The sequence below is a fragment of the Sulfitobacter sp. KMM 9851 genome (assembly GCF_057178245.1).
Genome location: NZ_CM169991.1, coordinates 3,205,001 through 3,317,476 on the forward strand (window position 1 = coordinate 3,205,001; position 112,476 = coordinate 3,317,476).

The 112,476-nt window shown below is 60.4% G+C and carries 111 protein-coding genes and 1 other RNA gene (1 of these 112 running past the window's edge); 41 read left to right on the top strand and 71 right to left on the bottom strand.

Going from position 1 to position 112,476, the window contains the following annotated elements; genetic code table 11:
• Positions 1–121 precede the first annotated feature (121 nt).
• Entirely contained in the window at positions 122–487 is a 366-nt protein-coding gene (locus tag AC1965_RS15860; RefSeq protein WP_483884809.1) for a hypothetical protein, read from the top strand.
• A gap of 71 nt (positions 488–558) precedes the next feature.
• Positions 559–1,053, top strand: a complete 495-nt coding sequence (locus AC1965_RS15865) for a copper chaperone PCu(A)C (RefSeq protein ID WP_483884810.1) — start codon at positions 559–561, stop codon at positions 1,051–1,053.
• Positions 1,054–1,128: 75 nt separating this feature from the next.
• On the opposite strand, the gene AC1965_RS15870 is transcribed toward AC1965_RS15865, so the two are convergent.
• Genes AC1965_RS15870 through phnD form a run of 5 tightly spaced genes read right to left on the bottom strand, consistent with a single transcriptional unit; the run spans position 1,129 to position 5,427 of the window.
• The gene (locus tag AC1965_RS15870; RefSeq protein ID WP_483884811.1) at positions 1,129–2,040 is read right to left on the bottom strand and encodes an HAD-IIA family hydrolase; all 912 of its coding nucleotides are present in this window, start codon (positions 2,038–2,040) and stop codon (positions 1,129–1,131) included.
• Complete coding sequence (gene phnE, locus AC1965_RS15875; protein ID WP_483884812.1) at positions 2,037–2,840, bottom strand: phosphonate ABC transporter, permease protein PhnE; 804 nt, start codon at positions 2,838–2,840, stop codon at positions 2,037–2,039. Before phnE (AC1965_RS15875) ends, AC1965_RS15870 begins: the two co-directional genes overlap by 4 nt.
• On the bottom strand, positions 2,837–3,628 hold the full coding sequence (gene phnE / locus AC1965_RS15880) for a phosphonate ABC transporter, permease protein PhnE (RefSeq protein WP_483884813.1): 792 nt from the start codon (positions 3,626–3,628) through the stop codon (positions 2,837–2,839). The genes phnE (AC1965_RS15875) and phnE (AC1965_RS15880) overlap by 4 nt, the downstream gene beginning before the upstream one ends.
• Positions 3,625–4,386 carry a phosphonate ABC transporter ATP-binding protein gene (gene phnC, locus AC1965_RS15885; protein ID WP_483884814.1) on the bottom strand — a complete coding sequence of 254 codons (762 nt, stop codon included), beginning with the start codon at positions 4,384–4,386 and terminating at the stop codon, positions 3,625–3,627. The genes phnE (AC1965_RS15880) and phnC overlap by 4 nt, the downstream gene beginning before the upstream one ends.
• A gap of 60 nt (positions 4,387–4,446) precedes the next feature.
• Entirely contained in the window at positions 4,447–5,427 is a 981-nt protein-coding gene (phnD, locus tag AC1965_RS15890) for a phosphate/phosphite/phosphonate ABC transporter substrate-binding protein (protein ID WP_483884815.1), read from the bottom strand.
• A gap of 167 nt (positions 5,428–5,594) precedes the next feature.
• Between phnD and AC1965_RS15895 the strand changes: the two genes are divergently transcribed.
• Positions 5,595–6,392 carry a DeoR/GlpR family DNA-binding transcription regulator gene (locus AC1965_RS15895; RefSeq protein ID WP_483884816.1) on the top strand — a complete coding sequence of 266 codons (798 nt, stop codon included), beginning with the start codon at positions 5,595–5,597 and terminating at the stop codon, positions 6,390–6,392.
• A gap of 65 nt (positions 6,393–6,457) precedes the next feature.
• Here the strand turns inward: AC1965_RS15895 and AC1965_RS15900 are convergent, their stop codons facing one another.
• The 5 genes from AC1965_RS15900 to AC1965_RS15920 form a co-directional block, all read right to left on the bottom strand.
• The gene (locus tag AC1965_RS15900; RefSeq protein WP_483884817.1) at positions 6,458–7,372 is read right to left on the bottom strand and encodes a D-amino acid aminotransferase; all 915 of its coding nucleotides are present in this window, start codon (positions 7,370–7,372) and stop codon (positions 6,458–6,460) included.
• 212 nt (positions 7,373–7,584) lie between these two features.
• Positions 7,585–8,415 carry an ABC transporter permease gene (locus AC1965_RS15905; RefSeq protein ID WP_483884818.1) on the bottom strand — a complete coding sequence of 277 codons (831 nt, stop codon included), beginning with the start codon at positions 8,413–8,415 and terminating at the stop codon, positions 7,585–7,587.
• Positions 8,408–9,175, bottom strand: a complete 768-nt coding sequence (locus tag AC1965_RS15910; protein WP_483884819.1) for an ABC transporter ATP-binding protein — start codon at positions 9,173–9,175, stop codon at positions 8,408–8,410. The genes AC1965_RS15905 and AC1965_RS15910 overlap by 8 nt, the downstream gene beginning before the upstream one ends.
• A gap of 41 nt (positions 9,176–9,216) precedes the next feature.
• Entirely contained in the window at positions 9,217–9,969 is a 753-nt protein-coding gene (locus tag AC1965_RS15915) for a Stf0 family sulfotransferase (protein ID WP_483884820.1), read from the bottom strand.
• 7 nt (positions 9,970–9,976) lie between these two features.
• Positions 9,977–10,996, bottom strand: a complete 1,020-nt coding sequence (locus AC1965_RS15920) for an ABC transporter substrate-binding protein (protein ID WP_483884821.1) — start codon at positions 10,994–10,996, stop codon at positions 9,977–9,979.
• A gap of 118 nt (positions 10,997–11,114) precedes the next feature.
• Between AC1965_RS15920 and AC1965_RS15925 the strand changes: the two genes are divergently transcribed.
• Both AC1965_RS15925 and rpe read left to right on the top strand, forming a co-directional pair.
• Positions 11,115–14,336 (top strand): 2Fe-2S iron-sulfur cluster-binding protein, encoded by a 3,222-nt coding sequence (locus tag AC1965_RS15925; RefSeq protein ID WP_483884822.1) that lies wholly within the window; start codon positions 11,115–11,117, stop codon positions 14,334–14,336.
• Between the two features lie 189 nt (positions 14,337–14,525).
• Positions 14,526–15,215, top strand: coding sequence for a ribulose-phosphate 3-epimerase (gene rpe / locus AC1965_RS15930; protein WP_483884823.1), 690 nt, complete (start codon positions 14,526–14,528; stop codon positions 15,213–15,215).
• 89 nt (positions 15,216–15,304) lie between these two features.
• Here the strand turns inward: rpe and AC1965_RS15935 are convergent, their stop codons facing one another.
• From AC1965_RS15935 to AC1965_RS15995, 13 genes are all read right to left on the bottom strand, one after another.
• A complete protein-coding gene (locus tag AC1965_RS15935) occupies positions 15,305–16,801 on the bottom strand; it encodes a class I adenylate-forming enzyme family protein (RefSeq protein WP_483884824.1) in 1,497 nt (498 codons plus the stop codon).
• Positions 16,798–17,805, bottom strand: coding sequence for an NAD(P)H-dependent flavin oxidoreductase (locus AC1965_RS15940; RefSeq protein ID WP_483884825.1), 1,008 nt, complete (start codon positions 17,803–17,805; stop codon positions 16,798–16,800). Before AC1965_RS15940 ends, AC1965_RS15935 begins: the two co-directional genes overlap by 4 nt.
• Positions 17,805–18,572, bottom strand: a complete 768-nt coding sequence (locus AC1965_RS15945) for an oxepin-CoA hydrolase, alternative type (RefSeq protein ID WP_483884826.1) — start codon at positions 18,570–18,572, stop codon at positions 17,805–17,807. The genes AC1965_RS15940 and AC1965_RS15945 overlap by 1 nt, the downstream gene beginning before the upstream one ends.
• Positions 18,569–18,976 (bottom strand): PaaI family thioesterase, encoded by a 408-nt coding sequence (locus tag AC1965_RS15950; RefSeq protein ID WP_483884827.1) that lies wholly within the window; start codon positions 18,974–18,976, stop codon positions 18,569–18,571. Before AC1965_RS15950 ends, AC1965_RS15945 begins: the two co-directional genes overlap by 4 nt.
• Complete coding sequence (locus AC1965_RS15955; RefSeq protein ID WP_483884828.1) at positions 18,957–20,090, bottom strand: acyl-CoA dehydrogenase family protein; 1,134 nt, start codon at positions 20,088–20,090, stop codon at positions 18,957–18,959. Before AC1965_RS15955 ends, AC1965_RS15950 begins: the two co-directional genes overlap by 20 nt.
• Entirely contained in the window at positions 20,087–21,286 is a 1,200-nt protein-coding gene (locus AC1965_RS15960) for an acyl-CoA dehydrogenase family protein (protein ID WP_483884829.1), read from the bottom strand. Before AC1965_RS15960 ends, AC1965_RS15955 begins: the two co-directional genes overlap by 4 nt.
• Positions 21,287–21,298: 12 nt before the next feature.
• Positions 21,299–22,474, bottom strand: a complete 1,176-nt coding sequence (locus AC1965_RS15965) for an acetyl-CoA C-acyltransferase (protein ID WP_483884830.1) — start codon at positions 22,472–22,474, stop codon at positions 21,299–21,301.
• Positions 22,471–24,567 (bottom strand): FAD-dependent oxidoreductase, encoded by a 2,097-nt coding sequence (locus tag AC1965_RS15970; RefSeq protein ID WP_483884831.1) that lies wholly within the window; start codon positions 24,565–24,567, stop codon positions 22,471–22,473. Before AC1965_RS15970 ends, AC1965_RS15965 begins: the two co-directional genes overlap by 4 nt.
• An 18-nt stretch (positions 24,568–24,585) precedes the next feature.
• Positions 24,586–25,374 (bottom strand): IclR family transcriptional regulator, encoded by a 789-nt coding sequence (locus AC1965_RS15975; protein WP_483884832.1) that lies wholly within the window; start codon positions 25,372–25,374, stop codon positions 24,586–24,588.
• Entirely contained in the window at positions 25,371–26,711 is a 1,341-nt protein-coding gene (locus tag AC1965_RS15980; RefSeq protein ID WP_483884833.1) for a TRAP transporter large permease, read from the bottom strand. The genes AC1965_RS15975 and AC1965_RS15980 overlap by 4 nt, the downstream gene beginning before the upstream one ends.
• On the bottom strand, positions 26,711–27,244 hold the full coding sequence (locus AC1965_RS15985; RefSeq protein WP_483884834.1) for a TRAP transporter small permease: 534 nt from the start codon (positions 27,242–27,244) through the stop codon (positions 26,711–26,713). Before AC1965_RS15985 ends, AC1965_RS15980 begins: the two co-directional genes overlap by 1 nt.
• 26 nt (positions 27,245–27,270) lie before the next feature.
• On the bottom strand, positions 27,271–28,326 hold the full coding sequence (locus AC1965_RS15990; RefSeq protein ID WP_483884835.1) for a C4-dicarboxylate TRAP transporter substrate-binding protein: 1,056 nt from the start codon (positions 28,324–28,326) through the stop codon (positions 27,271–27,273).
• Between the two features lie 182 nt (positions 28,327–28,508).
• On the bottom strand, positions 28,509–28,994 hold the full coding sequence (locus AC1965_RS15995; RefSeq protein ID WP_483884836.1) for a class I SAM-dependent methyltransferase: 486 nt from the start codon (positions 28,992–28,994) through the stop codon (positions 28,509–28,511).
• A 159-nt stretch (positions 28,995–29,153) separates the two neighbouring features.
• Here AC1965_RS15995 and AC1965_RS16000 point away from each other — a divergent pair, with 159 nt between their 5' ends.
• Genes AC1965_RS16000 through AC1965_RS16020 form a run of 5 tightly spaced genes read left to right on the top strand, consistent with a single transcriptional unit; the run spans position 29,154 to position 35,650 of the window.
• Positions 29,154–30,923 (top strand): ABC transporter ATP-binding protein, encoded by a 1,770-nt coding sequence (locus tag AC1965_RS16000; protein ID WP_483887066.1) that lies wholly within the window; start codon positions 29,154–29,156, stop codon positions 30,921–30,923.
• The gene (locus tag AC1965_RS16005; protein ID WP_483884837.1) at positions 30,916–32,826 is read left to right on the top strand and encodes an ABC transporter substrate-binding protein; all 1,911 of its coding nucleotides are present in this window, start codon (positions 30,916–30,918) and stop codon (positions 32,824–32,826) included. Before AC1965_RS16000 ends, AC1965_RS16005 begins: the two co-directional genes overlap by 8 nt.
• Positions 32,823–33,851, top strand: coding sequence for an ABC transporter permease (locus AC1965_RS16010; RefSeq protein WP_483884838.1), 1,029 nt, complete (start codon positions 32,823–32,825; stop codon positions 33,849–33,851). Before AC1965_RS16005 ends, AC1965_RS16010 begins: the two co-directional genes overlap by 4 nt.
• Positions 33,848–35,002: an ABC transporter permease gene (locus tag AC1965_RS16015; RefSeq protein WP_483884839.1), complete on the top strand. Its 1,155-nt coding sequence runs from the start codon at positions 33,848–33,850 to the stop codon at positions 35,000–35,002. The genes AC1965_RS16010 and AC1965_RS16015 overlap by 4 nt, the downstream gene beginning before the upstream one ends.
• Before the next feature lie 3 nt (positions 35,003–35,005).
• On the top strand, positions 35,006–35,650 hold the full coding sequence (locus tag AC1965_RS16020) for a 5-formyltetrahydrofolate cyclo-ligase (RefSeq protein WP_483884840.1): 645 nt from the start codon (positions 35,006–35,008) through the stop codon (positions 35,648–35,650).
• A 62-nt stretch (positions 35,651–35,712) separates the two neighbouring features.
• On the opposite strand, the gene AC1965_RS16025 is transcribed toward AC1965_RS16020, so the two are convergent.
• Together AC1965_RS16025 and AC1965_RS16030 are read right to left on the bottom strand one after the other, a co-directional pair.
• Positions 35,713–36,489, bottom strand: coding sequence for an MBL fold metallo-hydrolase (locus AC1965_RS16025; protein WP_483884841.1), 777 nt, complete (start codon positions 36,487–36,489; stop codon positions 35,713–35,715).
• Between the two features lie 97 nt (positions 36,490–36,586).
• The gene (locus tag AC1965_RS16030) at positions 36,587–39,007 is read right to left on the bottom strand and encodes a mechanosensitive ion channel domain-containing protein (RefSeq protein WP_483884842.1); all 2,421 of its coding nucleotides are present in this window, start codon (positions 39,005–39,007) and stop codon (positions 36,587–36,589) included.
• Between the two features lie 233 nt (positions 39,008–39,240).
• Here AC1965_RS16030 and AC1965_RS16035 point away from each other — a divergent pair, with 233 nt between their 5' ends.
• From AC1965_RS16035 to AC1965_RS16065, 7 genes are read left to right on the top strand one after another with little or no spacing between them, the layout of a single operon-like run.
• Positions 39,241–39,585, top strand: a complete 345-nt coding sequence (locus tag AC1965_RS16035) for a hypothetical protein (protein WP_483884843.1) — start codon at positions 39,241–39,243, stop codon at positions 39,583–39,585.
• Between the two features lie 45 nt (positions 39,586–39,630).
• Entirely contained in the window at positions 39,631–40,842 is a 1,212-nt protein-coding gene (locus AC1965_RS16040; RefSeq protein WP_483884844.1) for a glycosyltransferase family protein, read from the top strand.
• On the top strand, positions 40,839–42,086 hold the full coding sequence (locus AC1965_RS16045; RefSeq protein ID WP_483884845.1) for a glycosyltransferase family 4 protein: 1,248 nt from the start codon (positions 40,839–40,841) through the stop codon (positions 42,084–42,086). Before AC1965_RS16040 ends, AC1965_RS16045 begins: the two co-directional genes overlap by 4 nt.
• Positions 42,087–42,109: 23 nt before the next feature.
• Entirely contained in the window at positions 42,110–43,162 is a 1,053-nt protein-coding gene (locus AC1965_RS16050) for a glycosyltransferase (protein ID WP_483884846.1), read from the top strand.
• Complete coding sequence (locus AC1965_RS16055) at positions 43,159–43,743, top strand: histidine phosphatase family protein (RefSeq protein ID WP_483884847.1); 585 nt, start codon at positions 43,159–43,161, stop codon at positions 43,741–43,743. Before AC1965_RS16050 ends, AC1965_RS16055 begins: the two co-directional genes overlap by 4 nt.
• On the top strand, positions 43,740–44,876 hold the full coding sequence (locus tag AC1965_RS16060; protein ID WP_483884848.1) for a glycosyltransferase family protein: 1,137 nt from the start codon (positions 43,740–43,742) through the stop codon (positions 44,874–44,876). Before AC1965_RS16055 ends, AC1965_RS16060 begins: the two co-directional genes overlap by 4 nt.
• A complete protein-coding gene (locus AC1965_RS16065) occupies positions 44,873–45,622 on the top strand; it encodes a polysaccharide deacetylase family protein (RefSeq protein WP_483884849.1) in 750 nt (249 codons plus the stop codon). The genes AC1965_RS16060 and AC1965_RS16065 overlap by 4 nt, the downstream gene beginning before the upstream one ends.
• Here AC1965_RS16065 and AC1965_RS16070 read toward each other — a convergent pair.
• Positions 45,614–46,444: a 3-oxoadipate:acetyl-CoA acetyltransferase gene (locus AC1965_RS16070; protein WP_483884850.1), complete on the bottom strand. Its 831-nt coding sequence runs from the start codon at positions 46,442–46,444 to the stop codon at positions 45,614–45,616. The genes AC1965_RS16065 and AC1965_RS16070 overlap by 9 nt on opposite strands.
• A 139-nt stretch (positions 46,445–46,583) precedes the next feature.
• Complete coding sequence (locus AC1965_RS16075; RefSeq protein WP_483884851.1) at positions 46,584–47,111, bottom strand: alkylphosphonate utilization protein; 528 nt, start codon at positions 47,109–47,111, stop codon at positions 46,584–46,586.
• A 523-nt stretch (positions 47,112–47,634) separates the two neighbouring features.
• Here AC1965_RS16075 and AC1965_RS16080 point away from each other — a divergent pair.
• Positions 47,635–48,492, top strand: coding sequence for a hypothetical protein (locus AC1965_RS16080; RefSeq protein WP_483884852.1), 858 nt, complete (start codon positions 47,635–47,637; stop codon positions 48,490–48,492).
• Positions 48,493–48,571: 79 nt separating this feature from the next.
• Here AC1965_RS16080 and lepA read toward each other — a convergent pair whose 3' ends face one another.
• The gene (lepA, locus tag AC1965_RS16085; RefSeq protein WP_483884853.1) at positions 48,572–50,371 is read right to left on the bottom strand and encodes a translation elongation factor 4; all 1,800 of its coding nucleotides are present in this window, start codon (positions 50,369–50,371) and stop codon (positions 48,572–48,574) included.
• A gap of 331 nt (positions 50,372–50,702) precedes the next feature.
• Between lepA and AC1965_RS16090 the strand changes: the two genes are divergently transcribed.
• Positions 50,703–51,077 (top strand): hypothetical protein, encoded by a 375-nt coding sequence (locus tag AC1965_RS16090; RefSeq protein ID WP_483884854.1) that lies wholly within the window; start codon positions 50,703–50,705, stop codon positions 51,075–51,077.
• A gap of 24 nt (positions 51,078–51,101) precedes the next feature.
• On the opposite strand, the gene AC1965_RS16095 is transcribed toward AC1965_RS16090, so the two are convergent.
• Together AC1965_RS16095 and AC1965_RS16100 are read right to left on the bottom strand one after the other, a co-directional pair.
• Positions 51,102–51,563, bottom strand: coding sequence for an arsenate-mycothiol transferase ArsC (locus AC1965_RS16095; protein ID WP_483884855.1), 462 nt, complete (start codon positions 51,561–51,563; stop codon positions 51,102–51,104).
• A complete protein-coding gene (locus AC1965_RS16100; protein ID WP_483884856.1) occupies positions 51,564–52,043 on the bottom strand; it encodes a UPF0262 family protein in 480 nt (159 codons plus the stop codon).
• 61 nt (positions 52,044–52,104) lie between these two features.
• On the opposite strand from AC1965_RS16100, the gene AC1965_RS16105 reads away from it, so the two are divergent.
• Positions 52,105–53,385: an MFS transporter gene (locus AC1965_RS16105; protein WP_483884857.1), complete on the top strand. Its 1,281-nt coding sequence runs from the start codon at positions 52,105–52,107 to the stop codon at positions 53,383–53,385.
• Between the two features lie 54 nt (positions 53,386–53,439).
• Here the strand turns inward: AC1965_RS16105 and AC1965_RS16110 are convergent, their stop codons facing one another.
• Genes AC1965_RS16110 through clpS form a run of 3 tightly spaced genes read right to left on the bottom strand, consistent with a single transcriptional unit; the run spans position 53,440 to position 55,612 of the window.
• Entirely contained in the window at positions 53,440–54,240 is an 801-nt protein-coding gene (locus AC1965_RS16110) for an SDR family NAD(P)-dependent oxidoreductase (protein WP_483884858.1), read from the bottom strand.
• 28 nt (positions 54,241–54,268) lie between these two features.
• Entirely contained in the window at positions 54,269–55,267 is a 999-nt protein-coding gene (locus tag AC1965_RS16115; protein WP_483884859.1) for a class I SAM-dependent methyltransferase, read from the bottom strand.
• Between the two features lie 3 nt (positions 55,268–55,270).
• Positions 55,271–55,612 carry an ATP-dependent Clp protease adapter ClpS gene (gene clpS / locus AC1965_RS16120; RefSeq protein ID WP_483887067.1) on the bottom strand — a complete coding sequence of 114 codons (342 nt, stop codon included), beginning with the start codon at positions 55,610–55,612 and terminating at the stop codon, positions 55,271–55,273.
• A 108-nt stretch (positions 55,613–55,720) separates the two neighbouring features.
• On the opposite strand from clpS, the gene AC1965_RS16125 reads away from it, so the two are divergent.
• Together AC1965_RS16125 and AC1965_RS16130 are read left to right on the top strand one after the other, a co-directional pair.
• Entirely contained in the window at positions 55,721–56,428 is a 708-nt protein-coding gene (locus AC1965_RS16125) for an HAD family hydrolase (protein WP_483884860.1), read from the top strand.
• A gap of 244 nt (positions 56,429–56,672) precedes the next feature.
• Positions 56,673–58,157 (top strand): serine hydrolase, encoded by a 1,485-nt coding sequence (locus AC1965_RS16130; protein ID WP_483887068.1) that lies wholly within the window; start codon positions 56,673–56,675, stop codon positions 58,155–58,157.
• Here AC1965_RS16130 and AC1965_RS16135 read toward each other — a convergent pair.
• Positions 58,138–59,040 (bottom strand): LysR family transcriptional regulator, encoded by a 903-nt coding sequence (locus AC1965_RS16135; protein WP_483884861.1) that lies wholly within the window; start codon positions 59,038–59,040, stop codon positions 58,138–58,140. The two genes, AC1965_RS16130 and AC1965_RS16135, sit on opposite strands and share 20 nt — an antisense overlap.
• A gap of 96 nt (positions 59,041–59,136) precedes the next feature.
• Between AC1965_RS16135 and AC1965_RS16140 the strand changes: the two genes are divergently transcribed.
• Entirely contained in the window at positions 59,137–59,277 is a 141-nt protein-coding gene (locus AC1965_RS16140; protein WP_483884862.1) for a hypothetical protein, read from the top strand.
• Positions 59,278–59,339: 62 nt separating this feature from the next.
• The gene (locus AC1965_RS16145) at positions 59,340–59,612 is read left to right on the top strand and encodes a DUF6552 family protein (RefSeq protein WP_483884863.1); all 273 of its coding nucleotides are present in this window, start codon (positions 59,340–59,342) and stop codon (positions 59,610–59,612) included.
• Here AC1965_RS16145 and AC1965_RS16150 read toward each other — a convergent pair.
• The 5 genes from AC1965_RS16150 to AC1965_RS16170 all read right to left on the bottom strand — a co-directional run bounded on the left by AC1965_RS16150 (position 59,609) and on the right by AC1965_RS16170 (position 65,993).
• Entirely contained in the window at positions 59,609–61,189 is a 1,581-nt protein-coding gene (locus AC1965_RS16150; RefSeq protein WP_483884864.1) for an ABC transporter ATP-binding protein, read from the bottom strand. The genes AC1965_RS16145 and AC1965_RS16150 overlap by 4 nt on opposite strands.
• Positions 61,186–62,292 (bottom strand): ABC transporter permease, encoded by a 1,107-nt coding sequence (locus AC1965_RS16155; RefSeq protein ID WP_483884865.1) that lies wholly within the window; start codon positions 62,290–62,292, stop codon positions 61,186–61,188. The genes AC1965_RS16150 and AC1965_RS16155 overlap by 4 nt, the downstream gene beginning before the upstream one ends.
• Positions 62,292–63,383, bottom strand: coding sequence for a microcin C ABC transporter permease YejB (locus AC1965_RS16160; protein ID WP_483884866.1), 1,092 nt, complete (start codon positions 63,381–63,383; stop codon positions 62,292–62,294). Before AC1965_RS16160 ends, AC1965_RS16155 begins: the two co-directional genes overlap by 1 nt.
• Before the next feature lie 6 nt (positions 63,384–63,389).
• Positions 63,390–65,321: an extracellular solute-binding protein gene (locus tag AC1965_RS16165; protein WP_483884867.1), complete on the bottom strand. Its 1,932-nt coding sequence runs from the start codon at positions 65,319–65,321 to the stop codon at positions 63,390–63,392.
• 168 nt (positions 65,322–65,489) lie between these two features.
• Positions 65,490–65,993 carry a c-type cytochrome gene (locus AC1965_RS16170; protein ID WP_483884868.1) on the bottom strand — a complete coding sequence of 168 codons (504 nt, stop codon included), beginning with the start codon at positions 65,991–65,993 and terminating at the stop codon, positions 65,490–65,492.
• Between the two features lie 156 nt (positions 65,994–66,149).
• Between AC1965_RS16170 and AC1965_RS16175 the strand changes: the two genes are divergently transcribed.
• Complete coding sequence (locus AC1965_RS16175) at positions 66,150–67,007, top strand: prephenate dehydratase (RefSeq protein ID WP_483884869.1); 858 nt, start codon at positions 66,150–66,152, stop codon at positions 67,005–67,007.
• Positions 67,008–67,070: 63 nt separating this feature from the next.
• Here AC1965_RS16175 and AC1965_RS16180 read toward each other — a convergent pair whose 3' ends face one another.
• A complete protein-coding gene (locus AC1965_RS16180) occupies positions 67,071–67,538 on the bottom strand; it encodes an SRPBCC family protein (protein ID WP_483884870.1) in 468 nt (155 codons plus the stop codon).
• 65 nt (positions 67,539–67,603) lie between these two features.
• On the bottom strand, positions 67,604–68,572 hold the full coding sequence (nudC, locus tag AC1965_RS16185) for an NAD(+) diphosphatase (protein ID WP_483884871.1): 969 nt from the start codon (positions 68,570–68,572) through the stop codon (positions 67,604–67,606).
• A 155-nt stretch (positions 68,573–68,727) separates the two neighbouring features.
• Between nudC and AC1965_RS16190 the strand changes: the two genes are divergently transcribed.
• Together AC1965_RS16190 and ffs are read left to right on the top strand one after the other, a co-directional pair.
• Positions 68,728–70,620 carry a 5'-nucleotidase C-terminal domain-containing protein gene (locus AC1965_RS16190; RefSeq protein WP_483884872.1) on the top strand — a complete coding sequence of 631 codons (1,893 nt, stop codon included), beginning with the start codon at positions 68,728–68,730 and terminating at the stop codon, positions 70,618–70,620.
• A 37-nt stretch (positions 70,621–70,657) separates the two neighbouring features.
• An RNA gene (gene ffs, locus AC1965_RS16195) (signal recognition particle sRNA small type) lies at positions 70,658–70,755 on the top strand.
• Between the two features lie 130 nt (positions 70,756–70,885).
• Here the strand turns inward: ffs and AC1965_RS16200 are convergent.
• Positions 70,886–71,746 carry an alpha/beta hydrolase family protein gene (locus tag AC1965_RS16200; RefSeq protein WP_483884873.1) on the bottom strand — a complete coding sequence of 287 codons (861 nt, stop codon included), beginning with the start codon at positions 71,744–71,746 and terminating at the stop codon, positions 70,886–70,888.
• Positions 71,747–71,879: 133 nt separating this feature from the next.
• Here AC1965_RS16200 and AC1965_RS16205 point away from each other — a divergent pair, with 133 nt between their 5' ends.
• From AC1965_RS16205 to AC1965_RS16220, 4 genes are all read left to right on the top strand, one after another.
• A complete protein-coding gene (locus AC1965_RS16205) occupies positions 71,880–72,464 on the top strand; it encodes a TetR/AcrR family transcriptional regulator (protein ID WP_483884874.1) in 585 nt (194 codons plus the stop codon).
• A gap of 145 nt (positions 72,465–72,609) precedes the next feature.
• On the top strand, positions 72,610–73,152 hold the full coding sequence (locus tag AC1965_RS16210) for a CHAP domain-containing protein (protein WP_483884875.1): 543 nt from the start codon (positions 72,610–72,612) through the stop codon (positions 73,150–73,152).
• Positions 73,153–73,268: 116 nt separating this feature from the next.
• Positions 73,269–74,810, top strand: coding sequence for a murein biosynthesis integral membrane protein MurJ (gene murJ / locus AC1965_RS16215; protein WP_483884876.1), 1,542 nt, complete (start codon positions 73,269–73,271; stop codon positions 74,808–74,810).
• 188 nt (positions 74,811–74,998) lie between these two features.
• On the top strand, positions 74,999–75,739 hold the full coding sequence (locus AC1965_RS16220) for a hypothetical protein (protein WP_483884877.1): 741 nt from the start codon (positions 74,999–75,001) through the stop codon (positions 75,737–75,739).
• Positions 75,740–75,851: 112 nt separating this feature from the next.
• On the opposite strand, the gene AC1965_RS16225 is transcribed toward AC1965_RS16220, so the two are convergent.
• Positions 75,852–76,538: a rhomboid family intramembrane serine protease gene (locus AC1965_RS16225; protein ID WP_483884878.1), complete on the bottom strand. Its 687-nt coding sequence runs from the start codon at positions 76,536–76,538 to the stop codon at positions 75,852–75,854.
• Between the two features lie 75 nt (positions 76,539–76,613).
• Here AC1965_RS16225 and trpS point away from each other — a divergent pair, with 75 nt between their 5' ends.
• From trpS to AC1965_RS16245, 4 genes are all read left to right on the top strand, one after another.
• A complete protein-coding gene (trpS, locus tag AC1965_RS16230) occupies positions 76,614–77,630 on the top strand; it encodes a tryptophan--tRNA ligase (RefSeq protein WP_483884879.1) in 1,017 nt (338 codons plus the stop codon).
• A gap of 197 nt (positions 77,631–77,827) precedes the next feature.
• On the top strand, positions 77,828–78,307 hold the full coding sequence (locus tag AC1965_RS16235; RefSeq protein ID WP_483884880.1) for a VOC family protein: 480 nt from the start codon (positions 77,828–77,830) through the stop codon (positions 78,305–78,307).
• Positions 78,308–78,526: 219 nt separating this feature from the next.
• On the top strand, positions 78,527–79,099 hold the full coding sequence (locus AC1965_RS16240) for a nitroreductase family protein (RefSeq protein WP_483884881.1): 573 nt from the start codon (positions 78,527–78,529) through the stop codon (positions 79,097–79,099).
• Entirely contained in the window at positions 79,090–79,824 is a 735-nt protein-coding gene (locus tag AC1965_RS16245) for an EI24 domain-containing protein (protein WP_483884882.1), read from the top strand. Before AC1965_RS16240 ends, AC1965_RS16245 begins: the two co-directional genes overlap by 10 nt.
• Here AC1965_RS16245 and AC1965_RS16250 read toward each other — a convergent pair.
• Both AC1965_RS16250 and mce read right to left on the bottom strand, forming a co-directional pair.
• Positions 79,757–80,050 (bottom strand): DUF1467 family protein, encoded by a 294-nt coding sequence (locus AC1965_RS16250; protein ID WP_483884883.1) that lies wholly within the window; start codon positions 80,048–80,050, stop codon positions 79,757–79,759. The genes AC1965_RS16245 and AC1965_RS16250 overlap by 68 nt on opposite strands.
• A gap of 2 nt (positions 80,051–80,052) precedes the next feature.
• A complete protein-coding gene (gene mce / locus AC1965_RS16255; RefSeq protein WP_483884884.1) occupies positions 80,053–80,457 on the bottom strand; it encodes a methylmalonyl-CoA epimerase in 405 nt (134 codons plus the stop codon).
• Between the two features lie 128 nt (positions 80,458–80,585).
• Between mce and AC1965_RS16260 the strand changes: the two genes are divergently transcribed.
• A complete protein-coding gene (locus AC1965_RS16260; protein ID WP_483887069.1) occupies positions 80,586–81,305 on the top strand; it encodes a response regulator in 720 nt (239 codons plus the stop codon).
• A gap of 148 nt (positions 81,306–81,453) precedes the next feature.
• Here the strand turns inward: AC1965_RS16260 and AC1965_RS16265 are convergent, their stop codons facing one another.
• Complete coding sequence (locus AC1965_RS16265) at positions 81,454–82,179, bottom strand: GNAT family N-acetyltransferase (protein WP_483884885.1); 726 nt, start codon at positions 82,177–82,179, stop codon at positions 81,454–81,456.
• A gap of 165 nt (positions 82,180–82,344) precedes the next feature.
• On the opposite strand from AC1965_RS16265, the gene AC1965_RS16270 reads away from it, so the two are divergent.
• Positions 82,345–82,518 carry a hypothetical protein gene (locus tag AC1965_RS16270; RefSeq protein ID WP_483884886.1) on the top strand — a complete coding sequence of 58 codons (174 nt, stop codon included), beginning with the start codon at positions 82,345–82,347 and terminating at the stop codon, positions 82,516–82,518.
• A 57-nt stretch (positions 82,519–82,575) separates the two neighbouring features.
• Complete coding sequence (locus tag AC1965_RS16275; RefSeq protein ID WP_483884887.1) at positions 82,576–83,052, top strand: hemerythrin domain-containing protein; 477 nt, start codon at positions 82,576–82,578, stop codon at positions 83,050–83,052.
• Between the two features lie 51 nt (positions 83,053–83,103).
• On the opposite strand, the gene aspS is transcribed toward AC1965_RS16275, so the two are convergent.
• The 9 genes from aspS to AC1965_RS16320 all read right to left on the bottom strand — a co-directional run bounded on the left by aspS (position 83,104) and on the right by AC1965_RS16320 (position 92,029).
• On the bottom strand, positions 83,104–84,882 hold the full coding sequence (gene aspS, locus AC1965_RS16280; protein WP_483884888.1) for an aspartate--tRNA ligase: 1,779 nt from the start codon (positions 84,880–84,882) through the stop codon (positions 83,104–83,106).
• 54 nt (positions 84,883–84,936) lie between these two features.
• Entirely contained in the window at positions 84,937–85,221 is a 285-nt protein-coding gene (locus AC1965_RS16285) for a hypothetical protein (RefSeq protein WP_483884889.1), read from the bottom strand.
• The gene (locus AC1965_RS16290) at positions 85,211–86,254 is read right to left on the bottom strand and encodes a hypothetical protein (RefSeq protein WP_483884890.1); all 1,044 of its coding nucleotides are present in this window, start codon (positions 86,252–86,254) and stop codon (positions 85,211–85,213) included. The genes AC1965_RS16285 and AC1965_RS16290 overlap by 11 nt, the downstream gene beginning before the upstream one ends.
• A gap of 8 nt (positions 86,255–86,262) precedes the next feature.
• Positions 86,263–86,667 carry a hypothetical protein gene (locus AC1965_RS16295; protein ID WP_483884891.1) on the bottom strand — a complete coding sequence of 135 codons (405 nt, stop codon included), beginning with the start codon at positions 86,665–86,667 and terminating at the stop codon, positions 86,263–86,265.
• Positions 86,664–88,151, bottom strand: coding sequence for an FAD-binding oxidoreductase (locus AC1965_RS16300; RefSeq protein ID WP_483884892.1), 1,488 nt, complete (start codon positions 88,149–88,151; stop codon positions 86,664–86,666). The genes AC1965_RS16295 and AC1965_RS16300 overlap by 4 nt, the downstream gene beginning before the upstream one ends.
• A gap of 111 nt (positions 88,152–88,262) precedes the next feature.
• The gene (locus AC1965_RS16305; protein ID WP_483887070.1) at positions 88,263–89,042 is read right to left on the bottom strand and encodes a heme ABC transporter ATP-binding protein; all 780 of its coding nucleotides are present in this window, start codon (positions 89,040–89,042) and stop codon (positions 88,263–88,265) included.
• On the bottom strand, positions 89,042–90,115 hold the full coding sequence (locus tag AC1965_RS16310) for a FecCD family ABC transporter permease (RefSeq protein WP_483884893.1): 1,074 nt from the start codon (positions 90,113–90,115) through the stop codon (positions 89,042–89,044). The genes AC1965_RS16305 and AC1965_RS16310 overlap by 1 nt, the downstream gene beginning before the upstream one ends.
• A 4-nt stretch (positions 90,116–90,119) precedes the next feature.
• Entirely contained in the window at positions 90,120–90,986 is an 867-nt protein-coding gene (locus AC1965_RS16315; RefSeq protein WP_483884894.1) for a heme/hemin ABC transporter substrate-binding protein, read from the bottom strand.
• On the bottom strand, positions 90,983–92,029 hold the full coding sequence (locus tag AC1965_RS16320) for a hemin-degrading factor (RefSeq protein WP_483884895.1): 1,047 nt from the start codon (positions 92,027–92,029) through the stop codon (positions 90,983–90,985). Before AC1965_RS16320 ends, AC1965_RS16315 begins: the two co-directional genes overlap by 4 nt.
• A 229-nt stretch (positions 92,030–92,258) precedes the next feature.
• Between AC1965_RS16320 and AC1965_RS16325 the strand changes: the two genes are divergently transcribed.
• Both AC1965_RS16325 and AC1965_RS16330 read left to right on the top strand, forming a co-directional pair.
• On the top strand, positions 92,259–94,292 hold the full coding sequence (locus AC1965_RS16325; protein WP_483884896.1) for a TonB-dependent receptor domain-containing protein: 2,034 nt from the start codon (positions 92,259–92,261) through the stop codon (positions 94,290–94,292).
• Positions 94,293–94,406: 114 nt separating this feature from the next.
• Complete coding sequence (locus tag AC1965_RS16330; RefSeq protein ID WP_483884897.1) at positions 94,407–95,657, top strand: Hsp70 family protein; 1,251 nt, start codon at positions 94,407–94,409, stop codon at positions 95,655–95,657.
• 72 nt (positions 95,658–95,729) lie between these two features.
• Here AC1965_RS16330 and AC1965_RS16335 read toward each other — a convergent pair whose 3' ends face one another.
• The 15 genes from AC1965_RS16335 to AC1965_RS16405 form a co-directional block, all read right to left on the bottom strand.
• Entirely contained in the window at positions 95,730–96,455 is a 726-nt protein-coding gene (locus AC1965_RS16335; protein WP_483883966.1) for a copper-binding protein, read from the bottom strand.
• Between the two features lie 44 nt (positions 96,456–96,499).
• Entirely contained in the window at positions 96,500–97,858 is a 1,359-nt protein-coding gene (locus tag AC1965_RS16340) for a multicopper oxidase family protein (RefSeq protein WP_483883967.1), read from the bottom strand.
• 11 nt (positions 97,859–97,869) lie between these two features.
• Positions 97,870–99,333 (bottom strand): TolC family protein, encoded by a 1,464-nt coding sequence (locus tag AC1965_RS16345; protein WP_483883968.1) that lies wholly within the window; start codon positions 99,331–99,333, stop codon positions 97,870–97,872.
• 301 nt (positions 99,334–99,634) lie between these two features.
• Positions 99,635–100,033 carry a hypothetical protein gene (locus tag AC1965_RS16350; RefSeq protein ID WP_483884898.1) on the bottom strand — a complete coding sequence of 133 codons (399 nt, stop codon included), beginning with the start codon at positions 100,031–100,033 and terminating at the stop codon, positions 99,635–99,637.
• 129 nt (positions 100,034–100,162) lie between these two features.
• Positions 100,163–100,921: a MauE/DoxX family redox-associated membrane protein gene (locus AC1965_RS16355; RefSeq protein WP_483884899.1), complete on the bottom strand. Its 759-nt coding sequence runs from the start codon at positions 100,919–100,921 to the stop codon at positions 100,163–100,165.
• Positions 100,922–100,932: 11 nt separating this feature from the next.
• Entirely contained in the window at positions 100,933–101,409 is a 477-nt protein-coding gene (locus AC1965_RS16360; RefSeq protein WP_483884900.1) for a DUF305 domain-containing protein, read from the bottom strand.
• A 180-nt stretch (positions 101,410–101,589) separates the two neighbouring features.
• On the bottom strand, positions 101,590–103,026 hold the full coding sequence (locus tag AC1965_RS16365) for an aldehyde dehydrogenase family protein (protein WP_483884901.1): 1,437 nt from the start codon (positions 103,024–103,026) through the stop codon (positions 101,590–101,592).
• A gap of 1 nt (position 103,027) precedes the next feature.
• The gene (locus AC1965_RS16370) at positions 103,028–103,957 is read right to left on the bottom strand and encodes a dihydrodipicolinate synthase family protein (RefSeq protein ID WP_483884902.1); all 930 of its coding nucleotides are present in this window, start codon (positions 103,955–103,957) and stop codon (positions 103,028–103,030) included.
• 38 nt (positions 103,958–103,995) lie between these two features.
• On the bottom strand, positions 103,996–104,316 hold the full coding sequence (locus AC1965_RS16375) for an indolepyruvate ferredoxin oxidoreductase subunit alpha (RefSeq protein ID WP_483884903.1): 321 nt from the start codon (positions 104,314–104,316) through the stop codon (positions 103,996–103,998).
• Between the two features lie 48 nt (positions 104,317–104,364).
• Complete coding sequence (locus AC1965_RS16380) at positions 104,365–105,141, bottom strand: enoyl-CoA hydratase-related protein (protein ID WP_483884904.1); 777 nt, start codon at positions 105,139–105,141, stop codon at positions 104,365–104,367.
• Positions 105,138–106,307, bottom strand: coding sequence for a CaiB/BaiF CoA transferase family protein (locus AC1965_RS16385; protein ID WP_483884905.1), 1,170 nt, complete (start codon positions 106,305–106,307; stop codon positions 105,138–105,140). Before AC1965_RS16385 ends, AC1965_RS16380 begins: the two co-directional genes overlap by 4 nt.
• Before the next feature lie 9 nt (positions 106,308–106,316).
• A complete protein-coding gene (locus tag AC1965_RS16390) occupies positions 106,317–107,681 on the bottom strand; it encodes an FAD-dependent oxidoreductase (RefSeq protein ID WP_483884906.1) in 1,365 nt (454 codons plus the stop codon).
• A gap of 77 nt (positions 107,682–107,758) precedes the next feature.
• The gene (locus tag AC1965_RS16395; RefSeq protein WP_483884907.1) at positions 107,759–108,568 is read right to left on the bottom strand and encodes an ABC transporter permease; all 810 of its coding nucleotides are present in this window, start codon (positions 108,566–108,568) and stop codon (positions 107,759–107,761) included.
• Positions 108,568–109,377: an ABC transporter ATP-binding protein gene (locus AC1965_RS16400; RefSeq protein WP_483884908.1), complete on the bottom strand. Its 810-nt coding sequence runs from the start codon at positions 109,375–109,377 to the stop codon at positions 108,568–108,570. The genes AC1965_RS16395 and AC1965_RS16400 overlap by 1 nt, the downstream gene beginning before the upstream one ends.
• Positions 109,378–109,380: 3 nt before the next feature.
• The gene (locus AC1965_RS16405; protein WP_483884909.1) at positions 109,381–110,427 is read right to left on the bottom strand and encodes an ABC transporter substrate-binding protein; all 1,047 of its coding nucleotides are present in this window, start codon (positions 110,425–110,427) and stop codon (positions 109,381–109,383) included.
• Between the two features lie 178 nt (positions 110,428–110,605).
• Between AC1965_RS16405 and AC1965_RS16410 the strand changes: the two genes are divergently transcribed.
• Positions 110,606–111,511 (top strand): LysR family transcriptional regulator, encoded by a 906-nt coding sequence (locus AC1965_RS16410; RefSeq protein WP_483884910.1) that lies wholly within the window; start codon positions 110,606–110,608, stop codon positions 111,509–111,511.
• A gap of 27 nt (positions 111,512–111,538) precedes the next feature.
• On the opposite strand, the gene AC1965_RS16415 is transcribed toward AC1965_RS16410, so the two are convergent.
• On the bottom strand, positions 111,539–112,476 hold the 3' portion of the coding sequence (locus tag AC1965_RS16415; protein WP_483884911.1) for a TRAP transporter large permease. Its footprint extends 385 nt past the window's final position; only the last 938 of its 1,323 coding nucleotides appear in the window; its start codon lies beyond the right edge, outside the window — the gene reads right to left on this strand; the stop codon is at positions 111,539–111,541.

The window sequence follows — 112,476 nt, forward strand, 5'->3', positions numbered from 1 at the left end:
TTCATCCTCGCGGCGATGGCAGCTTGTATCCGTACCCCCCAACCGTCCACGCCCGCCGCTGTGGCGCGATGTCACGCAGGCCATTGTGGCGGCGGATGTGTTGCTGCGCTATGAACAGACTATGATCGGAACCGCGCAGATACATCTAGCCAGACTGGCAGTGACTTTGCTGATGTCGCTGGCCTTGGCCAGCCTGCCCTTTGCCCACCGCGCAAACAGCGCGGCGGACGAGGCGGCGCTTGCCGGCTTTGTGCTGGCAGGTGGGACGTTGGCGGATATCTGCGGTGGTTCTGCAGATCATGTAGGGACTGTCACGTCCTGCGAAGCCTGCCGGGTTACTGCGGCCATGTTGCTGCCGCCGCTGGAGGGCAAGCTCGATGTCACCGCATCGCCCCGACCTGCGGCCCTCGTCGCGGTCGAGCCGTGGCGCATTCATATACACAGCGTCGGGTTTCGCCCGCCTGTACGAGGCCCGCCGATCGGCTGACCTGCCGACCGACAGCTTACATATGATCCTGGCATGGCCGCGGCCTGCCTAAATACAATGGAACCAAACTGATGAAAATTCTCCGCCCGGTGGTATTTGCCGCCCTGACCATTTTGCCATTTGCCGCCTTTGCCCATGACTATGTCCTGGGCGCCGTGTCTGTGGCCCACCCCTTCGCTTTTGAAACCGCCAAGACGGCAAGCTCCGGTGGTGGCTACATGAGTATAACCAATGCTGGCAACACGCCCGACCGGCTCCTCGCCGTTACCTCGCCCGAGGTGTCGGACATCGGCCTGCATGTCACCGAAACCGATGCCAATGGTGTGGCGCGCATGACCCATCTAGAGGCCATCGAGATCCCGGCAGGCGAAACAATGACGCTGGCCCCCGGCGGGCTGCATGTGATGTTCATGAACCTGAACGGCGACCCCTTCGAAATCGGCGAGAAAATCCCCGCCACGCTAATGTTTGAAAAGGCGGGTCCGCTGGAGATTACCTTTAACGTCGAATCCCGGCGCGGCGCGTCAGAAGAGGGCGATCACAGCATGCACAAGAAGAGAAACTGACCTCAGCCCCTTGCCAGCGCGTCTCGCAGCGCGCTGGCACCAGCTCAGCAGGTGCCGCCCCCAAGGGGCTGCTGCCTAAATCCGGTTGATTACGAAATCTGGCACGATGTCGGCCACAGATATCGCTGCCGCCACATCCGCCCCCGCCAACGAGCCAAAGTCGCTGACCAAGGCCGTCGCAAAGCCCATCGCCGCCCCGCCTAAAATATCAGTGTGCAGCGTATCACCCACCATCAGCACGCGTTCCGGTGGCGGCGGGTTTGCGACACGCGACAGCGCCAGATCAAATACATCGCGAAACGGCTTACCGTAGAACTCGGGCGTGATCCCGATCAGGTCCGCCAATTGATGCGCAAAATGACCCGGTTCAAGGCTCATCGTTGTTTCGCGCGGCGCCACAAGATCGGGGTTGCCGACCAGAACCGGGCGCGGGTTGTTCAGCAGCGACGCCTCCAGCAGCCCTTGCCGTGGCGCTGACCAGCCATCAGAGCCGATCAGCAAAAACCCCTCTGCCGCGTCATAGTCGGCGCGATCATCACCCAGAAACCGGGTATCGAGATGCGCCAGTTCGCCCCAGTCATGGGCCGGGTTAAGCATCATCCCCCACCGGCGTCGCGGCGCAGTTTCCAGATGCACCAGCAGTGCGGCGCGGCTGGTCGTCACCTCATCGGCGGTAAAATCGAAACCCAACCGCGCGTAGCGTTGCATCATATGCGTTTTGCCGTAGGCGGCTGAGTTGGACACCACCATCACCTGCTTGCCCGCCGCGCGCAGCGCCGCAATGGCCTCGACCGCGCCCTCAATAGGGGCCTCGCCAAGGTTCAGCACGCCGTAAGCATCCAACAAAATCAGATCATATGGCCCGGCCACCTCTGCCAAACGCGCCGCATAGCGCGGCGCGTCAGGGTAACTGGCACGGGGCAGCCGATCCCGCACTGCGACGTAACGCGCAAATGCGCGCGCGGCGTCCGGCGATTGCGTGGTCACAGGATACGGCGGCGCAGGAACGCCGAAAGCACCTCACCGGCAATCACCAGCGCCAGAATGGCCAACAGCACGGTCGCCGCCTCGGGCCAGTTGAACGTGTCAATTGCCCCTTGCAGGATAATCCCAATACCGCCCGCGCCGACCAATCCCAACACCGTGGATTCACGCAGGTTGATATCCCAGCGCAGGATCGTGATGGCCCAAAAGGCCGGCATCACCTGCGGCACGATCGCATAAAGCAGCACCTTGAAATGCGACGCACCCGTGGCCTGCAAGGCCTCAACCGGTTTGGGGTCAATTTCCTCAATCGCCTCGCCCAGCAATTTGCCGACAAACCCGATGGACCGGAACATGATCGCAATGATCCCCGCCACAACACCCGGGCCAAAGATCGCGACAAACAGCAGCGCCCAAATGATCGTATTCACCGACCGCGACGCCACCAGAATGAACCGCCCGATCCACAAGGTCACCGCATTGGGCGTTGTGTTCTGTGCCGAGATATAGGCCACCGGCAGCGACACGATCACCGCAATCGCCGTGGCGATGGTGGCGATGTTCACCGTCTCCAACAGCACGCTCAGGATATCCCCCAGATTACGGGTATCGGGCGGCACCATACGCGCAAACAGATCGCCCATCTGCTCAGGCGCATCCCAGACCCAGGCCCAGATCACCTCAATCGAGGTAATGGCCCAGGCAACAATCAACAGGCTTGCCAACAACACGCCATAGCGCTGCATGCGTTGCTTCAGCGTGTAACGGGACCAGCTGTCCCGGTTCAGTTCACTCAGTGTCATATGCGTTTCCTGATCTGGCCGCTGACCCCTTCGGAAATCAGAATGGCCCCAATAATGACCAGCGTAATCGCCAGCGCGAAATCATAATCATAGCGCCCAAAGGCATTGGCCAAGGTCGATCCGATCCCCCCCGCGCCCACAATGCCCACAACGGCAGAGGCGCGCAGATTGCTGTCTAACTGGTAAATCGTCAGACCCACCTGACGCGGCATAATCTGTGGGAAGATCGCATAAAACAGCACTGACAGATAAGGAGCACCGGCCGCGCGCATGGCTTCGACCTGTCCGAAATCAATCTCTTCGATCCGCTCTGCCAGCATCTTGGCGACAAAGCCGATCGAATAAACCGTCAGCGTCAGCACCCCGGCAAAGGGGCCAAAGCCCACGGCCTTGACGCAGATGATCGCCACGATCACCGGATGAAAACTGCGCGCCACAATGATGATCGCGCGCCCCAAGTAGAACACCGGCAAAGGTGCGATGTTGCGCGCCGCCATGAACGCGATGGGGATCGACAGCGTCACGCCAGCCACCGTCGCCAGAATGGCAATCTTCAGGCTTTCGAGGAACCCATCAATCAACAACCCACTGCGACTGAAATCCGGCGGAAACGCACCGCCGAAAATCCGCGCGGCCCGCGTCAATCCTTCGCTCACCCGCTGCCAGTTCACCGGCAGGCTGCCCACGGTCCAAACCACGTACACGATGATGGCGATGTACAGCCCCCAGCGCAAAACCGGGTTGGCGATGAACGGCGGCTTGCGCCATGTGTCGCGCACTTCGCTCATGACGCGGCCCGGTCGGCGGCGGGGCTGCCGGAATAGATCGCATCCATCGCCGCCTGATCCAGCTTGCCCGGCACATCGTCAAAAATGATCCGGCCATAGCGCATGCCGACAATCCGGTCGGTATATTCCTTGGCCTCGTTCACATTGTGAATGTTGATCAGCACAGGCAGCTTCAATTCTCGCGCCAGATCACGCAACAGGCCCATGATCTGCTCTGATGTCTTGGGGTCCAGCGATGCGGTCGGTTCATCCGCCAGCAAAATCTCGGGCTGCTGCATCAACGCACGCACCACGCCCACCCGCTGCCGCTCCCCGCCAGACAGTTCATCAGCACGTTTGTTCGCATAATGGGCGATGCCGACCCGCTCCATCAATTCATAGGCGCGGCGGATGTCGTTCTTGGGATAGCGTCGGCTAATCGCGGCCCAGGTCGAGATATAGCCCAACCGCCCCGATTGGACATTCTCCATCACCGTCAGACGGTCAACCAGATTGAAGCCCTGAAACACCATGCCAATCCGGCGGCGGGCCATGCGCAGTTCGCGCCCCCGCAGCTTGGTCAGTTCGGCGTCGTTCAACACGATACTGCCACTGGTCGGCTCGACCAATCGGTTGATACAGCGCAGCAGCGTGGATTTGCCCGCGCCGGATGACCCGATGATAGACACAACGCTTTCGCCCTCGATCATCAGATCAAGGTCTTTCAGCACGGGTTCACCCCCGCCATAGCGTTTGACGAGGTTGGTAATCTTCAACATGAGGGAATGCTCCGTTAGCGGCCCGGCAGCGGTGCTGCCGCCGGGCCTTGGGCGGCGGTGTTACTCCGCGGCCAGACCTTCGGCGGTGTACTGGACGCCGTTTGCTTTTTGAATCTGCCGGATGACAGCCCATTGATCTTTGTAGGTGATCGGAATGAACTTCTGCACACCCTTGAATTCCTCACCCAAGGCCGTGCCCGCAAAATCGAACGAAAAGAACGCCTCTTTGATCTTTTCCTGCAAGGCAGGGTCCAGATCATGCGCCAGCGTATAAGATGTTGTCGGGAACGGATCGCTTTCCCAAATCTTGCGCACATCTTCCGGGTCATAAAGGCCCCGTTCGGCCATCCGGTCGACCACTTCCGACGCTACCGGCGCCGCATCATAGTCGCCCGCGACAACACCCAGCATGGATTGGTCATGGCTGCCCGAATATGTCACCTCGTAATCGGTGTCCGGCACAACGCCCAGATCAGGGAACAGTGCGCGCGGCGCAAGGTTGCCCGAGTTTGATGTGGGCGAGGTATGGGCGACGCGCTTGCCCTTCAGGTCAGACACTTCTTTGATGTCGCTGTCAGCCTGCGTGTAAACCTGCAACTTGTAGCCAAACTGCCCGTCTTCCGACCCCATGATGGCAAAGGGGACAGCGCCCGCAAGGTTCACCGCATAGGGCGTCGGCCCGGTAGAGAAGCCACCAATGTGCAGACGGCCAGAGCGCATCGCCTCAACCTCGGCGGAGTTCGACTGCACCGCAAAGAACTGCACGTCTTTACCTGTAACGGTCTCAAGGTGCGCGATGAACGGCTCCCAGATGTCTGCATAGATCGCGGGGTCCTCAACGGGCGTATAGGCAAAAACCAACGTGTCGGGGTTTTTCAACGCGGCGGCATCGGTGGGCGCATCGGCCACCAGATCACCATCGGCATCGCAATACATCACATCCAGCATACCGCGATCAGCGCACTCCTGTGCGCTGGCAAAGCTGGCTGTCACGGCAAATGCCGCAAGCAAAGTCGTACCGAAAACGGATTGTTTAAGCATGGTCAGGCCTCCTCCTGATAATTCTCATGCACCCGCCACCACGCGGGCCACGAGTCACATTGCGGGCATCACACCATCGCAATGTGGGATTTACAACAAAAATTTCTTGGGAAGTTGCTCTATCGCAGATATGTATGAGAAAACTCAGGATCTTGCAGATTTTGACTATGCCATCGCCGCCCGCCCCCCGTCGTATCCGCAAGGCCGAACGGCGCCAGCAGATACTGCTCGAACTAAAGCTAAAGCCGCATGTGCGCGTGGCGGATCTGGCTGCGCAATACGGGGTGAGCACGGAAACCATCAGACGTGACGTGGCCGACCTTAGCGAAGACGGCCACCTGCGCCGCGCCTTTGGCGGCGCCTCGGCCCCGCACCCCGGCGTGCGCCGCGACCTCGACGAACGCCGCGCCCAACGCGTGGCCGAACGCGAAACCATGGCCCGTTACGCTGCAACTTTGGTGAAAGACGGCGACACGATCATGATCGACGCCGGCGCCACAACGATGGAATTTGCCCGCTTCCTGTCCTACGCCGGCACCCAGGTCGTGGCCCTGACCAACAGCCTGCAAGTCGCCATGATCCTCGGCCAAAGCAAAGCCGCCCGCGTGCTGCTCGCCCCCGGCGACTATCTCCCCGAAGAGGCCGCCGTGACCGGCATAGAAACCGTCGACTTCATTGCCAAATACAACGCCACTGCGTGCTTCCTTGGGGCCTCTGCCCTCAGCGCCGCAGGGGTCACCGAAGCCATCGCGCCTTTCGTCCACATCAAACGGATGATGCTACGTCAGTCACAGAAAAATCATTTTCTGATCGACGCCAGCAAGATCGGCCAGACCCACCTCAGCACCATCGCCACCTGCGCCGAGATCAACGTGCTGATCACCGACCGCGCCCCAAGCGACGCCATGTCGATGGCTCTAAAAACTGCCGGAGCGGAAATTCTGGTCCCACCGCCCGCGACCTAAACGCACCTCTTCCCACTTTTCTGAGACAAAAATACCTCTGCACAGCGCCCACCACGCACAGCGCGTCAGCTGGTATGCCGCTTAACCAACTCCTTATAAAGTGCTTGAATCCGCTTGGTCACCGGCAACTCCCCCGTGCCAATCGGTTTGCCATCAATCCGCGCCACTGGGGTCTGCGCCCCAAACGTGCCGGTTAAAAACGCCTCATCCGCGCCGTAAGCTTCATAAAGCGAGTAGTTCTTTTCAAACACCGGAATGCCGTTGTCGCGGCACAGATCAATCACTTTCTGCCGCGTCACCCCGTTCATGCAGTAATCCCCGCTGCTGGTCCAAACCTCGCCGCGCCGCACGATGAAAAAGTTACAGGCATTGGTGGTGTTCACAAACCCATGCGGGTCCAGCATCAGCGCCTCATCCGCCCCCGCCGCCTCGGCCTGCAAACAGGCGATGATACAGTTCAGCTTGGAATGGCTGTTCAGCTTGGGGTCTTGGCTGTGGGGCAGGCCGCGCACCTGCGGTACCGTGGCCAGTCGGATACCCGCCGATTGCAGGCGGTCGACAGGTTTGGAATGCTCCATGATAATCACCAAGGTCGGCCCGGATCGGCTCAGTGCCGGGTGCTGAAACGGCTTATCCTTGATGCCCCGCGTCAACATCAACCGGCAATGCACATCCTCGACCATGTCGTTGGCCTCGGCGGTGCGGCGAAGCGCCTCGGCGATGCCCGCCTTGTCCATCCCCACATCCATGGACACCGCTTTGCACGAGTTGAAAAACCGGTCCATATGCTCGTCGAAAAACGCCCATGTGCCGTTATACAGCCGCATCCCTTCCCAGATGCCATCCCCTAGCATGAACCCACTGTCATAGACCGATACCTTGGCCTCGTCCCGGTGCACGATATCGCCATTCACATAGATTTTGATGTCACGGTTGCGGATATCTTCGTCCGCGTCATGGGTGGTGCTGTGGTCGGTCATGGCAGGCTTCGTCCTTCAAAGGGCAATGTGTTATTCTCTTCATAGCAAATTTGCCCCGCCTAACCAGCGCCGGTTTTTTCGCGCTCAGACGGAAAACCAGCACGATCGACCTACCGCTTTTTTTGGACTGAAAATACACTAGGGGGGCTCGGGGGGCAGGCCCCCGCCGCTTGAACTAGGTGCCGCAGGTGATGGCCAACGTCACCTAACCCTCAAACCCGCCAGCGCAGGACCCGCCGCTCCACCGCCGCCACCGCCGATGACACGCCCACACCCAAAAGCGACAGGATCACAACGCCTGCGAACAACCGCTCTAGGTCATACAGACTGCCGGCCTGCAAGATATAGGCACCAATCCCATATTCCGCCCCCAGCATCTCGGCCGCGACCAGCAGGATAATCGCAATCGTCAACGAAATCCGCAGCCCCGACAATATCCCCGGCATCGCCCCTGGCACCACGATCTTGGTCACAATAGACCACCAGCCAAGGCCAAAGCTTTGTCCCATACGGATCAACACCCGGTCCACGTTGTCCACCGCAGCATAGGTCGCCACCACAGTGGGCGTGAAGGTGCCAAAGGCGATCAGCGCATACTTACTGGTCTCATCAATGCCGAACCAGATCACGAACAACGGCAAAAGCGCGATCTTGGGGATCGGAAAAATCGCCGCAACCAGAGGTACAAGCCCCGCCCGCGCCAGAGAAAACAACCCAATCAGCACCCCGACCGCAATACCCAAACTCGCCCCGATCAAAGCGCCCACCGCCAGCCGCGACAGCGATGGCAGCAGATGTTTAAACAGCATCCCTGAGACGTAAAGCTCCTGAAAAGTCAGCAACACATCACTGGGCCGCGGCAATGTCAGTGGCGATATAAAGCCGCTGCGCGTGCCCCATTCGGCCAAGAGCAATAGCACGGCAAATACTGCCAGCCCTACACCGCGCCGATTGCTTGGCTTGAACCCACCACCGCGAAACGGCACCTCACGCACCGCGTCAGATTTCGGGCCGGATATAGGATCAGACATAAGATCAGACATGGATCAACTCCGCATCGGCGGCGGCCGCCTCATCGCGCATCAATCCCCATAAGTGCTGCTGCTGCGCCTCCAGCGCTGGGTCGCCGTGGTGTCGCTCGGCCAAAGGCATATCAAGATCCACCACCTCGCGTACCTCTCCGGGGCGGCGCGACAGCACCACGATCTTATGGCCAAGGCGCACCGCTTCGGCCAGATTATGGGTCACATAGACCGCCGTGAACGGCTGGCGCGTCCAGAGCGCGACCAGATCGTCCATCAGCAATTCGCGGGTCTGGCTGTCCAGCGCGCTCAATGGCTCATCCATTAACATCACCGCCGGGTTCACCGCCAACGCGCGGGCAATCGCCACCCGTTGCTTCATCCCGCCTGAGAGCTGCTTGGGCAGGGCATCGGCAAATTCAGTCAGCTTGGTCCGCGCCAAAACATCCGCAATGATCCGGTCGCGTGCGGCCGCGCCCAGCTTGTGATCTTCCAAGACCAGCGCCACATTGCCCCGCACCGTGCGCCAGGGCAGCAGCGCGAAATCCTGAAATATATAAGTAAGTGGATTCAGACAGCCCTCTGGCACCGCGCCAACCTGCAACACCTGACCTGAGGTTGGCTGCTCCAACCCGCCCAGCATCCGCAAAAGGGTGGATTTACCACACCCTGACGGGCCGACGATGCACACGATCTGCCCCGACGGTATATCCAGGGTGATGTCCCGCAAGACTTCGGTTTCGCCGTAGAAATGACTGACGGAAGATAATTTTAAGTCCATGGGGCCCTTTTCCGGTAAAATCCGCGCGCCTGCAATGGGGTTTACCCGGGGCCCGCATCTCTACGAAACCGCGCCGCCCAATCGCGACTGGTGGCATCGGCCAACCGCGCGACCCCCGGCACCACACCGTCAGCCAATATCGCAGGCAAGCTCAACGCCGCCAACACCTGCGCCAACACCCCCCCCGGATCAGCCGCCAAATCATTATAGCGCAACCGCAACGGCGTGATCCCTTCTGCTGCAAACCAGCGCAGCCACTGCACCTCCGCCGCCTCAAATTCGGCGATCTGCGCCGCGATCAAACCCGCATCGTAGACGGGCGGTTTGGGCGATGACAGCCGTTCCAATTCCGATCCATCGCGCGCACGGTGCCACAGCCCAGTCTGACTGGCCTTGATGAACGATATCGCCTGCGCCAGCTTATCGTCGCGGGTCAGATGAATAAAAACCGTGTCCCCAAACGCCGCCCGCAGGCGCGCCACATCGCTGTCTCGCCCGGGATAAAGCCGCGCCAGTTGGGCGTTGAAAAACTCAAAACTATGCTGTTGCAGGCGCATGCCAAACACATCTGTGCCGCCGCGCCCGCGCGCCAATGCCGCCGCAAAAACCGCGCCCAAGGCTGCATTTTCATCCGCAAAATCATCCCTGCGTAGATCATAATCCGCCAACCACGCCGCCAGCGATGGTTGATGAAAATGCGAATCCGGGTCACCCGCCCGCCCCGTTGCAGCCAATAGCCCACACAGCAACGTGCTGCCGCTGCGTGGGCTGGTGCAAAGGATGTAGCCGACCAATTTGGGGTCAGACGCCCATCGTTTTGACGTAGGAGGTGTCGATCAACGTCTCCAGCGTGATGTCGGCATCAACCAGACCCTCGGCCTGAAACCAGCTCAGTTGATCTGCAATCGACGCCACATTCATCGCCGCCCCTTCGTTCAACCGCATGGTGCCATTGATGATCGATGGGGCCGCCTTTTCAATTGGGCGATCCGTGTAGACATATTTGTGGATCAATTCGACCATGGCATTCACGCCATCCTCGCCGCCGTCCTTGGCGATCATGGCCGCGTTGTAATCGGCCACGCCACTGGAATACCCGCTCAGGAAACCCTTGGTCATTTCCTGTTCGTCACTGGCGTTTTTGGCAGATGTGAACACGGTCGTCACTTGGTAATCGGGCAAATAGGTTGCCACATCACCAATGATATGCACCGCCCCCGACCCCGCCAATGGCTTGGCGATATGCGGCACGATGGACCAGGCATCAATCTGCCCCGACTTCAGCGCGCCAATCACCGCACCCACCTTTTGCAGCGGCTTGAACGACAGGGTGATCCCCTCAGCCGCGGCCATTTTGGACCCCATGTAGTGGAACGACGACCCCGCCTGCGTGATGCCAAAGCTTTTGCCATCCAACATGCCCGGTGCAGTAATCCCGGCCTGAAACGCCGCGTCTGATACCAGAATCTTCTGCCCGTCGATCCCGGCTTCTTCCTGCAGGCCGCCGCCAATGACCTTGATCGCACCCTTCTGGGCCAGCGATACCAGACCGCCCGAGATCGCCGTCACGGCGTAATCTACATCACCACTGGCAATCGCCACCGCCATCGGCTGCGCGGCTTCAAAGAAACGCAGCTCGACGTCCAGCCCAGCCGCTTTGAAATAGTCCCGCTCAAAGCCGACAAAGCTGCCCGCGTGGCTGGTAAAGCGCAGCGCGCCCACGGTAATTTTGCGGTTCTGTGCCAATGCGGGGCTGGCCAAACCCACGGCGGTAGCAGCACCTAAAGTGGCCAAAACCTGACGGCGGTTAAAATTGCTCATGTGATTTCTCCTGATTTTCTCGCAGCATGGTCGGTGCCGGGTCGCAAAGTCAAGAAGTGCCGCACGTGTGGCGCGGCACCATCTGGCGTTTCTCCACGCCTTGTGGCAACCATTCGGGATGAAGCTTTTTTCCTCCAAATCGCGCCCCATGCACCTCGGGCAATACCCGTTGGAACGCCTGATCCGAGACAACAGGCCATCGCGCCGCCTGCCTGACATTGCGTTGCCCAGCCTCAGCTTTAACCGCGCTGACAGGCCGCAAAGCATCGTCAACGCGATGGGCCCGTTTCAGGCCATGATGGACGTGCTGCGCGATGGCCCGGTCAATACCGCCGGGGCCGCCATACCCGATGACTTGACCGAGCGTGCCAATCACCTCAAATCTTTTGGTTACTACAACGACGCTAGCATGATGGGCGTCTGCGCCCTGCCCGCCGAAGCGCGCCTTGCCACCGCGCGTCGCAACCCGGCCACGGCCGAGCTTGCCGCCGATCTGCGCTCGCGCCAGACCAAGACGTTGGCGGCCGGTGTCGATGTTATCATGGCCAACCTGCGCGATGCCGCTTCCGCGCCTGAAACGCCGCTCGGCGATCACACCCATGCGCTGGTGATCCTTACCGCCTACCCTCGCGATCCCCGCCCGGATGAGACCGGCAGCGATTGGATCATCGACGCTCAGGCCCACCGCGCCTGCCTGCGCGGTACAGAAAACGCCACCGTCCTGGCCGAATATATCCGCCAGTTGGGCTTTGCCGCGCGGGTCCACTCCCCCACCACCAGCGATGTCCACTTGGGCAAACTCGCCGTGGCCGCCGGGCTTGGCGTCTGTGAAAACGGCACGTTGCAGGCCCCTTGGCTTGGCGTCCGCTTCGGCCTCACCGTGGTGACCACGACCATGGCGCTGGCCCCTGATCTGCCGCTTGCCCCGCTTAAGGATCAACCGCGCTCTGTCCTGCGTGGGTTGCGCTGGCAGCTTGGCACACACGGCGGCGTCAGCGCGCGCAACGCCGACCCCTACGCCCGGCGCGATTTTGTCGACGGGCCACACCCGTTCGAAACCCTCAAACGTGTCGATAACCCCACCACCTACATCGACGCGCCCAATATTCCCCGGGTGCCTAAACGCGCCGACCTCTTTGCGCGCGGTCAATTCGGAGACATGGGGCCAAAGGTTCAAAACGCGATGAAGGGCGGTCATCATGTGGTCAAATCCGCCCCCTCCGCCGCCCAGCGCCGCCTGCTCGGCGCGCTGATCTTGCTCCAAGACGGCCCGGTTACAGACAGCGCGCCTACCACGACCGACGCCACCATGACCGACCCCGCCCAGAACGCCGCCAACCTCAAGGCCGCCAGCTATTTCCTCGGGGCTGATGCCGCCGGCGCATCAGCTTGCCCCGATTGGACATGGTATAGCCACGACGCCACCGGCACACCGATCACGCCGCCGCATGACGGCGCACTCAGCCTGATCATCGACCAGGGCTTTGACACGATGGAAGGCTCCTCAGGCGACGACTGGATCGCGGTGTCGCAATCCATGCGCGCCTACCTGCGGTTTTCCATGCTCGGCGGCGTGCTGGCCCAACACCTGCGCAACCTCGGCCATTCTGCCAAAGCGCATACCGTTATGGACGGCGATGTGCTGCAACCCCCATTGCTCCTCCTAGCGGGCCTTGGTGAAGTGTCTCGCATCGGCGAAGTCATCCTTAACCCCTTCCTTGGTCCGCGTCTGAAATCCGGCGTGGTCACCACCACGATGCCCATGGCCCACGACAGGCCCATCGACTTTGGCCTGCAAAAATTCTGCGAAGCCTGCAACAAATGCGCCCGCGAATGTCCCTCCGGTGCCATCACCGCCGGGCCCAAGAAAATGTTCAACGGCTACGAAATCTGGAAATCCGACAGCCAGAAATGCGCCACCTATCGCATCACCAACCAAGGTGGCGCCATGTGTGGCCGCTGCATGAAAACCTGCCCCTGGAACCTCGAAGGCCTTTTCGCCGAAGCGCCATTTCGCTGGGCCGCCACAAACATCCCCGCCGCCGCCCCCCTGCTGGCGCGGCTTGACGATAAGGTTGGCAAAGGCCGCCTGAACCCCGTCAAAAAATGGTGGTGGGACATCGAACAAAAACCCGGCGGGCGCTTTGATACCCCCACGGCCCCGGTCAACGCCCGCGATCTGCAACCCGACCTTGACCTGAAGTTCGAGGATCAGACCCTCGCCGTCTACCCCGCACCGCTGGCCGCGCACCCCTGGCCCTACCCCGACCCGATGAACCGCGAGGCGGGCATTCAGGCCCACGCCGCCCTGATCACCGCCGATCAACACCGCCGCAAAAACGCGGCAGGCGACACCGACCACCTGCACCTCTACCAAATCGGCAAAGACACCCCCGTGCTCGACCTGCGCATTACCCATATCGAACAGCTTTCGGATGCCGTCACCCTGTATGACATCGCCCACCCGGAAGGGCACGATCTGCCCGAATGGACCGCCGGCGCGCATCTCGATCTGGTCGTAGCACCTGAATTCCTGCGCCCCTACTCCCTGCTGGGCGACCCGGCAGATCGCAGCCGTTACCGCATCGCTGTGCTGCGTGAAGATGCCAGGCGCGGTGGCTCTGCCTTGCTGCACCGGGTCTTTACCCAAGGGCGACGCATCTTTGTCGGAAAACCCATAAACCATTTCGAACTCGTCGAAGACGCACCCCATTCCCTGCTGATGGGCGGCGGCATCGGCATCACCCCGATGATCGCCTTTGCCCACCGCCTGCACGCGCTTGGCCGCCCCTTCGATCTGCATTACTCCGCCCCCACCCGCGCCGCCGCAGGCTTTGCCCAGATTCTCGCACAGATGCCGTGGGCCAACCGCGTCCATCTGCATATCTCTGCTGAAAGTAGCCGCGCCGACCTGCCTGCGCTCATGGCCGCTGCTCCACAGGGCGCGCATGTCTACACCTGCGGCGCAGACGCCTATATGCAATCAGTCATGGCCGCCGCCGAACAGGCAGGCATCCCCGACGACGCCCGCCACCTTGAGTATTTCTCAACCCCCGAGACCCCGGACTACATCAACCATCCGTTTACCCTGCGCCTGATGTCGGGCCGCGAGATCGCGGTGCCTGCCGACCAATCTGCCGCCGATGCCCTGATCGCCGCAGGCGTTCCGGTTGACCTGAAATGCAGCGACGGCATCTGCGGCGTCTGCAAATGCGGGTTGCGCAGCGGCGAGGTCGAGCACCGCGATTTCGTGCTCTCGGCCAAACAACGCGACACATCGCTGATCCTGTGCCAATCGCGCGCCGCCACCGCAGGCGGCATCCTGGAGATTGACCTGTGAACGCCTCAAAGACCCCTGTCGTTACTGGCCGCCGGCCTGCAACATTTCGTCGATTGCTACCCCGACTATGACGGCGCCTGAGCGGCTTTACCGCGCCAAATAAACCGCCCCTCCGAAGGGTCGCGCACTTCCCCCGCGCGCCTACACCCGCTATGAAACGCCAACCTCCGCAACAAAGGCAGCTCCCCCATGACCTTCGACCGCAGCATTAAAATCGCCCCCTCCATCCTTGCCGCTGATTTCGCAAATTTTGGCGCGGAATGCGAAGCCATCGAGGCCCAGGGTGCCGACTGGGTGCATGTCGATGTGATGGACGGACATTTCGTGCCGAATATCACGTTTGGCCCCGCCACCTGTGCCGCCATCCGCCCGCACATCAAGGGCGTGATGGACGTGCATCTGATGATCTCTCCGGTCGATCCCTATATTGACGCGTTCGCCGCTGCCGGTGCCGATTTCATTACTGCCCATATCGAAGCGGGCCCGCATATCCACCGCACCTTGCAAGCCATTCGTGGCGCAGGCGCCAAGGCCGGCATCGCGCTGAATCCCGGCACCCCGGCGGCGGCTGTGGCCGACCTGCTGGACATGACCGATTTGATCTGCGTGATGACTGTGAACCCCGGTTTCGGTGGACAGAAATTCATCGACATGACTGCCAAGATCAAAGCGCTGCGTGATATGATCGGCGACCGCCCCATCCACATTGAAATCGACGGCGGGGTTGACCCGAAAACCGCACCCTTGGTGGCACAGGCCGGGGCCGATGTGCTGGTTGCAGGCTCTGCGGTGTTCAAAGGCGGCTCTGTCTCCAACCCAGCGCCCTACGGCGACAACATCCGCGAAATCCGCGCGGCGGCCACAGGCATCTGGACCTGATCACCGCACGGTGCCTTGAGACTTTTTTAACGTAACCATTTGTTAACACTAAGGTTTCGCGCGCGAAACCTTAGTGCATCTTTGCTGTGTCAGTCCAACTGATCGGCAAAGACCGTCAGCAGCCGATGCTTCAGAATTTTCCCCGTCGGGGCCGCAGGCAATTCGCTGGCAATGAATATCCGCGATGGCCGTTTGTACCCGGCCAGTTGCCCCTTCACGAAATCGCTCAATTCCGCCGTGGTCACAGGGTCGCCCGGTGCCACCTGCACAAAGGCCAGCACCTGCTCGTCCCCGTCCTTCATCCGCCCTATCACCGCTGATTGGATTACCGAAGGATGATCGTTCAGCGCCGCCTCCACCTCCGGCGGATAGACGTTGAACCCCCCGTGAATAATCAACTCTTTCGAGCGACCCAGAATGTGCAAATGCCCATGCTCATCAATCCGCCCCAAGTCACCAGTGCGCAGCCAGCCCTGAGGGTCCAGCACCTTGGCCGTTTCTACCGGGTTGCGGTAGTAGCCGGGCATCACATGCCCGCCCCGCGTCAAAACCTCTCCGGCGTCGCCACCACCGCCAGCCGCTGTCGTGTCAATCCGCACCTCTACCCCCGGCAGCGGCGGCCCGACAGATATGTCCGAGGACCCCACCCGGTTGCGGGTCGCACAGACACCCGCTGTGGTTTCGGTCATGCCATAGCCATTTTGCAACGCGACACCGTAAAACGCCTCCGCCTTGCGCTTCCACGCCGGGTCCAGCGGTGCGGCACCCGACGACACATAGCGCAGTTGATCCGATCCCAATTGCGCCAGCCCCTGTTCCTTGGTGTATTGCATCAGCAAAGCATGCATCTGCGGTACAGCCGACAGCAACGTGACCCCCTCCTGCAATGCCGTGAACAGTTTTGCCGCCGAAAACCGCGCCTCTAGCCTCACTGCGGCACCCGCCGTACAGGCCGCCACCACGACCGAGGCCAGCCCGAACACATGGGTGATGGGCAGCACGCCATAGATCAGATCATCGCTGCGCATCTCGCGCAGCTGCGCTGAGGCATTGCCGCCGAAAATCAGGTTATCATGGGTCAGCATCACCCCCTTGGGGTCACCCGTGGTGCCGGTGGTATAAAGCAAAACCGCCACATCACGCAGCGTCTCATCAGGGCTGCTGGGCAAGGGCGTGGCAACGTACAAACAACCAAAATCACCGATGACCTCTTCGGCCCCCATCTGGCCCGCGTGTACCGCCGCATCGGTCGAGGCATCGCAGGTCATCAGCACCGCTGCCGGGGTGGCATGGTCAACAATCCGCGCAACCTCGGCCTTGGTCTGGCGGGCGTTCACCGGGATGATGACGGCCCCCAACTTCCAACAGCCATAAAGCACGGCCACCGCAGCGGCGCAGTTTTCCGACAACATCAAAACCCTGTCGCCCGCCACCACGCCCCTGCTGCGCAACATATCGGCAGCCGCATCGCTGGCGCGGTCAAGACCCGCAAAGCTCCACGCCACACCGCCCGCATCAGACAGCGCCAGCGCATCGCCCCGCGCCGCCACCTGTCTGGCCAGTAAATCCTGTACCCTTGCGTTCATTCTGCTGCCTCCCCCTGCATCCTTGTCAGCCCGCGCAAACGCTGCTGCGCGTGCATCGCTTCGGCCTCGATCCGGGCAATGATGTCCGCCATCGGTTCGATCCGATCCGTCAGGCCCAGCGCGTGGCCCGCCGACAACATGCCTCTGGATACGTCCCCACTTTGATAGGCGGCACGCCCGATCTGGCCGGACACCAGCGGCAGCAGGTCCTGAATGGTAATCTGCGGATTCTCCGCCTCCATCCGCGCTACTTCTGCCGTTGTTTCATTGGCCAAAGTGCGGATCGTGTTGCGCACTGATCCCATGGTCAGCACAGTGTCGCGCTCATTTGCTCCCACCAATGCCCGCTTATACCCCTCGTGGGCGTTCAATTCGGTGCTGACCAGCAGCCGTGTGCCGATCACAACACCTGCCGCCCCCATGCCAAGGGCCGCAATCAACTGCGATCCATGCCCCACACCGCCGCCGATCAGAAACGGAATTTCGAGGTCACGTCCCGCCATCGCGCCATTCACAAACGACCCGATCATATCCATCCCCGGATGGCCGCCACATTCGGCCCCGACGATCGACACCATATCGACCCCCACCGCCTGCGCTTTGAGCGCGTAGCGCACGGCAGGCACCTTGTGCAGTACCGTCAGACCTAGGTCTTTTAGCAGGGCGATATAAGGTTCGGGATTGCGACCCGACGTCTCAACCACGCCCACACCCTCATCCGCGATCAGCCGGAAAATATCTTCTGTCTGGTCGCCCGGAACCAGCTTGGGGAGCATCGAAACATTGACCCCAAACGGCAGGTCACCGCAGAGCGTTCGCGCGCGGGCAATCTCGGCCCGCAGGGCGGCATGATCTGCAAAGCTCGCGGCGGTGATAAACCCCATGATTCCCGCCTGCGCCGCAGCCGCCACGTAATCTGCATCAGACAGCCATTGCAGCCCGCCCGCGACGATGGGCAACCGCGTGCCAAAGCGGCGGGTGAGTTCCGTGTCCCAGCGCTGCATCAAAACTGCGCCTTACGTTTTTCCAGAAAGGCCGCAATACCCTCTGCCGCCTCATCCCCGCCAGCGGCACGTGCCATTGCGTCGCGCTCTGCGTTCAACTGATCCGCCTCGCGCGCCTCATATGCCTCTGCCACCAGACGCCGGATTTCGCCCTGTGCCGCGCGCGGCCCGGCGGCCAGCGTGTCGGCCAGCAACAAGGCTTCGCTCAGCGCGTCACCCTCGGCGCAGAGCCGACTGATCGCCCCAAGCTCAGCAAATTTTCCCGCCATCACAGGACGGCCCAGCAGACACATCTCCATCGCCAGCGGTCGCGGCAACATCCGCGCCAAAGCCGAGGTCAGCCCCGCGTCCGGCACCAGTCCGGCCTTGACGTAAGCGGCAGTGAACTTGGCCTCTTTGGTCGCCACGATCAGATCACAGGCCAGCGCCAGCGACAGCCCCGCCCCCGCTGCACCGCCCTCAACCGCGGCAATCAGCGGCACCGGGCTGGCGCGCATGGCGCGGACCAGATCATGCAATCCATCCACTCGGTCGCGCCGCTCTGCCTCGCTCAGCTTGCGCCGCTCGATCAGCACGTTCATGTCCCCACCCGCGCAGAAAAATCCGCCTTCCGAGGTCAGGATCACGGCCCGGATACGCGGGTCTTCGGCGCGGGTCATGGCGTCAGCGATGCAGTCATATAGCGCGGGCGTCAGCGCACCGCGTTTGTCGGCATTGCCGTTCCACACGATCAACCGGTCGCCGCGGTCCTCTACCCGCGCCGTCACGATTTCACCCGTTTGAACACGCCCGTCGCACGCGACAGCAGCTTGCCCTCGGCATCACGCAACACGGCCTCGGCGTAGACGATCTTGTATCCGCCACCCGTCACCCGGCCCACCGCCGTTACCAGCCCAGACGACACCGATGCGATGTAATCCGTGGTCAGCGACAGGGTCAGCACCGGCACAAACGGCCCGTTCAGCGCCAGATGGCGCGCACAAGCAAAGCCAGCGGCCACATCCAGCAACAGCGTGTGCAATCCGCCGTGCAAAACACCAGAGACATTCAGATGCTGCGCAGTCAGGTCAAGCGTGACTCGCGTGCTGCCATCCTGTGCGCTTAAATCGGGGTGAAAGCCTACCAGCCCAGCAACGCCGCTGGGCGGGGCGTCATGCGGCGGATAATGCAATGAAACGCTCCAAATGATGATCAGTGTCGCCAAAACGGTGGTCCGCCATGACGATGCGTTTGGCGATATGGGCCAGTTCATATTCCTGCGTCATGGCAATTCCGCCGTGCATCTGAATGGCATCTTCTGCCACCAGACGGCCCGCGCGGCCTATGAGGTTTTTGGCCGCTGCCACATGGCGTTCACGGGTCACCCGATCCGCATCCAGATGCCCCGCGGCGTTGATGACCGCAGAACGCGCCTGCTCCATCTCGATCAGCAGGTCAGACATGCGGTGCGCCAGCGCCTGAAAGGTGCCAATCGGGCGGCCAAACTGTTTGCGCGTCGCAAGATATTCGCGGGTGAGCGTACACGCGGTTTCCATCGCACCAAGCGTTTCAGCGCAGAGCGCCGTTGTGGCAATCGCCACGCGGTTTTCGACCGCTGCATATGCCTTGCCCGCCGCACCCAGTCGGGCACTGGCAGGCAGTGTCACATCATCCAAAGTCACCTCACCGGCGCGCCCTCCGGCCAACAGCGCATAGCCAGAAATGGTTAGCCCTCTGGCGTCTTTCGGCACAAGGAAGAGCGATATGCCGGCCTCGTCATCCACCTCTCCGCTTTCGCGTGCCGAGACCACGAGCATGTCGGCAGCTTCGGCATTGACCACAACTGCCTTGCGGCCATTCAACACGATGCTGTCACCCGATACGCTGGCGCTGGTCTGAACTCGGTTCAGGTCATAGCGGCTGGTCGGTTCGCCATGGGCAAAGGCCAGGTGCAACTCACCACCGATCAACGCATCAATATGGGCGCGCTGCGCGTCATCGCCCAGATCGGCAATCAGCCCCCCGGCCAGCACGGCGGCATCCAACAGCGGCTCAACCACCCCGGCGCGGCCGATTTCCTCGAATACCACGGCAAGGTCAAACCCCGCGCCGCCAAAGCCGCCCTGATCCTCGGTGAAGAGTGCCCCAATGACGCCCAGTTCGGCCAGCCCAGCCCAGATATCCGCAGACATGCCACTGTCGCTTTCCAGAATAGCGTTGCGCGTTGCGGTGTCGTATTTGTCACGCAGATAGCGGCGCAGGCTGTCCTGCAACATCTGGCGTTCGTCGGTCAGGTCAAAGTTCATTTTGCACCTCCCATCATCGTCTTGGCGATGATGCTGCGCTGGATCTCGTTTGAGCCGCCAAAGATCGACAGCTTGCGGTTGTTGAAATACTGCGCCGCAACCGGGCCAGCATCGTTCGGGTCCGGCAGCGCATCATTGCTGCCCGCAACCGCCTCTGACGCAAAGGGCATCGCGTACGCCCCCGCCGCGCGGCGGGCCAGATCGTTGATTTCTTGGCGAATAATCGTGCCCTTGACCTTGAGCATCGAGGATTCCACCCCCGGTGCCTGCCCCGCCGCTGCCTTGGAAATGATCCGCAGGTTGGTGGTGGACATCGCCATCAGATCAATCTCGACCTGCGCCACGCGCGCCGCAAAATGCGGGTTTTCGATCAGCGGTCGGCCCCCGGCCATCTCGGCGCGCGCGATGCGTTTGACCGATTGCAGACCCGCACGGGAAAATCCAACGCCCGCGATGTTCGTGCGCTCATGTGTCAGCAGATATTTCGCATAGGTCCAGCCCTTGTTTTCCTCGCCCACAAGGTTTCCGACGGGTACTTTGACGTCGTCGAAAAAGACCTCGTTCACCTCGGCCCCGCCATCCAGCAGGATAATCGGCCGCACGGTGATCCCCGGCGTCGCCATGTCAATCAAGAGGAATGAAATACCCTCTTGCTGCTTTACGTCCTTGTCGGTGCGCACCAGGCAGAAAATCATGTTGGCGTGCTGGCCCAGGGTCGTCCACGTCTTTTGCCCGTTGACGATATAGTGGTCGCCGTCCTTGACCGCCGTGGTTTTCAGTGAGGCAAGGTCGGACCCGGCGCCGGGTTCGGAATAGCCCTGACACCACCAATCTTCGCCTGACAAGATACGCGGCAGCCAGTAGGTTTGCTGCTCTTTCGATCCAAATTTCTGCAACACCGGGGCCAGCATCGACAACCCAAACGGCACGATGCGCGGCGCATGAGCAGCGGCGGCTTCTTCCTCAAAGATATGGCGCTGCACAGCGTTCCACGCGGCACCGCCGAACTCCTGTGGCCAATTGGTCGCAAGCCATCCCTGATCATTCAGAATTGCATGCCAGCGCTCGTGACCTTCCTTGCCCAGTTCCTGCCCAAGACGCACCTTTTCAGACAGGTCGCGGGGCAGTTTTTCGGCCAAAAAGGCGCGCACTTCTTCGCGGAAGGCGCGATCTTCGTCGGAATAGCTCAGGTCCATTTCGGCCCCCTATCAGTAGATTTCAAACAGGCCAGCCGCGCCCATACCGCCGCCGATGCACATGGTGACAACGCCCAGTTTCGCCCCACGCCGTTTGCCTTCAAGCAGCAGGTGGCCGGTCATCCGCGCACCGGTCATGCCAAAGGGGTGACCAATGGCGATCGAGCCGCCGTTGACGTTGCAGATTTCCGGGTCGATCCCCAGACGGTCGCGGCAATACAGCGCCTGGCTGGCAAAGGCTTCGTTGAGTTCCCACAGGTCAATGTCAGAGACCTTGAGCCCGTGACGTTCGAGCAGGCGTGGCACGGCAAAAACCGGACCAATGCCCATCTCGTCGGGCTCGCACCCCGCCACGGCAAAGCCCTTGAACGCACCCAGCGGCGACAGCCCCTGTTTTTCGGCCTGCGCGCTGTCCATCAGCACCAGTGCCGCGGCGCCGTCGGACAGTTGGCTGGCGTTGCCTGCGGTGATGAACTTGCCGTCACCGCGCACGGGTGTCAGGCCAGACAGCCCCTCAAGCGTGGTGGTAGGTCGGTTACATTCGTCGCGGTCAACGGTGACTTCGTGGGTGGAAATCTCTTTGGTTTCTTTGTCTTGCACGCCCATCGTAGTCTGCATCGCTACGATTTCATCGTCGTATTTACCCGCCTCTTGTGCAGCGGCAATCAGCTGCTGGCTGCGCAGGGCATAGGCGTCCTGGTCCTCGCGGCTGATGCCGTAGCGTTCGGCCACAATATCGGCGGTTTCGATCATCGGCATGTAAACAGCGGGCTTGTGTTCCAGCAGCCAGGCGTCTTTGACGGGTTTGACATGCGGCTGGACCATGGAAATGCTCTCGACGCCGCCTGCGACCATCGGGCCTGCACCCTCCATGCAGATTGCGTTGGCGGCCATGGCCACGGTTTGCAGCCCAGACGAGCAGAAGCGGTTCACGGTCACGCCAGCAGCCGTCACCGGCAGCCCTGCACGCAGCGCGATCTGGCGCGCGATGTTCGACCCCGTGGCCCCCTCGGGATAGCCGCAGCCGATCATCACGTCTTCGATCTGATCACCGCTGATGCCGGCGCGTTCCACGGCATGTTGCACCGCGTGGCCCCCCATGTCGGCCCCGTGGGTCATGTTGAAAGACCCGCGGAATGATTTCGCCAGCCCGGTGCGGGCGGTGGAGAGGATGACAGCCTGTTTCATTGTGCAGCTTCCTTGTTCAAATCATCAAAGGTACGGTTCTCGGCGACCAGTTGGCGTAGTAGCGGCGCAGGTTGCCAGAACCAGGGGTCCTGTTCGCCAAAGCCCTCGATCGCGGCCAGCACGTTGGGCAAGCCCTGAATATCAGCCCATTTCATCGGGCCGCCCCAGTAGCGCGGGAAGCCGTATCCAAAGAGCAACGTCATATCCACGTCCAACGGGCGCGCGGCGATGCCTTCTCCCAGCAGTTTGGCGGCCTCGTTGACCATGGCACACATATAGCGGCGCACGATCTCGGCGTCGGTGAACTCACGCGGGGTAATGCCACGCTCGGCCTGTTCGTCGGCGATCAGCCGGGTGATTTCGGGGTTAGGCGTGCCGCCGCGTTGACCCTTTTCGTAGATGTAATAGCCTTGGCCCGTCTTTTGCCCGAAATGGCCCTGTTCGCACAGCCGGTCGATATAGGTCGGCACGCGTTCTTCGGGGTGGCGCGTGGCGGCTTTGCGTTTGCGCGTGGCCCAACCGATGTCCAGCCCTGCCAGATCGGCCACGGCATAGGGGCCCATCGCAAAGCCGAACTTTTCAAGCGCCGCGTCGATTTTGTAAGGGCTGGCGCCATCCAGAACCATGTGATCCGCCGCCGCGCGGTAGGTGGCCAACATGCGGTTGCCGATAAACCCGTCACAGACCCCGGCGCGCACACTGACCTTGCCGAGTGCTTTGCCAAGGGCAAAACCTGTGGCCACGACATCGGGGGCGGTGGCATCGGCCACCACCACCTCGAGCAGTTTCATCACATGGGCGGGCGAGAAAAAGTGCAGCCCGATCACATCCGCCGGGCGTGAGGTGCTTGCGGCAATCTCGTTTACATCCAGATAAGAGGTGTTGGAGGCGAGCACGCAGCCCGGTTTACACACCGCGTCCAACTTGCCGAAAACCTGCTTTTTCACGTCCATGTCTTCGAACACGGCCTCAACCACCAGATCGACCGACGACAGGCTGTCGTAATTGGTCGACACAGTCAGCGCGGTGGTGGTCAGCGCGTCATATTTGCGCTGGTCAATCTTGCCGCGCTTCAGCGCCCCCTGCAGGTTGCCTGCGATGCGGTCATGCGCAGCCTTGGCGGCCTCGTCCTTCATCTCGATCAGCACAACTTCGAAACCTGCCAGCAGTGCTGCCGTCGCGATGCCTGCCCCCATGGTGCCGCCACCGATCACGCCGATGGCTTGCAGGGCGCGCGGCGCGACGCCTTTCAACTCGGGCAGGTTGCTCACCGCGCGTTCATTGAAAAACGCGTGGATCAAACCCTGCCGTTGGTCGGTGTCCATCAGTTCCATGAACAAGGCACGCTCGCGTTTCATGCCCTCGGCAAAGGGCAGTTCGCTCGACGCCTGAATGGCGCGCACGGCAGTGGCGGGGCTTATCTGGCCGCGGCCCTTTTTCAGTACCGCGTCGTGGGTGGCGTCCCAGTTGATCGACTCCGGCCCCGGCATTTCGCTGATCGGGCGGCGCGGCGCACCTTCGTCAAGCAGCGATTGCGCATAGGCCAGGCCAACGGCCTCAACATCGCCCGCCTCGACCTTGTCGATGATGCCCAGTTCCAGCGCCTCATCGGCCTTGATGTGGCGGCCTGTGGTGATGGCTTCGACAGCCTTTTCCGCCCCGGTCAGACGCGGCAGACGCTGAGTGCCGCCCGCGCCTGGCAGAATGCCCAGATGTACTTCGGGCAGGCCCACACGCGCGTCGGGTTGTGCCACACGGTAGTGACAGCCCAATGCCACTTCCAACCCGCCGCCCAGCGACACACCATGCATGGAAGCCACAACGAGCAGCGGCGACCCTTCGATACGTGTGCATAGATCAGGCAGGTTCGGCTCCATCGGCGGCTTGCCGAATTCCTTGATATCGGCCCCCGCAATAAAAGCACGTCCATCGCCAAGGATGACCACGGCGCGCACGCCGGTTTCCGCTTCGGCGCGGTCCATACCTTCGGCCAGACCCTGCCGCACGGCTTGGCTGAGTGCGTTCACCGGCGGATTCTGGATGCGCAGCACGGCGATTTCCCCATGGCGTGAATAGGCTATCTTATCGGTCATTCTCGTTCTCCTTATTCTTTATCCGCGCCGCGACAGCGCCGGGGCGCGGCCAGTGCGTTGTTCAATGCCACTAACCACATCGCGCAGGGCGGGGCCAACCTGTGACAGGATACGCGCATCGGGCAAGTCGGCAGGCAGCGCCCCGCAGGTAAAGGCCACCGCCTCGCCGAACTCTCCGGCGTAGTAGGGCACGCTGACCGCGTTGACGGTGCGGGCATAACGGGTTTCAGGCGGGGCCATGACAAACCCCTGCGCGAGCAATTGATCATAGCCGTCGCGGCGATAGCTGTGCAGACGGTCATCAGGGTTCAGGGCAGCAAAACGGTCATCATCCAGACTGGCCAACGTGGCAAGGCCGGAGGACGAGCCATAGACGGGAATGCGGTGCCCCGGTTCCAGCCAGATGGTCGAAGCGGTGCGCGGCCGCCACGTGCGCACCAGCATCATACGGTCGCCATCACGCACCGCGATCAGCGCCAGCGTGGCGGTTTCATCGGCCAATTGCTGCATCGCATCCGACGCCGCATCGACAAAGCTGACCGCGACGGAGGCAACAGATCCCAGCGCAATTGCCGCAGGCCCCAGCCGAAACCGATCATTGCGCCCGCCATGGCTGAGATAACCCAATTCGCACAGCGTATAGGTCAGCCGCGACACGGTGGGTTTCGGTAGACCCGTTCGTTCGGCGATCTGGGCATGCGACAGCCCGCTGTCGCTGGCACGAAAGGCGCGCAGGATGCCAAGGCCGCGTGCCAGCGTATTGGCGAACTTGCGGTCTGTGGCGGGGTCGGCGGGTTGGTTTGTCATCGGGCGGCCATCGGGATCAAAAGGGAAATCATTGGAAATGACATGATCAGGATCAGCACCAGAATGTCCACGCTCAGAAACCGCGCGATACCCGCGAAAATCTTGTCAATCGGGGCCTCTTTGCCCACCACGTTGGCGATGACAAAAACATTGAGGCCCACAGGCGGTGTGATCAGGCCAATCTCCAGTAGCTTGATCACGACAACGCCGAACCAGATCAGGTTCAGGTCATAGCTCTCCACCAGCGGGATCATTAGTGGCAGGGTCAGCACCATGATACCGATGGGATCAAGGAACATCCCGAGCAGCAGGTAGATCGCCGCGATACAGATCATCAGCACCACCAACGACAACTGCGCATCCGCGACAAAACCGACGATGGTGCCCGCCACGCCTGTCAGCGCCACGAAGGCCACAAATATCTTGGCCGCAGCGGCAATGAGGAAAATGGCTGAGGTTTGCACGCAGGTTTCCTTAACCGCGTCCCACAGGCCGCCAAGCGTCAGCTTGCCTTGGGCAAAGCCGATCAGCGTGGCCGACACGACACAAACCGCCGCCGCTTCGGTCGCCGTGAAGATACCGCCGTAGATGCCACCAATGATCAGCACGAAAAGCAGGACCGCAGGCCAGCTGTCCAGTGCCGCACGCCAGCGTTCGCCAGCGCTATAGCGCTGGTCGGTCGAGGGCGCGATAGCCGGATCGCGCCAGACCCAGACGGCGATAACAAGGATGAACCCCGCCAGCGTCAGCAGCCCCGGCAGCACGCCCGCAAGGAACAGCGAAGAAATCGAGGTTTCGGTGAAAATCCCGTAGATGATGAACAGCACCGATGGCGGGATCAGTGATCCCAAGGTGCCGCCCGCCGCCACACTGGCGGTGGCAAGGCGCGGGTCATAGCCCATGCGCAGCATTTCAGGCGTGCAGATTTTCCCCATGGTCGAGGCACAAGCGATGGACGATCCGGTGATCGCGGAAAATCCTCCGCAGCCCATCACACTGGCCATGGCCACACCGCCCGGCAGACGGGTCAGCCAGACTTTGGCCGCGTGGTAAATCTTGGTCGTGATATCGGCACGGTAGGCGATATGCCCCAACGCCACGAAGAGCGGGATCATCGACAGGTCATAGGAATGGATCAGGTCGAAGGAATTGGAAAACACCATCGAGGTGGTCGCCCGGATCGCACGTTCCGGCATGAAGGTGCCGGTGCGAAAGGCGAAGATAAAGAAGGTCGCAATGGTCGCGACGGCCCCCAAGGTAAAGGCAATCGGCACCCGCAGCGCCAGCAGGATCAGCACAGCAGCAAAGGCAATCAGCCCAATGGTAGATGCGTCCATCAGCGGACCTCGCTTTCGGTCAGCAGATCACCGGCATGCTGTTGTTCATCGGAAACGGTCCCGCCGGCCAGAATTGTGCGGCTGTCGCGCCACGTCAGTTCAGCCAGCCGCGCAAAGGTGGCGCAGATGCCCAGCAGGAACAGCAACCGCCCCGGCCATTTCGGTAGGTTCAGATCGCCATAGAAAAAGCTGCCTTTTTCCACCACGCCAATCAGTTCGCGCGCTCCTGCCCAGATCAACGGGGCCAGCGCCACCATACCGATGACCGAGCCTGCCACGATCAACCAAGACCGCAGCCGCGCCGGGAAACGGTCCGACACAAAGGCCACGCTTACATGCGCCCGCGCTGCGGTTGCGGCGGCGAGGGGCAGCAAGATGGCGGCAACCATTAGCTCTCGCACCATGGTCACACTGTCCGGCACCTGACTGGCAAAAAGCGCGCGCGCCACCACGTTGGAGGTGATCAGCACCCCCAGCCCAATGACCGCCAGCGCGCCAAGCCCCAGCAGGATTTTCTCCAGATTTACCAGCATGTGCTGCCCCTCCCCAGTTTCAGCGATCAGTTGCTTTTGGCATCCCAAGGGTAGCCATTGGCGTCACGCTCTTCTGTGTATTTGGTGATCAGCGCCTGATAATCGGCCAGCAGCGCCTCGCCCGGCAGGCCGGTCGAATTGGCTGTCTGCACCCATTCATCGAGGAACTTCTTGCCCGCATCAACAAGTTGCGTGCGATCCGCTTCGGGCAGTGTAATCACCTCGACGCCCGCCTCTTTCATCGAGGCAATGGCCGCATCGTTTGCGGCGTTGATCATACGGCCAAACTCATCCGCCATTTCTGCGCCCACCTCGTTCAGCGTTGTCTGCTGTTCGGCAGGCAGCGCGTCAAAGCTGTCTTTGTTCATAAAGATGCCAAGGCCACCAACCTGCCCCCAATCAAGGATCGTGTAGCTGTCCATCACTTCCGCCTGCTTTAGCGCTGCCACGGCGTAGCTGTAGCCCTGTGAACAGTCGATCAGGCCAGTGTCGAGGCCCTGATAGGCGTCATAGATCGACATGTTGACCATGTTCGCGCCCTGCTCGCCAAAGACTTTGCCATAGGCCCCGACGCCGCGCACTTTCTTGCCCGCGATGTCCGCAACCGAACGGATTGGGTTGCCCTTGCAGCCGATGTTGACCTGGCTGGTGGTCCATGTGCCGATATAAACGAGGTTCTTGTCAGCCAGATCAGCCTGAATTTCGGCGCTGGAGCGCATCAATTCATCTGTGGCGCGCATACCGACCCAGGCGTCGGGGTTGTTCACGGGCAAATCCGCGATGCCGTAGCCGGCCATTTCCTGCGGGTAGTAGACCGCGATCACCGACCCCATATCAGCCACGCCATCGCCAATGGATTGCACGGCGGCATTGGATTTGAACAGCGCACCGCCCCATTGAATGTCCAGGCGCACCTCGCCTTCAGAGCGTTCGGCGACCTGATCTGCGAACCATTGCAGCGCATCGGCGCGGGCACCACGATTCGGGCCTGCTTCACCGTGAATCAGCACAGTTTCTGCTGTCGCCGCACCAGCCGTCATGGCCAAAGCCGCAGCACAGCCTAGGGTTTTCATGAATGTCATTGAGGTTCCTCCCAGAACTTGTTTCACACAGCGAAACATTGTTTCACTAATTTAACAATGCACGCTAGTCTGGACGCCAAAACCGATCAAGCAAAAGTTAAGGCCCGGCGGATGATGACCGCCGAGCCCGTTGATTGTGTTGGAAAGAATGATGTGAAACGGAGGCGCGGCGCACCCGACTTTCAACGCCGGTAAATAAAGCAGCGACCCGGCACGGCATCCTCTGGCAGCGGCTGTTCTATCAGCTTTTCGAAATACATCCGGTCGCTCGACACCATCAATCCACCTTCGGCCAGCAGCGGCTCGACCAGAGGCGAAATTGCCCGCGCAAAGGCGTCGTTCTTGGCCAAGTTATGCCCGCCCAGATCAGCATGGATCAGCGATGCTGTCGGCCCAAACCGCGCCAATGCGGCAGGCAGGGTGTCATGCACATCGCCCAGCAGCAGACGGTCGTCCGCCGGGGTGCTGTCAGGATGGGAGGCCACCGCGCGTTCAAATACAAATATATCGCGCCCCTCAATCACCTCGCGCATGTGGTGATAGGTGCGCCCATTGCCCAGACCCAGCTCGAACACCGGCCCGGTCATCTGCGCCGTCAGGGTCACGGCGTGGTTAAGGCAGGCGCGCTGTGACACCATGCGGTTGATGAAAACGTCAAGTCGGCTCATGCGGTGTTCCTTTGTTCATGTTGCCCCTACATGGGGGCTTGGTGCCGCGATGTGTAGGCATGTTCGACGCGACGTCGTTAAATGCGCTGCCCACTGGACGCTGCGCTGCAAATACGGTTCACTTGTTCGGCGGCCTTTTGCTGCAAAGACAGGATGAAAATGCCCCCCTTGCTCGCCGTAGATACGCTTTCAATCGGTTTTGGCGATGCGCCGCCCGTGGTCAGCAACGTCAGCTTTTCCGTGGCGGCAGGTCAGACACTGGCGCTGGTCGGGGAAAGCGGATCGGGTAAGACGCTGACATGCCGGTCCGTTCTGCGCATTCTGCCTGCCGCGGCACAACTCAGGTCGGGCAGTCTGCATTTTGCCGGACGCGACGGTGCGCATGATTTGCTAGCCTTGTCGCAACGGCAGTTGCGCAAGATCAGGGGCGACCGGATCTCGATGATCTTTCAGGAACCGATGCGCGCGCTGTCACCACTGCACCGGCTGGGAAATCAGGTGGCCGAGGTGTTGTTGCTGCACCGCAACATCGGGCGGGCAGAGGCCAAACGCCGCGTGCTCGAGAAATTCGAGCGGGTGGGTTTTGCCGATCCAGAGCGGGCCTGGCGGAGCTATCCGTTCGAGATGTCGGGTGGGATGCGCCAACGCGCGATGATCGCCATGGCGATGGTGGCGAAACCCGAACTGCTGATCGCGGATGAACCTACCACGGCACTGGACGTGACCACACAGGCGCAGGTGCTGGGGCTGATCAAGCAGCTTCAGACCGAAACCGGCATGGCGGTCATCCTTGTCACGCATGATCTGGGCGTGGTCGCGAATATGGCCGATAGCGTGGTGGTGATGAACAAGGGACGCGTCGTGGAACGCGGCAACGCAGCAGAGGTTCTGGGCGCGCCGGGCCACGGCTATACCGCCAAGCTGTTTGCTGCCGCCCCCATGATCCCCCAAGTGGCGCAGCCTGCCCGCGCGCCGACCCATGACGATGTTATTCTCGATCTGAAAAACGTGACGAAGACCTACACCATGCGCGCCCAAGGGTGGCGCAAACCTGTTGCCGTGACCGCATGCCGGGATGTGAACCTGCGACTGCAACGCGGCAAGACGCTGGCCGTTGTTGGCGAAAGCGGGTCGGGCAAAACGACCTGCGCGCGGATCGCACTGGGTGCGGAAATGCCCGACGCAGGGGGCGAGGTGTATTTTGATGCAGGTGGCGGTGTAAGACCGCTGGCCGTGCATGCGATGTCGGTGGCCGAAAGGCGCGCCTTTCAGCGTCAGGCGCAGATGGTGTTTCAAGACCCCTATTCCTCGCTCAGCCCGCGGATGCGGCTGCGCGATGCCTTGACGGAACCGATGGAAATTCACCGCATCGGCACCCGTGCCGACCGTCACGAGAAAGCCGCTGAAATGCTACGCCTGGTTGGGCTGAACCCGGACATGATGCAGCGCTTTCCGCACGCGTTTTCCGGGGGCCAGCGTCAGCGCCTGTCGATTGCGCGCGCGTTGACACTGGACCCAAAACTGCTGATTTGCGACGAGCCGACCTCGGCGCTGGATGTTTCTGTTCAGGATCAGATTCTCACATTGCTTGAGGAAATCCGCGACCGGGCCAACCTAAGCTATCTGTTCATTAGCCATGATCTGGCGGTGGTGGCGCGGATCGCGGACGAAGTCGCGGTTATGCGCGCCGGGGTGATCGTTGAACAGGCCCCCCCCGACACGCTGTTTTACAACCCGCAACACCCCTATACCCGCGCACTGATCGCGGCACAGCCCGAGCCGGACATCGCCCGCCCGATTGATCTGGGTCTGGTGGCCCAAGGGGCCGGCGCGCCGGGCAGTTGGCCTGACATGTTCCGTTTTGATGGCATCGCCGCGCCGGCCCTGCGCGAGGTGGCACCGGGCCATCAGGTGCGCTGCCATGTTTAGGATGCTTGCGCTTCTTGCGCTGATCGCTACCCCGATCGGGGCGCAGCAACCCGTCGAGGAAACCACCTTTTGGGCGATGGAGGTACTCAACGGCGATCTGCCCCCAATAGAAGCCCGCCTGCCGGAAACGCCGCTGGTGGTGGATCTGGCGGCAAAGGGCCGCAGCTTTGGCGAGCAGGGCGGCACGCTGCATACCTTTATCTCGCGGTCCAAGGACGTGCGGCAGATGGTGGTTTACGGTTATGCCCGTCTGGTTGGCTATGCCCCTGACTATACGCTATACCCAGATATCCTGCGCGATGTAGAGGTCGAAGAAGGCCGCCGTTTCACGCTGCATCTGCGCCCCGGCCATCGCTGGTCGGACGGCGCACCCTTCACCTCTGAGGATTTCCGCTATTGGTGGCAGGATATCGTCAACAACGAAGAAATCACCCCAACCGGTCCGCCGGAATTCATGACTGTCGACGGGCATCTGGGAATGGTGACCTTTCCCGATGCGATAACCGTCGTATTTGAATGGCCCACGGCGAACCCCAACTTTTTACCGCTGCTCGCCCAGGCCAACCCGCCGTTTATCTATCGGCCCGCGCACTACCTTAAACAGTTTCACATCGGCTATGCCGAACCGGGCACATTGACACAGGCGGTAATAAAAGCGCGGGTGAATTCCTGGGCCGCGCTGCACAATAAGCGCGACAACATGCATAAGTTCGACAACCCCCAGCAGCCCACCTTGCAACCTTGGACCAATATCAGCGGCAACGAATCCAGCCGTCAATTGTTCGTGCGCAACCCGTACTATCACCGGGTTGACGCCAGGGGCGTGCAACTGCCCTATATCGACGTCGTGGAAATGACAGTGGTCGGCGCGGGCCTTGTCGCGGCAAAGTCCAACGCGGGCGAAGCCGACCTACAGGCGCGGGGCCTGGACTTTCCGGACGTTTCCATCCTCAAGAAAGGCGAACTTGACGGCGGTAACTACCGCACATTGCTGTGGGCGAACGGCGCGGCCAGCCAGATCGCGATCTACCCCAACCTCAACTTTGCCGATCCGGTCTGGCGCGCGGTGATCCGCGATGTCCGCTTTCGCCGCGCCCTGTCGCTGGGCATCGACCGCCGCATGATCAACCGCGCCTTGTATTTCGGGCTGGCACGAGAGGGCGGCATGACAGCGCTCAGTTCCAGCCCCCTGTACGATCCGGCGCTCACAAATGCGTGGTCTGATATGGACCTGCCCCGTGCCAATGCCCTGCTCGACGATATGGGTCTGACCGCGCGCACGGCCTCAGGTCTGCGCAAACTGCCGGATGGGCGCGCTATGGAATTCGTGATCGAAACCGCTGGCGAACGACAGGAAGAAGAAAACGCGCTGACCATCATTGCCGACACGTGGCGCGAATTGGGCATCCGCCTGATCATGCGCCCCCTCGACCGCGATATCCTGCGCAACCGGGTCTATGCAGGCACCAGCATGGCTGCGGTCTGGTACGGCTGGGACAATGGCCTGCCGACACCCGATACCTCTCCCGAATATCTGGCCCCCACCAATCAGGAATTTTTCGCCTGGCCGATGTGGGGCCAATATCACCAAACCGGTGGTGACGCGGGCGAAGCCCCGGACCTGCCCGAGGCCGAAGAATTGATGCACTTGCTTGGTGCCTGGAACCACGCCAACGACAACGATACACGGCGCACGGTCTGGCAAAAGATGCTGGCCATCCACGCCGACCAGCAATATGCTATCGGCATTCTGTCAGAGGCGCCACAGCCCGTTGTCGTGTCAAAGCGAATGCGCAATGTCCCTGAGACGGCGATATGGGCCTTTGACCCCGGTGCGCATTTCGGCATTCACCGGATGGATGAATTTTACTACGACGATCCGCTACAGCAGGTGATCCAATGATGTTCCTGAAATACGCGGTGTACCGTTTTGCCACCATGCTGCTGACGCTATGGGTGGTATCTGCCCTGGTCTTTGTCATCATCAACCTGCCGCCGGGTGACTACCTCAGCAATCAGATCGCCGAACTGCGCGCCACCGGTCAGGCCGAAGGCGTCGCCAAGGCCGAATTTCTGCGCCGCGAATACGCCCTCGACCGGCCACTGTGGGAGCAATATTTCATCTGGGTCGGCATGGCCCCCGGCCCGCAGGGGTTCTTTGGCCTGATCCAAGGCAACTTTGGCTGGTCCTTCGAATTTGACCGACCCGTTGCCGAAATTGTCGGCAACGCACTCTGGCTGACGGTTCTGGTAAACCTCGCTGCGGTCTTGTTTGTCTATGCCGTGGCATTGCCGTTGGGCGTGTTGGCGGCGGCAAAATCAGAAACCTGGGTGGACTACACCGCAGGCTTCGTCGGCTATCTGGGGCTGGCCACACCGAATTTCCTGCTGGCGCTGATCCTGTTCTACTACGGGCACAAATACTTTGACCTGCCGATCGGCGGGCTGATGGCCCCTGCATTTGAGGGCGCGCCGATGACCTTTGCCAAGTTGAAATCCATCCTGCTGCATCTGATCGTGCCAACCTTCGTCATCGGCACCGCCGGTGCCGCCGCGATGATGCAGCGCCTGCGCGCCAATATGCTTGATGAACTCAGCAAACCTTATGTCGAAACCGCCCAAGCCAAGGGCATGGCACCGGCGCGGTTGCTGGCGAAATATCCCCTGCGCATGGCCTTCAACCCCTTTGTCGCTGATATCGGCAACCTGCTGCCAGCGATGGTTTCGGGGTCGGTTCTGGTCTCGGTCGTGCTGGGGCTGCAAACCATCGGGCCGTATCTGCTGACGGCGCTCAAATCCCAAGATCAGTTTCTTGCCGGCTTTGTCTTGATGTTCGTGGCCCTGCTGACCCTGATTGGCACGATGATTTCCGATATGCTGCTGGTTCTGCTTGATCCACGCATCCGTTACGGAGCGCGGGGGAAATGAGTATTCAACCCGACAACCGATTTATCGACACCGAGCCATGGACCGACAACGCCGACCTCAGCGCGCTGGAGCGCGCCGATATGGACGCACCCGCCTGGCTGCTGGTCTGGCGCAAGTTCCGGCGGCACCGGATCGCGCTGATATCGGGCATCTTCCTGTTGACCTGCTATCTGATCCTGCCGATCGCCGGCTTCATCGCCCCCTATACCCCAAATGAACGCAGCGCCGATTTCCTCTATGCCCCCCCGCAAAGCATCGAGTTTTGGCATGAGGGGGCATTCGTCGGGCCGCATGTCCACCCGATAACGGCCAAAGCGGATTTGACCGAATACCGCTGGCGCTACACCACCGATGACAGCACAGCCCTGCCGCTGCAATTCTTGTGCAAAGGTGGCAGTTACCGGCTCTTCGGGCTGATCCCGTCAGACACCCACCTGTTCTGCGCGCCGGATGGTGCCAGTGTGTTCCTCTGGGGGTCCGACAGATTGGGCCGCGACGTCTTCAGCCGCATCCTGTACGGCGCGCAACTGTCGCTCACCGTGGGGCTGATCGGCATCACTGTGTCCTTTCTTTTGGGCATCACCTTTGGCGCGATCGCGGGCTATTTCGGGGGCAAGATTGATTGGACCATCAACCGTGTAATCGAAATCCTGCGCTCCCTGCCCGAGTTGCCGCTTTGGCTTGCGCTCTCGGCGGCGGTGCCGTCCACCTGGGGGCCAGTGGCGGTGTTCTTTATCATCTCGATCATCTTGGGGCTGCTTGACTGGCCGGGGCTGGCGCGCGCCGTGCGCTCCAAATTCCTGGCGCTGCGCGAAGAGGAATACGTCAAAGCCGCCGAAATGATGGGGGCGGGCCCTACGCGGGTGATCCGCCGACATCTGCTGCCCAACTTTATGTCGCACCTCATTGCTTCTGCCACCCTGTCGATTCCAGCCATGATCCTGGGCGAAACCGCACTCAGCTTTCTTGGCCTCGGCCTGCGCGCGCCCGCCGTCAGCTGGGGGGTCATGCTGAACGATGCGCAGAACCTCGCCAGTATCGAAATCTACTGGTGGACCGCGATCCCGATGCTGCCGATCATCGTGGTGGTTCTCGCTTTCAACTTTCTGGGTGACGGGCTGCGGGCGTCACTGGACCCCTACAAAGGTTGACCTATGAGCGATGACAGCACCCCCTGCTTTGCCCATCTGCTGATCGACGGACAATTGGTAGACCCCGACACCCACCGCGATGTCGCCCGCTTTCGCCGCGCTGAACGCGCGCGGCTGATGGCCCTGCGCCGTGCCCTGTCGCCGGGTGAATTGGCAGCGCAATCGTCAAAAGTGGCAGCGGCACTTGGCACGCTCATCACCCCGCAGCCAAACCTCACCATCGCCGCTTACTGGCCAATCCGCGGTGAGTTGGACCTGCGCGGCTGGATGAAAATGGCCCATGATCATGGCGCCGTACTCGCCCTGCCCGTGGTGGTCAAAAAAGACGCCCCGGTTGAGTTTCACCGCTGGCATCCCGGCTGCGCCATGACGCGCGGCATCTGGGATATTCCCGTGCCGCAGACTGCCAAGCCCGTCACCCCCGACATCGTCATCTGCCCGCTTTTGGGGATCGACAGCACAGGATGCCGCCTTGGCAACGGCGGCGGTTACTATGACCGCACCCTCGCCGCGCAGCCCCGGATGCCAAGGGTCGTGGGCATAGGCCATGACTTTTGCCCCATCGACACAATCTTTCCGATGCCATGGGACGTGCGGATGCAGGTCTCTGCCCTAGGCAACGGTACGATCACGCACCACGACAGTTAGGAGGGCGCAACCGCGTTGCCCCCCCCCGCCTTAGTCGGGCGCATATCTGCACCCGATGGCAATCATGCGTCGTACCAACCACCCATCTTGACCTCGACATCGGTGCCCACGCGTTTGGCAAATTCCGCAGGGTCCTGCGTGCCACCATCGCGGCCACGGTAATGATAGGGATAAACATATGTCGGTTTGAACTCGGCAACCGCCGACGCCGCTGCATTGGAATCCATGGTGAACGGCAGGTTCATACAGACAAAAGCCAGCGAAATATCGGTCAGCGCGCGCATTTCAGGCGTATCCTCGGTATCGCCCGAAATATACACACGGAAGCCTTCGAAATTCAGCACATAGCCGTTGTCGCGCCCTTGAGGGTGAAAGTTCTTGCGATCTTCGGTGATGTTATAGGCCGGGATCGCCTCAATCCGCAGATCGTTGAACATTGCGGTTGCCCCATTGGCAACCTCGCTGGCCTGCCCCTTCAGTGGATCAGCCAGCATGGCAAAGACTGCCGGATTGGCGATGATCTGCGTCCCCTCGGCAGCAAGGGCGGCGAGCGTTTCCGCGTTGTAGTGATCGCCGTGTTCATGGGTGATCAGGATCAGGTCGGCTGCGGGGAAATCGGCATACTGTGCCGCCTCGCCCACCGGATCGACATAGATCGTGCCTGCTGGTGTCTCCATCACGAAAGACGCGTGGGCCACCGGATGAACGGTGATCGGCCCGGCATCGGTGTCGAAAGTATCACCGCCATGCGCGGCGGCGCGGGCGGCGTAGGGCAGCAGGGTGATGGCGGCGGCTGCGGCAGCAGACGTGGCAAGGAAACGGCGGCGTGTCTGGGTCATTGCAATTCTCCTGTGGGATGATGCGGTACAAGCTAGCGGGTCAAAGCGCGGTTTCAACGCCACAGCCAAGCCTCCTGCGCAAAATGCCGCCAGTGGCTCAGCGGTCGTCGCCGCCACTTCCCGGTGCTTCGATCTCGTCCTCCTGCGCGGATGCCTGCGCCGCTGCCGTTACGGCGCGTTTCTGTTCATCGCTCAGATCTGCCACCTTGCCCTCCGCCAGCCGCACCGTCACCTCACGGTGGGCAAAGCGGATGCCCTCGCGTTCGAACAGCGCACGGATTTCTTCGTAGACGCGCTTGCGCACCAGCCATTGATCACCCGGTTTGGTCATAAACTTGACCCGGATTATCATGGCACTGTCCTGCATTTCGATCACACCTTGGGATTTGAGCGGTTGAATAAAGTTTTCCCCGATGACCGGATCGTCCAACAGTTCGATGCCAAGGTTCTTGATCAGTTTGCGGACCCGTTCCACATCGGTGTCATAGGTCACACGCAACGGCAGCTTCATGATGACCCAGTCGCGCGAATAATTGGTCATGACCTGCAATTCGCCAAAGGGGATCGTGTGCAGATAGCCAAGGTGATGGCGCAGTTGAAACGATCTGACAGAGATTTTCTCGACCGTGCCCTTCACCCCTCCGACGTCCAGATATTCGCCCTTGCGAAAGGCATCATCAAACAAAAAGAACGCCCCGGCAAATACATCGCGCACCAAAGCCTGTGAGCCAAACCCGATCGCGATGCCCACGATACCCGCCCCGGCAAAGAGCGGGCCTACGTTTACGCCCATGCCCATCAGCAAGATCAGCACCACGGCGACCACCACGGTGACCAGTACAAAATTGCGAAACAGCGGCAGTAGCGTGGCCAGTCGACTGGCGGATGATCCACCGCCCTCGTCGCCCAGTTCGGCCTCTTCCTCGTCGCCGCGCTCTTCTTCGATTTTAGTGTCAATCCAGATGCGAAACGCGTGATAGACCACGTAACCAATGAAAATCGTGACCATGAAATCCAGCAACCGGTCGGCGTATGTCTCGGCCATTTCGGCGCTTTTGTTGTCCCAGATGTAGAAAAACGCATAGGCCCCGGCGACAAAGGCGAGGATACCCGCCACCCGGCGCGCCAGCTCTTCGAACGTCGTAAGGCCCCGTCTGGGTATCAAATCAGTTTGGATTTCCTCAATCGCCTGGGGTGGTTCAGCCGGGCCTTGTACGGTCGAACCTGCGTCCGCATCAGCGCCCTTGTCCATCTGCTCGCGGGCTTCGGCCTGTGCCTCTTGCTCGGCGCGCAGCGCGTTGACGCGGCGGATCGCGCGGGCGCGGGCGAACCAGCGCTCGATGACATAGTTGATCCCCCCATATACCACGATGATCGAGATCAAGATGCCATAAGCCCCCGCGATCAGGGGGATCGAACTTGGATTGCCGAGTACCAGATCATACGTCAGTTCAAACCAAGCAAAGATCACATATACGATCACCGTCGGCGCCCAGACCCGGCACAGGATACGGGTGATCAGGCTACATTCTTCCAGCGGCTTGCCATGGCGCAGCGCGCGGGTGATGGCGTGGCGGTTGATCAGCACCATCAGAATATTCAGCAATACGATAAAGGCCGACATCATCGCGGCGATAAAAGCATAAGCGTCGTAGTTCAGCCCCAACTCGCCGATCCACAAGCCAAACAGGATGGCGCAGATGTCGACCGTACCCAGTATCCACAGCCAACGGTGCAGGCGTTTTGCATCGCGATCACCCAGCGCAGGAATGCGGTATTGCGGCAGGAACGGCGACAGGATCATCCGCCACAGGCCGGCCACGAAACGACAGGCGAAATAGCCGATGTTGATCAGCGTTACAGTGAACTGCATCGCCGTGTCTTCCAGCGGTCCAAAGATGACAAGGCCCAACACATAGGCCACCGCCATCGACACCAGAATACCCGCGACCCCCACGACAAAGCGGTAGATCAGGAAAGGCATCTTTTCGTAATAGCCCCGCGGATCATCCTTGATCCGAGCCACGACATGCCTGCGTGCAAAGCGTTTGCCGAAAACCTGCCGTTCGACAACAACACCCAGCGACAACATCACCAGACTCAGTACAAGCGCTTTGCCAAAGGCCCAGAGCGTGCCATCGGGGCTGGCGGCGCGCAGGATATAGATCACTTCGTTGAAGGCGACCGGCAATTGCAGCACCCGTTCCAGCAAGGCAGCGCGGAACCGGGCGGCATCATCCTGCATCTTCATCAGGGCGGAATGTTCTGGTTCGCCATCCTGGGGTGCGTCTTGGCGCGGTGCCACATCGGTCGGCGCTGAAACAAGATTGCCCGCGCTGTCGATCACGATCACATTCACGCCGCTGTCGGCGGCCTGCTTGATGATCGCGTCAATGTTATCTTGGGCGATCTTCCCGCCGGCTGACGCGTCTTGTTTGCCGCTTGCGCCCGTGAACAAGGATCCGACCCCCTGCGCTTCTGCCTGTTCGGGCATGAAAAACACAAAAGTCGCGATCATCAGGCAAAGAACCGAAGATATCCGCATGTTGCTCCCAAGCGGCCAGGGCGGCCCCTGTTTACGCTATGTCAGCCGTGCCGCCATTGCAATTGGGCGCCTGTGGTCACACATGCCACCCCACTGGCATAAGCGCGTGCGGATGAATGCCTTTTTGCAAGCCACGCCAAACTGTGCCATAGCGAAATGGTCCCCATGGGCCGCCCCACGACGCCAAGACCGCAAGGAACCGCCCCATGTCCGAGACCACTGCCCCCGACACCGGAAAGACAGCTGTAGTCGGCATGGGCGATGGCGGCCTGCCGCTGGCGCGCGCTGGTTTCACCGTGACCGGGCCGGACACCCACGAGCCGACCATCGCAGCACGGCGTGTCGGCACCGAACGGCTGCGCGATAAACATGGGCTGATGGCCGTCGAAACACCCGCGCCGGATACCTATCATGCTATTGTCGTGGCCGTGGGCTACCGCGACTTTGTGGCCATGGGGGCCGAGGCCCTGCGTAAGCTAGGTAAAGCCGGGGCTTTGGTCTATGACATCAAGGGAATTTTCGGCAAAACGGGCAGCGATCTGCGGCTATAGCCACAGGTCACAACCACAGCGATAGACGACAAGGCAGGCGAACCTATGCGGCAGACAGGAAAACGGCATCACAGGGCCCCAGACGCGCCCCGGCGCATCATGTTCTACAGCCATGACACATTTGGCTTGGGTCATCTGCGCCGTTCGCGCGCGCTGGCCACGGCGCTGACCGAGGATGACAGGCAGGCCTCGGCGATCATCCTGACCGGGTCGCCCGTGGCAGGGCGTTTCACCTTTCCCGAACGCGTCGACCACATCCGTCTTCCGGGGGTGACCAAGCTGCCCGACGGGTCATATGTCAGTCAAACGCTGGGCCTCGACATAGACGACACCACATCGTTGCGCGCCGGGCTTATCCAGACGGCGATCGAGGAATACGAGCCCGATCTGCTGATTGTCGACAAGGAACCCACCGGATTTCGTGGTGAACTGCTGCCGACGCTGGAATGGCTGCGCCTGCGCGGGCGGACGCGCACGGTTCTGGGCCTGCGCGACGTGCTGGACGAACCCGAGGTTCTGGCCGCCGAATGGGCGCGCAAAGGCGCGGTTTCGGCGGCGGACCACCTCTATGATGAAATCTGGATTTACGGCGTGCGCGATGTCTATGACCCCACCGAAGGTCTGCCGCTGGCGCCTGCCACACGCGAACGTATGCATTGGACAGGCTATCTGCGCCGCGAAGTCACCGATGCCGCCGATACACCCGCCACGCCCTATATCCTCATCACGCCGGGCGGCGGCGGTGACGGTGCCGCGATGGTGGCACAAGTGCTGGCGGCCTATGAACAAGACCCGACACTGTCCCCCAATGCCGTGCTCGTCTACGGACCGTTCCTGTCCGGCGAAGTGCGCGACGGCTTTGACGCGCGGGTGGCGAAACTGGGTGGGCGTGTCACTGCCGTGGGGTTCGACAGTCGCATTGAGGCGCTGTTCGCCGGGGCCGACGGCGTGGTGTCGATGGGCGGCTACAACACGTTCTGCGAAGTGCTGTCGTTCGACAAACGCGCCGTGATCGTGCCGCGCACCGTGCCACGGCTGGAACAATGGCTGCGTGCCAGCCGCGCCGAAGAACTGGGGCTGGTGCGGATGCTGGACGAAACCCGCGATGGTGCCACCGCCGAGGCGATGATCGACGCGATCCGTCATTTGCCGCAGCAGGGCAAACCCTCTGACGCGGGGGCTGATGGGCTGCTCGACGGGCTGGACGTGGTCAAGGAACGCGCCCGCATGCTGATGAACGGCGAGGTGAAGCCGTGACAGACGCCGCCCCGCTGGCCGTGGTGGTCAAGGGTTGGCCGCGCCTGTCCGAGACCTTTATCGCGCAAGAACTGGTGGCGCTGGAAGAAGCGGGCCTCAGATTTGAGATCTGGTCACTTCGCCACCCGACCGACACAAAAACGCACCCCCTGCACGACCGTTTGCGCGCACCGGTGCGCTATTTGCCCGAATACCTGCGGGACGCGCCAGAGCGTGTGGCCAAGGCGCGCGACGCCGCCCGCGTCATGCCCGGCTATGTCGCCGCCAAGGCCGCGTTTGAGGCGGATCTGGCCCGCGACGACACGCCAAACCGGCGCCGCCGCTGGGGTCAGGCCTGCGTCCTGGCACATGAGGCCCCTGCCGATCTGCGCGGGTTATATGCGCATTTCCTGCATACCCCGTCGTCCGTCGCGCGCTATGCCGCGATCCTGCGCGGGCTGCCATGGTCCTTTTCCGCCCATGCCAAAGACATCTGGACATCGCCAGACTGGGAGCTGCGCGAGAAACTTTCACCCGCCCATCATGGCGCAGATTTCGGGGCCACCTGCACCGCCTTTGGCGCGGCACATCTGCGCGATCTGGCCGGTGATCCGGGGCGGGTCGATCTGGTCTATCACGGGCTTGATCTGGCGCGGTTTCCCACCCCGCCCGACCGCGCGCCACGCGCGACTGATGGCTCGCTGCACCTGATGTCGGTGGGTCGTCTGGTCGAGAAAAAGGGTTTTGACAATCTGATCGACGCGCTGGCCCTGCTGCCTGAAACACTCAACTGGCACTGGACCCATATCGGCGGCGGCGCCTTGCAGCAGGAGATGCAGGCGCGCGCGACCGAATGTGGTGTCGCTGCCGACATCACATGGCGCGGGGCCTGTGACCAACCCGAAGTGATCGCCGCCATGCGCGCCGCCGATCTGTTCGTGCTGCCCTCGCGCGTGGCACAGGATGGTGACCGCGACGGGCTGCCCAACGTATTGATGGAGGCCGCAAGCCAGCGCCTGCCGATCCTCAGCACCGCGGTGTCTGCCATTCCAGAATTTATTGATAACGGCACCCACGGATTGCTCAGCGACGACGCGCCGACGGCACTGGCGCAGGCAATTGCGGACTTCGCCGCCGACCCTGCACTTGGCCCTAGGCTGGCCAATAATGCGCTTGCCAGACTGCAAAGCGACTTTACGATGGCCCCTGGCATCGCCCATCTGCACAGCCGTCTGCGACAGATGCTGGCCCTCCGGCCCGCCTGATGCGGTTGGCCTTTTACGCCCCGATGAAACCGCCCGATCACGCTGTGGCCTCGGGGGATCGCCAAATGGCGCAATCACTGGTCCTCGCGTTGCAACATATCGGCGCAAAGATCACTCTGGCCAGCCGGCTGCGCAGTCGAGATGGCACCGGCGACGCTGCCACTCAGCGCCACCTGACCGCCGCCGCCGCCGCCGAAATCCCCGCATTGATTGCCCAGGGCCGCGCCGAAGGATGGCAGGCCTGGATCACGTATCACAACTATTACAAAGCGCCCGATTTGCTCGGCCCGGCTGTGGCCGGTGCTCTGTCGATCCCCTATCTTCAGGTGGAATCGACCCGTTCCCGCCGCCGGCTGACCGGCCCATGGGCAGCATTCGCAAAGGCGGCAGAGGCCGCCAGCGACGCCGCAGATGCGATTTTCTACCTGACAGCCCGCGACGCCGAGACCCTGCGCCGGGATGCACCGCCGGGGCAAAGTCTGATCCATTTGCGGCCCTTCCTGACCCTCTCAGAACTGCCCGCGGCTGCCGACTTGGACGGTCCGATGCTCTGTGTCGGGATGATGCGCGCGGGTGACAAATTGGCCTCCTACCGGATCATCGCAGACACGTTGGCACTGTTGCCCCGCGACAGCTGGCAGTTGCAGATCGCGGGCGATGGGCCGGAACGCGCCGCTGTTGGCGCGCTGATGGCGCGCTTTGGCACGGCGGTCCATTTGCTCGGTGCGCTGGACGCCGCTGCAATGGCACGGGTCTATGCCCAGTCCTCGCTGTTGTTCTGGCCCGGTGTGAATGAAGCCTTCGGTATGGTCTATCTCGAAGCGGCGGCGTCAGGGCTGCCGATCGTCGCACAGGATCGCCCCGGCGTGCGCGATGTGCTGCCTCCTGCGCCACATCCTGCGCCGGATGCCGGTGCCTCGGCCCTTGCGGCGCGGCTGGCTGGTTTGAACAGCGATGCGGCGGCACGACAGCACGAAGGGGCCGCCGCCCGGGCACAGGTCGCCGCCCGGCACCTCATGCCGCAGGCTGCGGCGACCTTGGCACGTGGCCTTGCCGATTATGGGGTCCACCGATGATCCGCCTTGCCCTGCTGCGTCATGGACACACCGACTGGAACCGCGCGGGCCGCATTCAGGGGCGCACCGACGTGCCGCTTGACCCGACCGCGCGGGCAGAGCTAGGGCGCCTTTGCCTGCCTGCACCGTGGGATCACGCCACGCTCTGGTCCAGCCCGCTTGTCCGTGCGCGCGAAACGGCCAAGCTGGTCTCGGGCCGCGCCCCGCGCTGTGACCCCGCACTGATTGAAATGAACTGGGGCGATTGGGAAGGGCTGCATGGAACCGACCTTCGCGCCGATCCGGCCAGCGGATACCGCGATATCGAAAGCTGGGGCTGGGCCTATACTCCCCCCGGCGGAGAAAGCCCCGATGCCCTGCGCGCGCGCCTGATCCCATGGGCCTGTGCGCTAACCACCGACGCAGTAGCCATCTGCCATATCGGCGTCATGCGGGTGCTGCTGGCCCATGCCAGCGGATGGAATTTCGACGGCGCTGCACCCTTTCAGATCAAGCGTAACCGGCTGTACATCATAACGATTTCACCACTCGAATGGCGAATGGCCCGCACCCCGATCAGGCTGGAGGAACGACAGCCATGAAGGTTATGATCGTCGTCACCCACTTGCTTGGCACCGGCCATCTGGCGCGGGCGCTGACACTGGCGCGGGCGTATCAGGCAGCAGGGCATCAGGTGCGCGTGGCCTCTGGCGGTATGCCAGCGCCGCATCTGGATCGCGGCGACGTGTCGATGGTGCAACTGCCGCCGCTGCGGTCGGACGGGGTGGATTTCACACGGCTGCTGAATACCTCGGGTGAGCCTGCGGACGCAGCATATATGGGCCAACGGCAGGCGCAGCTACTGGCGATGCTGACCGATCCTCCCGAGGTCTTGATCACCGAACTCTTCCCCTTTGGCCGCCGTATTCTGCGCGATGAATTTACTGCCCTGCTGGACGCAGCCCGCGCTCTGCCCCGTCGCCCGCTGGTCTGTGCGTCGATCCGCGATATCCTTGCGCCACCGTCGAAACCCGCCAAGGCCGCGCTGGCAGAAACGCTGGTCGTGCGCCACTATGATGCCGTACTGGTACACGCCGACCGCGCTGTCATGCCGCTTGACCTTAGCTGGCCGGTGACACCGCAACTGGCGGAAAAACTGCACTACACTGGCTTTGTTGCCGCCCCCCCTTCAGGGCCACATCCGCAGGGCGTGGGCCGGGATGAGATCATCGTCAGCGCGGGCGGTGGCGACGTCGGTGCGGCCCTGTTTGAGGCGGCAATTGCCGCAGCCACGATGGACACCTCCCGGCGCTGGCGGTTGTTGCTGGGCGGTGCCGATGCCGCACAGCGGGCCAATGAACGTAGCGCGCAAGCCCCTGAAAACATGATGATCGAGCCCGCCCGGCCAGATTTTCGACAGATGCTATATGGTGCGTCGGTGTCAGTGTCGCTTTGTGGGTACAACACCGCGCTGGACGTGTTGCAATCGGGGTGTCGGGCGGTTTTTGTACCCTATGACGCTGGCACTGAAGTCGAGCAAGGCATCCGCGCCGATGCACTGGCCAAGCAGCCGGATATCACGGTTCTGCGCAATGCTGATCTGACGCCCGAGACCCTGCTTGGCGCTGTAGATCAGGTGCAGCGTGCGCCTGCACGGGTTGCGATGCAACAGGGCTGGGACGGGGCCGCACGGACGGTTGAGGTGACGACGGCATTGCGGGAGCGGATTGCATGAGGGTGGATTGGGCCGCGCTGCGGGCAGAACTGGCGATTTGGCGGCTCGAGGGGCTGGATTTGCCGATCTGGTGGCGCGATGACGACGCGGTTGAGGACACGCCAGAGCTGCGCCAAATGGTTGATCTGGCGACGGAATTATCGCTGCCGGTGCATCTGGCGGTGATCCCCAAACTGGCGACCGAAGGGTTAGCGGCTGTCTGTGGCGATAGCGCATTTCTGGTGCCCGTGGTGCATGGGTGGGCGCATGTGAACCACGCAGTGGACGGCCAGAAAAAGGCCGAGTTCGGGGCGCCACGTGCTGCGGCAGAGGGGGAAATTTCGCAAGGGCTGGAACGGGTTAAGAAACTGTTTAAAAACGATATTTTACCAATTTTTACACCACCTTGGAACCGTATCGACGCAGGTTTTTTGCCCCCGTTGGCGGCGGCGGGGTATCTGGGCGTGTCGACCTATACCGCCCGGGCGGCGCGGGAGGTGGTGCCGGGGTTGGTGCAGATCAACACCCATATGGACCCGATTTTCTGGCGGCAAGGTAAAGGGCTGGTGCCGCCAGACGTGCAAATTCGCGATTTGGTTCAACAGCTTGCAAACCGCAGGCAAGGTCGCGCGGATGCGGCGGAGCCGTTGGGGATGCTGACACACCATCTGGTGCAGGACACCGCGACATGGGAGTTTACCCGCGCGTGCCTTTCCGAATTGTTAAGTGGCGGGGCGCGGGTGGCTGATTTGGCGAGATTACCCTGACCGCAGACCAAGGATTTCGCGGGCTTGCGCCGGGGTGGCGACGGGTCTTTCGTATTTATCACAAAGACTTACGGCGCGCTTGATCAGGGCCGCGTTGGAGGGCGCGAGGGTATCGCGGTCTAGGCGCACGTTGTCTTCGAGGCCCGCGCGGGTGTGGCCGCCGGCGGCGATGGCCCATTCGTTAAGGACGATCTGATTTGGTCCGATCCCGGCGGCGCACCATTGGGCGTCGGGGGAGAGGCGATTGAGCGTTTTGATATAGAAATCAAAGGTTTCGCGGTCGGCGGGCATGGCATTTTTCACGCCCATGACGAACTGCACATACAGTTGGCCGGGGATGCGGCCATCGCGGTTCATTTCGGCGGCTTTGTGGATGTGGGATAGGTCGAAACACTCAATTTCCGGTTTAATATCATAGGTTTGCATCTCACTCGCCAGCCAATCGACCAATTGGGGCGGGTTTTCATAGACGCGGGTGGGGAAGTTGTTGGACCCGACGGAGAGCGAGGCCATATCGGGGCGCAGAGGCAACATACCGCCGCGCGCCTCGCCCGCGCCGGAGCGGCCCCCGGTGGAGAATTGTATAATCATTTCAGGGCAATGCGCCTTGACGCCTTCCATCAACCGGGCGAATTTTTCGGGGTCGGAGGACGGGGTTTCATCGTCGTTGCGGACATGGGCGTGGCAGATGGAGGCGCCGGCCTCATAAGCTTCGTGGGTGGATTCAACCTGTTCAGAGATTGTGATCGGCACCGCCGGATTGGCCGATTTCGTGGGGACAGAGCCGGTGATGGCAACGCAGAGAATGCAGGGATTTGACATGTCGATTTTTCCTGAAGTGACAGCGGCTTGGCCCGTGACGTGAAGGTATCACGCGAAGATTTATGAACGATTGGTTAAATGTCACATATTGTACACCGGGTGTACACTGCGCGTACATACGCGCGATCGCGGGGGTGGATCAGCGTTTTTTCACAAATTCGGTGAGAATCACGATGCGCTGTCCCTCGACGCGGCCCTCGATATGGGCGGGGTTATCAGCGACCAGCGAAATGCGCTGAACGGCGGTGCCGCGTTTGGCGGTAAAGCCGGCGCCTTTGACGTTAAGGTCTTTGATCAGGACCACGGTATCACCGGACGCCAGCGGCACGCCGTTGCTGTCGCGGTGGGCGGATTGGGTCGGGATGTTATCGGCCCCCATATTCTCAAACCAAGCGCGGGTGTCGTCGTCGAGGTACAGCTGATCGGCAAGATCGCGGGCCCAAGGCTCGGGGATTTTGGCGAGGGTGCGGGCGGCGAGGACCTGAATCGCGGGGTCTTCGGACCACATGGTGGAGGCCAGGGCGCGGAAGTGATCGGGATTTGGCGTGTCGCTGGCTGTTTGTTCGGCGCAGGTGGCGCAGATGGAGGCGCTGGCGTCAGCGGGGCCGCCGGGGACCGGGGTTTGGGTGAGCGGGGCGTTGGCTGTGGCGCAGAGGGGGCATGTCATGGGGAAGGTGTAGGTTGGGGGTGGCGGGGGTGCAATGGGATTGTGGGGGTGAGGCATGGTCCGGCGTAGCCGGATTGAACAGTCTGGGGGACTGTTCAAAGTGCCGAACGCATAATTCGCGAGAATTGGGCCGGGGATACGTTAGGTGCGTTTAATTGGGACTGCCGCGCCCGAACCGAGGGGCGGGGAAAAAGCGAAGCGCCCGCCCCGTGTGGGGGTCACCACCGGACCGGGCGCAGCCCGGCAATTGATCCGGGGGATCAATTGAGGTGGGGACGGGCGGAGCCCCGGGGTTCAGGGGGCTTTGAGACTGGGTGCTGGGGTTGATTGGGACTGCCGCGCCCGAACCGAGGGGCGGGGAAAAAGCGAAGCGCCCGCCCCGTGGGGGCGGTTCGGGCGCTGCCAAACCCATGGGGTTTGGCATTTGGGGGGCTATCAAATTTGTACAAATATATTCACTATCAAAGGTGATAGGTTTTACAAATAACGTCCCATCATATCATAAATACTCAGGAATACTAAAATGGAACCCTTGAGCACTTGGCTACGCGAATTACTATCAGTATTAGGTAGTGGCGCATCTGCCGCAGGAATACTTGCGTTGGTCGGTTATTTTCTTCGAGATATTATTTCGAAGTACATAGGGGAAAAACTCTCCCATGACAGCAAAGAAAAAATAGCTGAGTTAGACGATCGCCTCTCTCGTGAGAGGTCAAAAATAGATGATCTGCGACAAATTGTTATATCCGGGGCAAGATCGCGCAACGAAAAGCTTCTATCCAAACAAATTGATGCTGCGGAAAGCCTATGGCGCGCTGCTATGTTCAATAACAAACACAGAATGGCTACGCAATTTTTAAAGGCGTTCAAAATTGATGAAATGGACAAAGAAGTAAAGAGCGGAAAGCTTTCGGCCTTCGTTGACGCTTCCGCTAGAATGACCGGTGTCCAGCAATTGATTGACGAAGTAGAGGGCAAAACAAAAGTCGGTGCTAATGAGAATGATGCAGCGAACCTTTCGAGACCGTTTTTGTCTCCGTTTGCTTGGGCATTATACCAAGCACATTCTTCTACAATCTGGCACGCGGTGGTTACTATTGTTGGCTGGAAAAATGGAGTTTCTTCAGAAATCTTGAAGAACACGGAATTGGTAGAAGCAGTGCGAAAAGCGTTGCCACATCAAAAGTCTTTTCTCGAGGAGCACGGAGTAACGGGTGCATACTATTTGTTGGAGCATTTAGAAGAAGCTTTGCTACAAGAACTGAAAAGGTTCCTTAGGGATGGAAATACTGATCAAGATGCAATGGCTAGGGCCCAGGAGATATTAGCTTCAAGTAATGAGGTTCAATCTGTCTTGCCCCCAACGCCTATACCCAGCTAATGCCCCAAACACCACCGAGCGGGAACGCGCATTGCTACGCAATACGCTGCCTCCCGCGCGCTCTAAAACTGGCCAGCTTTTAGCTGTCCATTTTGAGGGCTGATATGAAAGCTTCCTGCGGAATATCCACCTTACCAAACTGGCGCATCTTCTTCTTACCAGCCTTCTGCTTCTCCAGCAGCTTCTTCTTGCGCGTCGCATCCCCGCCGTAGCACTTCGCGGTCACGTCTTTGCGCATGGCGGACAGCGTCTCGCGCGCAATCACCTTGCCGCCGATGGCCGCTTGGATCGGGATCTTGAACATGTGGCGGGGGATCAGGTCTTTTAGCTTTTCGACCATGGCGCGGCCACGGGTTTCGGCCCGGTCGCGGTGGACCATGGTGGAGAGTGCGTCGACGGGTTCGTCGTTGACCAGGATCGACATTTTCACCAGCGCGTCGGTGCGGTAGCCGATCATTTGGTAGTCAAAGGACGCATAGCCTTTGGTGACCGATTTCAGGCGGTCGTAGAAGTCGAAGACCACTTCGTTCAGCGGCAGGTCATAGACGACCATGGCGCGGGAACCGGCGTAGGTGAGATCCATCTGGATGCCGCGGCGGTCTTGGCAGAGTTTCAGCACGTCGCCGAGGTATTCATCGGGTACGAGGATTGTCGCCTTGATGCGCGGCTCTTCGAGGTGGTCGACATAGGTCAGGTCGGGCATGTCAGCGGGGTTGTGCAACTGGGTGACGGTGCCGTCTTTCATGTGGATGTCGTAGATCACCGATGGGGCGGTGGTGATCAGGTCGATGTCATATTCCCGTTCAATACGGTCGCGGATCACCTCGAGGTGCAGCAGGCCAAGGAAGCCGCAGCGGAAGCCAAAGCCGAGGGCGGCGGAGGTTTCCATCTCAAAGCTGAACGACGCGTCGTTGAGGGCGAGTTTTTCGATGGAATCGCGCAGGTCTTCGAATTCGGAGGCATCGACGGGGAAGAGGCCACAGAAGACCACGGGTTGCGCGGGTTTGAAGCCGGGCAGTGCCTTGTCGCAGCCGCGCTTTTCATGGGTGATGGTGTCGCCGACGCGGGTGTCGCGGACCTGTTTGATCGAGGCGGTGAGGAAGCCGATTTCGCCGGGGCCAAGCACGTCGATCTCTGTCATGGCGGGGCGGAAGACGCCGATGCGGTCAACGTGGTGGACGGACCCGTTTTGCATCATGCGGACGCGGTCGCCTTTTTTGAGTTGGCCATCCATGATGCGCACAAGGACGATGACGCCCAGGTAGCTGTCGTACCATGAATCCACCAGCATCGCCTTGAGCGGGGCGTCGAGCGTGCCTTTGGGGGCGGGCAGACGGGTGACGATCGCTTCGAGGGTTTCGCGGATGCCGACGCCGGTTTTGGCAGAGACGCGGATCGCCTCGGAGGCGTCGATGCCGATCACGTCTTCGATCTGTTCCGCGACACGGTCACATTCGGATGCGGGCAGGTCGATTTTATTAAGGACGGGGACGATTTCGTGGTCGGCGTCCAGGGCGTGATAGACATTGGCGAGGGTCTGCGCCTCGACGCCCTGGGTGCTGTCGACGACCAGAAGCGAGCCTTCGACCGCGCGCATGGAGCGGGAGACTTCGTAGGCGAAATCGACGTGACCGGGGGTGTCGATCAGATTGAGGACATAATCCTGCCCGTCGGCGGCGGTGTAGTTGATCCGCACGGTCTGGGCTTTGATGGTGATGCCGCGTTCGCGTTCGATATCCATGCTGTCGAGCATCTGTTCCTTCATGTCGCGCAGGGAAACAGTGTTCGTCTCTTGGATGAGCCGATCAGCGAGCGTGGATTTCCCGTGGTCGATATGGGCGACGATGGAGAAATTGCGGATGTTTGAAAGTGCTGTCATGCAAGGGGATATGGCGTAGTGCTGCGCCGGCGTCAATTGGGCAAAAGCACTGCCCACCAAGGCGCGCCCGGCTGTGGCGCTTTGCGGCGGGGCGTCGCGCAAAGGTCACAGTTTGGGGCCAGTGGTGCTGAGAGCGGCGGCGGTAAAGTTACGGATTGAGCGGCATCGCCCGCCCGTGGGGTGGCGGTGGCCCGACGCGCGGCGTGGCACCGGGCGGGGGCGTCAGAAACGTGAATTGCCCTGTCACACGGTTTGCGGCATACTGCGACCCAGAGCAGAACAGGACCAGCAAGGGGAAAACCCCACGGTCCATAGGGTATAGGGCAATTTCATGCTGCGTTATGTTGTGAGTTTTCTGGCGCTGTCCGCGCTGACGGCCTGTGGTGGCGGGTCTCGGTATGCCAGCAGCAATGCCTATGGCGGTGCGCGCTATACGCCTGCGCCAGTGTTGTTTGCGTCAGGGCCGATCCAGAAGGCCTGTCTGAGCGGGGGGCGCAAGGCGGCATCCCATACGCGCTGTGGCTGTGTGCAGGCCATAGCGGACCAGTCGCTGTCCGCGTCAGACCAGCGACGCGCCGCCAAGATGTTTGGCGACCCACACCAGTTTCAAGAGGTCCGCCAATCGAGCAATGCCGATAACGAGCGATTCTGGCTGGCTTGGAAGGCATTTGGCCAAAACGCGGCGGCGGCCTGCGCGAGCACCTGACGCGCCGCGCCGCTGGGCGCTGGGTCAACCTGTTGTGCAGGGCGGGCCAAAACGGTCGATCAACCGAGAGACGATCTGATCGCGGGCGGCACGGAACTGGGTCAGGTTGGCGCTGCGGCTTTCACCCAGCCCGGTGGGATCGAGGATCGGCCAGTATTCCACGTCGAGATGATAAAACCGCGTCAGTTCCAGCGCACGGCGTTGGCTGGCCGGGCTGAGCGCGATCACCAGATCAAACGAGCTGAGATCGTCGCCCCACTGTTCCATCTCGTCAAAGCTGCGGCTGCGGTGGCGGGCCAGTTCGACATCCATCTCGGCACAGACGGCAATGGAATAGCCGTCAATCTCAAGATCGTTCTTTACGCCCACGGATTGCACATAGGTGCCGGTGCCGTAAAACTTCTTCATGATCCCCTCGGCCATCGGTGAGCGCACTGCGTTGTGGTCGCAGCAAAACAGCACGGATTGAGGCAAGGGTTGCGTCATTTAACCGCCGAAATGCAAAACGCAGATGAGGGTGAAGAGTCGGCGCGCGGTGTCCTGATCAATCTCGGCCTTGCCAGAAAGCCGTTCCTGCAAGACGCGGCTGCCTTCGTTGTGGATGCCGCGGCGGGCCATGTCGATGGTTTCGATCTGGCTGGGGGGCAATTTCTTGACCGCCTCGAAATAGCTTTCGCAGATTTGAAAGTAATCCTTGACCACTTGCCGGAAGGGGCCAAGCGACAGATGAAATTCCGCTGCTTTTTCAGCGTTTTCAGTATTCACGTCAAAGACCAGCCGCTTGTCGCGAATAGACAGGCCCAGATGATAGGGCCCCTGCGGCACGGCGCCTTTTTCATGGGCGGGCAACACAAAGCTGTTGTCCTCCAGCAGGTCGAACATCGCGACTTTGCGTTCCTGTTCGATCTCGGGCGTCGGCGGTGGCAGGTTCGCATCATCTAGCGCGATATGGGTGATGCGGGACATCGGGCGCATCCTTTATGCTGGCGGTGTGCGGTGTGGATATCCCAGCCAGAGGGTCGGCGCAATGGCGTGGTGGCTTGACAGCCGGGTGCCGGGGCGACCTAGTGACGCCATGGCAATGATCCTGACAAACCGCAATTATCGGCTGCTGTTTTCGGCATCAGCCATTTCCAACCTCGGCGATGGCATTTCGGTGCTGGCGTTTCCCTGGCTTGCCTCGCTGATCACGCGCGATGCCGGGATGGTGGCACTGGTGGCCTTTGCGGGGCGTATTCCATGGCTGCTCTTGTCGATCCCGGCGGGGGTGATTACCGACCGGATGGACCGGGCGCGCCTGATCGTGCAGGCCGATGTGCTGCGATTGCTGCTGACGCTGGGGGTGATCGCAGTGATTTTCAGCCTGCCCGACCTGCCGCCACCGGGCAGCCCCCTGCCCTATATTTCCGCGCTGGCGGCACTGGCGTTCCTGCTGGGTTCGGCTGAGGTGCTGCGCGACAATGCGGCGCAGACGATGCTGCCCTCGGTGGTGGATAAGTCTGATCTGGAGCGCGCCAACGGCCAGATCTGGAGTATCGAACAAATCATGGGGTCGTTTGTGGGGCCGCCGCTGGCGGGTGTATTGATCGCACTTGCCCTGCCTGCCCCCTTCGCGCTGGACGCGCTGACCTTTGGTCTGGCGGCCTGGCTGGTGTGGTGCATGGTGCTGCCACCCTTTGCCGCGCCGCTGCGCCGGCCGCTCAAGGTCGAAGTGGCCGAGGCCTGGCAATGGTTGCGGCGACATCCAGTGGTGTTGCGGCTGGCGGTGATGCTGGGGCTGATGAATGCCTTTGCGCTGATGGGGATCACAATACTGGTGCTTTTCGCGCAAGACGTGCTGGGGCTGAACGCCACCGGTCACGGTCTGTTGCTGACCGCAGCAGCGGCGGGCGGTGTTCTGGGCGGGCTATATTGCCCGGCGCTGGCCACGCGACTGGGGGCGCAACGCAGCCTGTGGCTGGCGTTGGCGATCCTGCCGATCAGCATGGCCATGATTGCCGTGGCAACCCATTGGACCGTCGTTGCGCTGGCGCTGTTCATAGAAATGGGCGCCGCGATGCTGTGGAATGTCGTAACGGTGTCCTACCGCCAGCGGTTGATACCGGACGCAATGCTGGGGCGGGTGAACAGCCTGTACCGGTTTTTCGGCTGGGGCATTGCGCCCATCGGCGCGTTGATTGCCGGGGCCGTGGTTACGCTGGTCGAGCCGGATCTGGGCCGAGACATCGCGTTGCGCGCGCCCTATGCGCTGGCGGCCTTCGGCGGGTTTTTGATGACCGCATACGGGTGCTGGAAACTACGGCTCTGACCGCTTTTTTGGACCTTAAATACCTTTGCATCCCGGCAACGGCACAGCCCTACGTCAATGCGCAGGTGCCGTCACCGCATCCAGCAGGGTGCGCCCGCCATCAATCACCATGACTTCGCCCGTCATGAAGGCCGAGCTTTCGGCGGCGAGGAATTGCACCGCTTCGCATAATTCGTTCGGGGCGGCGATGCGGCCCAGCGGGGTGTGTTTGCGGATGTCATCGCGCCAGTCACGGTTGTCGGCCACCGCCGCGCGCAAAGACGCGCTCATGACCGACCCGAAAGAGATGGCGTTGACCCTGATCCGGTGCGGTGCCAGCACCAGCGCCAGGGACCGCGTCATCTGCTGCACGGCGGCAGAGGCGATGGAATAGCCCATCAGGTCGGGCTGGTGCTGCCGGGCAGAGATTGAGCTGAGGTTGATGATCGAGCCGACCTGCCCTTCGGGTTGATCTTCGGCCTGTTTCATCATCCGCCGCGCCACCTGTTGCGACAGTTGCAGGGCGGTCATCAGATTTTGCTGCAACAGCATGTCAACAGACGTGTCTTCGACGTCCAGCGGGTCGGTCAGCATGACCTGGCGCGAGGCGTTGACGAGAATATCAACCTGATCAAAGGCGTCGATGGTGGCCGAGACCAGATTGGCAATGGTCAGACGTTGGCGCAGGTCACCCGCAAAGACCCGCACATTGCCTTCGTCCGGGCTGTCGCCCAGTTCCTCGCGCAGTTTCTTTTCATTGGAATCGGCGCACATGACATTGGCGCCCTGATCGGCCAGATGGCGTGCGATCGCGAGGCCGATGCCGTCTGCGGCGCCGGTGATGATGGCCGTCTTGCCGGTGATCGAAAAGGACATGGGGTTTTCCCTTGCGGTTGGCTTTGGGTTAGAACGCGCGCCGGGTGCCCAGCGGGCGTGTGGCGTGGAACAATTTGAACCGCGCGTCACCCCCCAGATCGGACACCTGGGCAAAGCGTTTCTTGAGCTCTGTTTCGTAGGGCAGATGGCGGTTGGCGACCATCCACAGATCGCCGTGCCCCGACAGGATGCGCGCTGCCGCCGCAACAAAGGCCTGGCCGATCTGCGGCTCAGACGCGCGACCAGTGTGAAATGGCGGGTTCATAACGACTGTATCCATCCGGTGCGGCGGTTGCCAGTCGGTGGCATCGGCCCAGTGGAATTCCGCCCGTTCGTCAATCACGTTGTGACGCGCACAATCCAGCGCCATGTGGCCTGCTTCGACGAGGTGCAGGGTTTTCACGCCGGGGCGTGTCAGCACATGTGCCGACAAAAACCCCCAGCCCGCGCCCAGATCGGCCACCTCGTGCCCGAGGTTGTCAGGCAGCATGTCGACCAGCATGGCAGAGGCCAGATCGACCCCATCTGCCGAAAACACCCCCGGTGCGGTCCAAAATCCGCCATCAGTCTTGGACGGCCCCGCCTCCCAGTCGGTAAAGAACTCGGCGGCGGGGGCGGTGATCCAGTACAGCTTGCCATGGGCCTTGGCCACCGGGCCCTGTACCGTGACGCGCGCGCGCATTTCGCGCAGGATTGAATCGGCGCCATCGGTTTTCTGTCCGTCGATCACCACCGGCCCATCGCTGAGGCGGCAGGCCATGGCGATCATGGCGCGCGCTTCGGCCTTGGCCCGCGGCAGGCAGAGGATCACAGCAGCATAGCGGCCATCGGCCACAGGCACGGCATCATAGCCGCGCGCGGCCCAAGCATCATGGGCCGGTTTGAAATCGTGGATGATCTGGCAGCGGTCCATCGGCAGATCAGTCAGATCGGCCTCCACCGGGGGGTGGATGACAGCAATCGTGCCCTCGTCGGGCAGGTCCAACCCACCGCCGTTCAGCGCTAGCTGCAATCGCGAATCAATCACGCGCTATTCTTCTTTTTCCATGGTGCATTGCAGCGGGTGCTGGTGCCGCCGGGCAAAATCCATCACCATCGCGACCTTGGTCTCGGCTATTTCGTGAGAGAATACGCCCACCACCGCCAGCCCCTTTTTGTGGACGGTCAGCATGATCTCGAATGCCTGCGCGTGGTTAAGGCCAAAGAAGCGTTCAAGCACATGCACGACAAATTCCATCGGGGTGAAATCATCGTTCAACAGCATCACCTTATAGAGCGGTGGCCGCTTTGTCTTAGGCTTGGTTTTGGTCAGCAGGTCGGTTTCGTCGTCGTCACCGGGCCGATCCGCCATCATGTGCCAGTCTGTCATCATATGATCATCACGGCGCATTGCTGCTCCTGCGGGGTTGGTGTGAACCTTGTGAGTCGTTCAAGCGTCTATATAACCCTTGAACGCATTTAGAAAAGAGGCAGTACCGCATTGGCCCCACGGATCACAACCATCGGTTTCGATGCGGATGACACATTGTGGCATAACGAACGCTTTTTTGCACTGACGCAGGATCATTTTGCCGATCTGTTATCCGATCACGGGGACCGGGATGCGCTGATGGCGCGCCTGCTGGCGGCGGAGCGGCGTAATTTACCGCATTACGGCTTTGGCATCAAAGGATTTACCCTGTCGATGATCGAAACCGCAATTGAGGTGACAGACGGTAAGGTGCCCGCCGAGGCGATTGGCGCGCTGCTGGCCGCGGGACGCGAGATGCTGCGCCACCCGATCGAACTGTTGCCCCACGTGGAAGCGGCGCTGGACCAGTTGTCGGGACAATACCGCCTGATCCTGATCACCAAGGGTGACCTGATGGACCAGGAGCGCAAGCTGGCGCAGTCGGGTCTGCGCGCGCGTTTCGATGCGGTCGAAATCGTGTCTGACAAGACCAAAGCGGTCTATCAGGGCATTTTTGAGCGGCATGGCGATGGCACGGACCGGGGGCTTATGGTGGGCAATTCCATGGCCTCTGATGTTCTGCCGATGATAGCGGCGGGCGGATGGGGCGTGCATGTCCCGCACGCCCTGACATGGGCCATTGAACGGGCCGAAGCGCCCGCAGACGCCCCCCGGTTTGCCGCGCTTTCCGATCTTGGCGAGCTGCCCGATTTGGTGACTCGGATTGCCGAAGTGTAGCGCATTTACCCCAGTTTGAATCATGGCGGAGAACGCCTTTTTCCTGCCCAATTGTCGCCACATTCGCTTCTATGGTGGGGCAGTCAAACTGACCCCCTATATGTGGGTCGGCGGATTTTGTATTTTTGGTTAATTCCCTTGATTCAAAGGCTTTCTCGGATTTGCAAGCTGTGTTAGCCTAAGGGCAATAAATATGGCCAGTCGAACAATCGGCGGTCCTGAGGCAGCAAAAGGCAGTTTTATCATGAAGGCGCGGCGCGTTCAGCCGGCCCGTTACGGGCTATTTCTACTCGCAGCATTGTGGTTGTTGATCGTTGTGCCTTTGGGCGCGATGGCAGCCCCCTATGCCGCCTATGTCATTGATGCGCGCACCGGCAAGGAGCTGCACGCCAGCAATGCCGATACGCGGCTGCACCCCGCATCGCTGACCAAGATGATGACGCTTTACGTTGCCTTTGAGGCTATTGAACGCGGTGAAATCTCGCTTGATAGCATGGTCACCATTTCCCAAAAGGCCGCCAACGAAGAGCCCAGCAAGCTGGGCGTGCGGGCGGGCCAGAAAATCGCGCTGCGCTATTTGATCCGGGCCGCTGCGGTGAAATCGGCAAACGATGCGGCCACTGCAATCGGCGAGGCGATCGGCGGGTCAGAGGCGGCTTATGCCCGCCGGATGAACCGCACGGCCAAGGCACTGGGGATGACGCGCACGACGTTCAAGAACATGCACGGGCTGACCGAAACGGGCCATATGTCGACCGCACGTGACATGACGACCATGGGGCGGCATCTGCTGTATGACTATCCGCAATATTATAACCTGTTTTCCCGGCTGTCCGCAGATGCGGGCATCCGCACTGTGTCGCACACAAACCGCCGGTTCCTGTCGTCGTACAAGGGCGCAGACGGGATCAAGACCGGATATACCCGCGCGGCGGGGTTCAACCTGACCGCATCGGCGGAGCGGGGCAATGAACGTATTATCGTCACCGTCTTTGGCGGTCAGTCCACAGCGTCGCGCAATGCCAAGGTTGCCGAACTCATGGACATGGGTTTCCGCCGCGCGCCGTCGAGCGCGCCGCTGAGCAAGCCAAGCACCCCGGTTTATGCCGATGTCGAAACCGGCCCTTCGAGCGTGCCGGGATCAACCGTCGGCGGCGCGGGCAAGACGATCCGACTGGTCGGCGCCGTTACCACGTCGAAGCGTCCACACCTGCGGCCCGGCGCCGCGCTGGAGGTCGTTGTGGCCACGGCGGAGCAGCCTGATGCGACCAGTGTCGTATCCAACAGCGATATTACTGCGGCGCTGCGCGAAGCGGTCCAGACGCCCGTGCCGGCCCCTAAGCCCCCGGCAACCCGGCAAGAAGAGAACATCACGCTGGCATCGGCCAATGTGTCGATCCGGCCCGAGCTACGCCCGGCCGACGAAACCCCCACGCAGACCAAAAAACAGGTGGTCGAGCAGGAAATCGTTACCCGTGTATCCACGTCAGGTGGGCGGCACTGGGGCGTCAATGTGGGCCGCTATTCCAGCCGTTACGAAGCCGAAAAGGTACTGCTGAAGACGGCGCTGGCCGAGATGGCGACATTGGATGGCACCCTGCGCAAGGTCGTGCAGCGACCGCAGGGATTTGACGCCAATTTCCTTGGCATGTCCCGTGAAAGTGCCGATCTGGCCTGCCGCCGTCTGGCTGCACGCAATGTAAGTTGCTTTATGGTTGGTCCAAGCTGACCGGATCTGGCGCGCGCCCTTCGCGGCGCAGCCAGCGGATGAAATCACGCAGCACCGGACGTTGCACGCCGGGGCGCGTCACGATGTAGTATCCGGCATCGCATTTTTCCTGTTCCATCAAGGCCAGCAAGCGGCCCGCAGCGATGTCCGCCTCGACAAAGGCGCGCACCGCCACGGCGACCCCCTGCCCGTTTCGCGCGCCATCCAACAGCAGATTGCCCGGCAGTTGGATCGACCCGCGCCCCATGCTTTTGTGTACCCCCTGATCGGCCAGCCAGCGCGACGCTTCGTTGGTGCCGTATTCTTCGAGCCAGGGCAGATCGGCCAGGGCCGCAGCACCCGTTATCGGTTTGGTGCCGACCAGCGCGGGTGCAGCGATGACAACCATCGGAGAACACAGCAGCATCTCGACGTCATGGCCCGGCCAGTGCCCCTTGCCATAGCGCAGAGCCACGTCGATCCCATCGCTGGCCAGTGGCACCACCGCCGGGGTCGGATTGAGCATCAGGTCGACATCCGGGTGCAGGGCGCGAAACTTGGGCAGGCGCGGCATCAGCCATGACACAGCAAAGCTGGGTGTGGTCGAGATGTGCAGCGGCCGGATGTCCTGCGCCCCGGTGATCTGCTGGCTGGCCTCGATCATGGTGCCAAAGCCGGATTGCAGCGCCTTGCCAAGCTGCTCTCCGGCCTTGGTCAGTTGCAGGGCGCGCCCGCTGCGGTCGAGAAGGGCGACATCAAGATGATCCTCAAGGCTGCGCAACTGCTGACTGATCGCGGCATGGGTCACACCCAGCGCCGCCCCCGCCGCCACGACGTTGCCGGTCTGGGCAAAGGCGGCAAAGGCGCGCAGGGCCGAGAGTGGGGGCAGGCTGCGCCAGTCCATGTGTTAGACGGCCTTACATAGTTGAAACATTGGTGACTCGTAGGATGCCAGCCATGGGGTCATATTGAAAGGGCAAATCAATAGATGGAGGCGACGATGCTAACGATATATGCCCATAGTTTCATGACAGCCACCCGCAGCACCTGTGTGCCGCTGCGCAATGTTCCGGCGCAGACCGGCAAGCGCCGCTGGTGGCGCCGCACCCCGACCGTCTGTGTCGACCTGCTGAAACTGTAAGTAACCTTGACATGCCCGCCTGCGGCTTACCGCAGCGGGCCACCCCGGCAAAGGAGCCTGACATGGCCTATCTGCGTTCCGATAGTCGCCCAGCGATACCGCGCGCGCGCCTGTCCCGCGAACAGTTTATCCTGCTCCTGAAATGGGCGGCATCTATCGTGCAGATACTGGGCTATAGCGCCACGGCGTTTGGCCTGACGCCGCTGAACATCTATCTGTTTCTGGTGGGCCTGCTGGGCTGGTTCGCGGTTGGCGTGTTCTGGCGTGACCGCGCGATCATGCTGATCCATGTGGTCGCGCTGGGCGCAATGCTGGTAGGGATGGCGAGCAGTTAAGTCGTCGCCTGCAACAGCGTGCGGGTGTATTCAGTCTGGGGCCGGTCATAAAGGTCATCGACAGAGCCGTATTCCACCACATCACCCCGTTTCATCACCATCACCTTGTGTGACATGGCGCGCACGACCTTGAGGTCGTGGCTGATGAACAGATACGCCAGCCCATATTTCACCTGAAGATCGCGCAGCAGGTCGACGATCTGGACCTGCACCGTCATATCAAGCGCGCTGGTGGGTTCGTCGAGCACCAGCAGTTTTGGGCGCAGCACCATGGCGCGGGCGATGGCAATGCGCTGGCGCTGGCCACCGGAAAATTCATGGGGGTACCGGTCCATCGTGGCGGGGTCGAGGCCCACTTCTTGCATCACTTCGTGCACCAGCACCCGTTTATCGCTGCCCTTGTCGATGCCGTGGATCGACAGCCCTTCTGCGATGATTTGAAAACAGGTCATGCGCGGGGAAAGCGAGCCAAAGGGGTCTTGAAAGACGATCTGCATGTCGGACCGCAGGCGCCGCAGTTGCCGGGTGGACCATTTGCGCACGTCCTCTCCGATAAAGGTGATACCGCCCTCGGAGCTGATCAACCGCATGATCGCCAGTGCCAGCGTCGTCTTGCCCGAGCCGCTTTCGCCAACGATGCCGAGTGTTTCGCCCGCACGCACCGACAAGGTGGCATCATTAACGGCCTTTACGTGCCCGACGGTGCGTCTCAGCAGCCCTTTCTGGATCGGGAACCAAACCTTGAGGTTGTCGGTGCGGATGATCTCGGGGGCATCCTCGGCCACCGGTGCCGGCGCGCCGGTGGGTTCGGCGCTAAGCAACTTGATCGTGTAGGGGTGTTGTGGGTTGTCAAAGATGTCGGCCGTGCGGCCCTGTTCGACGATCTCGCCCTTTTGCATCACGCAGACACGATCGGCGATGCGGCGCACGATACCAAGGTCATGGGTGATGAACAAAAGCCCCATGCCCATCTTGTCCTTGAGTTCCTTGAGCAGGTCGAGGATTTGCGCCTGAATGGTCACATCAAGCGCGGTGGTGGGTTCATCGGCGATCAGTACGTCCGGCCCGTTGGCCAGCGCCATGGCGATCATCACGCGCTGGCGTTGCCCGCCGGACAGTTGGTGAGGATAGGCACCCAAGCGGCTTTCGGCGTCGTTGATGCCAACGTCATTGAGCAGTTCGAGGATGCGCGCGCGCGCGGCGGCGCCTGATAGCCCTTGGTGCAGCGCCAGCGATTCAGCGAGCTGCTTTTCGATGGTGTGCAATGGGTTGAGCGAGGTCATCGGCTCTTGAAAGATAAAGCTGATGTCGTTGCCGCGCACCTTGCGCAGCAGCGCGTCATCGGCGCCGATCATCTGCTGACCGTCATAGGTGACAGAGCCGCTGACTTGGGCGGAATCCCCCAGCAGGGACACCGTGGACAGCGCCGACACCGATTTACCCGAGCCGCTTTCACCGACCAGCGCCACGGTTTCACCGCGGTTCACAGCAAAGCTGACGCCTCGCACCGCTTCGGTCAGTTTGCCGTCCTGCCGGAAGGCAACACGCAGGTCTTTGACGTCAAGCAGTGCGGTCACAAGAATGTCTTTCTGGGGTCGAAGGCGTCGCGGATGCCTTCGAAGATGAAGACCAGCAGCGACAGCATGATGGCAAAGGTAAAGAAGGCCGAAAACGCGAGCCAAGGCGCTTGTAGGTTCTGCTTGGCTTGCAGCGTCAGTTCACCCAGTGACGGGGCCGATGACGGCAGGCCGAAGCCGAGGAAATCCAGCGTGGCAAGGGTGGAGATGGTGCCGGTGATGATAAACGGCAGCATCGTCAGCGTCGCAACCATGGCATTGGGCAGCATGTGGCGCATCATAATGGTCAGATTGCCGACCCCCAGCGCGCGGGCGGCGCGGACATATTCAAGGTTGCGCGCGCGTAGGAATTCGGCGCGCACCACGCCCACCAGCGCCGTCCATGAAAACAGCACCAGCAGGATCACCAGTAGCCAGAAACTGCGCCCCAATATCGCGAACATGATGATGATCACGTAGAGCGACGGGGTGGAGGACCATATTTCGATGATGCGCTGAAAGATCAGGTCAAGCCAGCCGCCAAAGAACCCCTGAACGGCGCCGGCAATGATACCGATGATCGAGGCAGCACCGGTGACGATGATGGTGAAGAGCACGGACAAGCGAAAGCCGTGGATCACGCGGGCCATGACATCGCGTTTGGTGCCATCGGTGCCCAGCCAGTTTTGGCTGTTGGGCGGCAAGGGTGCGGCGCCGGGGCGGTCAACGGCGGTGTTGAATGAATAGGGGATGACCGGCCAGATTGACCACCCTTTTTCGATGGCTTCACCCGCGATTTCGCCATCTTGGGCGTCAATGATTAGCCCATCTGGATCGTCAAAGCACGCTTCGAGCCCGCCGGTGGCGATGAGACATTTCACCTCGGGATCGCGGTAGGCTGCTTCGGTCTGGAAGTCGCCGCCAAAGGCGGTTTCGGGGTAGAAGTTGAAGATAGGCATGTAATAGTCGCCGCGATAGTTCACCACGATAGGTTTGTCGTTGGCGACAAATTCCGCGCAGAGCGAAATGCCGAAAAGCACCGCGAATATCCACATCGACCAATAGGCGCGGCGGTTGGCGGTAAAATTGCGCCAGCGGCGCTGGTTCAGGGGGGAGAGCGCCATCAGCCTTCCCTTTTCTCAAAATCAATACGTGGGTCAACCAGCACATACATCATGTCGGACAGGATGCCGACCACCAGGCCAATCAGGCCAAAGATGAACAATGTGCCGAATACAATCGGGTAATCACGCGCCACAGCAGCTTCGAACCCCAGACGGCCCAGACCGTCGAGGCTGAAAATCGTTTCGATGATGATCGAGCCACCAAAAAAGACCGAGATGAATACCGCCGGAAAGCTGGCGATCACGATCAGCATCGCGTTGCGGAACACATGGCCATAAAGCACGCTGCGTTCTGACAGGCCTTTGGCACGGGCAGTGATGACGTATTGTTTCTTGATCTCGTCAAGGAACGAATTTTTGGTCAGCAGGGTCAACGTGGCAAAGGCGGCGATGGTCGAGGCCAGCACCGGCAGAGTGATGTGCCAGAAATAATCCGCCACTTTGCCCAGCGGGCTGAGGCTGTCGAAATTATCCGACGTGAGACCACGCAGGGGGAAGACTTGCCAGTAGGAACCACCGGCAAAGAGCACCAGCAGCAGGATCGCAAAGAGGAAGCCGGGGATGGCATAGGCCGCGATGATGGCACCGGAGGTCCATGTGTCAAAGCGGCTGCCGTCGCGCACGGCCTTGCGGATGCCCAGCGGAATCGACACCAGATGCGCGATCAGGGTAGACCACAGGCCCAGCGTGATCGACACCGGCAGTTTCTCCTTGATCAATTCGATCACCGTGATGGAGCGGAAATAGCTCGTTCCGAAGTCAAACTGCATGTAATTCCACAGCATGTGGAAGAACCGCTGTACCGGGGGTTTGTCGAAACCAAATTCTTTTTCCAGCTCTGCAATCATTTCGGGCGGCAGTCCGCGCGCCCCGACATAGGTGCTGTCTGATCCGCGGGCCATCGAATCGACCCCGGCATCGTTGTTGGTGCCAGCAAAGCTGCCAAAGACATCACCGCCCCCCTGGATACGCGCGATCGCCTGTTCGACAGGGCCACCGGGGACAAACTGCACCAGAGCAAAGTTGATCAGCATGATGCCGAACAACGTCGGTATGATCAGCAAAAGCCGTCTGAGAATATAGGCGCCCATTGTCAGTTACCGCAACGCGCCGGAGGCTTGCAGCTTGGCCGCCTTGTCGGCGTCGTACCACCAGAAATCGAGGTAACCCAAGGCATAAGGCGGGATCGTTTCGGGGTGGTTGTATTGGTCGTAATAGGCCACCCAATAGCTGTCGTTGTACCATGTCGGGATCATAAAGAACTCATGGCGCAGCGCACGGTCGAGCGCCATCAGCGCCGCGGCCTCGTCTTCGGCGGTATTGGCATTGAGCGAAATCTCGATCAGCTTGTCCACCAGCGGGCTGGCCAGCCCGGCGGGGTTAAACAGCGAATACGCCGCCGCCTCTGACCCGTAGTATTGGACGAGTCCGGTGCCAGTGCCTAGAAACGGCATGTAGCCATCATATATCATGTGGTAATCGCGGTCACGTTCGCGCGCGGTATATTGCGAGCTGTCCACTTTTTCCAACACCGCATCAACGCCGATGGATTGGAGATTGCCGACAAAGTTTTCGATCACCGCAGAGAGCGTAGGCGACCCGGCAGAGTTCATCAGAAAATCCAGCCGTAGCGCCTTGCCCTCGGCATTGACGCGCTTGCCATTTTCGACGGTCCAGCCCGCGTCCTCGAGCAGGCGGGAGGCGCGCCGCGCATTGCCACGGTCAAGCAGCCTGCTGGAATCGGATGTATGGGGCACCACCGCAGGCTCTGACAGTAATTCCGGCGGCACCAGATCACCCAAATCCTTTAGCAGCGCCAGTTCGGCCCCTTCGGGTGCGGCCTGCGCCATCAGCGGCGTGTCCTGGGTGAACGACGCGCGCGGCTGGAACAGGCCGTATTGCAGCGATTCATTGGTCCATTCAAAGTTGAACATCAGCGCCACGGCCTGCCGTACGCGTTTGTCCTGCAACTCTTCGCGGCCAAGGTTAAAGATGATGCCAGAGGGGGACGGCGGCGCGCCATCGGGTAATTCCGCCTTTACGACATCGCCCTGCTGAACCTTGGAAAAATCATATCCGGTCGCCCATTTCTTGGAATCGCCCTCGGCGCGGAAGGTATATTCACCGGCTTTGAACGCCTCGAAAGCGGCGGTGTCGTCGCTGAAAATCTCAAGCCGGATCGCGTCGAAGTTATTGCGCCCCTGGTTGATCGGCAGGTCGTTGCCCCAATAGTCCGGGTTGCGTTTCAGCACCATCCGCCGCGTCAGATCAACACTGTCGATAACATAGGCACCCGATCCGGGCGGGCCGTCGAGCCAGCTGTCTTTCAGCCCTTTGCCGGTCTTTTCAAACCAGGCCTTTGGCCATGCGGGCACACCGCCCACCTGTTCGATCAGGCTGCGGCGGGAAATACCTTCGGCAAAGGTGAATTTCACGGTGTGATCATCCAGCGCTTCGACGCTGGGGATGCTCTTGCGGACCGCATCGGCATAGGATTTCAGCCCCTCGTCCAGCAGCAGGTTGTGCGAAAATACGATGTCATGGGCGGTGACGGGCGTACCGTCGGAAAACCGCGCTTCGGGGCGCATGTGGAAGATCACCCAAGATTTGTCCTCGGGATACTCAAGGCTTTCGCAGAGCAGGCAGTAGCTTTCGCTATAGACATCCGAGGGCAGCGAGTCCTGATTGGGCGCCTGGCCCAGCAGGCTCTCGAAGCCAAAGATCGAAAACAAATGTGCGCGGCCCTTGCCCGAATAGGGGTTCAGCGAATCAAGCGTGCCGACAAAAGCAACCGAGATTTCGCCGCCCTTGGGCGCATCAGGGTTCACGTAGTCGAAATGCGGATAATCGGCCGGGTATTTCAGATCGCCGTAAAAGGAATAGCCGTGGCTTTTGATCACATTGTCGCTGTCTGCCCGTGCCATACCTGTCATCAGGATCATCAGCGCCATGCCCAACATGGCCGTCCAAAGTGCCCCCAGACCATTATGTTGCGGGCGGGTTATAGCGCGGGTCTGGGCTCGGTGCATGGATCACTCCTTCTGGGGCAATACGGGCTGGGGCAATAGGGTGTCTTCTCAACTCACTAGGCTAACGCCGAGGTGCGCCAAGATACAAGTTGCGAATATGTTATCTGGGGGCCGGATACGCAAAAGGCCGCCCCAAGGGACGGCCCGTGCACCGCAAGGCGGCATGTCTCAGTTGGAGATGCTTTGCAGGTAGGCAATCACATCTGCGCGGTCGTCGATCTTCTTCAGACCGGCAAAGCCCATGGTGGTGCCAGGTGCATAGCCCTTGGGGCTAAGCAGGAACGCATTCAGTTCTTCTGGGGTCCAGGCTCCGTCAAGACTTGTCAGCGCGCCGGAATAGCCAAAACCATCGGCGGTGGCGATATCGCGGCCGACCACACCCGCCAGATAGGGGCCTACAGCGTTCGCGCCTGCTTCGGTCTTGTGGCAGGCGGCGCATTTCTTGAACACCTTGGCACCGCTGTCAGCGTCAGCTTCGGCCAGCACTGCGGTGAAATCAACCTCTTCACCGCCTTCGTCGCCGCCGGCATCCGCCACTTCGATGACGTAGGAAGGTTCACCATGCGCTTCGGCGTGGTAAATTTCTTCGCCGGCCCATTTGCCCAGCAAAAGGATCAACCAGGCCCCCAACAGGCCGCCTGCAATTTTGGTCAAGGTCATTGTATCGAACATGCGTCAGGGTCCATCAGTTAGTTTTTGGCACGTGGCTTTTGCGCCAGGGCGCGCAGCTTGCTTGGGGGCGTATCTATTGCTTTCCCTTGGCGCAGGCAAGGTGTAGTTACCGCGACCAATTGCCCGGATTGCCGCCTTTTTTGCAGGATTATCACCATGACGCCCATTTCGACCCCCCGCATTGCCTTTCAGGGCGCATTGGGCGCCTACGGTCACGAGGCCTGCCTGCAGGCCCGACAGGACGTTGTGCCCGTGCCTTGCCAGTCCTTCGAAGACGTCATCAGTGCGGTGCGCGACGGACGCGCCGACCTTGCGATGCTGCCCGTGGAAAATACCACCTATGGCCGCGTGGCAGATATTCACCGGCTGCTGCCCGACAGCGGCCTGCATATCATCGGCGAGGCCTTTGTCCGGGTGCGCATCTGCCTGATGGCGAAACCCGGTGTCAAATTACAAGACGTCAAACACGTGCGCGCGCATCTGGTTCTTTTGCCGCAGGCGCGCGGATTCCTCGATGCGCATGGCATCACATCAGAACCAGCAGCCGATTCTGCCGGGGCGGCGGCGGAACTGGCCGCGTCCGACACGCTGAGCGAAGGTGTGCTGGCCAGTGCCGTTGCCGCAGAAATTCATGGGTTGGAGATTCTTGCCCATGACATCGAGGACAATGCGCATAACACCACGCGTTTCCTGCTGATGGCCCCCGAGATTGATCTCACCCCGCGCGGCGCGCAGATGCTGACCACATTCATCTTCGAAGTGCGCAACATCCCGGCGGCGCTTTACAAGGCGATGGGCGGCTTTGCGACCAATGGGGTCAACATGACCAAGCTGGAAAGCTATATGGTGGGCGGCTCTTTCACCGCCACCCAGTTCTATGCCGATATCGAAGGCCACCCCGACGACGCCGCGGTCAGGCGCGCGCTGGAAGAGTTGGGGTATTTTACCAATATGCTGGAAATACTCGGCGTCTACCCCGCGCACCCGGATCGCGGAGAGCACCTGCCCGACTAAGCGTGCGCTTCAGGGCATGATTGGACCAAAAATACCCTCGGGGGTCCGGGGGCCGGGCCCCGGTTACGCCGTCCGCGAATAGCGGTCTTCCATTCCCTTGGCGTATTCAGCAACGCGGTGCTTGTATTTCTTGGTCAGCGAGGTTTTGGCCAGTTTAAGTGATTGCACCAGCAACCGCGCCGAAAGGTTCAGCGGTTTGATGTCCAGCGCCACATTGACGCGGGTGCGGTTGCGCGACAGCGCCATCAGCTCGATCGACATCTGACCGGCCAACCCGGTTGACAGGCTGTCAATCACCATCTCATTCGGGCGGTCAAAAGTAACCATTTCGATGGTCAGTTCCCGGCGTTTGCCCCGCAGCTGAAACGCTGCCTTCCAAGACATGCCAACGCCGGGTTTGTGCAATGCGTCAACGCGCTGCACTTCGGCACCGCGCCGCATCGCTGACCGCTCGAACCCTTCGAAATCGCATAACATTTCAAACACCGCCTCAATAGGCGCTTCGATGTCTTCCTTGGTCGAAAATTTCATGTGTATCTGCCCTGCTCTTGCCGTCTTTGACGCTGCTTATCATATTGTTGCGTTAAAATCTTGTCTCAATCCAAGGTATCGGCAAGCCAGTTTTCCAATAAAAAATGAGCAATAGCGCCTTTGCGCGCAGGCAGGATACGCGGATGGCAGCCCGCAAACACCGCCATCATTTCCTCGCGACTAACCCAGAGGGCGTCCTCGATCTCGACCGGGTCAATGGTGATCTCGCGGGTGGTCGCCTCGCCGGCACAGCCTAACATCAACGACGATGGAAACGCCCAGGGCTGGCTGGCCAGATAGCGCACCGGGCCGACCTCGACGCCCGCTTCTTCAAACACCTCACGGCGCACCGCGGCTTCCAGCGTTTCGCCCGGTTCGACAAATCCGGCCAAAAGCGAATACATGCCCTCGGGCCAGCCCGGCGAACGGCCCATCAAAACCGCGTTGCCGTGGGTGATCAGCATGATCACCACCGGGTCGGTGCGGGGGAAATGCGGTGTGGCGCAGGCCGGGCAGGTCCGTTGCCAGCCGGCCTGGCTGATCCGGGTCGCCGCCCCGCAGCGCGCGCAAAAGCCGTGGCTTTCGTGCCAGCCCAGGATCGCCTTTCCCGTCGCGGCCAATTCGGCATCGCGCGGGTTCAACCATGTCATGACGCGGCGCAGTTCGGAAAAAACCATGTCAGCGGGTAGATCGGGGTGCTGTTGTTCGGACGAGTCAAGAAACGCGCCCAACTGCGCTGCATCCAGCACATCGGGCTGCCAGGCCGACAGATCATAGGCAAAGCAAGCCGCACCGTTTTCGCGGCCCAGCAAAACAGGCTCTTCCACTGCGCATTTCAGGACAGGATGTGTCAAAGGCAGTCGCACCAATGCGGCCGGGCGCGCGGGTGAAATCAAAGGCTTTCCCCGCCAAAATACCACCGCACGTGCGTCTGGATCACTGCTCGCCGCCGAAACTGCCGCAACGTCATCCCGGATCTCGCCGGCCCGGTCGAGGCCGGAGCCGCCGAAGGTAACCTGTTCTGCGTGGTACATTTTCTGGCCTCAGGTGTCATACATCGAAGTTGCGCACAGGCTTGCCACGGCGAGGGCCCTGAAATCAATGGCAGAAAACCTTGCGCCCTGCCATCCGATCTGCTGATATCAACTCAATCAAGGGTTGTTTTGTAATATTATGAGAACCTCATAGGATGAACACGCGTATCTCAGACCCTGCGGTTGGCGCAGAGCGCGTACAGCGGTCAAAGGCTATGACCGCGCGGCTGCGTATTCTGGCCACGACGGATGTTCACATGCAGATGTTGGGGCATGACTATGTAAGGGATGTTCCGGGGCTGCATCACGGTCTGGCCGGGCTTGCCGAGTTAATCAGCACAGCGCGGGACGAGGCCAGGCGCCGTGGCAGTGCCTGTCTGCTGCTCGATAATGGGGACATGTTGCAGGGCAATGCGTTGGGGGACCATCTGACGCGGCATCCGGTCGGGCGCGACCACCCGGTTGTCGCCAGCCTGAACCACCTGCGATATGACGCGCTGGGGTTGGGCAATCACGATTTGGATCACGGCCTGCCCTATCTTCAGCAATTTGCGCGGCAACTGGCGATGCCGGTTGTTTCGTCCAATCTGGCGGTGCCGACGCTTGCCCCCCTGCGCGACGCAGCCCTGATTGACTGCAAGGTACCGGCAGTGGGCAAGATGCCGGAACAGTTGCTACGGATCGGTATTCTCTCGGTATTGCCCAGCGAAACCGCGATCTGGAACCGGTCGGCGCTGCACGGAGTGGGGCGGGTGACCTGCCCGATTGCTTCGGTGCGCGCCCGGTTGCCGATTTTACGGGCGCGGGGGGCTGATCTGATTATCCTATTGGCGCATATGGGGATCGGCGATACCGGCGGTGCCTGTGCCGCGACGGTCGACGCCACCGCGCTGGCCCGAATACCCGGCGTTGATGCCATCATCACTGGCCATACGCACCGCCGGTTTCCCGGACGTGACCACGGCAGCGGCGGCGCAGTGGACAGCGCCGCAGGCACGCTGGCTGATTGTCCGGCGGTGATGCCGGGTTTTGGTGCGTCCGATCTGGCGGTGTTGGACCTGACCTTGTCGCGCACGGGTGACGGTGCTGGCACCGGACGGCACGGCTGGCATGTCAGCGCCCATGGCAGCACCCTGCTGCGCAACAGCCCCCGACTGCGGCCAGACCCGGTCGTGACAGATTTGCTTTTGGCACGGCACAACACGCTGCGGCGTCATCTGGCCCAGCCGATTGGCCAGACCGACCGTACGTTGCACAACTATTTCTCACTGGCGATGCCCACGTCGATTGCCGCACTCAGTGCGCGGGGCCTGACGCGGGTTTTGCAGCACGCAGTGGCGGGAACGGCAGCGGCAGCGTTGCCTGTTTTGGCTGCGGTTGCCGCGCATACCGCTGGCGGGCGCGGCGGGCCGGCGCATTACCTGCACATCCCGCAGGGCGCGGTCCTGCGCCGTCACTTGGTGGGGTTATGCCCCCATGCGGACGAAATCTGGGGGCTGCGCGTGTCCGGCGCCGATATCAAGCGGCGGTTGGAATATTCGGCCCGCGTGTTCACGCATCTGCGCCCCGATGCCCCGGATCAACCGCTGACCGACCCGGATGTGGCCGCGTTTCATTTCGATTCGATCTACGGCGTCACCTACCAGATTGACCCCTGTGCGCCCCCCGGCACGCGGATTTCGGATCTGCGCTGGCAAGATCAGCCGGTGCGCCCTGATCAGGAATTCCTGCTGGCCACCAATCAATTCCGCGCCGCAGGCGGAGGCGGTTTCGACAGGATCCAAGATCACGACATCCTTGTGCGCAGCCCCATCAACCTTGAGCAGGCGATGGCAGATGTCTTTAACATGCCATCGCACGCCGCCGCACCCGCCCATACGCATGGGAATGACATCATGCCTTGGCGTTTCGCGCCCGCGCCCGGTGTTCAGGCGATCTTTGAAACCTCACCTGAGGCGCTGTTGTGGCTGGACGATCTGGCCCATTTGTCGCCCACGGCCCTGGGCAGTACCGCTGATGGCTTCGCCCGGCTGCGCTTGCATTTCTGAGACTTGCACTTTGCCCCCTCGCCCCCTATATGGGCCTTGAGAGGTTGGTGCGGGCGAGCGCCTCGCCAACCCGGTCAGATCCGGAAGGAAGCAGCCGTAACGAGCCCCGCTTGGGTCGTTATCAGCCTCTCACCTTAGCCTTTTTGCCCTGCAAAAAGCGTGACCCCGACAGTCGCTGCGCAGCAGCAACGAGTGGGGAAGCAAAAACCCTAAAACACCTATGACCCAGACAGCACTGTGGTTCTGCGGCCTGGCCGCGTGTCGCTCAGCTTTCGCCCAGCAACGTAGGCCACAGCGCCTGATTCCGGCGGGCGAACATTCCCAGATGCCCCACCTTGCCCATCCCGAGGGCCGCCGGGTCGATCTCGACCACATCAACATCGCCGCCGACATAGACCTCGGCCAGACGCCGCACGCATTTGGTCGGCACCAGTTCGTCGTCGCGTAGTGACACCATGTGGACAGGCGCGTCGTCTGCCCCCCATTTGGGCGGTGGCAGACGGGTGCCGACATCGGGCAGGAACGCCCCATCGCGGGTACACCAGCGCCGCCACTGCCAATAGGCGGCGGCGGGCAGATCAGAGCCGAAGCCGATGTGCCGGCCGGGCAGATACCCCATCAGCGTGGTCGCGATTGGCCCGATGGCGTACCAAAACGCCAGCGCTGTGGCGCGATAGGGCCAAGGGTGATCGCGCACATGTGCCATGCCGCTGGCCACCGTGATCACCCGTGCAAGATCGGTGCGGTCGGCCTGCATCGGCACCAGCATCCCGCCCAGCGAATGGCCCATCGCCCAGATCGGCACACCGGGAAATTCGCGCCGCACCGCCGCCCGGGCCGCCTGTGGGTCGCTTTGCCCCCAGTCGATCATATCGGCCCGCGCGGTGCGCATCGACGTAGTCGCTGAAAGGCCCGTGGCGCGGTAATCGTAGGTTAAGACTGCCAACCCGCATTCCTGCGCTGCCCAGCGTGCGAAATGTGCGTAAAATCCCTGCGGCACGCCGGTGGCGCTGCTGAGCACGACAACCGCCCTTGGTGTCTGTACGGGCCGAAACAATGTTCCGATCAACTCGGCCCCGTCTGCGGCTTTGAACAAGACGCGCCTTGGGTCGGCTGTAGGGTTCATGTTCGCATTGGCGGGGACGGTGACGGACGGATCAAGGGCATCGAACATCATAAGGCTCCGATTCGGAAATAGACCAATTGGTCCAGCTGCGATATTTCTGGACCAGTCGGTCTATTCCTGTCAAGCTTGATCTATGACAGACACCCCTACCCCCTCTTCGCCCGCGAAGGCGCTTCCGACGAAAGATCGACTGATCCGCGCGGCGGGGCGTCTTTTTCGCACGCATGGCTATCACGGCGTCGGGCTGAACGATATTCTGGCCGCTGCCGATGCCCCCAAAGGGTCGCTATACCATCACTTTCCAAACGGAAAATCGGACCTGGCGCTTGCTGCGGCGACACTGACCTCGGACGAAATTCTGCGCGCGATCGCGGCCAGTTTCGCCGGGGCGGCAGATTTTCACAGCGGCGTCACGCATTTCTGTCACAAGGCGGCCAAAGCCTTTGATCTGTCCGAACACTGGGACGGCTGCCCCATCGCTGCCACCCTGTTCGCGGACCCCCACAACACCGCGTTTCTGGACCACGCCAACCGTTGCTATGCCGGATGGATTGCCGAAGTCGAGGAAGGCGCGTTGCGCGTGGGGATGCCGCCCGACGTGGCGCGGCGCAAGGCGGAGCATGTGTTCATGCTGATCGAAGGGGCGTGGCATCTGGCCCGCGCCCGGCGCGATTCGCAGGTTTTACGCGATCTTCCGGACATGCTGGCGGAAATTTGAGGAAATTTGCCGGAATTTTACCGTAAAAAACGGCAATTTCCCGCCGCCGAATACAGAATCATCTTTGCTTTTGGAACCGAATGGTCATGATCCCAGCTGATTGTCCCCCGGGGTGATCCAATGAGACAAAAACTCTGAGGGACGCATGAGCATTTTCCGCACCATTCCGACACCACGAAGCCTGTTGGCTTTGGGTGCGGTTCTTATCATTTCGGCCTGCGCACGCGCACCCGAAGCACCAATCGACTTTGGCGGGCTCGACCCGCAGCGGCAGTTCATGGCGGTACAGACTGCCGAGGAAATGCGCGCCCAAGGCCAGCGCGTCTGGTGCGTGCCCTTTGCGCGCAACCTCAGCGGCATCGAAATTCGCGGCAACGCCGAAACCTGGTGGGACAAGGCGCGTGGCCTTTACCCCCAAGGCAAGGAGCCTGTCGTCGGCTCTGTCATGGCGTTTCAATCGACCCGCGGGATGCCGATGGGGCATGTGGCAGTGGTGTCTGACATCGTGTCAGAGCGCGAGATCAAAGTTGATCACGCCAATTGGCACCGCAATCAGGTTTCCCTGAAAATGGCGGTTGTGGATGTGTCGCCACGCAACGACTGGTCCGAAGTGCGGCTGGAAACCCAACCCAACGCGTTGGGCGGCGTCTATCCGATCAACGGCTTCATCTACCCCAAGGGCAACTGAGCGCCTGCACAGTTTGTGCACAATAACATCACGTCCGCTCCTCAGAGCATTGATTGCGCGGACGTGCGCCTCGCGGTAGGGATCGCTGATCGTAACCCCTGCAAGGCAGCACACCCATGAAACCCATCCGCCTCATGTCCGGCTTTTTTACCGTTGGCGTCTGGACCCTGCTGAGCCGCGTGCTTGGCTTTGTTCGTGAGGTGCTGATCCTGTCGCTGATCGGTCCGGGCCCGGTGATGGACGCCTTTGTCGCCGCCTTCCGCCTGCCTAACATGTTCCGCCGTTTCTTTGCCGAGGGTGCGTTTAACGCAGCCTTCGTGCCGATGTTCGCAAAAAAGCTCGAAGGCGAAGAAGGTCCGGCGCGGTTCGCCCGTGATGCGTTTAACGGGCTGGGGCTGGTGGTGCTTGCGCTTACGGGGCTTGGCATGGTGTTCATGCCCGCCCTCGTTTGGCTGACCGCCGAAGGGTTTTCAGGCGATGCGCGGTTTGACATGACCGTGGGCTACGGGCGCATCGTTTTCCCCTACATCCTGTGCATGTCGCTGTCGGCGTTGTTTTCGGGCATCCTGAATGCCACAGGCCGCTTTGCCGTGGCCGCCGCAGCGCCGGTGTTGCTGAATATCTTTGTGATTGGGGCCATGGTGGCCGGCGCCATGACCGGCGGTGTCGTGATCGATTGGCTGATCTGGTCGATCCCGGTCGCCGGTGTGGCACAACTGGCCCTGACCTGGCGCGCGGCGGCGCTGGCCGGGTTCGCCCTGCGCCCTTCGCGCCCGCGCTGGACGCCCGACATGCGCGATCTGATAGTCATCGCACTGCCTGCCGCCCTGGCCTCTGGGGTGATGCAAATCAACCTGGTGGTGGGTCAGATCGTCGCCAGCCAGTATGACAGTGCCGTGTCATGGCTGTTTGCCGCGGATCGGCTGTATCAACTGCCGCTGGGCGTTGTGGGCATTGCCGTGGGTGTGGTGCTGTTGCCGGATTTGTCGCGCCGCCTGCGTGCGGGCGATACCGATGGCGCACAAACCGCCCTCAGCCGTGCCGCCGAAGTGTCACTGGCGCTGACGATCCCTTCGGCCGTCGCGCTGATGGTGATCCCCTTTGCGCTGGTATCGGTGCTGTTTGAACGCGGTGCATCGGACGTGGACGATACCGCCGCCATTGCCACGGCGGTGATGATCTACGGGCTGGGCCTGCCCGCCTTTGTACTGCAAAAAATTCTGCAACCGATCTATTTCGCACGCGAGGACACCCGCCGCCCGTTCTATTTCGCCGTGGTCGCCATGGTGGTGAACGCCGGGCTGGCGATCGGGCTCGCGCCCTATGTTGGCTGGATCGCCCCCGCCATCGCCACCACGCTGGCGGGCTGGGCAATGTTTGCCTGCCTAGCCATCGGCGCACGGCGCTACGGCGCGGCGGCAAAGTTCGATGCGCGGTTTCACAAACGCATCTGGCGGGTTCTGATCGCCTCTGCCGTCATGGGTCTGGCACTGTGGCTTGGCAATGCGGCGCTGCAACCCTTCCTTGGGCTGCCGTGGTGGCGTGGTCTGGCCTTGGTGGTGTTGCTGCTGATCGGGGCCGTGGCCTATTTCGGCACCGGTCAGTTGATCGGCGCCTTCCGGCTGCGTGAATTCAAAGGGGCGGTGCGGCGCGGTTAATTTTGCACTCCCGTCGTGCCCAAAATTTCTGGCTAATCACCAAATCAATCGACGCTGTGACACACAGAATACATGAAACGATACACGCACGCCCACATAGATGAGTATTGCCTAGGCAAACAAAATCTTTGTTACATTGGGTTTTCACGATAACATGCGCGTATAGCGGGAATATTTTGGGGACGGATATGAATAAATTATTGTTTATTATCGCATGCCTGCCAGTTCTGGTCGGCTGCGCAGATCGGATATTAGAAGAACAGGAAAAGAAAGCATTTAGTGCAGATTACGAAGTTATGAAGCCTGCTAAAATCCACAGGCTCAGCGATGCCGCAACTACGGCTAATAAGTTGGCCTCAGCGTATTATAATTCTGCAATTTCTGCTCAAAGAACGCAGGACGCCGCATCAGCAGCAATAATACTTACGGCAGCTTCAGTAGTTTCAGGAGCTATTCGCGGAACTTCAGACCGCGCTCTAACCAACCGCGGACTTGTAGCAGTTGGCGTGCAACAAGGCGCACAGCGCGGCGTAAATAGAACTTCAATTCAAAGCCTCTACGATGGCGCACAAATACTGAATTGTGTGGGCGCCGTCGCAACTATTTATCAAAACGATGATGAAATTGGCGACGATAACACAAATAACGAAGTAAATGCCGCAGCTGAAGTAGTGGCGGCGGTAATCAGAGAGGTTCGTATAAATGTCAGGAAGGGCCTTACCCGAGACGTCGCTGTTTATTCAAGTATAGTGACCGCATTTGAAGCTGTTATCAAGGATGATACTGGGGGGAAGAATACCCTTCGTGCGGGACAACTCTCTGCCAACCCCACCGCAACACCTGATCAGCTGGAGGTGTTTCTAAAACGGTTGGGCGGATGTGTGACCGCAAAAAACACCACCAATAGCAAGAAGGAAGCGGATGGGTGACCGCTGATTAGTGGGCGGCCTATTGTGCAGTCTTGAAGTTTTCTTACAGTCTCAAAGCCAAGATCAGATAAATGATAGGCACCAAACATTAGCGTTCAGCTGACCCTCCTAGTTAACGGCGCTGCAACCGCGCCCTGAGCCGCGCCCATTCCCCCGGCGCAAATACAAAGCTGAGCCCGAAGCCGCAGAAAAATCCCGCCAATTCGGCCACCCACAACATGCCGGTTTCAAAGAAGACGCCCCAGAAAAGCTGTAGGCCCATCAGCAGTGCAATCAGCGTAAATGCCTGATATTGCGGCCCACCTTGGCGTTTCAGAACCCGCCACATGACAAATGAATACCCCCCGATCAGCCCGTAGACACCGGGGTAGGCCCCGGTCAGCCAGACCGGATCATTCAGGAGCAAGGCATAGAGTACCGCACCGCCGATGCCCGACAGGAAAAAGATGCCGACAATCGCCAGTTGTCCCATCGCCTCGCCCACCATCTTGCCCAGTGCCAAAAGCAGCACCATGGCAAACAGCCCATGCGAAAAGCCGAGGTGGATGAAGGGGTAGGTCACCAGCCGGATCACCTGTTCCAGCGGGTACTGACCCGAGGCCACCATGCTGTCGAATATGATACCTGAAAAGCCATAGTCGCGCACCAGTCCCAGCCGCCAGCCAACGGCGCCGGGGCCGCCGATCAGGCCCGCTTCGGCGAGCGACAGCCCGGCTTCGACCCCGGCCATGGCCAGAAACAGCAAGATGACCACTGGCGGCAGGGGATTAACGGGGGGCTGGAAGTCGGGGTCTTGCATGGGGCGCTCCTTGACGGGGTTCGACGCCAGAAGTAAGCCGGGCGCGCAAGTTATTCCAGCCAAAGGTGCGTCCCCATGTCCGACAGCCAATTCACCCCGCGCGTGTTTTCAGGCATTCAGCCCTCAGGCGACCTGCATCTTGGCAACTATCTGGGCGCCCTGAAACGCTTTGCCGATGCGCAGAACCAAGGGGTTCAGTCGATCTACTGCATGGTTGATCTGCACGCGATCACGGTGCCGCAGAAACCCGAAGACCTCAAACGCAGCACCCGCGAACTCTGCGCAGGGTTCATCGCGTCGGGTATCGACCCGGAGAAATCCATCCTTATCAACCAAAGCCAAGTGCCCGAACACGCGCAGTTGGCGTGGATCTTTAACTGCGTGGCGCGCATGGGTTGGATGGGCCGCATGACCCAATGGAAGGACAAGGCCGGCAAGAACGCCGAGGCCGCTTCGCTGGGCCTCTTTGCATACCCTGCGCTGATGGCCGCTGACATCCTGATCTATCACGCCACCCATGTGCCCGTGGGCGAGGACCAGAAACAACACCTTGAGTTGACCCGCGACATCGCCGCCAAGTTCAACCACGACTACGGCGTTGATTTCTTTCCCATCACCGAACCGGTGATCGAGGGGGCCGCGACCCGCGTGATGTCACTGCGCGATGGGGCGAAAAAGATGTCAAAATCCGACCCATCGGACGCAAGCCGCATCAATCTCAGCGACGACGCCGATACAATCGCCAAGAAAATCCGCAAGGCCAAGACCGATCCTGACGCCCTGCCCTCCGAAGCGAAGGGGCTGGAGGACCGTCCCGAAGCGCGCAATCTGGTGAACATCTATGCCGCTCTCAGCGATCAGACGGTCGATCAGGTACTGGCCGAGGTCGGCGGCCAGCAGTTTGGCACATTCAAACCGCTGCTGGCCGATCTGGCCGTGGCCAAGATGTCGCCGATCACAACGGAGATGAACCGCCTGATGGCGGATACTGCCGAGATTGACCGCATCCTGGCGCGCGGTGCCCAACAGGCACGCGAGATCACCGCGCCGATCCTGAAAAAGACCTACGAGATCGTCGGCATGGTCGGCTGACGCCGCGGCGTTCTGCGCTGTGCTGGGTCAATAATATCTTTGGTGGGAGGCGCGTGTCACGCTGTGGCCTCCCACCCTCAAGGCTGCTTGCCCATCCCTGTACCTATGCACAGGTGCACAGCCCCCCTGCATCTTCGTGGACTTGTGTAACGCGACAGCGCAGAGCAGATTAGTGCCAACAGGAAAAGGAGTGTCCCATGACACAGCCCCATGCCCGCGTTGGCCATGTTCACCTTAAAGTCGCCGATCTTGACCGTGCGATCCACTTCTACGGCACCCTGTTGGGGTTCGACGTGACCCAGCGCCATGGGGACCGGGCGGCGTTTCTGGGGGCGGGGGGCTATCACCATCACATCGGGCTGAACACATGGGAAAGCGCCGGGGCCACGCCGCCGCCGCCAGGGCACACCGGGCTGTATCATTCGGCGTTCCTGTATCCCGACCGGATCAGTTTGGGCAAAGCGTTGCAGCGTGTGCTGAATGCAGGCGTCGCATTGGACGGGTCCGCGGATCATGGCGTCAGCGAGGCCGTCTATATCCGTGATCCCGATGGCAACGGGGTCGAACTTTATCGCGACCGTGACGCCAACGACTGGCCCCGCGATGCTGATGGCACGCTCAAGATGTCCAACGCCCCGCTAGACGTCGCCGCACTGTTGGCAGAGGCGGCGGACTGAGCCCACCCGACGGTCGGTCAGCGGCACGGCACGCTGGCGCATGGTGCCAAAGCGCGCTATTGCAATGATCATGTGCCGCGCCGTGGCCATACCGTTATCACCGCACCAAATCTGCTAGCCAAGCGCCATGCCAATCGCCAGCCCCGTGCAAAACCTGACGCAGCCTCGCATCCGTCCTCTGGCGGTCCGGCGCAGGCGCTGACCCTTTGAAAGGCTGACATGCCCCAAGAAAACCCTGCCGCATTCGAATTCCTGCAAAACCGTCGGTCGCGTCCGGCCAAGACGCTTGGCCTGCCGGTGCCCGACGCCGCTGCCCTGCGCCCGCTTTTGGTCGCGGCGGCGCGCACGCCCGATCATGGCAAACTGGAGCCATGGCGCTTTGTCGTCGTGGACCGGGGGGCGATGGCCCGGCTTGCCGACGTGGTGCAGGCACGCGGCGAAGCGCAGGGGCTGACCGGCGAAGAGACCGCCAAGGGGCGCAGCCAGTTTGATCAAGGCAATCTGGCTGTGATCGTGGTAGAGGTACAACGCCCCTCGCCCAAGGTTCCGCCGCTGGAGCAGACCTATTCTGCCGGAGCCGTGTGCCTCGCCCTGCTGAACGCGGCGCTGGCGGCAGGCTGGGGGGCCAACTGGCTGTCGGGATGGCCCAGCCATGACCGCGGGTTCATGCAGCAAGCGCTGGAGCTGGACGATCACGAACGCATCGCCGGGATCATTCACATCGGCACCGAAACCGCAGCCCCGCCAGAGCGACCGCGCCCGAACATCGACGAGATCACAACATGGCTGTAGGCGTTATTTTCCAATCCTTCGGTCTTGCACTGGGCCAGCTCACCGATCCGCGTTTCCGCAAGGTGTTCTTTCTGGGTATCGGGTTGTCGCTGGCGCTGCTGATCGGGGCCACGGCGGGGTTTGCCTGGCTCGTTGAATGGATCACACCCGAAGACGCTTGGGTGCCGGTGCTGGGCGAGGTGAACTGGCTCAATGACTTGTTGTCATGGGGTGCGTTTTTCCTGTTGGCGGTTCTGTCGGTGTTCCTGATGATCCCGGTCGCCTCGGCCATTACGTCGATGTTTCTGGATGATGTGGCCGATGCGGTGGAACGGGTGCATTACCCTGACCTGCCCGCAGCGGCGTCGGTGCCGATTGGCGATGCCATTCGCGACACCGTTAATTTTTTGGGTGTGTTGATCGGGGCCAATATTCTGGCGCTGTTTTTGTATCTGATCTTTGCCCCGGCGGCCCTGTTCATCTTTTGGGGGCTAAACGGATTTTTGCTGGGCCGGGAGTATTTTACCATGGCCGCCATCCGCAGGCTGGGCCGGGTCGAAGCGAAACGCCTGCGCAGGCGCCATGTAGGCACGATCTGGCTGGCAGGTATCTTGATGGCGATGCCGCTGTCAGTGCCGTTTCTGAATCTGTTAATTCCGATCCTCGGGGCCGCGACTTTTACCCATTTGTTCCATTTTCTTGCACCAGTCCCGGGCGCATCCAGCGTTCAATATCGTCCACGCTGATCCATTCGGACAAGATGACCGTGGCACAGGCCGCCCAGATCACCGCCGACGCGAGGGTGGTCCAGAGTGCCTTTTTCTTGAGATGATGCTGCTCTGGCGCGCCTGCGTGCGTGCCGGGCACCACTGTGCCCGCGTCGCCTTGGGTCTGCACGCGGATGGGCAGGACAATCATAAATGTCATGAACCAGATAACGGCGAAAAGGACGATGCCCGAGGTGATACCCATGTTCAGACCTGCTCCAGCTCGACAAGTGCGCCGTTGAAATCTTTGGGGTGCAGAAACAGGACCGGCTTGCCGTGGGCGCCGATCTTGGGCTCTCCGGTGCCCAGTACCCGTGCGCCAGTGGATTGCAGGTGGTCGCGTGCTGCGATGATGTCGTCCACCTCGTAGCAGATGTGGTGAATGCCGCCTGCGGGGTTCTTTTGAAGAAAGCCGTTGATCGGGCTGTCGTCACCCAGAGGGTGCAGCAATTCGATCTTTGTATTTGGCAACTCGATGAAGATGACAGTCACACCGTGATCCGGTTCGGCCTGGGGGGCGCCGACCTTGGCCCCCAGGGCATTACGGTATTGATCCGCCGCCGCATCCAGATCCGGCACGGCGATGGCAACATGGTTGAGACGTCCGATCATGAGTTCGCTTCCTTGCATCGTTTGGCACGTTATGGCGGTGCGGAGGCTGAACGGCAATGCGTCACGTTAACGCGCTGTTAGCCATCGCGGCGTAACCATTGAGTCGCAGATCATTGCAGGAGGCCATGATGGACCCAGAAAACCCCTTCTCGTCGGCAATCCCCGCCCCCACGGCCGCAAGGCCTCTGATGGGGTTGACCATTCTGGTTGTTGAAGACAGTCGTTTTGCCTGTGAAGCGATGCGATTGCTGTGTTTGCGCTCTGGCGCGCGGATCAGGCGGGCAGATTGCCTGCGCTCGGCCAGACGACATTTACAGGTCTACCGCCCGTCGGTGATCCTGATTGATCTCGGCCTTCCGGATGGCAACGGCGTTGATCTGATAGCGGAACTGGCGCAGACCCAACCACGGGTGGATGCGATTATCGCTATTTCCGGTGATACCCATATGGAGCCTGACGCGCGTGCCGCAGGCGCAGATGGGTTCATGGACAAGCCGATCACGTCGATCAGCACCTTTCAGGAGGCGATTTTGGCCACCCTGCCCGCAGAAAGGCGGCCGACCGGCCCACGTATTCTGACGGATGAGGAAGTGGCCCCGGACCGGATCGCCTATCAGGACGATATGGCCCATATCGCCGATGTCCTGGATTCACCCCCTGACGATCACGCGTTGGACTATGTCGCGCAGTTTCTAAGTGGTGTTGCCCGATCCGCTGACGATCAGGGGCTCGAGGAGGCGGCAAAGGCATTGGCGGTCAAGCGTGCCTTGGGCCAATCGGCCAGTTCTGAAACCGCTGTGATTGCAGGGCTGATACAACACAGGCTGTCGCAGAAAATCGCCATCTGATTTCGGCTTGGCATGGGCCACTGGCGACGCTTGCGCAGCGCGCGGCCTGTACGCATCGGGGGCTTTGCCCCCAAACCCCCAGGAATATATATGACCAAAAAGAAAGAAAGACGGTCGGCACATACGGGTGGCATCACCGGGCGCAGTGTCAGAGCAATGGATCGCCCATCGCGCGCACCAGTCCCGTCAGGTCGCCTAATCGTTCCTTCTGGTGGCCCTTGGCGTCAAAGTTTTCGGGGCTGAGCCAGGCCTCATAGGCCTCTTTGAGGGCGAGCCATTCACTGTCGATGGCCGCGAACCATGCCGTATCGCGGTTGCGGCCTTTTACCACTGCCGCCTGCCGGAACACGCCTTCGTAGCTGAACCCGAGCCGTTGCGCCGCGCGGCGCGACGGTAGGTTTAGAGCATCACATTTCCATTCATAGCGCCGGTAACCTGCCTCGAAGACCCATTTCATCATCAGGTACATCGCTTCGGTCGCGGCGCGGGTCCGCTGCAAGGCGGGGCTGAAATTGATATGTCCCACTTCGATGCTGCCTGCGGTCGGGCTGATGCGCAGAAAGCTGGCGACACCTTCCCAACGGTCGCTTTGCAAATTGCGCACCGCATAAAAGAGCGGGTCTGCCTGACCGGCATGGTCGCGCGCCCACCGATGATATTGTGAGGCCGATGAAAAAGGCCCGTAAGGCAGATAATCCCAAACCGCATCATGGCCGAGATAGGCACGATACAGCAGCGCGGCATGGTTTTCTGCCGACAGTGGTTCGAGGATGGCATATCGGCCTGTCAGAACGGCACCTTCAGGCGGTTCGGGAGGCGTCCAGTTTCCGACAGATGTGCCCAGTGGGCGGGCGGAGGTTATGGTGTTGTTCATAGTGCAGGTTATGCACAATCGCTCGGGGCCGCCAAGCCTGTAAAATGCGCCCGGTTATGCAGAAGAAGTCCCAAAGGCGGCGTGGCATGACCCTATTCGTGCCACATTCAGCGTCCAGCATTATGGTATCACAGAGGGGCGCAACATGGCCCGCAGGAGCCTGAGATGAACAGCACGACGCCACAGAACACCCAAGACCAACAGCCGCCCGTGGACTGGATCGTCGTTGTGGCAAATGTTCTGTGCCTGACCGTGGTCACGATTGCCGCGCTGCATGCAGGCGCGCAGAGTGGTGTCACCAATGTGGCCAGCTACGCCAGTGTCACTGCGACCTTCTGACGGGAACCGTCGCCACGGCTGGTGCGTTGTTTGGGCATAACAACGAAGGAATGCCCGATGCCCTCCATTTATGATGCGATCAAAGCTGATCATGACGAACACCGTACATTGTTGAACACTCTTGCCGAAACAACAGGAGCGTCAGACGAGCGACGTACAGCCTGGGACCGGTTTTATCACGATGTGAAATCCCACGCCGCCGCCGAGGAAGAGACATTTTATTCCAAGTTGATTTCCAAGACCTGGGGCCAGGATGCTGCGCGCCATTCAGTGCATGAGCATCAGCAGCTTGACGACATTTTGGAAGAGCTGAACGAGATGGACATGGCGTCGCCGGGTTGGCTGACACGGTTCAAAACGCTGAAGCATGAGTATGAGCATCACATCGACGAGGAAGAGGACGAGATATTCACCCGCGCCAAGGAAGTCATTGGCGCGGAGAAGAACGAAGAATTTGGTGCAAAGTTCGAGGCGCGCAAAAAGCAAGAGCGCAAGCTGATCGACGAAAAACGCGAAGACAGTCTGGAAGATTAATCAAAAAGGGCCGCCAGATGGGCGGCCCTTTTATCTTGGTCGTAGGAGAGCTTATTGATCCTGAGGGATCACGCGCAGGCCCAGCTCCATCAACTGATCGCTGGCCGGCTCGCTGGGCGCGTTCATCATGAGGTCTTCGGCGCGCTGGTTCATCGGGAAGAGGATGACCTCGCGAATGTTTGCCTCTTCTGCCAGCAGCATCACGATGCGGTCGATGCCAGCGGCACAGCCGCCGTGGGGCGGGGCGCCGTATTGGAAGGCATTGACCATGCCACCGAACCGCTTGCGCACCTCATCTTCACCATAGCCCGCGATTTCAAATGCCTTGAACATGATCTCGGGCTTGTGGTTTCGGATTGCGCCGGAGACCAGTTCGTAGCCATTGCAGGCAAGATCGTACTGATAGCCCAGCACTTTGAGTGGGTCGCCTTGCAGCGCTTCCATGCCGCCCTGGGGCATCGAAAACGGGTTATGTTCAAAGTCGATCTTGCCGGTTTCTTCGTCTTTTTCAAAGATTGGGAAGTCGACGATCCAGGCAAAGGCAAAGCGGTTCTTGTCGGTCAGGCCCAATTCTTCGCCGATCACGTTGCGCGCACGCCCGGCAACGGATTCAAATGCCTTGGGTTTGCCGCCAAGGAAGAACGCGGCATCGCCGACACCCAGACCCAGCTGCTGGCGGATTGCCTCGGTGCGCTCAGGGCCGATGTTCTTGGCCAGTGGGCCCGCGGCTTCCATGCCTTCGCCCTGGTCGCGCCAGAAGATATAACCCATGCCGGGCAGCCCTTCTTTTTGCGCAAAGGCGTTCATGCGATCGCAGAACTTGCGCGATCCGCCGGTGGGGGCGGGAATTGCGCGGATTTCGGTGCCGTCCTGTTCAAGAAGTTTCGCGAAAATGGCAAAACCGGAGTCGCGGAAATGATCCGACACCACCTGCATCTTGATCGGGTTACGCAGGTCGGGTTTGTCGGAGCCATACCACAGGGCAGCATCCTTGTAGGAAATCTGTTCCCAGGTTTTGTCGACGTTTTTGCCGCCGCCGAATTCCTCGAAAATGTCGGCGATGACGGGCTGGATCGTGTCGAACACATCCTGCTGTGTGACAAAGGACATTTCGAGGTCGAGTTGGTAGAAATCGGTCGGCGAGCGGTCGGCGCGCGGGTCTTCGTCGCGGAAACAGGGCGCGATCTGGAAATACTTGTCAAAGCCCGAGACCATGAGCAGCTGCTTGAACTGCTGCGGGGCCTGCGGCAGGGCGTAGAACTTGCCGGGGTGCAGGCGCGAAGGCACCAGAAAATCGCGCGCGCCTTCGGGCGACGAGGCGGTGATGATTGGGGTCTGGAATTCGCGGAATTTCTGATCCCACATACGTTTGCGGATCGAGGATACAACGTCGGAGCGCAGCACCATGTTCGCCTGCATCTTTTCGCGGCGCAGGTCGAGGTAGCGGTAGCGCAAGCGGGTTTCCTCGGGGTATTCCTGATCGCCGAACACCTGTAGCGGCAGTTCGGCAGAGGCACCCAGCACTTCGAGATCGCGGGCATAGACCTCAATCGCGCCGGTCGGCAGCTTGGGGTTTACCAGACTTTCGTCGCGCGCCTTGACCGTGCCGTCGATGCGGATACACCATTCCGACCGCACCTTTTCCAGCTCGGCAAAGGCCGGGCTGTCGTGGTCGCAGATCACTTGGGTGATGCCATAGTGATCGCGCAGGTCGAGGAACAGCACGCCGCCGTGATCTCGCACGCGGTGCACCCAGCCGGACAGGCGCACGTTGTCGCCCTTGTTATCAAGGCTCAGATCGGCACAGGTGTGGCTACGATAGGCGTGCATGATGGTCCCTTCCTAGGGCTAATTTTGGTTCGGGGCAGGTACACCTTTTGCCGCTCAGGAAGTCAAGGGTGCGCAGCCCAATAAGCCAGCAGGCAGCACCAGAATCGCGCCTGACTGGTAGAGTGCCGTGGCAAAACCGGGGATTTCGCTGGCCAGTGTCACGCTGATCGCGTTTTGAGACAGGATGCTGACGCCGGGCGGGAGAGCCTGAAAGAAGACCGTATCGGGCCATAGTACCAGCGCCGCCGGCGCCGCATCAGACAGGAGCATGACCCCGGCCAGCACCGCGATCCAGCCACAGGCGACCGCCAGCAGGGCCAGGGTGAGTTTAGTAATCATGCACATGTTCCAACTGTGCCGGGCCATCCGCAATCGCGCGCAGGGTGGACATCAGATCGGCCACCTTGACCAGCAGCAGATGGCGGGTATCGCCATACCCTTGACGCGGAAAACTGAAGATCGCGTTTTTCATCGTTGGGCTGTCTGATATCACGGTCAGCAGGATATCGTCGTTACCGGCGATTTCGACGATATTAACGCCCTGCCCGGCCATCTGCGCCAACAGATGCGTAAGCGCGCGGTAACGCGGTGTCTCAATTTCGACCCCTTCGGAGTGGTTTGCGATCACGCTAATATCCGGCATGGCCGCCAGCGCTTCTGTACTGGCGCCGGTAACGATCATCCTTAGGGTAAGTTCATCCGTCCCCGTCGCCGCGACGGCCGATGCGATGATCCCGGCGTAGGCTGATTTGGCAGCGTATTCCGCGCCCAACGCGAGGTTACGTTCGTGGTCCCTCAAGGCGCCGCTGCGGGCCGCGGCAAGTGCGGTGCGGTCGGCGTCAAAATCCCATTTGTACCACGGCACCTGTTGCAAAAACTTGGCATATGCTGCGGCCTGATCTGCCGAGAGATCATCAAGGGGGCTGTGCTGTGGTCCGCGCAGCAGAGTGAACAGACGACCAAGCGTTTCTTCGTACGCGGCCTTGAGCGCCAGTTCGGCGGTAAAGCTGGTGCCGATGACATAGACCAACTGTTTGGTCGCTGTATCGACCCCGCCATGTGCGCCCGCCTGTTCGTTCAGCGCGCAAAGCGACGACCAATAGCTGCGGATCGCACGGAAATAGCCAAAATCATGCGGGTACCCGCCTTGGATCACCTGCGCATAGTCGTCATAGGCATGCACGATGTGCCATTCCGGGTAGGTCAGCAATGTGCGCGCTTCCGCGCGGCGGTGATCGGGCGGCAGCAGCGCGGCATAGCCGTTTGCGACCACCTCACCCCGGCAGGCAATTTCCACCCAAGCGACAGGTGCCAGTAACGCCATGATGCACAGGCCCAGCACCAAGCCGAGCCGCAGCAGCCATTGGCCCATCCGGCGCATCAGGCCCGGTTCAACCGCATACCGGCCCAGAGCGCAAAGCCGCCCAACGCCAGATGTGGCGCATTCGCCAGCACCCGCAGGAGCGTGAACGACAGCCCATCAGAGCCATGCGTGAAAATCCCAAGGTCGAGGTATCCATAACCAGTAAAGAATCCAAACACACCGTCCCCAAGGTATAGCGCACCAAACACCAGCAGGAAGAACCGAGCCGCCCGATGTGACAGCAGCGCCGCGCCCAGCGCCCAAAGCGCTGAGGCGACGTGCAGCGCGTCGTCAAAAATATCCAACGCAAAGATGCCAAAGGCGCGCCCCTGATCATCGGTCAGGCCAGGAATGTAATTCAACGACGCAGCACCCATCAGCGCCACAAAGTAGCCAAGGCAGATTTTTTGCAAGACGGTCATAGATACTCCAGATAGCTGTCCCACAGGTTGTTACGGAAAATCATGTCCGGGTCCATCGCGCGTTTTGCTGCGGCAAATTCACCGGCGCGGGGATAGGCACGCAGCAGTTGCGCGGGCGTTGGGTGCGGGCGATACGGCAAATAATATGCCCCGCCGATGCCGACGATACCGTCCACCAGCGCACGGGTCATGCGGGCCATATCGGCCTCGGCCCGGGCGGTCATTTCCTGGCTGAAGGACATCACAGCAGCGATGCGCGGCACGGGCGCATAGTTGAGCCAGCTTTCAGGATCGGTGTTCACAAAGCGCAGGGTGACATTCAGAAACTCCTGATACGAGGCAGGGATCACGGCACGGCAGAGCGCCAGAAATTCGGGAAATCTTTCAGGCGTCACGAAGTATTCATGCAAGATATCGGTGCGGGTGTCGTCGCGGTCATCCAGCGTTATAACCGGCTCATTGATCAAAGAATTGCGCGTCGTGGCACCGCCGCCGACTGCTGGGCCGAGATCGGTTTCCGTCCACCAGCGCAGGCGCTTTATCGGTTCGTTGCCCAACTGCGCGCGGTAGATATGGCGCGCGAGTTTCGACATCATGCCAGAGCCTGCGGCGGCAGGCAGATCGGATTGATCGTCTGTGGCGCGGTAGGTGATCATCAGCGCCTGCGTAAAGAAATCCGCGCGCGCCACGTTCAGCCGCCCGTAGGCCATGCTGACGGTCGGGTCGGCCAATGCTTCGACAAAGGCGGTGCCAAAATCCTTGGCGGGCATTTCGGTGAATGTGGGTTTCAGGCGGGTGTTCTTTTCCATCTCGACGTCCAGCGTGGTGATGATGCCCGTCAGGCCGTAGCCGCCCATCGTCTGGCTGAACAGTTCGGTATTTTCATCGCGTGAACAGCGCACCAATTCGCCATCAGCCAGCACCATATCAAAGCCACGCACGGTACTGCCCATCGGGCCAAAGGGCGCTGGCCAGCCATGCGCGTTGACGCAGAATGTTGCCGCGACGCCGAAATCATTGTTGGACTGCATAACCTTGGGCGAAAAGCCGATAGGATCAAGGGCCGCGATCACCTGCGACCAGCGCGCGCCGGCGTGGGCGCGATATATGCCCGCAGGGCTGTCCGGCTCGACCAGTGCATTGTCGAATGTAATGGCGTGACCGTCGCGCGGTATCGCCTGACCGCCCATCGAATGGCGTGCCGCGCCGACGTTGACAGGACGCCCTTGCGCGCGCGCTTGCCTGATCTCGGCACGGATGGCGGCGACCAGTGTGTCGCCGGGATCATCCTTAAGAAGGATATGTTTATAGATCGGAGTGGGGCTGAGCAGGCTGGCGTCATTCATGACGCCCCCGGTTTCGGCCACAGCGAGGGACCGGGTACCGATCATGCTGGGATTACGCGCCACCAATCCGCGGCCCGCCCATGCCCCCAATGCGGCCCCGCTGCCCAAAAGCGCCGCTCTGCGTGTCCAGTTTCTCATCTCGTCCTCGCGCCCGGCTATCCCCGCTCAGGGTTAGCGCATCTTGAACCGCACTGAACAGTTGTAAAACGGGGTTATTCCATACCTTGTATCCCCCCCGTCCAACCCAAGTCAGGCCACGCTGCCATGCGGCAGAACAAAGCTTTGACCCCGTTTCGGTGTTGTGTTCACCCGCAATGCGCAGTGGTAGGCCTCCGACAGGATGTCGTTCGTCATCACCTGCGACGGTGCGCCACTGCTAGTGACGCGCCCCGCACTGACCACGGCCATCTGATCGGCAAACATCGCTGAAAGGTTCAGATCGTGCATCACTGCCACCACGCCGCCGCCACGGGCGGCGTAATTGGCCAGCAGCCGCATCACGATCAACTGGTGACCGATATCAAGGCTGGCGACGGGTTCGTCGAGCAACAGCCAGCGCGGGATGCCTGCCACGACCGGGTCCCAAACCTGGCACAGAACGCGGGCCAGTTGGCTGCGTTGCTGTTCGCCGCCGGACAGTTCCTGATAGAACCGAGGTCCGTAGCCTGCCAGCCCAACCGCCGCAAGCGCGCGGTCGGCCAGCGCCGTTGCCGCCCCTGATGTGCCCGCCCGCAGCCCCATGCGCAGCACCTCGGCGGTGGTGAACGGAAACGCCAGCGTTGTCGCCTGTGGCAGCACACCCCGTATCGCGGCCAATTCCCAAGGTTTCAGAGTTGCGGGGTTCAGGCCGTTCAAAATCACCTGCCCGTCAAAGGGAACCTCGCCCGTTATCGCCTTGAGCAGCGTCGATTTGCCCGACCCATTTGGCCCGACGATGGCGGTGAATTGCCCGGCGCGGGCGCAAAAATCAGCGCCGTGCAGGATGGGTTTGCCGTTAATGCGCACGTGAATGTCAAATGCCTGCAACATCATAGATCCACCAAGCCGCGACGCCGCAGCAATATCCACAGGAATATCGGGGCGCCCAGCACGGCGGTAACGATGCCGATCGGCAGTTCAGCGGGCGCGATGATCATCCGGCTGATGACATCGGCAATCAACAGCAGGCTGGCCCCAAGCAGCGCCGCGTTGGGCAGCAGGGTTTCGTGATCCGGTCCGGTGGCCAAGCGCAGCAGATGTGGCACGACGATGCCGATGAACCCGATGCCGCCCGACACAGCCACCGCTGCCCCAATGGCGGCGGCCACCGTCAGGATCGCAATGTTCTTGACGCGTTGAACCGGGATGCCCATATGCGCGGCCGTCGCTTCGCCAAAGGCAAGACCGTTCAGGCCGTGGCCCAGAAAACCGGCCACAAGGATGGCCGACACGATCAGCGGCCCGGCAACCATCACTTTGGTCCATGTTGCCCCCGCCAGTGACCCCAGCCCCCAAAAGGTCAGGTCGCGCAACTGTGCGTCATCGGCGATATAAACCAATATGCCAGACACCGCCCCGGTCAGCGCGCCCAGCGCGATCCCCGCCAGCAGCATCGTTGCGACAGATGTGCGTCCGCGCCGTGTGGAAACCCGGTAGAGAACCATCGTGGCTGACCAGCCGCCAATGAACGCGGCCAACGGCACCAGCCAGGGGCCAATCCACCCCATCAATGACAGGGGCAGCGCAGCACCCAGGACGATGGCGGCAATCGCACCAAGGCCCGCCCCCGCGCTGACGCCCACCAATCCCGGATCGGCCAATGGGTTGCGAAACAAGCCCTGCATCACGGCGCCCGACACCGCCAGCGCCGCGCCCACACAGATGCCCAAGATCAAGCGCGGCAGACGGATGTCCCACAGCACGACGCGTTCGGTTTGTGTCAGAGGTGCCCCTTGCGCCATTTTGCCCAACGCGCCCCAAAGCGAGGCACCGGAGGCGCCGTAGGTCAGGCTGATCACGCTGACCGCAGCCAGCAGCAGCGCCAGCCAGATATGTGCCCGCCGCGCGCTACTGCGCCGATCAGTCACGCGCTGTGCGCCGCGAATTTCCGCATAGGCCGTCACGTGATCAGCCTCCGTACAGGGCGGTGTTCAGATCGGTGATCGCCGCCGCCGTGCGTGGACCAAAGCCGAGCAGATACAGCCCATCCATCCGCACCACGGCGCGCGCCTGTCCGGCGGGGGTGGGGGCAATGGCGGGCAGCGCGACCAGATCCGCGATCGTGCTGTCATGGTCCCCGCCGCGGTCCATCATCAAGATCACATCGGGGTTCGCGGCCAGAACGGCTTCGTCGGTCATGGGTTTGTACCCCGAAAAAGCGGTTACGGCGTTGGTACCGCCTGCAAGGTCGATCATTGCGGCAGCGGCGGTATCGCGCCCCGATGCCATGATGCGCCCCCCTTGGATGCTGAGGATGAACAGCACCGATTTACGGGGCCCTCCTGCCTTGGTCTGGGCCTGTTCCGTCGCCAAAGAAAGATCGCGGCGTATCTGATCAGCCAGCGCCTGCGCGCGCGCAGGTTCATCAATTGCAGCACCGACTGCCTGCACTTTTACTGCGATACCTGCGATGGAATAGTCCTCTGGCACAGTGACGAAAGGCACATTGGCGGCCTGCAGCACGGCAATCGTTTCGGGCGGGCCTGCACCCTCTTCAGCGATGATCACCCGAGGCCCCACTGATAGCACGCCTTCCGGCGACAGGGCGCGCATGTAACCGACGTCGGGCAAGGCCTGCGCCGCTACCGGGAAAGTCGATGTGGTATCCCGTGCGACCAGACGGTCCTGCGCGCCAAGGGCGTAGATGATTTCCGTCACCGATCCGCCGATTGCAACGATGCCACCCGGTTTGTCCGCCGCCACTGCCGCCGTAGCGCCCAACCCCAGGACGCCAAGCGCCGCGCCAGCCCGGCCAATGAACTTGCGCCATCTCATGCCGGGATATCCGAGGCGAGGCCCGCGACAATGTCGCGCCATGCCGGGCGGCTATCGCGCCCTTCCCTGCCGACGCCAAATACCTGCAAGATCAGCCCGCCATTTGCATTGAATGCCTCGACCGATACTGCGGGGCCGCGTTTGGTGGGTTTATCAACGGCCCAAACCTCGGCCACGTGATCCAGCCGCAAATGCAGATTAAAGCGGGGATCAAGCACGTTTTGCCACGGGCCCATGGGCTTGAGCGTCTCAATCGGGCCGGAATGGATCTGGATGCAACCGCGATTGCCGGTAAAGATCATGACCTCGACGCCACGTGCCTGTGCGGCCTGCAACATGTCGTCCACGGCACCCACGGCCAATTGCCGCACATAGGGGGCGCCCGCGATGCGGTATGCCCCCAAGCGGTTCATCTTGAGCTTGGAGGTCAGACGCATAAATTGGTGCGTGTCCGTCATACGCGCCCATTCGCTTTGCAGGATTTCACGCTTGGCGACATCACCTTTTGGGGCCTCGTCTGGCACACGGTCCGACACATCCAGCACTTGTGACTGATCATCTAGGCGCAGTGTCTTTTTCGCGTTGTCCCATGCCGCAAGATGCGCGTCATCACGCAGGAAAATCTTGTGCACCGCGTCCCCCGCCGCGTCGAAAACTTGCAGGCTGCGCCGGACGCCCGAGTCCGTTTCCTTTTCGACCATATAGGCATGCTGCCAGTGGCTGGGGAAAATTCGCAGGTCAATTTCGTCGTTCAGGATCATCGAGGCATGGGCGCCGGAGTGGTAGTTGTCGTAAATCCCCGTCTTTTCATGCACGCAGGATTGGTTGCGGGTCAGGGCCATAACCTCGCCCAGGCTCTGTGCCGCTGCCATGATGCCATCAGGATGGGGGGCGATACGTGTCGACATGTCGCCGCTGTGGGCGGCGATCAATTGGGCCTCGCTGATTGCCAGCTTATCAGCCAGATCGCGTTCGCGCATCTGCGCATGATCCGCGCGAAAAGCACGGATATCGGCCGGGGAAAGGGGGGTAAGATCGTTCATGTAGCACCTGCGCCTGATCGTGGTTCCGGACGGGGCTGGCAGAGTGCGCAAAACGGCACGGGCTGGCGGCCTGACCGCTAGGCAATCAAGCTTTATAGTTGACAGTTTTAGTCAACATTTCTAGAAGGCGCAAGAGCCAAGCCAGTTTGGCCCGTCTTTTTTCACCCACCCGACGCCAGCCACTTGCAAGCAAACGGCCCCCTATTCCAGAACGCTTGTGAGGAACAACATGACACCTTCCGTTGGCAGACATGCGCAACTGCGCGGCACCACCGCCCTTTTCTTATTCATCTTTGGCGCCGCCACGGCCCATGCCCAGGATACCGGCACTGCCGACCTTGGCACGCTGATCCTGGGTCAAAGCAAACGCGATGTGCAGACCAACACCGCCACCCCGATCACGCAGGTCGATCAGGATGAAATCAACGACCGTCAGGCGGGCACCGTTGCCGAACTGATTGATTCTGTTCCGGGCGTAAGCCTTGTAAACGGGTCCACCCCGCAAGGGTCGGGCATCAACATCCGTGGTTTTGGCGCCAATGGCACCTATGGCACAGATCAAAAGGTCGCGGTGCAGGTCGACGGTGCCAGCGTCGGGGCCGAAGAGCTTTACCGGATCGGCACGCAATTGTTTACCGATCCATTTCTGTACAAGAACGTCAGCGTCATCCGCGGCACCGTCGGCAGTTTCGAATATGGCGCCGGGATCATCGGCGGCGTGGTCCGGCTTGAGACCAAGGACGCGTCGGATTTCACTGGTGGCGCGCCGGGGTTTGTCTTTGGCCAGACACTGGAGTTTACGAGTAATGGCAACGGTGTCACCAGTTCCAGCACGCTTGCCTGGCAGCCAGATGCAAATATGGAGTTTCTGCTGAACTACACCTGGCGTGATCAGAGCGATCAACAGGATGGCGCCGGAAATACCATTGGCAACAGCGCCTTCACATTGCCGTCGGGGTTGGTCAAAGCGAAATATACGTTCGGCGAAAACGGTTATCACGCGCTGACCTTCAGCCTGAACAATACCGAATCCAGTGACCGCGACGTGCCCTATGATAGTTTTACAACCACGGCCGATGCCTTTGGCAATGTTGACCGTGACACGGCATCGCGCACCGCCGTGCTAAGCTATAACTTCAACCCGCTGGACAATGATCTGCTGAATTTGACCGTGGCGCTGTCGCACGCCGACCAGCAAATTGATCAAACCTATGTGCCGGGCAGCTCGCCCATGGAAGGGACGCCAGGCTTTGCCAGATTGGCGCCGCTGGTAAATGCCGATCACCGGTACCAGACCAGCAAACTGTCCTTCAAGAATACCAGTTTGTTCGTCACCGGCCCCGTCAGCCACGATCTGCGCACCGGTCTGGAGTTCACGCGCAAGGAACGGCTAAATGCCAGCTCGGCCCCCGGAGGCGTGGACAACCGTATGGCGTTTTTTGTGGTGGATTACATGGCCATTGGCGACGCTTGGACGATCACGCCTGCGCTGCGCTATGAGCGGTCGCACATTGACGGAACGACAGCGCCCAATGATGGCAGCTTTGTCGATGACGCGCTGATGGGCGGGCTGTCGCTGCGCTATGCCCTCAGTAATGGTGTGGCGCTGTTTGGCAGTGCGGCCTATACGGAAAGCCTTCCAATCATTGACGATCTGGGCGATGCGGCCTTTATCACTCAGGCAGAGAAGTCGCGCACATTCGAGCTTGGCGTGGCGTTCGACAGGCACGACCTGATCCGTGGCGGCGACCGATTTGCGATCAAAGCGACGCTTTATCAGACTGACCTGTACGACGTAACATCCTACACCGTGCCGGGGCTGCGCCCAGCGCCAGCGCTGGACCGGATCGAAACGGAAGGGCTGGAAATCGAAGCTTCTTACGCAATGGCGAGCGGGCTGTATCTGGATGTGAACGCCAATATCGTAAATGGGATGGAATTCGGTGCAGCTGTGCCAGCTACCACATGGCGCAACACGCCTGCTGATTCTCTCCGCGTGACGCTGGGCAAGAAGTTCGGAGATGAGCTGGACGTCAGTTGGGAAATGGTCGCCAATGCCAATGTCGCGACAAGAACGACCAACCGCGCAGGCTTTGGCGTGCACAATCTGCGCGCCACCTACGTGCCGCAGTCCGGTATCCTGCGTGACACGCAGATCCGGGTCGGTGTGGAGAATGTGTTTGATCGCGATTACACGCCGCATCTGTCCACCCGCCCCGCGCCGGGCCGCAATCTAAAGCTGACCCTGTCACGCCAATTCTGACACCAGCGAAGAAGCGGGGGCATGCCGCGCAGGACCACCCTTGTGATCGCTTGACTTGCCCCCGCCCCCTGCCTAGACCCGCGTCTTTCGTTTTGACGCAGGAGAGATCGAGATATGTCAGGGCAGAGCCGCGCATTGGGCATTGATTTCGGGACATCAAACACCGCCGCAGGATATCTGCACGACGGGATGCCCTGCCTGATCGAAATGGCGCCGGGACAGACCACCCTGCCCACCACCTTCTTTTTCGACTTTGACAGCCGCAAGACCTTGATCGGCGACCCTGCCAATCAAGCACTTCTCGATGGGGTCGAGGGCCGTTTCATGCGCGCACTCAAGCGCGTTTTGGGCACCAGCCTGATGCATGAAAAACGCCAGATCCTGAACGAACGGGTCACATTCGTCGATATCATCGCCCGTTTCCTGTGCGAAATAAAACGCCGAGCCGAAGCGGAGACCGGACTGCGATTTGACCACGCTCTATCCGGTCGCCCCGTGGTGTTTCACGGCTCGGACGACCCGCGCGAACAACAGGCAGAAGATGATCTGCGCGCCTGTTATCTCGCGGCTGGATTTGGCGATGTGACGTTCATGGCCGAACCCGAGGCCGCAGCCATTGCCAGCGGGGCGCTGGACCACGCAGGTGAAACCGGGCTGATCGTTGACGTGGGCGGTGGCACATCGGATTTTTCTGTCTTTCGCGCAGGGGCCGAAGGGGTAGATATTCTGGCCAACCACGGGGTACGCATCGGTGGAACCGACTTTGACCGCGCGATCAGTTTTGAACAGGTGATGCCGCTGCTGGGCAAGGGGGTCGAACTGCGCAATGTAATGGGCCCCGGCACCCTGCCCGCCCCAAATGCGTTGTTTGACGATCTGGCAACCTGGGAGAAAATACCATTTCTCTATACCGCGCAGAATCGTCGCGATGTGGCAGAGATGGGGCGCATGGCCGTTGAACCCGAAAAATTCGCCCGGCTGAGCGCTGTATTGCAGGACGAGCTTGGCCATGAACTGGCCTTTGCAGTAGAGCGCGGAAAGATCGACGCGAACGCGGGCCGGGCGCAGTCGCGTATCGAGATGGACGTGATCAACGCAGGCCTATTCGCCACACTTCCCCCGGATGATCTGGCCCATATCCTTGCCCCTTTTGCGACCACTTTGCAAAAGGGTGCGCGCGATACCTTGCAGCGTGCGGGGATTGCGGCTGACCAGATTGATCATGTGATCTACGTCGGCGGGTCGAGCCTGATGTCGGTGGTATCGAGTGCAATGAAGTCGGAGTTCCCGAACGCACGTCACAGCTTTTCCGAGGTATTTACCGCCGTGACGCACGGCTTGGCCAGCGCGACAGCGCGGTTGTGACAGCAGGGGCGGTTGTGAACGCAGGGGCGGTTGTGAACGCAGGGGCGGTTTAGGCCACCCCTGCGAAAAAGGTCACTTCATCTGTGTGACAGTCAACTTGCCTTTGACACGATCTGCGACAAATTCGATGTCCTGACCTTCGGACATCCGCGCGATCATCACCTCATCGGCGCGGAACACCATTGTCATCGCAGGCATGTCGAGCGTGGCCAGAGGGCCGTGGATGATGGTGACCTTGCCCGCCTTGGCGTCGACCTTCTTGATCTTGCCAGTCGCGTATTCCACCACGGCTTCGGCCATTTTCTCACCTACAGCGATGGATCCGTGCATGCCGGATTCGTAGTGGCCGGGGATCAGGCAGGCAAATTCAAACGTGCCGGCATTGGCAAAGGTCCAGATCACCTCGCCCGCGCCGCCCTCGTCCAGACGGACAGAGTTGGGATCGTCATGTTCCATGTCCATCTTTGCCATCATTTCTTTGTGTTCGGCATTGCGCTCAAGGGTGTCGATCACAAATTCATGTTCCAACTCGCCCTTGTTGATGACGTTAAAGCGGATGGTTTCGCCCTTAGCGATCTCAAGCTCGCGTGGTTCAAACAGCATTTCGCCATCGTCGGTTTCGCGCATGGTCACTTCGATGGTGCGGTCCACCGATGCGGCGTCGCCGGGCAGGCCGATCATCATCTCGGCGTGTTCGGCGGCATGGTCATCGCCGTGGCCGCCTTCGTGGCCGCCTGCGGCATAGGCAGGGGCGCTGAGGGCGAGGGCGATGGTGGTGGTCAAAAGAAGGTTTTTCATCATTTTTCCTGTAGGTTGCATAGGTTGTTGGAGCAAAGGGCCATTCAGCCCTTTGAGGTTGGTTTTGGGGTGATCTGGGTTTTCGGGCTGGTGTTGCTGGCAAACTCCGGCAGTTCGCCGGTCCATTCGTAGGCCTGTTCGCCGGGCGGGTTTTCGTACCAGCCGGGGTCTTCGTAATCATCGGCGTCGATCCCTTCGCGGACCTTCACAACCGAAAACATGCCGCCCATTTCGATGGGGCCATGTGGCCCCCAGCCGGTCATCATCGGCACCGTGTTGTCGGGCAGCGGCATTTCCATCGTGCCCATATCCGCCATGCCAGCCGTACCCATGGGCATGTATTCGGGCTGGAATGTACGAATTTTGCGGGCCAGCGGTTTTTTGTCGACGCCGATAAAGGTCGGCACGTCGTGGCCCATCGCGTTCATCGTGTGGTGCGACTTGTGACAATGGATTGCCCAGTCGCCCAGATGTTCCGCGACAAATTCATAGGCGCGCATGGCACCCACGGGGATGTCGATGCTGACCTCCGGCCATTGCGCCGCCTCGGGCACCCAGCCGCCGTCGGTGCAGGTGACCTTGAAATCATAGCCGTGCATGTGGATCGGGTGGTTGGTCATTGTCAGGTTGCCGACCCGCACGCGCACCTTGTCGCCCCGGTTGACCACTAGCGGGTCAATGTCGGGGAAAATCCGGCTGTTCCATGTCCACAGGTTGAAATCCGTCATCGTCATGATGCGCGGCACATAGGTGCCAGGATCAATGTCAAACGCGTTGAGCATGATGAGAAAATCGCGGTCCACGGGCATGAACGTAGGATCTTTGGGGTGAACGACAAACATGCCCATCATCCCCATCGCCATCTGCACCATTTCATCCGCATGCGGGTGGTACATGAAGGTGCCGGATTTCGTGAGGTCGAATTCGTAAACATAGGTCTTGCCCGGCGGAATACCGGGGTGCGACAGCCCGCCAACACCGTCCATGCCCGAGGGCAGGATCAACCCATGCCAATGCACGGTGGTGTGTTCCGGCAGGCGGTTGGTGACATAGATGCGCACGCGGTCGCCCTCAACCGCCTCGATCGTGGGGCCGGTCGACTGGCCGTTGTAGCCCCACAGATGCGCGATCATGCCATCGGCCAACTCGCGCTCCACTGGTTCAGCAACAAGGTGAAACTCCTTCACGCCGTTGTTCATCCGGTGCGGCAAGGTCCAGCCATTGAGCGTGACAACCGGGTTGTAGTCCGGCCCCGAGGACGGGCGCGGCGTGATCGCGGTGGCGGCGCTGTCCATCTGTGCGGCTTCGGGCAGGCCCATGTTGGTTGTCTTGCCCCAGGCCTGTGACGACACCAGCGCCGCACCCGCGGCCCCCGCGCCCAGCAATTGACGTCTGTTCATCATATCCTGTCCTTTCAATGTCCTGCACCGCCGCCAGCGGCCAGCGTGGCACCACCTTCGGCTCCGCCGCCGCTGCCCGCACCACCGCCATAGATCGCGGCGGTCAGATCGGCCTGCGCCATATAGAATTCGCGTTTGGCATTGGCCGCCTCCAGTTGCGCGCCCAGCTTTTCGCGCACGTCGGTTAGCAGCTCGAATGTGTTGGTGATCATGCCGTTGTAAGACAGCAGACCTTCTTCCTCGACGGTCTTGCGCAGTGGCACCAGCACATCGCGGTAATGCCGCGCGATCTTGTACGAGGCGAGGTAGCCCACCTCGGCGCCCCGCGCTTCTGAACGCACGTTCACGGCCTTTTCCGCCAGCACATTGGCGGCTTGGAGATAGGCCAGTTCGGCTTTGCGCATCCGGGCCTTGCCGCTGTCGTAGATCGGGATGGCAAATTCCAGCTCAAGCTGTGGGGTGGTGCTGGTTTCTACGTCACCGTCCTCAGCCTCGCGTTCAGTCTCAAACCCCGCGATGATCTCAAGGTCTGTGACCAGCCGCGTCTGATCTGTCAGGCCAAATGCCGCGGCCTGCGCCTCAAGGCCCAGTTTGGCGACGCGAAGATCGAGCCGGTTGCGCAGGGCCTTGGCCTCGATCCCCGCCACCTGACCGACAGAACGCGGCAAAGGTGGCAGCGCATCTGGCACATAGTAGTCGACGTCAGCACCCCACAACCCCATGAGCCGGGTCAGGTTTTCCTTGGCGCGGCTGGCGTTCAGTCGGGCCTGCGCCAGTTGTCCGGCCAATTCCGCATTGAATGCTTGTTCGCGCGCCTGGCCTGCCTTGTTCAGCGCGCCGGTCTCGCCCAGTTTACGCGCCAGTTCAGAGCCCGCGTCCGAGGTCGCCTTGGCGCGGTTGAGATAACTGACAACCTCGAACGCAGCCACGGCAGAAATCCAGGCGCGACGTGTCTGGTCGGCCAGTGTCAGCGTGTCGTTTACCGCCTCAAGCTGTGCTGCACGGAAATTCACATCGGCCAGGGCCACGCGCTGTTTGCGGGTCCTCGCATCCAATATGTTGGTGGCAATCATGCCTTCGATGGCGCGGTACGCCCCCAGCTCGGCGGCCCCAATCCCCAAGATGCCAATGGAGACGACGGGGTTTTCTGGCGTAGACTGCTGCCATGCCTCTGCCGCCGACAGCCCCACATTCGCATAAGAGGCCTGCAAGCCCTTGTTGTTGAGCAGGGCAACCTGCACGGCGGTCTCGGCTGAAATTGTCTTGTGATAGACCATCTTTTTGACGTCAGCCTTGACCGCCATATTCTCGGCCGCGGTCTGGGCAAAGACGGTACGCTTGCCGATGGCGGCAGACGTCTGGCTGGAGACATTGGCGAAACCGGCCGTGGGACTGGTATAGATGTCAGGCACTGCCGTCGCGCAAGCGCCGACCAGCAGTGGCACGCCAAGTATCAGCGTGGTTTTGAAAGGCCGCATCAATTGCCCTCCGACTGTTCTTGGTTAACGGTGCGCCAATCGCGCGGGCCGGTTGGCGCGCGCTGTACATAACCCGCTAAAGGGTCTGCGTGGCGAACCGGCGACAGCACAACACGATCCGCAGCTGCGGTCTGTGCCGTAACATCTGGCAAGGGTGTGGGCGCCGTGGCGCATGCGCCAAGTACAAGGGCAAAGCCCCCCGCAAAAAGAGAGAGTTTCATGTTGATAAACCTGAGTAAAAGCTGATGGAACTTGCACGGCAAACCGCACAAGATAAGACCCCCCGGTCAGAGGGTCGCGTTCAGATCAGGTGTTTTGGTGGCCGCAGAAAAGCGGCGGGTTCGACCGCATGCGATGGGCTGTAATATGCCGCATAGGTACTGTGAGTGCCAGCAACAACGAACGATGCTGAGGTCTCGAGCAAGGCCAAAGACATACAGATGCCATTACAACAATGCGCTGAAACGTCATCATCCTCTGCCGACTGACCCTCGGTCGCACTTTCGTCTGCGTGGGACATCATAGCGCCATGCGCGTGTTCCGCGCCCTGCTTTGCCGCACTGATCTGGTCATGGCCTGCACCATGCATACCCGATGCCGCATGCGCACCCGACGGGGGTGCCATCACCAAAGCAAGCGCAAGCATCAGGCACATAAGCACCTTTAGCAGCCCTGCAAAAGAGATGTTTGTTAGCGTCATAGCGCACAGTTGGTTGGTTTGAACCGAGGTGTCAATCCGTACAGCGCTGGAAGGTTGGCGACTTTATTTTAGGAGTGGCGAACATCTGCCAATGCGGTGGCTTGTTCTTTCGCGCCTTTGGGCCAAAGCCTAAAGCGCTTTGGCAAGCATCCACAGCCCCATGCCTAACATCAGCACATTTTCTGTCAGGGAGATAAACCCAAGCGGTACATTGCTGTTGCCGCCAACGCAGGCGCATTTCAACTCGCGCTTGTCGACATAGACCGCCTTGATCACGGATATGGCCCCTATGCCCCCGATAACGATGGCGACTGGTGCAGATAACCAGGTCAGCGCGCCTGCTGTCATCAAGATACCCGCGAGCGCCTCGCCGAACGGATAGACTTTGCCATAGCGCACCCAGCGCTGCGCCAGCAGGTCATAATTCAGAAACATCGTGGAAAAACTCTCCAGATCCTGAAGCTTTTGGACCGCCAGAATGCACATTGAAATCGAAATGAACCATTCAAACCCGCGCAGCGTAAAAATCGTGCCAAAGCTGTACCACGACAGGCCCAAAGCCATAAGAAATGCCATGGCGAAGATGGCGATCACGGGTTGATACGACGTGTCAGATTGCTGGTCTTTGGGCTTGTCCATCCCGAAGTGGATACGCAAATCATCAAAGCCCCCCACCCGCATGCCGTCGATAAAGGTCTGCGGCGTGGTTTTGACGTTATGCTTAGCCTTAAATGCGTCGGTTTCGGCGCGGGACGTGAGGGGATGATCAATAACCTCGCACCCTTGCCGCTCCAGCAGATCCTTTGATTTCAGGCCATAAGGACAGGTGTGGTCGGTCATTACCATCCGGTACAGCTCGGCGCGTTTCGACGTATGTTGCGATGTCATCTGCGTCTCCTTCATTTGCCGTCTACTTCCGGTGTCGCCGCCGGACCTCCCTCGAGATCCGTGATCAGGGCTTTCATCTCGGCGATTTCCTTACGTTGCGCCTTGATGATGTCATCGGCAAGCTTGCGCACGCGCGGATCTGAGATGTTGGCGCGTTCGCTGGTCAGGATTGCGATCGAGTGGTGCGGGATCATGGCCCGCATCCACGATGTATCATCGACAGTTGTCTGGCTGCGCACCAGAAACAACGACAGTACAAAAACCAATGCGCTCCCGGTAAAAATTGCAATATTCGCGGTTCGGTTGGTGTACATGCCCAGCATAAAGGCCAGCATGATGATCGCCATCACCGCCCCCATATAAATTGCCATGTAACTGCGTGTTTCACTAAAGAATACGTGATCCAGAGCATATGTATTGAGATACATCAGGCCAAACATCACTGTGGTCGACGTCAGGATCATTGCGAAAAAGCGCCAATAAGACATGGAAAACCTCCTTTAAGAGTGCCGTTGTAGGTAAAACAAGCCTCCAACGCGGGAAGGTTCCCGCCGACGGCAACTTTTTTTGTTGCCGACAGCGCAATCGCGAGCGTCACCAAGGGCATCAACACAGGATTTAGACCCGCCAAAGCGTTGGCGAGCCTAAGTACCTAAGTTGGCCAGTTCTTAGCCAGCAAAGACGTAGCTCGTCTTAACAATTGTATAGAATTCAACCGCATAGCGCCCCTGCTCGCGTGCGCCGAAGGACGAGCCTTTTCGACCACCGAAAGGCACATGATAATCCACGCCCGCTGTGGGGAGATTGACCATAACCATCCCTGCCTCGATCTGGCGCTTGAAGGCACGGGTGTGTTTCAGGCTGGACGTGCAAATCCCCGCTGACAGACCAAATTCGGTATCATTCGCCACCGCCAACGCCTCGTCAAAATCAGCCACCTTAATCACGGAACCACAGGGCCCGAATATTTCCTCGCGGTTGATCCTCATCGTGTTGTCGGTGCCCAAGAACAAAGCAGGCGCCTGATAGAAACCCGGCGTACCCAGCTCCAACCGCTCGCCGCCAATTACCTCTGCGGCCTCTTTGCGCGCGACTTCGACGTAGTCGAGGTTTGACTTTAGCTGCTTTTCATCGACGACCGGGCCGATTTGCGTCGCCGGGTCCATGGCATCCCCGACTTTCAGCGCCTTCATTTGCCGCGTCAATTCGTCCACGAATGCGTCGTGGATACCTGCTTGCACGATCAGCCGTGACGAAGCCGTGCAGCGTTGGCCTGTGGAAAAGAAGGTGCCGTTCAGGCAGGCAGGCACTGCGACCGAAAGATCGGCATCGTCCAGCACAACCATTGGATTCTTGCCGCCCATTTCCAACTGGACCTTCTTCTTCATCTTGCCGCAGACCTCGGCAATGTGGTTGCCGGTCGCGACGGACCCGGTAAAGGAAATCGCGTCGATTTGCGGATGGGTAACAATCGCCTCTCCAACAGTAGAACCGCGCCCCATCACCAGATTGAACACACCGGGTGGGCACCCGTTTTCATGTAGCAGCGTTGCAATCACATGCGCGCAACCGGGTGTCAGGTCGGCGGGTTTGATGATTACACAGTTGCCATAGGCCAGCGCAGGCGCGATTTTCCACGCAGGGATTGCAATGGGAAAGTTCCATGGCGTGATCAGTCCGACAATCCCTACAGGTTCGCGCGTGATCTCAACGTCGATGCCGGGCCGAACCGACGATTGCAGCTCTCCAGAAATCCGCAGCGCTTCGCCTGCAAAGAATTTGAAAACCTGCGAGGCGCGCATCGTCTCGCCAATACCTTCGGCCAGGGTCTTGCCCTCTTCGCGGGCCAGTAGCGTTCCGAATTCCTTGCTGCGGGCCGCGAGCGCATTGCCAACGGCATCCAGCAGATCATAGCGGGCCTGCGGCGTGCTGTTGGCCCATGCCGACTGCGCCGCTTGTGCAGCCTGCACGGCACTTTCCACGGAATCCGCATCGCCATAAGAATAGCTGCCAACGATGTCGTCGGTGTTCGATGGGTTCAAGTTGTCATTATAATTGCCAAAGCTGACCCATTCGCCGTTGATCAGGTTATCGTGCTTGCTCATGTTATGATCCTTCGTTTTTCGATGATATCGTGTTCGTATCTGCCTGCGACGCGGGGTCGACCGTGGGCGCGCGTTCAATGGCGTCGAGCGCGGCCTTGGCTGCGCTGTCCAGCGGCAGAAATGGTGGTACGGCGTTGTGCCAGATTGCGTTGCCGGTGCGGCGGGCGACCATGTATTTGATCGACGGGATCAATGGATGAGACATCAGCCCGGCCCGTAGACCAGCGATCTTTTCGATCAAGGCTGGGTCAGGGTCGGAACGATCTTTCCAAATCTGTGCACATACGGCGGATGAGTGGTTGACCGTGGCAGAGATGCAGCCGGCAAAGCCCGATCTACCCGCCTCTGCCAGCGAGGTTTCCGAGCTTGGGAAAACGGCAAACCCCGGTATTTTCGATGCAAGTTCACGACAATATTCCAGATCGCCGGAGGAATCCTTAATGCCTGCAAAACGGTCAGGGTACGTTGCGCAAAGGCGCGCAAGCAGCCGGTGAGACAGGGTAATCCCCGTCATCTGCGGGTAGTTGTAGAAATACACCTTGATCGGTCGCGTACCAAGCGCCTCGTGCAGCGCCTCGTACCAACGGAACAACCCGTCATCTGACGTCGGCTTGTAGTAGTAGGGCGGCAAAACCAGCGCCGCAGCAAACCCCAGGTCGTCTGCGTGGCAGGTCAACGAAATAGTCTCTGCCAAGGATGGCGTGCCCGTGCCGACCATCAGACGCACGGGGTCCACGGCCTTGGCGGCCCATGCCATGACGTCTGCGCGCGTGCCTTTGTCAAAGGAGTTTGCTTCGCCCGTTGATCCCAGAACATTCAGGCCGTCACAGCCGTTTGTCATCGCCCATTGGCAATGTTCGATAAAGGGCGCGCGCTGGGGCTTGCCTGCCGCGTCAGTGGGGGTTGGCACCGCTGCGATAATTCCTTGCATAGTCTTTCCTTTGGTTTTCTTTGCGGTGGTTTTGACGCCTATCTCCAACCGGCAACGATGGGATCATCCTTGATCGGCGGTGCGTCTTTGCGCCATCCGCCGGGCTCGGTCATAGTGCCGTCACTATCGTGGAAGACCTGTGCGTTGATCCGGATGAAGTCGGCGTCTTGTGGGTCCACCTCGTCCGCATAGCGGATGGCATCGACGGGACAGATGCTTTCGCACATGCCGCATTCGATGCATTCGGTCGGGTGAATGTAAAACATCCTCTCGCCTTCGTAGATGCAATCAACCGGGCAAGATGTTGTGCAGATCCCGTCTTTGACGTCGATGCATTCGCTTTTGATGATTAAGGTCATGTCGTCTCCGTCAGTCAGGGTTCAGTCACGAAGTCAGGTCGGAACGGGCTATCTGCCCTGCCAGATCGGAGCCCGTTTTTCACGGAATGCCAGCACGCCCTCGTTCGCGTCGGCCGACCCCAGCGCGGCGCGCAGTTCAGGCGTTTCATGTGCATAGGCGTCGTGAACGGACATCTCGCTGGTGCCGCGCACAATTGCCTTGATCGCCTTGAGGCTAAGGGGCGCGGACGCGAGAATATCGGTGACCCAGCGGTCTACTTCCGCGTCCAGCTCTGTTTGGGGGACCACCGCGTTCAGCAGCCCATAGTGCAGCATCTGCGCCGCTGGCATCATGCGTCCGGTCATCATCATGCCGACCGCAATATTGCGCGGGATCAGCCGGGGCAGCACGGACATCCCGCCATCCAACGGCATCCGCCCGACCTTGGCTTCGGGCAGGCCGAACCGTGCGGTGTCGGCTGCGATCAGAATATCGCAGCCCATCGCCATTTCCAGCCCTCCGCCAAGCGCCAGGCCGTTGATCCGCGCTATGACGGGTATGTTCAGGCTCTTGCGCAGGGATATCCGGCCGTAGCCTGTGGCGCTGATGTCTTTCCAATAGTCAACGCCCGACATGCCATTGTCGTCTTTCAGATCGGCCCCGGCTGAAAATGCCCGGTCACCGCTGCCCGTCAAGACGACACATCGCACATCAGGGTCCGCTTCGATCTTGTCCCAGATTTCCGCGAGCCGGGTCTGGGTGGCTGAATCGATGGCGTTCATCCGGTCGGGACGGTCGATGGTGACCCAAGCAACGTGATCTTCCAGTTTAAAAACAACGCTCATTCGGCCGCCCTGCCGAGGTTGGCGGCCAGCCCCAGTTCGCTGAGCACCTCTTCGGTGTGTTCACCCAGCTTTGGTGGCACATGACGAATGGATACTTTTGCATCGCTCAAATGCACGGGCGAGCTGACAAAATTCATCTTGCCGAGGTATGGGTGATCAATCTCGATCAGCATGTCGTTGATCACTGTCTGAGGATCGTCCAGTGCCTCGCCCAAGCTGCGGACGGGCGCGCAGAGCAGATCCTGCGCCTCCAGTCGTTGCAACCAGTACTCTGTGGTATTTTTGGCAAAGGCATTGCGGAACGCTTCTTGCAGCAGGGGCTTGTTCTTGCGTTGGCTTGCCAGCGTTGGGTAGGCCGGCTCAAGGTTGTCGATCTCCAGTGCGGTACAGATGTCGCGCAGGGGGTTCGACTTGAACGCGCCAACCACCACCACTGAACCGTTGGTCGTATCAAAAACGCCCGTTAGCGGCATCGCAGCCCAGTTCAGCACCTCTCCGTGTTTGTTCCACTGGGCGGCCTCCTGCATCTGCATGGCGATCATGGAATCGTAGAGCGAAACACTGACCTTTTGGCCGACACCGGATTTGTGCCGGGCAAGCAAGGCGGCCATGATGCCCTGCACCAGGTGCATCCCGGCGGTATAGTCACACAGCGTGGTGGGATAGATCGACTTGGGGATCGACGGATCTTGCCGCTTTTCCATGACGCCACTCATCGCCTGCGCCAGCACATCCTGCCCCCCCTTATGGGCATAAGGGCCCTTTTCACCATAGCCTGTGCCCGACGCGCTGATGATGCGGGGGTTGATTGCCTTAAGCGTGTCATATCCAAAACCCAAGCGCTGCATCACCCCGGCGCGAAAGTTGTCGACGACCACGTCGGAATTGCGCACCAGCTCGTAAACGATCTTTTTGCCTTCGTCGGATTTGGTATCGATCGTGATCGAACGCTTGTTGCGGTTAAGCGATGCAAACACCGCGTTATTCATCGCGATTTCGTCCGGCTCTCCGAAAAAATTCCGCGATAGGTCACCGGCACCGGGGCGTTCGACCTTGATCACATCGGCACCAAAATCCGCCAGCATCTGGGTGGCACAAGGCCCCATCATGACTTGGGTAAAGTCGATGATACGTACCCCTTCGAGGGGAAGGTTATTCTGGGTCATCGTGGCCTCCTATGCGATTTCTTTTTCTTGAACCAAAGCGTTGGCAGACGGCACATCGCCTGGATCTGCACCCTGCGCGCGCATCTGCTTTTGGATCGACGTGACATCCACATCGCGCAGCGCGCAATTCGCTTCGAGTGCTTTGGCAACAGCGACACCGGCGGCTTCACCCTGCGACATGCACGGCGGGATTTCGCGCGATTGCTTTTGCGCCTCGGATTCGACCGAATAGTGGCGCCCAGCAACGATGAGGTTGTCGATCCCCTTGGGCAGCAACGCCCGGTAAGGGGTATAATAGTCGCGGCCACGGCAGACGCTGTCGGCAAAGTGGCGGCGGCTTTTTACATCATCTTTGGTGACGATATATTCACCCTGCAAAAGCCGGGTCTGACGGATGCCCATTTGCTCGGCGGCGCCAAGCATCTTGGCATTCTCGAAACCGGGGATGTTTTTTCGAGCAAAGGCCAGAAGGTTCATCATCCGCGCGCGGCCTTCGTATTCGGCAGCGACCATACCTTCGGGGGACAGCCCGTCGTAGCCCGGCATATGCGGGCAGTTGCACCACACGATGCCCGGCAGCGGCGTCTTGAGCCACCACATACCCCAGGCACCACCGATAACGCGGCGCGCTTCTCGGTCCAGCTTTTTGTATTCTTCCGGGTTCTCGTATTCAAAGGCTTCGGCCCTGTCAGTGTCGACATCACACAGGCGGAACACAGTGGTTACGATATACTGACCGTCGGTGAACGACGCCCCAGCAGAGGAGGCAACATCCAAGTCGCCGCTGGCATCAATGACCATTTTGGCGCGGATGGCCTGACGGCCCATTTTTGTTTGGCAGATCACGCCGGACACGCGGCCATTTTCCACCAAGGCTTCGGAGAACCATGAATGTGTCCGCAAGTTGATGTCAGCTTCCTGCACCAGATCCAGGCTGACCCGCTTCCAGGCGTCAGGATCAAAGGCTACCGCATGGATGATCGGCTGTGGCATTCCCGATTGGTGGAAATCGATACAGCCCCAGCGGGACCACTTTTTCCACATGTCCCAGTTTTTCAGACAATCCTCTGACGGGGGAAAAACAGCGCCGTCCTGTTTGACCATGCGATCGACATATTCACTGACGATCCCGGTGGTGACAACTTCGTTGCCTTCGTTGACCATGTCGTCCAGCACCAGAACCATGCCGCCGGATGCCATGCCGCCAAGGTGGTGATAACGCTCCAGCAGCGTAACAGAACACCCGTTCCGCGCAGCAGATACGGCGGCTGTCACACCGGCGGGCCCAGCGCCGATGACAACGACATCGGTATCGGCAACCACGGGTACCTGTTCGGTACGAGACTGGATGTGGTCTTTGATTTGAGCAGTCATTGGAAGTCTCCTTGATTGGTTCCACAACGGGATTTTCTGATCCGCGTGGAGTATTTCGAGTGAAAAGCAGCGTTTTCTTACCAGCGGATGATCAGCCGCTCTGCGATGGCAACCGATGCAAACAAGAAGACCGACAGCCCTGAGGACATGAAAACGGTCGCGTAGAGCAGCGGCGAATTGAAGTTGAACGTCGAGTCGATGATCAAGGCACCCAAGCCGAGGTCAGCGCCGACCCATTCCCCTACAATCGCGCCAATCACACAGGTCGTTGCCGCGATCCGCAGGGCGGAAAACAGGAACGGCAGAGATGAGGGCAACCGGATCTTCCAGAAAACTTCGCTTTTCGATGCAGAAAGGATGCGTGCCAGTTCCAGCGCCTGCGGACTGACCGCCTGCAAACCGCGCACCATGTTGACCAAGGTGGGAAAGAAACAGATCAGCGCCGCGATCACGACCTTGGCCGTCAGTCCGGGCCCAAAGATGAGCACGAGGATCGGCGCGATGGCGAGAATTGGAATGGTGTTCACGAATACGGCGATTGGAAAAAACGCCCGCTCAACCGTGCGGCTGTGCACGAAGGCGATTGCGATCAATATGGCAAAGACGTTTCCGAAGAAAAAGCCAAGCACGCTTTCGTAAAAGGTCGGCCAGAAGTTCGCCATCAGGATCGGAAACTTGTCGACAAAGGTGATGGCCACGTCGGACGGCGCCGGCGCGATATAGGTCGGCACCTGAAACAGCCGCACGCCGAGTTGCCAGACCAGCAGCAGCGCGATGGCCGTTCCCAAGGGCAATGCACCAGCCTTCAGCTTCTTACGGCGCTCAATGCGGCGTTCCTCAAGTTCGGTGGAATTCTGCTCTGCCAGATTTGTTTCAGCGATAGTCATCAGCATGTCTCCAACAGTTTGCGCAGATAGGCGGAATAGCGTGTGAATTCCTGCGTATCGCGAAGTTCAATTGTGCGATTCTCAGGCAGATCTATCTCCACAATTTCGCGCAGACGCCCCGGATGTGCCTGAAGCATCATGACCTTCTGACCCAAGAAGACGGCTTCGGGGATCGAATGGGTAACAAACAGGATGGTGGTGCCCGTTTCCTTCCATATCTGAAGCAGCTGCATGTTCAGATGATCGCGCGTCATCTCGTCCAGCGCGCCAAAGGGTTCATCCATGAGAAGCAACTTGGGTTGGCAGACCAATGCGCGGGCAATCGCGACGCGCTGGCGCATACCGCCGGACAATTCATGCGGCAGCGCGTTTTCGCGGCCCTTCAGCCCGACCATTTCCAGCAATTCATGCGGCGTCTTGTTCCCGACGGGAATTTCAATGCCGCGCTTGCGTCCGATTTCAAGAGGCAGCTCCACGTTCTTGAGTGCCGACCGCCAGGGCAACAGGGCGGCGTCCTGAAAGACAAAGGCAAACTCCCGCGCCAGGCGCGCGGCTTCGGTCGTTTTACCAAAGATTTTTACATCTCCGGACGCGGCTGGAATCAGGTCTGACACCAGCCGCAACATTGTTGATTTGCCGCAGCCCGAAGGCCCAAGAATGGTATAGAAGGAGCCTTCTTCGATATCGATCGACAACGAATCGATCGCGGTGAAGGTCCCGAATTTTACCGATGCGTTTTTCAATGATGCGGCAATGGTAGGAGACGCCGTATTGATCGGTGTGATCTTGGTCTTGGCAACTGCGGGCATGGGTCAGCCTCCGAACTTTGGACGTACGTCAGCGGTCGCTTCGAGCACTGACATCGTCATGATGTCTTCGACTTTAGGGGGATCGTTTTCAAACTGGCCGAGGTCTTCGTAAATCTCGATCTGGCGCTGCCAGTTCTCCGGATTCATCGTACCCCAGCCGTTTTCGGCCGTCTTGGCGTCAAAGACATAGCTCAAGACAAGGTCTACTGTCGCCAGTTCATCTTCCCGGTTAAGGTTGGGATAACGCTCAAGCAGGATGTCCACTGCTTCTTCGCGGTTTTCATAGGCCCAACCCCAGCCCTTAGCGATGGCACGGATCATTCCGTTCACCTGCTCAGGGTGCTCTTCTAGTGTGCTGTCGTTCACGTAATAAGGATAGGCATACAGTTCGACACCCGCGTCCCACAGGGTCAGGTCAACACGTTGATCGCCCATGATGCTTGTCGCGCTGGTGTTGGTGTTCCAGCCCGTCACCACATCGACCTGTCCGGTCATCAGAGGCGCCATATCGGACCCCATGACCGAAATTTCGACGTCATCTTGGGAAATCCCGTTATGCGCCAGCAGGGCGTCCAGCAGAATGCGCGCAGTGCCGTTCGTTGCGATCTTCTTGCCGATGAAATCCTGCGGGGCGTTCACTGGATTACTCTTGAGCGAGAAATACGTGAACGGATGCTTCTGATACCCTGTCGCGATACATTTCACCGGCAGTCCGGCGGACCGGGCAAGCATCAAGGACGGGCTAGACGAGATTTGGCCTAGATTGGCCCGACCGGACGCGACCGACGCCACGCCGTCGACATTGGGGCCGCCTGCCACGATATCAAGCGTCAGGCCCTCATCCGCGAAAAAGCCCTGCTTGTCGGCCACAACTTCGCCCAAGATTCCGTTGCTGGCCAACCAACCCAGTTGCAGCGTGACTTTGAATGTGTCCTGCGCCATCGCGCGCTGGACGCTCACAAACGTACCCGCACCTGCAAGGCCCGCTGCGGCGCCGACCGACTTTAGCAATGTCCGGCGATTAAGATTAAAAGTGGAATTGTCTGACATAATTCTCTCCCAAAGTGCGTTGGCCGCTTTTCATGATCCGGCAATATACGCCTGATGTCCTGTTGACTTTAGTCCGGCACAGGGTGATGCAAGAAGTGTCAAATGCTGCCAACGGTGATGCACTTTATGCATCGCCAATTTACCGATGCTTCGCCGAGCTTAGGAAAAGGGATCACAAATGCATTCCAGCTTCTTGAAATACTTCGACGAAGTTGCCCGTCAGGGCTCTATCCGCAAAGCGTCGTCGGTGCTGAATATCTCGTCCACCACGGTGAACCGAAAGATCCTGAGCGTGGAAAAACAACTGGGCATGGCCCTGTTTGACAGAACACCCGAAGGGGTGACCCTGACCAGCACCGGAAGCATCATGTTGGAGCACTGCCGCAAAACGATGTATGATTATGAGCGCACCAAGACGCTGATGGATGATCTGCGCGACATGCGTTCCGGTCACGTCAACCTTTCGACCATCGATTCGGTCGCCTATGGCGTCCTGCCTGCGGTGTTGCAGGAATTCAGCGCCAAATATCCTGACATCTCGTTTACCGTCACAACGGCGCAGCCCGAAGAGATGATGCAAACGGTTGCCTCTGGCGACACCGATGTCGCGATATCGTTTCTGATGGATATGCATCCCGATGTGCGCGTGGTGAACGAAAAAACCGCCCCCTTTGGCATCATTGTCCGCCCTGATCACCCACTTGCGATGCGCAAGAATGTGACGATCAACGACATCAGCAGCGAACGGCTTGTACGCACTACCGATGCGCGAAGCGGCAATTCGATCATTGATCATCTGGTCTCTTCGGTCGCGGCGACCCTTAAGACACATATCTTTTCCAACAATCTGTTCATCGCAAAGCAGATGATTTTGGCGGGTCACGGCATCGGTATTTATACCAAGATGGGTTTTATGGATGAGGTGCGCCAGAACCAACTGAAGTTCATCCCGTTGATGGAAGACGGGCTGAACGATATTCGGATCGGCACGCTGGTATCCGCAACCTCTGGCATTGGCCCGGTCAAACACCACCTATGCCGTGTGCTTGGCGAATTCATTGCCGAAATGCGGCTGGATTCCTAGACGGCGCGGCGGGACAGTTCGCCAAATCTACTTCAGCCTGCTTGCTGCCTGTTCCGGCAACCAAGTGACGAGGTCGGGAAAAAGGACAAACAGGATCAGGACCGCCACTTGGATCAGGAAAAATGGGATCACCCCGCGATAAACCTGACCGATACCGATCCCAGCAGGCAGCACCCCTTTGAGATAGAATAGGGTGTAACCGAACGGCGGCGTGATATAGGCCATCTGCGCTGTGACCATGAACAGCACACCAAACCAAAGCGGATCAAAACCAAGGGTTTTGATGATCGGGACAAACACCGGCACGCAGAGCAGAATGATCCCAATCTCGTCCAGAAACAGACCGAGGAAGATCAACACCAGCAACATCGCCAGCAGAACGACGTATCGTGATGATTCCAAACCCTGAACGAAATTCAATACACTATCCGCGCCGCCCGTCGCGACAAAAACCGAAATGAACGCCTTGGCGCCAAGCGTGATCCAAAGGATCATCGCCGTGACACGTAACGTGTCCGTCGCCGCCGCATTGAGGTTGGCCAAGCGCAACCGCCCCGACACAATTGCAGATAGCAATGCGCCCAAGACACCTACTGCCGCGGCTTCGGTCGGTGTGGCGATCCCGGCATAGATCGACCCCAGCACCGAAATGATAACAAGCGCGGGCAGCACCAAATGCCGGAGCGACGCCAGCTTTTGCCCAAGCGGGACGACTGTGCCGCCCTGCGGTTTGGGGGCCAGTTCGGGGTTCAACATGACGCGCACCCAAATATAGGTACAATACCCGAACGCGAGGATCAGACCCGGTAAAACACCTGCGATGAACATCTGCCCGATCGAGATTTGCGCCGTGATCGCGTAAACAATCGTGACCACGGACGGTGGGATCAAAATGCCCAAAGTACCCCCGGCACAGATCGCCCCCAAAGCCAGCGGTGGATGGTATCCCCGCGACAGCATTGACG

Excerpts from the sequence above, each read along its gene's own strand:
- AC1965_RS16290 (WP_483884890.1), bottom strand. The coding sequence starts at position 86,254 with ATGGGCCAATGGCTGCTGCGGCTCGGCTTGGTGCTGGGCCTGTGCATC.
- AC1965_RS16300 (WP_483884892.1), bottom strand. The coding sequence starts at position 88,151 with ATGAGAAACTGGACACGCAGAGCGGCGCTTTTGGGCAGCGGGGCCGCA.
- AC1965_RS16015 (WP_483884839.1), top strand. The coding sequence starts at position 33,848 with ATGAGTATTCAACCCGACAACCGATTTATCGACACCGAGCCATGGACC.
- AC1965_RS16175 (WP_483884869.1), top strand. The coding sequence starts at position 66,150 with ATGACGCCCATTTCGACCCCCCGCATTGCCTTTCAGGGCGCATTGGGC.
- phnD (WP_483884815.1), bottom strand. The coding sequence starts at position 5,427 with ATGCTTAAACAATCCGTTTTCGGTACGACTTTGCTTGCGGCATTTGCC.
- AC1965_RS15990 (WP_483884835.1), bottom strand. The coding sequence starts at position 28,326 with ATGACATTCATGAAAACCCTAGGCTGTGCTGCGGCTTTGGCCATGACG.
- nudC (WP_483884871.1), bottom strand. The coding sequence starts at position 68,572 with ATGTACCACGCAGAACAGGTTACCTTCGGCGGCTCCGGCCTCGACCGG.
- AC1965_RS16360 (WP_483884900.1), bottom strand. The coding sequence starts at position 101,409 with ATGTCTTATTGGCGCTTTTTCGCAATGATCCTGACGTCGACCACAGTG.
- AC1965_RS16205 (WP_483884874.1), top strand. The coding sequence starts at position 71,880 with ATGACAGACACCCCTACCCCCTCTTCGCCCGCGAAGGCGCTTCCGACG.
- AC1965_RS16025 (WP_483884841.1), bottom strand. The coding sequence starts at position 36,489 with ATGACCCAGACACGCCGCCGTTTCCTTGCCACGTCTGCTGCCGCAGCC.
- AC1965_RS16190 (WP_483884872.1), top strand. The coding sequence starts at position 68,728 with ATGAACACGCGTATCTCAGACCCTGCGGTTGGCGCAGAGCGCGTACAG.
- AC1965_RS16390 (WP_483884906.1), bottom strand. The coding sequence starts at position 107,681 with ATGACTGCTCAAATCAAAGACCACATCCAGTCTCGTACCGAACAGGTA.
- AC1965_RS16320 (WP_483884895.1), bottom strand. The coding sequence starts at position 92,029 with ATGAACGATCTTACCCCCCTTTCCCCGGCCGATATCCGTGCTTTTCGC.
- AC1965_RS16325 (WP_483884896.1), top strand. The coding sequence starts at position 92,259 with ATGACACCTTCCGTTGGCAGACATGCGCAACTGCGCGGCACCACCGCC.
- rpe (WP_483884823.1), top strand. The coding sequence starts at position 14,526 with ATGACCTTCGACCGCAGCATTAAAATCGCCCCCTCCATCCTTGCCGCT.
- AC1965_RS16375 (WP_483884903.1), bottom strand. The coding sequence starts at position 104,316 with ATGACCTTAATCATCAAAAGCGAATGCATCGACGTCAAAGACGGGATC.
- AC1965_RS16335 (WP_483883966.1), bottom strand. The coding sequence starts at position 96,455 with ATGAAAAACCTTCTTTTGACCACCACCATCGCCCTCGCCCTCAGCGCC.
- AC1965_RS16055 (WP_483884847.1), top strand. The coding sequence starts at position 43,159 with ATGATCCGCCTTGCCCTGCTGCGTCATGGACACACCGACTGGAACCGC.
- AC1965_RS16210 (WP_483884875.1), top strand. The coding sequence starts at position 72,610 with ATGAGCATTTTCCGCACCATTCCGACACCACGAAGCCTGTTGGCTTTG.
- AC1965_RS16250 (WP_483884883.1), bottom strand. The coding sequence starts at position 80,050 with ATGGGTATCACCTCGGGCATCGTCCTTTTCGCCGTTATCTGGTTCATG.
- AC1965_RS16050 (WP_483884846.1), top strand. The coding sequence starts at position 42,110 with ATGAAACCGCCCGATCACGCTGTGGCCTCGGGGGATCGCCAAATGGCG.
- AC1965_RS16315 (WP_483884894.1), bottom strand. The coding sequence starts at position 90,986 with ATGAGATGGCGCAAGTTCATTGGCCGGGCTGGCGCGGCGCTTGGCGTC.
- AC1965_RS16340 (WP_483883967.1), bottom strand. The coding sequence starts at position 97,858 with ATGATGAACAGACGTCAATTGCTGGGCGCGGGGGCCGCGGGTGCGGCG.
- AC1965_RS16365 (WP_483884901.1), bottom strand. The coding sequence starts at position 103,026 with ATGAGCAAGCACGATAACCTGATCAACGGCGAATGGGTCAGCTTTGGC.
- AC1965_RS16370 (WP_483884902.1), bottom strand. The coding sequence starts at position 103,957 with ATGCAAGGAATTATCGCAGCGGTGCCAACCCCCACTGACGCGGCAGGC.
- AC1965_RS16065 (WP_483884849.1), top strand. The coding sequence starts at position 44,873 with ATGAGGGTGGATTGGGCCGCGCTGCGGGCAGAACTGGCGATTTGGCGG.
- AC1965_RS16395 (WP_483884907.1), bottom strand. The coding sequence starts at position 108,568 with ATGACTATCGCTGAAACAAATCTGGCAGAGCAGAATTCCACCGAACTT.
- AC1965_RS16350 (WP_483884898.1), bottom strand. The coding sequence starts at position 100,033 with ATGACGCTAACAAACATCTCTTTTGCAGGGCTGCTAAAGGTGCTTATG.
- AC1965_RS16220 (WP_483884877.1), top strand. The coding sequence starts at position 74,999 with ATGAATAAATTATTGTTTATTATCGCATGCCTGCCAGTTCTGGTCGGC.
- AC1965_RS16295 (WP_483884891.1), bottom strand. The coding sequence starts at position 86,667 with ATGACCGTCTTGCAAAAAATCTGCCTTGGCTACTTTGTGGCGCTGATG.
- AC1965_RS15905 (WP_483884818.1), bottom strand. The coding sequence starts at position 8,415 with ATGTCTGATCTTATGTCTGATCCTATATCCGGCCCGAAATCTGACGCG.
- AC1965_RS16100 (WP_483884856.1), bottom strand. The coding sequence starts at position 52,043 with ATGTCCCGCATCACCCATATCGCGCTAGATGATGCGAACCTGCCACCG.
- AC1965_RS16080 (WP_483884852.1), top strand. The coding sequence starts at position 47,635 with ATGGAACCCTTGAGCACTTGGCTACGCGAATTACTATCAGTATTAGGT.
- AC1965_RS15860 (WP_483884809.1), top strand. The coding sequence starts at position 122 with ATGATCGGAACCGCGCAGATACATCTAGCCAGACTGGCAGTGACTTTG.
- AC1965_RS16410 (WP_483884910.1), top strand. The coding sequence starts at position 110,606 with ATGCATTCCAGCTTCTTGAAATACTTCGACGAAGTTGCCCGTCAGGGC.
- AC1965_RS15995 (WP_483884836.1), bottom strand. The coding sequence starts at position 28,994 with ATGAGCCGACTTGACGTTTTCATCAACCGCATGGTGTCACAGCGCGCC.
- AC1965_RS15900 (WP_483884817.1), bottom strand. The coding sequence starts at position 7,372 with ATGACCGACCACAGCACCACCCATGACGCGGACGAAGATATCCGCAAC.
- AC1965_RS16070 (WP_483884850.1), bottom strand. The coding sequence starts at position 46,444 with ATGTCAAATCCCTGCATTCTCTGCGTTGCCATCACCGGCTCTGTCCCC.
- AC1965_RS15955 (WP_483884828.1), bottom strand. The coding sequence starts at position 20,090 with ATGAACTTTGACCTGACCGACGAACGCCAGATGTTGCAGGACAGCCTG.
- AC1965_RS16385 (WP_483884905.1), bottom strand. The coding sequence starts at position 106,307 with ATGACCCAGAATAACCTTCCCCTCGAAGGGGTACGTATCATCGACTTT.
- AC1965_RS16160 (WP_483884866.1), bottom strand. The coding sequence starts at position 63,383 with ATGGGCGCCTATATTCTCAGACGGCTTTTGCTGATCATACCGACGTTG.
- AC1965_RS16380 (WP_483884904.1), bottom strand. The coding sequence starts at position 105,141 with ATGAGCGTTGTTTTTAAACTGGAAGATCACGTTGCTTGGGTCACCATC.
- AC1965_RS15925 (WP_483884822.1), top strand. The coding sequence starts at position 11,115 with ATGAAGCTTTTTTCCTCCAAATCGCGCCCCATGCACCTCGGGCAATAC.
- lepA (WP_483884853.1), bottom strand. The coding sequence starts at position 50,371 with ATGACAGCACTTTCAAACATCCGCAATTTCTCCATCGTCGCCCATATC.
- AC1965_RS16265 (WP_483884885.1), bottom strand. The coding sequence starts at position 82,179 with ATGAACAACACCATAACCTCCGCCCGCCCACTGGGCACATCTGTCGGA.
- AC1965_RS16345 (WP_483883968.1), bottom strand. The coding sequence starts at position 99,333 with ATGCGGCCTTTCAAAACCACGCTGATACTTGGCGTGCCACTGCTGGTC.
- AC1965_RS15975 (WP_483884832.1), bottom strand. The coding sequence starts at position 25,374 with ATGACAAACCAACCCGCCGACCCCGCCACAGACCGCAAGTTCGCCAAT.
- AC1965_RS16005 (WP_483884837.1), top strand. The coding sequence starts at position 30,916 with ATGTTTAGGATGCTTGCGCTTCTTGCGCTGATCGCTACCCCGATCGGG.
- AC1965_RS16030 (WP_483884842.1), bottom strand. The coding sequence starts at position 39,007 with ATGATCGCGACTTTTGTGTTTTTCATGCCCGAACAGGCAGAAGCGCAG.
- AC1965_RS15895 (WP_483884816.1), top strand. The coding sequence starts at position 5,595 with ATGCCATCGCCGCCCGCCCCCCGTCGTATCCGCAAGGCCGAACGGCGC.
- clpS (WP_483887067.1), bottom strand. The coding sequence starts at position 55,612 with ATGATGACAGACTGGCACATGATGGCGGATCGGCCCGGTGACGACGAC.
- AC1965_RS16090 (WP_483884854.1), top strand. The coding sequence starts at position 50,703 with ATGCTGCGTTATGTTGTGAGTTTTCTGGCGCTGTCCGCGCTGACGGCC.
- AC1965_RS15920 (WP_483884821.1), bottom strand. The coding sequence starts at position 10,996 with ATGAGCAATTTTAACCGCCGTCAGGTTTTGGCCACTTTAGGTGCTGCT.
- AC1965_RS16075 (WP_483884851.1), bottom strand. The coding sequence starts at position 47,111 with ATGACATGCCCCCTCTGCGCCACAGCCAACGCCCCGCTCACCCAAACC.
- phnE (WP_483884812.1), bottom strand. The coding sequence starts at position 2,840 with ATGACACTGAGTGAACTGAACCGGGACAGCTGGTCCCGTTACACGCTG.
- AC1965_RS16155 (WP_483884865.1), bottom strand. The coding sequence starts at position 62,292 with ATGGCGCTCTCCCCCCTGAACCAGCGCCGCTGGCGCAATTTTACCGCC.
- AC1965_RS16400 (WP_483884908.1), bottom strand. The coding sequence starts at position 109,377 with ATGCCCGCAGTTGCCAAGACCAAGATCACACCGATCAATACGGCGTCT.
- phnC (WP_483884814.1), bottom strand. The coding sequence starts at position 4,386 with ATGTTGAAGATTACCAACCTCGTCAAACGCTATGGCGGGGGTGAACCC.
- AC1965_RS15985 (WP_483884834.1), bottom strand. The coding sequence starts at position 27,244 with ATGCTGGTAAATCTGGAGAAAATCCTGCTGGGGCTTGGCGCGCTGGCG.
- AC1965_RS16060 (WP_483884848.1), top strand. The coding sequence starts at position 43,740 with ATGAAGGTTATGATCGTCGTCACCCACTTGCTTGGCACCGGCCATCTG.
- AC1965_RS16405 (WP_483884909.1), bottom strand. The coding sequence starts at position 110,427 with ATGTCAGACAATTCCACTTTTAATCTTAATCGCCGGACATTGCTAAAG.
- AC1965_RS15865 (WP_483884810.1), top strand. The coding sequence starts at position 559 with ATGAAAATTCTCCGCCCGGTGGTATTTGCCGCCCTGACCATTTTGCCA.
- AC1965_RS16105 (WP_483884857.1), top strand. The coding sequence starts at position 52,105 with ATGGCGTGGTGGCTTGACAGCCGGGTGCCGGGGCGACCTAGTGACGCC.
- AC1965_RS15935 (WP_483884824.1), bottom strand. The coding sequence starts at position 16,801 with ATGAACGCAAGGGTACAGGATTTACTGGCCAGACAGGTGGCGGCGCGG.
- AC1965_RS16285 (WP_483884889.1), bottom strand. The coding sequence starts at position 85,221 with ATGATTACTAAACTCACCCTGGCCCTGCTGGCGGTCGCCTGTGGCTGG.
- AC1965_RS16180 (WP_483884870.1), bottom strand. The coding sequence starts at position 67,538 with ATGAAATTTTCGACCAAGGAAGACATCGAAGCGCCTATTGAGGCGGTG.
- AC1965_RS15960 (WP_483884829.1), bottom strand. The coding sequence starts at position 21,286 with ATGGACCTGAGCTATTCCGACGAAGATCGCGCCTTCCGCGAAGAAGTG.
- AC1965_RS16270 (WP_483884886.1), top strand. The coding sequence starts at position 82,345 with ATGAACAGCACGACGCCACAGAACACCCAAGACCAACAGCCGCCCGTG.
- AC1965_RS16275 (WP_483884887.1), top strand. The coding sequence starts at position 82,576 with ATGCCCTCCATTTATGATGCGATCAAAGCTGATCATGACGAACACCGT.
- AC1965_RS16305 (WP_483887070.1), bottom strand. The coding sequence starts at position 89,042 with ATGTTGCAGGCATTTGACATTCACGTGCGCATTAACGGCAAACCCATC.
- AC1965_RS15940 (WP_483884825.1), bottom strand. The coding sequence starts at position 17,805 with ATGCAGCGCTGGGACACGGAACTCACCCGCCGCTTTGGCACGCGGTTG.
- AC1965_RS15910 (WP_483884819.1), bottom strand. The coding sequence starts at position 9,175 with ATGGACTTAAAATTATCTTCCGTCAGTCATTTCTACGGCGAAACCGAA.
- AC1965_RS16130 (WP_483887068.1), top strand. The coding sequence starts at position 56,673 with ATGAAGGCGCGGCGCGTTCAGCCGGCCCGTTACGGGCTATTTCTACTC.
- trpS (WP_483884879.1), top strand. The coding sequence starts at position 76,614 with ATGTCCGACAGCCAATTCACCCCGCGCGTGTTTTCAGGCATTCAGCCC.
- AC1965_RS16245 (WP_483884882.1), top strand. The coding sequence starts at position 79,090 with ATGGCTGTAGGCGTTATTTTCCAATCCTTCGGTCTTGCACTGGGCCAG.
- AC1965_RS16035 (WP_483884843.1), top strand. The coding sequence starts at position 39,241 with ATGTCCGAGACCACTGCCCCCGACACCGGAAAGACAGCTGTAGTCGGC.
- AC1965_RS16020 (WP_483884840.1), top strand. The coding sequence starts at position 35,006 with ATGAGCGATGACAGCACCCCCTGCTTTGCCCATCTGCTGATCGACGGA.
- AC1965_RS15980 (WP_483884833.1), bottom strand. The coding sequence starts at position 26,711 with ATGGACGCATCTACCATTGGGCTGATTGCCTTTGCTGCTGTGCTGATC.
- phnE (WP_483884813.1), bottom strand. The coding sequence starts at position 3,628 with ATGAGCGAAGTGCGCGACACATGGCGCAAGCCGCCGTTCATCGCCAAC.
- AC1965_RS16170 (WP_483884868.1), bottom strand. The coding sequence starts at position 65,993 with ATGTTCGATACAATGACCTTGACCAAAATTGCAGGCGGCCTGTTGGGG.
- AC1965_RS16330 (WP_483884897.1), top strand. The coding sequence starts at position 94,407 with ATGTCAGGGCAGAGCCGCGCATTGGGCATTGATTTCGGGACATCAAAC.
- AC1965_RS15970 (WP_483884831.1), bottom strand. The coding sequence starts at position 24,567 with ATGACCGATAAGATAGCCTATTCACGCCATGGGGAAATCGCCGTGCTG.
- AC1965_RS16225 (WP_483884878.1), bottom strand. The coding sequence starts at position 76,538 with ATGCAAGACCCCGACTTCCAGCCCCCCGTTAATCCCCTGCCGCCAGTG.
- murJ (WP_483884876.1), top strand. The coding sequence starts at position 73,269 with ATGAAACCCATCCGCCTCATGTCCGGCTTTTTTACCGTTGGCGTCTGG.
- AC1965_RS16110 (WP_483884858.1), bottom strand. The coding sequence starts at position 54,240 with ATGTCCTTTTCGATCACCGGCAAGACGGCCATCATCACCGGCGCCGCA.
- aspS (WP_483884888.1), bottom strand. The coding sequence starts at position 84,882 with ATGCACGCCTATCGTAGCCACACCTGTGCCGATCTGAGCCTTGATAAC.
- AC1965_RS16135 (WP_483884861.1), bottom strand. The coding sequence starts at position 59,040 with ATGGACTGGCGCAGCCTGCCCCCACTCTCGGCCCTGCGCGCCTTTGCC.
- AC1965_RS16260 (WP_483887069.1), top strand. The coding sequence starts at position 80,586 with ATGGACCCAGAAAACCCCTTCTCGTCGGCAATCCCCGCCCCCACGGCC.
- AC1965_RS15965 (WP_483884830.1), bottom strand. The coding sequence starts at position 22,474 with ATGAAACAGGCTGTCATCCTCTCCACCGCCCGCACCGGGCTGGCGAAA.
- AC1965_RS16145 (WP_483884863.1), top strand. The coding sequence starts at position 59,340 with ATGGCCTATCTGCGTTCCGATAGTCGCCCAGCGATACCGCGCGCGCGC.
- AC1965_RS16200 (WP_483884873.1), bottom strand. The coding sequence starts at position 71,746 with ATGAACCCTACAGCCGACCCAAGGCGCGTCTTGTTCAAAGCCGCAGAC.
- AC1965_RS16140 (WP_483884862.1), top strand. The coding sequence starts at position 59,137 with ATGCTAACGATATATGCCCATAGTTTCATGACAGCCACCCGCAGCACC.
- AC1965_RS16355 (WP_483884899.1), bottom strand. The coding sequence starts at position 100,921 with ATGACATCGCAACATACGTCGAAACGCGCCGAGCTGTACCGGATGGTA.
- mce (WP_483884884.1), bottom strand. The coding sequence starts at position 80,457 with ATGATCGGACGTCTCAACCATGTTGCCATCGCCGTGCCGGATCTGGAT.
- AC1965_RS16095 (WP_483884855.1), bottom strand. The coding sequence starts at position 51,563 with ATGACGCAACCCTTGCCTCAATCCGTGCTGTTTTGCTGCGACCACAAC.
- AC1965_RS16240 (WP_483884881.1), top strand. The coding sequence starts at position 78,527 with ATGCCCCAAGAAAACCCTGCCGCATTCGAATTCCTGCAAAACCGTCGG.
- AC1965_RS16000 (WP_483887066.1), top strand. The coding sequence starts at position 29,154 with ATGCCCCCCTTGCTCGCCGTAGATACGCTTTCAATCGGTTTTGGCGAT.
- AC1965_RS16010 (WP_483884838.1), top strand. The coding sequence starts at position 32,823 with ATGATGTTCCTGAAATACGCGGTGTACCGTTTTGCCACCATGCTGCTG.
- AC1965_RS16235 (WP_483884880.1), top strand. The coding sequence starts at position 77,828 with ATGACACAGCCCCATGCCCGCGTTGGCCATGTTCACCTTAAAGTCGCC.
- AC1965_RS16165 (WP_483884867.1), bottom strand. The coding sequence starts at position 65,321 with ATGCACCGAGCCCAGACCCGCGCTATAACCCGCCCGCAACATAATGGT.
- AC1965_RS16040 (WP_483884844.1), top strand. The coding sequence starts at position 39,631 with ATGCGGCAGACAGGAAAACGGCATCACAGGGCCCCAGACGCGCCCCGG.